The 115,343-nt window shown below is 37.4% G+C and carries 109 protein-coding genes and 1 tRNA gene (2 of these 110 running past the window's edge); 48 read left to right on the top strand and 62 right to left on the bottom strand.

Annotation, left to right across the window (positions count from 1 at the left end; translation table 11 throughout):
• From ACMGDK_RS03570 to ACMGDK_RS03560, 3 genes are all read right to left on the bottom strand, one after another.
• A protein-coding gene (locus ACMGDK_RS03570; RefSeq protein WP_111952994.1) for an acyl-CoA dehydrogenase family protein crosses the window boundary here: on the bottom strand, positions 1-625 show its 5' portion. The gene continues 554 nt to the left of window position 1, outside the view; 625 of the gene's 1,179 nt are visible here — the first part of the coding sequence; the start codon lies at positions 623-625; its stop codon lies beyond the left edge, outside the window.
• 128 nt (positions 626-753) lie between these two features.
• Positions 754-1,542 (bottom strand): NUDIX hydrolase, encoded by a 789-nt coding sequence (locus tag ACMGDK_RS03565; protein ID WP_436806658.1) that lies wholly within the window; start codon positions 1,540-1,542, stop codon positions 754-756.
• A 23-nt stretch (positions 1,543-1,565) separates the two neighbouring features.
• On the bottom strand, positions 1,566-2,753 hold the full coding sequence (locus ACMGDK_RS03560; RefSeq protein WP_436806657.1) for an MFS transporter: 1,188 nt from the start codon (positions 2,751-2,753) through the stop codon (positions 1,566-1,568).
• 176 nt (positions 2,754-2,929) lie between these two features.
• Here ACMGDK_RS03560 and ACMGDK_RS03555 point away from each other — a divergent pair, with 176 nt between their 5' ends.
• The 6 genes from ACMGDK_RS03555 (at position 2,930) to ACMGDK_RS03530 (ending at position 13,461) form a co-directional block, all read left to right on the top strand.
• Entirely contained in the window at positions 2,930-5,848 is a 2,919-nt protein-coding gene (locus ACMGDK_RS03555) for a SusC/RagA family TonB-linked outer membrane protein (protein ID WP_436806656.1), read from the top strand.
• Between the two features lie 11 nt (positions 5,849-5,859).
• Positions 5,860-7,410, top strand: coding sequence for a RagB/SusD family nutrient uptake outer membrane protein (locus tag ACMGDK_RS03550; protein ID WP_436806655.1), 1,551 nt, complete (start codon positions 5,860-5,862; stop codon positions 7,408-7,410).
• A 3-nt stretch (positions 7,411-7,413) separates the two neighbouring features.
• Entirely contained in the window at positions 7,414-8,841 is a 1,428-nt protein-coding gene (locus ACMGDK_RS03545) for a glycoside hydrolase family 30 protein (protein WP_436806654.1), read from the top strand.
• 9 nt (positions 8,842-8,850) lie between these two features.
• Positions 8,851-11,073: a beta-glucosidase BglX gene (gene bglX, locus ACMGDK_RS03540; RefSeq protein ID WP_436806653.1), complete on the top strand. Its 2,223-nt coding sequence runs from the start codon at positions 8,851-8,853 to the stop codon at positions 11,071-11,073.
• An 89-nt stretch (positions 11,074-11,162) separates the two neighbouring features.
• A complete protein-coding gene (locus ACMGDK_RS03535) occupies positions 11,163-11,981 on the top strand; it encodes a glycoside hydrolase family 16 protein (protein WP_436806652.1) in 819 nt (272 codons plus the stop codon).
• A 40-nt stretch (positions 11,982-12,021) separates the two neighbouring features.
• The gene (locus tag ACMGDK_RS03530; RefSeq protein ID WP_436806651.1) at positions 12,022-13,461 is read left to right on the top strand and encodes a glycoside hydrolase family 30 protein; all 1,440 of its coding nucleotides are present in this window, start codon (positions 12,022-12,024) and stop codon (positions 13,459-13,461) included.
• Between the two features lie 79 nt (positions 13,462-13,540).
• Here ACMGDK_RS03530 and ACMGDK_RS03525 read toward each other — a convergent pair whose 3' ends face one another.
• Together ACMGDK_RS03525 and ACMGDK_RS03520 are read right to left on the bottom strand one after the other, a co-directional pair.
• The gene (locus tag ACMGDK_RS03525; protein ID WP_111953010.1) at positions 13,541-14,350 is read right to left on the bottom strand and encodes an enoyl-ACP reductase FabI; all 810 of its coding nucleotides are present in this window, start codon (positions 14,348-14,350) and stop codon (positions 13,541-13,543) included.
• 120 nt (positions 14,351-14,470) lie between these two features.
• The gene (locus tag ACMGDK_RS03520; protein WP_436806650.1) at positions 14,471-14,770 is read right to left on the bottom strand and encodes a hypothetical protein; all 300 of its coding nucleotides are present in this window, start codon (positions 14,768-14,770) and stop codon (positions 14,471-14,473) included.
• Between the two features lie 141 nt (positions 14,771-14,911).
• Here ACMGDK_RS03520 and ACMGDK_RS03515 point away from each other — a divergent pair, with 141 nt between their 5' ends.
• Positions 14,912-15,472: a DNA-3-methyladenine glycosylase I gene (locus tag ACMGDK_RS03515; RefSeq protein ID WP_436806649.1), complete on the top strand. Its 561-nt coding sequence runs from the start codon at positions 14,912-14,914 to the stop codon at positions 15,470-15,472.
• Positions 15,473-15,500: 28 nt separating this feature from the next.
• On the opposite strand, the gene ACMGDK_RS03510 is transcribed toward ACMGDK_RS03515, so the two are convergent.
• The 12 genes from ACMGDK_RS03510 to ACMGDK_RS03455 all read right to left on the bottom strand — a co-directional run bounded on the left by ACMGDK_RS03510 (position 15,501) and on the right by ACMGDK_RS03455 (position 24,480).
• Positions 15,501-16,169 (bottom strand): SMI1/KNR4 family protein, encoded by a 669-nt coding sequence (locus ACMGDK_RS03510; RefSeq protein WP_436806648.1) that lies wholly within the window; start codon positions 16,167-16,169, stop codon positions 15,501-15,503.
• On the bottom strand, positions 16,114-16,254 hold the full coding sequence (locus ACMGDK_RS03505; RefSeq protein WP_436807247.1) for an HNH endonuclease: 141 nt from the start codon (positions 16,252-16,254) through the stop codon (positions 16,114-16,116). Before ACMGDK_RS03505 ends, ACMGDK_RS03510 begins: the two co-directional genes overlap by 56 nt.
• Before the next feature lie 288 nt (positions 16,255-16,542).
• Positions 16,543-16,995: an SMI1/KNR4 family protein gene (locus ACMGDK_RS03500; protein ID WP_436806647.1), complete on the bottom strand. Its 453-nt coding sequence runs from the start codon at positions 16,993-16,995 to the stop codon at positions 16,543-16,545.
• Positions 16,996-16,999: 4 nt separating this feature from the next.
• A complete protein-coding gene (locus tag ACMGDK_RS03495) occupies positions 17,000-17,503 on the bottom strand; it encodes an HNH endonuclease (RefSeq protein WP_436806646.1) in 504 nt (167 codons plus the stop codon).
• Positions 17,504-17,587: 84 nt separating this feature from the next.
• A complete protein-coding gene (locus ACMGDK_RS03490; protein ID WP_436806645.1) occupies positions 17,588-18,163 on the bottom strand; it encodes a DUF6707 family protein in 576 nt (191 codons plus the stop codon).
• Position 18,164: 1 nt separating this feature from the next.
• Positions 18,165-18,383 carry a NucA/NucB deoxyribonuclease domain-containing protein gene (locus ACMGDK_RS03485; protein ID WP_436806644.1) on the bottom strand — a complete coding sequence of 73 codons (219 nt, stop codon included), beginning with the start codon at positions 18,381-18,383 and terminating at the stop codon, positions 18,165-18,167.
• A 128-nt stretch (positions 18,384-18,511) separates the two neighbouring features.
• Positions 18,512-18,622, bottom strand: coding sequence for a hypothetical protein (locus ACMGDK_RS03480; protein WP_436807246.1), 111 nt, complete (start codon positions 18,620-18,622; stop codon positions 18,512-18,514).
• A gap of 95 nt (positions 18,623-18,717) precedes the next feature.
• Complete coding sequence (locus ACMGDK_RS03475; protein ID WP_436806643.1) at positions 18,718-19,308, bottom strand: SMI1/KNR4 family protein; 591 nt, start codon at positions 19,306-19,308, stop codon at positions 18,718-18,720.
• Between the two features lie 179 nt (positions 19,309-19,487).
• Positions 19,488-19,898 (bottom strand): SMI1/KNR4 family protein, encoded by a 411-nt coding sequence (locus ACMGDK_RS03470; protein ID WP_436806642.1) that lies wholly within the window; start codon positions 19,896-19,898, stop codon positions 19,488-19,490.
• A gap of 11 nt (positions 19,899-19,909) precedes the next feature.
• On the bottom strand, positions 19,910-21,523 hold the full coding sequence (locus tag ACMGDK_RS03465; RefSeq protein WP_436806641.1) for a polymorphic toxin-type HINT domain-containing protein: 1,614 nt from the start codon (positions 21,521-21,523) through the stop codon (positions 19,910-19,912).
• Positions 21,524-21,527: 4 nt separating this feature from the next.
• Positions 21,528-22,334 carry a hypothetical protein gene (locus ACMGDK_RS03460; RefSeq protein ID WP_436806640.1) on the bottom strand — a complete coding sequence of 269 codons (807 nt, stop codon included), beginning with the start codon at positions 22,332-22,334 and terminating at the stop codon, positions 21,528-21,530.
• A gap of 4 nt (positions 22,335-22,338) precedes the next feature.
• Positions 22,339-24,480 (bottom strand): type VI secretion system Vgr family protein, encoded by a 2,142-nt coding sequence (locus tag ACMGDK_RS03455; RefSeq protein WP_436806639.1) that lies wholly within the window; start codon positions 24,478-24,480, stop codon positions 22,339-22,341.
• 581 nt (positions 24,481-25,061) lie between these two features.
• Here ACMGDK_RS03455 and ACMGDK_RS03450 point away from each other — a divergent pair.
• On the top strand, positions 25,062-25,838 hold the full coding sequence (locus ACMGDK_RS03450) for a Rossmann-fold NAD(P)-binding domain-containing protein (RefSeq protein WP_436806638.1): 777 nt from the start codon (positions 25,062-25,064) through the stop codon (positions 25,836-25,838).
• Positions 25,839-26,002: 164 nt separating this feature from the next.
• Here the strand turns inward: ACMGDK_RS03450 and ACMGDK_RS03445 are convergent, their stop codons facing one another.
• Complete coding sequence (locus tag ACMGDK_RS03445; protein WP_436806637.1) at positions 26,003-26,857, bottom strand: nucleoside phosphorylase; 855 nt, start codon at positions 26,855-26,857, stop codon at positions 26,003-26,005.
• A 19-nt stretch (positions 26,858-26,876) separates the two neighbouring features.
• Positions 26,877-27,332 carry a hypothetical protein gene (locus ACMGDK_RS03440; protein WP_223559674.1) on the bottom strand — a complete coding sequence of 152 codons (456 nt, stop codon included), beginning with the start codon at positions 27,330-27,332 and terminating at the stop codon, positions 26,877-26,879.
• A gap of 229 nt (positions 27,333-27,561) precedes the next feature.
• Between ACMGDK_RS03440 and ACMGDK_RS03435 the strand changes: the two genes are divergently transcribed.
• From ACMGDK_RS03435 to ACMGDK_RS03425, 3 genes are all read left to right on the top strand, one after another.
• Positions 27,562-29,391 (top strand): cytochrome-c peroxidase, encoded by a 1,830-nt coding sequence (locus ACMGDK_RS03435; protein WP_436806636.1) that lies wholly within the window; start codon positions 27,562-27,564, stop codon positions 29,389-29,391.
• A gap of 325 nt (positions 29,392-29,716) precedes the next feature.
• The gene (locus ACMGDK_RS03430) at positions 29,717-31,870 is read left to right on the top strand and encodes an alkaline phosphatase PhoX (RefSeq protein WP_436806635.1); all 2,154 of its coding nucleotides are present in this window, start codon (positions 29,717-29,719) and stop codon (positions 31,868-31,870) included.
• Between the two features lie 54 nt (positions 31,871-31,924).
• Positions 31,925-32,824, top strand: coding sequence for a leucine-rich repeat domain-containing protein (locus ACMGDK_RS03425; RefSeq protein WP_436806634.1), 900 nt, complete (start codon positions 31,925-31,927; stop codon positions 32,822-32,824).
• A 2-nt stretch (positions 32,825-32,826) separates the two neighbouring features.
• Here the strand turns inward: ACMGDK_RS03425 and ACMGDK_RS03420 are convergent, their stop codons facing one another.
• Entirely contained in the window at positions 32,827-33,150 is a 324-nt protein-coding gene (locus tag ACMGDK_RS03420) for a translation initiation factor (protein WP_040999102.1), read from the bottom strand.
• Between the two features lie 331 nt (positions 33,151-33,481).
• On the opposite strand from ACMGDK_RS03420, the gene gpmI reads away from it, so the two are divergent.
• The 5 genes from gpmI (at position 33,482) to ACMGDK_RS03395 (ending at position 38,346) form a co-directional block, all read left to right on the top strand.
• Positions 33,482-35,023, top strand: coding sequence for a 2,3-bisphosphoglycerate-independent phosphoglycerate mutase (gene gpmI, locus ACMGDK_RS03415; protein WP_436806633.1), 1,542 nt, complete (start codon positions 33,482-33,484; stop codon positions 35,021-35,023).
• A gap of 152 nt (positions 35,024-35,175) precedes the next feature.
• A complete protein-coding gene (locus ACMGDK_RS03410; RefSeq protein WP_426049675.1) occupies positions 35,176-36,156 on the top strand; it encodes an acyl-ACP desaturase in 981 nt (326 codons plus the stop codon).
• 91 nt (positions 36,157-36,247) lie between these two features.
• Positions 36,248-36,679: a BT0820 family HAD-type phosphatase gene (locus tag ACMGDK_RS03405; protein ID WP_111953053.1), complete on the top strand. Its 432-nt coding sequence runs from the start codon at positions 36,248-36,250 to the stop codon at positions 36,677-36,679.
• A gap of 90 nt (positions 36,680-36,769) precedes the next feature.
• The gene (map, locus tag ACMGDK_RS03400; protein ID WP_436806632.1) at positions 36,770-37,579 is read left to right on the top strand and encodes a type I methionyl aminopeptidase; all 810 of its coding nucleotides are present in this window, start codon (positions 36,770-36,772) and stop codon (positions 37,577-37,579) included.
• Positions 37,579-38,346 carry a class I SAM-dependent methyltransferase gene (locus ACMGDK_RS03395; protein WP_436806631.1) on the top strand — a complete coding sequence of 256 codons (768 nt, stop codon included), beginning with the start codon at positions 37,579-37,581 and terminating at the stop codon, positions 38,344-38,346. The genes map and ACMGDK_RS03395 overlap by 1 nt, the downstream gene beginning before the upstream one ends.
• Before the next feature lie 67 nt (positions 38,347-38,413).
• On the opposite strand, the gene ACMGDK_RS03390 is transcribed toward ACMGDK_RS03395, so the two are convergent.
• Positions 38,414-38,740 carry a DMT family transporter gene (locus tag ACMGDK_RS03390; RefSeq protein ID WP_111953059.1) on the bottom strand — a complete coding sequence of 109 codons (327 nt, stop codon included), beginning with the start codon at positions 38,738-38,740 and terminating at the stop codon, positions 38,414-38,416.
• 71 nt (positions 38,741-38,811) lie between these two features.
• The gene (locus ACMGDK_RS03385) at positions 38,812-39,375 is read right to left on the bottom strand and encodes a Crp/Fnr family transcriptional regulator (protein ID WP_436806630.1); all 564 of its coding nucleotides are present in this window, start codon (positions 39,373-39,375) and stop codon (positions 38,812-38,814) included.
• 302 nt (positions 39,376-39,677) lie between these two features.
• On the opposite strand from ACMGDK_RS03385, the gene era reads away from it, so the two are divergent.
• Complete coding sequence (gene era, locus ACMGDK_RS03380) at positions 39,678-40,553, top strand: GTPase Era (protein WP_223559662.1); 876 nt, start codon at positions 39,678-39,680, stop codon at positions 40,551-40,553.
• Positions 40,554-40,619: 66 nt separating this feature from the next.
• Positions 40,620-41,048 (top strand): DoxX family protein, encoded by a 429-nt coding sequence (locus tag ACMGDK_RS03375; RefSeq protein WP_436806629.1) that lies wholly within the window; start codon positions 40,620-40,622, stop codon positions 41,046-41,048.
• A gap of 54 nt (positions 41,049-41,102) precedes the next feature.
• Here ACMGDK_RS03375 and ACMGDK_RS03370 read toward each other — a convergent pair whose 3' ends face one another.
• Positions 41,103-41,264, bottom strand: a complete 162-nt coding sequence (locus ACMGDK_RS03370; protein WP_436806628.1) for a bacteriocin-like protein — start codon at positions 41,262-41,264, stop codon at positions 41,103-41,105.
• Between the two features lie 127 nt (positions 41,265-41,391).
• Here ACMGDK_RS03370 and ACMGDK_RS03365 point away from each other — a divergent pair, with 127 nt between their 5' ends.
• The gene (locus tag ACMGDK_RS03365) at positions 41,392-43,794 is read left to right on the top strand and encodes an alpha/beta hydrolase family protein (protein ID WP_436806627.1); all 2,403 of its coding nucleotides are present in this window, start codon (positions 41,392-41,394) and stop codon (positions 43,792-43,794) included.
• Between the two features lie 45 nt (positions 43,795-43,839).
• On the opposite strand, the gene ACMGDK_RS03360 is transcribed toward ACMGDK_RS03365, so the two are convergent.
• Positions 43,840-44,529: an HAD family hydrolase gene (locus tag ACMGDK_RS03360; RefSeq protein ID WP_436806626.1), complete on the bottom strand. Its 690-nt coding sequence runs from the start codon at positions 44,527-44,529 to the stop codon at positions 43,840-43,842.
• 77 nt (positions 44,530-44,606) lie between these two features.
• On the opposite strand from ACMGDK_RS03360, the gene ACMGDK_RS03355 reads away from it, so the two are divergent.
• Positions 44,607-45,173 carry a Crp/Fnr family transcriptional regulator gene (locus tag ACMGDK_RS03355; protein ID WP_436806625.1) on the top strand — a complete coding sequence of 189 codons (567 nt, stop codon included), beginning with the start codon at positions 44,607-44,609 and terminating at the stop codon, positions 45,171-45,173.
• Between the two features lie 230 nt (positions 45,174-45,403).
• Positions 45,404-45,907 (top strand): GNAT family N-acetyltransferase, encoded by a 504-nt coding sequence (locus tag ACMGDK_RS03350; RefSeq protein ID WP_436806624.1) that lies wholly within the window; start codon positions 45,404-45,406, stop codon positions 45,905-45,907.
• 351 nt (positions 45,908-46,258) lie between these two features.
• Here ACMGDK_RS03350 and ACMGDK_RS03345 read toward each other — a convergent pair whose 3' ends face one another.
• From ACMGDK_RS03345 to ACMGDK_RS03300, 10 genes are all read right to left on the bottom strand, one after another.
• The gene (locus tag ACMGDK_RS03345; RefSeq protein ID WP_436806623.1) at positions 46,259-47,620 is read right to left on the bottom strand and encodes an MATE family efflux transporter; all 1,362 of its coding nucleotides are present in this window, start codon (positions 47,618-47,620) and stop codon (positions 46,259-46,261) included.
• 105 nt (positions 47,621-47,725) lie between these two features.
• On the bottom strand, positions 47,726-48,910 hold the full coding sequence (locus tag ACMGDK_RS03340) for a sigma-54-dependent transcriptional regulator (protein WP_436806622.1): 1,185 nt from the start codon (positions 48,908-48,910) through the stop codon (positions 47,726-47,728).
• A gap of 56 nt (positions 48,911-48,966) precedes the next feature.
• Entirely contained in the window at positions 48,967-49,626 is a 660-nt protein-coding gene (locus ACMGDK_RS03335; RefSeq protein ID WP_436806621.1) for a YggS family pyridoxal phosphate-dependent enzyme, read from the bottom strand.
• Between the two features lie 107 nt (positions 49,627-49,733).
• The gene (locus ACMGDK_RS03330; RefSeq protein ID WP_436806620.1) at positions 49,734-50,600 is read right to left on the bottom strand and encodes a polysaccharide deacetylase family protein; all 867 of its coding nucleotides are present in this window, start codon (positions 50,598-50,600) and stop codon (positions 49,734-49,736) included.
• Between the two features lie 345 nt (positions 50,601-50,945).
• On the bottom strand, positions 50,946-51,674 hold the full coding sequence (locus tag ACMGDK_RS03325; RefSeq protein ID WP_436806619.1) for a DUF72 domain-containing protein: 729 nt from the start codon (positions 51,672-51,674) through the stop codon (positions 50,946-50,948).
• A 5-nt stretch (positions 51,675-51,679) separates the two neighbouring features.
• Positions 51,680-54,547: a heavy metal translocating P-type ATPase gene (locus tag ACMGDK_RS03320; RefSeq protein WP_436806618.1), complete on the bottom strand. Its 2,868-nt coding sequence runs from the start codon at positions 54,545-54,547 to the stop codon at positions 51,680-51,682.
• A gap of 213 nt (positions 54,548-54,760) precedes the next feature.
• Positions 54,761-55,321, bottom strand: coding sequence for a helix-turn-helix domain-containing protein (locus ACMGDK_RS03315; RefSeq protein ID WP_436806617.1), 561 nt, complete (start codon positions 55,319-55,321; stop codon positions 54,761-54,763).
• Positions 55,318-55,710, bottom strand: coding sequence for an acyl-CoA thioesterase (locus tag ACMGDK_RS03310; RefSeq protein WP_034727696.1), 393 nt, complete (start codon positions 55,708-55,710; stop codon positions 55,318-55,320). Before ACMGDK_RS03310 ends, ACMGDK_RS03315 begins: the two co-directional genes overlap by 4 nt.
• Positions 55,711-55,805: 95 nt before the next feature.
• Positions 55,806-56,216, bottom strand: coding sequence for a DUF6157 family protein (locus ACMGDK_RS03305; protein ID WP_436806616.1), 411 nt, complete (start codon positions 56,214-56,216; stop codon positions 55,806-55,808).
• A gap of 60 nt (positions 56,217-56,276) precedes the next feature.
• Positions 56,277-56,480, bottom strand: coding sequence for a helix-turn-helix domain-containing protein (locus ACMGDK_RS03300; RefSeq protein ID WP_436806615.1), 204 nt, complete (start codon positions 56,478-56,480; stop codon positions 56,277-56,279).
• A 310-nt stretch (positions 56,481-56,790) separates the two neighbouring features.
• Here ACMGDK_RS03300 and rbp point away from each other — a divergent pair, with 310 nt between their 5' ends.
• Positions 56,791-57,156 carry an RNA-binding regulator gene (gene rbp, locus ACMGDK_RS03295; RefSeq protein ID WP_426049653.1) on the top strand — a complete coding sequence of 122 codons (366 nt, stop codon included), beginning with the start codon at positions 56,791-56,793 and terminating at the stop codon, positions 57,154-57,156.
• Positions 57,157-57,483: 327 nt separating this feature from the next.
• Here rbp and ACMGDK_RS03290 read toward each other — a convergent pair whose 3' ends face one another.
• Genes ACMGDK_RS03290 through ACMGDK_RS03280 form a run of 3 tightly spaced genes read right to left on the bottom strand, consistent with a single transcriptional unit; the run spans position 57,484 to position 60,290 of the window.
• Positions 57,484-59,277, bottom strand: a complete 1,794-nt coding sequence (locus ACMGDK_RS03290) for a DUF4153 domain-containing protein (RefSeq protein ID WP_436806614.1) — start codon at positions 59,275-59,277, stop codon at positions 57,484-57,486.
• A 17-nt stretch (positions 59,278-59,294) separates the two neighbouring features.
• Positions 59,295-59,774, bottom strand: a complete 480-nt coding sequence (locus ACMGDK_RS03285; RefSeq protein ID WP_436806613.1) for a BlaI/MecI/CopY family transcriptional regulator — start codon at positions 59,772-59,774, stop codon at positions 59,295-59,297.
• Between the two features lie 9 nt (positions 59,775-59,783).
• Positions 59,784-60,290: a phosphatase PAP2 family protein gene (locus tag ACMGDK_RS03280; RefSeq protein WP_436806612.1), complete on the bottom strand. Its 507-nt coding sequence runs from the start codon at positions 60,288-60,290 to the stop codon at positions 59,784-59,786.
• A gap of 220 nt (positions 60,291-60,510) precedes the next feature.
• Here ACMGDK_RS03280 and pdhA point away from each other — a divergent pair, with 220 nt between their 5' ends.
• The 10 genes from pdhA (at position 60,511) to ACMGDK_RS03230 (ending at position 71,592) form a co-directional block, all read left to right on the top strand.
• Entirely contained in the window at positions 60,511-61,512 is a 1,002-nt protein-coding gene (gene pdhA / locus ACMGDK_RS03275) for a pyruvate dehydrogenase (acetyl-transferring) E1 component subunit alpha (protein WP_436806611.1), read from the top strand.
• Positions 61,513-61,597: 85 nt separating this feature from the next.
• A complete protein-coding gene (locus ACMGDK_RS03270) occupies positions 61,598-63,211 on the top strand; it encodes a dihydrolipoyl dehydrogenase family protein (protein WP_436806610.1) in 1,614 nt (537 codons plus the stop codon).
• Between the two features lie 138 nt (positions 63,212-63,349).
• Positions 63,350-64,018, top strand: a complete 669-nt coding sequence (locus ACMGDK_RS03265; RefSeq protein ID WP_436806609.1) for an ABC transporter ATP-binding protein — start codon at positions 63,350-63,352, stop codon at positions 64,016-64,018.
• A gap of 14 nt (positions 64,019-64,032) precedes the next feature.
• On the top strand, positions 64,033-64,611 hold the full coding sequence (locus ACMGDK_RS03260) for a murein L,D-transpeptidase catalytic domain-containing protein (protein ID WP_436806608.1): 579 nt from the start codon (positions 64,033-64,035) through the stop codon (positions 64,609-64,611).
• A 34-nt stretch (positions 64,612-64,645) separates the two neighbouring features.
• Positions 64,646-65,323 carry a RadC family protein gene (gene radC, locus ACMGDK_RS03255; protein ID WP_436806607.1) on the top strand — a complete coding sequence of 226 codons (678 nt, stop codon included), beginning with the start codon at positions 64,646-64,648 and terminating at the stop codon, positions 65,321-65,323.
• The gene (locus tag ACMGDK_RS03250) at positions 65,320-66,231 is read left to right on the top strand and encodes a hypothetical protein (protein WP_436806606.1); all 912 of its coding nucleotides are present in this window, start codon (positions 65,320-65,322) and stop codon (positions 66,229-66,231) included. Before radC ends, ACMGDK_RS03250 begins: the two co-directional genes overlap by 4 nt.
• 90 nt (positions 66,232-66,321) lie before the next feature.
• A complete protein-coding gene (locus tag ACMGDK_RS03245) occupies positions 66,322-67,254 on the top strand; it encodes a phytanoyl-CoA dioxygenase family protein (RefSeq protein WP_436806605.1) in 933 nt (310 codons plus the stop codon).
• 227 nt (positions 67,255-67,481) lie between these two features.
• Complete coding sequence (locus tag ACMGDK_RS03240) at positions 67,482-67,994, top strand: DUF7935 family protein (RefSeq protein WP_436806604.1); 513 nt, start codon at positions 67,482-67,484, stop codon at positions 67,992-67,994.
• 16 nt (positions 67,995-68,010) lie between these two features.
• Positions 68,011-68,622, top strand: coding sequence for an inorganic pyrophosphatase (locus tag ACMGDK_RS03235; protein ID WP_111953138.1), 612 nt, complete (start codon positions 68,011-68,013; stop codon positions 68,620-68,622).
• A 234-nt stretch (positions 68,623-68,856) separates the two neighbouring features.
• Positions 68,857-71,592, top strand: a complete 2,736-nt coding sequence (locus tag ACMGDK_RS03230; RefSeq protein ID WP_436806603.1) for a sodium-translocating pyrophosphatase — start codon at positions 68,857-68,859, stop codon at positions 71,590-71,592.
• Between the two features lie 189 nt (positions 71,593-71,781).
• Here ACMGDK_RS03230 and ACMGDK_RS03225 read toward each other — a convergent pair whose 3' ends face one another.
• Positions 71,782-72,921 (bottom strand): aminotransferase class I/II-fold pyridoxal phosphate-dependent enzyme, encoded by a 1,140-nt coding sequence (locus tag ACMGDK_RS03225; protein WP_436806602.1) that lies wholly within the window; start codon positions 72,919-72,921, stop codon positions 71,782-71,784.
• 88 nt (positions 72,922-73,009) lie between these two features.
• Here ACMGDK_RS03225 and ACMGDK_RS03220 point away from each other — a divergent pair, with 88 nt between their 5' ends.
• From ACMGDK_RS03220 to ACMGDK_RS03195, 6 genes are all read left to right on the top strand, one after another.
• Positions 73,010-74,053 carry a M28 family metallopeptidase gene (locus ACMGDK_RS03220; protein WP_436806601.1) on the top strand — a complete coding sequence of 348 codons (1,044 nt, stop codon included), beginning with the start codon at positions 73,010-73,012 and terminating at the stop codon, positions 74,051-74,053.
• Between the two features lie 277 nt (positions 74,054-74,330).
• Positions 74,331-74,774 carry a GNAT family N-acetyltransferase gene (locus ACMGDK_RS03215; protein ID WP_436806600.1) on the top strand — a complete coding sequence of 148 codons (444 nt, stop codon included), beginning with the start codon at positions 74,331-74,333 and terminating at the stop codon, positions 74,772-74,774.
• Between the two features lie 2 nt (positions 74,775-74,776).
• Positions 74,777-74,923 (top strand): VOC family protein, encoded by a 147-nt coding sequence (locus tag ACMGDK_RS03210; RefSeq protein WP_436806599.1) that lies wholly within the window; start codon positions 74,777-74,779, stop codon positions 74,921-74,923.
• 48 nt (positions 74,924-74,971) lie between these two features.
• Entirely contained in the window at positions 74,972-75,139 is a 168-nt protein-coding gene (locus tag ACMGDK_RS03205) for a VOC family protein (protein ID WP_436806598.1), read from the top strand.
• 14 nt (positions 75,140-75,153) lie between these two features.
• Positions 75,154-75,654: an endonuclease V gene (locus tag ACMGDK_RS03200; RefSeq protein ID WP_436806597.1), complete on the top strand. Its 501-nt coding sequence runs from the start codon at positions 75,154-75,156 to the stop codon at positions 75,652-75,654.
• Between the two features lie 189 nt (positions 75,655-75,843).
• The gene (locus ACMGDK_RS03195) at positions 75,844-77,142 is read left to right on the top strand and encodes a T9SS type A sorting domain-containing protein (RefSeq protein WP_436806596.1); all 1,299 of its coding nucleotides are present in this window, start codon (positions 75,844-75,846) and stop codon (positions 77,140-77,142) included.
• Between the two features lie 114 nt (positions 77,143-77,256).
• Here ACMGDK_RS03195 and ACMGDK_RS03190 read toward each other — a convergent pair whose 3' ends face one another.
• Positions 77,257-80,601 (bottom strand): DEAD/DEAH box helicase, encoded by a 3,345-nt coding sequence (locus ACMGDK_RS03190; RefSeq protein ID WP_436806595.1) that lies wholly within the window; start codon positions 80,599-80,601, stop codon positions 77,257-77,259.
• 240 nt (positions 80,602-80,841) lie between these two features.
• Between ACMGDK_RS03190 and ACMGDK_RS03185 the strand changes: the two genes are divergently transcribed.
• The 3 genes from ACMGDK_RS03185 (at position 80,842) to ACMGDK_RS03175 (ending at position 83,903) form a co-directional block, all read left to right on the top strand.
• A complete protein-coding gene (locus ACMGDK_RS03185) occupies positions 80,842-81,900 on the top strand; it encodes a 3-oxoacyl-ACP synthase III family protein (RefSeq protein WP_436806594.1) in 1,059 nt (352 codons plus the stop codon).
• 210 nt (positions 81,901-82,110) lie between these two features.
• Positions 82,111-82,908 (top strand): SDR family oxidoreductase, encoded by a 798-nt coding sequence (locus tag ACMGDK_RS03180; protein ID WP_436806593.1) that lies wholly within the window; start codon positions 82,111-82,113, stop codon positions 82,906-82,908.
• Positions 82,909-82,988: 80 nt separating this feature from the next.
• A complete protein-coding gene (locus tag ACMGDK_RS03175; protein ID WP_436806592.1) occupies positions 82,989-83,903 on the top strand; it encodes a helix-turn-helix domain-containing protein in 915 nt (304 codons plus the stop codon).
• Positions 83,904-84,005: 102 nt separating this feature from the next.
• Here ACMGDK_RS03175 and ACMGDK_RS03170 read toward each other — a convergent pair.
• Positions 84,006-84,077 (bottom strand) — tRNA-Arg (locus ACMGDK_RS03170).
• 555 nt (positions 84,078-84,632) lie between these two features.
• Positions 84,633-87,425, bottom strand: a complete 2,793-nt coding sequence (gene uvrA, locus ACMGDK_RS03165) for an excinuclease ABC subunit UvrA (RefSeq protein ID WP_436806591.1) — start codon at positions 87,423-87,425, stop codon at positions 84,633-84,635.
• Positions 87,426-87,971: 546 nt separating this feature from the next.
• Between uvrA and ACMGDK_RS03160 the strand changes: the two genes are divergently transcribed.
• The gene (locus ACMGDK_RS03160) at positions 87,972-89,873 is read left to right on the top strand and encodes a TonB-dependent receptor plug domain-containing protein (RefSeq protein WP_436806590.1); all 1,902 of its coding nucleotides are present in this window, start codon (positions 87,972-87,974) and stop codon (positions 89,871-89,873) included.
• Between the two features lie 71 nt (positions 89,874-89,944).
• The gene (locus tag ACMGDK_RS03155) at positions 89,945-90,661 is read left to right on the top strand and encodes a DUF2490 domain-containing protein (RefSeq protein ID WP_436806589.1); all 717 of its coding nucleotides are present in this window, start codon (positions 89,945-89,947) and stop codon (positions 90,659-90,661) included.
• Here the strand turns inward: ACMGDK_RS03155 and ACMGDK_RS03150 are convergent.
• The 10 genes from ACMGDK_RS03150 to ACMGDK_RS03105 form a co-directional block, all read right to left on the bottom strand.
• The gene (locus tag ACMGDK_RS03150; protein ID WP_116011780.1) at positions 90,658-91,104 is read right to left on the bottom strand and encodes a phosphohydrolase; all 447 of its coding nucleotides are present in this window, start codon (positions 91,102-91,104) and stop codon (positions 90,658-90,660) included. The genes ACMGDK_RS03155 and ACMGDK_RS03150 overlap by 4 nt on opposite strands.
• Positions 91,105-91,183: 79 nt before the next feature.
• Entirely contained in the window at positions 91,184-91,519 is a 336-nt protein-coding gene (locus tag ACMGDK_RS03145) for a YegP family protein (RefSeq protein WP_436806588.1), read from the bottom strand.
• 18 nt (positions 91,520-91,537) lie between these two features.
• Positions 91,538-91,837: a hypothetical protein gene (locus ACMGDK_RS03140; RefSeq protein WP_436806587.1), complete on the bottom strand. Its 300-nt coding sequence runs from the start codon at positions 91,835-91,837 to the stop codon at positions 91,538-91,540.
• A gap of 176 nt (positions 91,838-92,013) precedes the next feature.
• Entirely contained in the window at positions 92,014-93,795 is a 1,782-nt protein-coding gene (locus ACMGDK_RS03135; RefSeq protein ID WP_436806586.1) for an acyl-CoA dehydrogenase FadE, read from the bottom strand.
• A gap of 29 nt (positions 93,796-93,824) precedes the next feature.
• Positions 93,825-95,006, bottom strand: coding sequence for a thiolase family protein (locus ACMGDK_RS03130; RefSeq protein WP_436806585.1), 1,182 nt, complete (start codon positions 95,004-95,006; stop codon positions 93,825-93,827).
• A gap of 25 nt (positions 95,007-95,031) precedes the next feature.
• A complete protein-coding gene (locus ACMGDK_RS03125; RefSeq protein ID WP_436806584.1) occupies positions 95,032-97,425 on the bottom strand; it encodes a 3-hydroxyacyl-CoA dehydrogenase/enoyl-CoA hydratase family protein in 2,394 nt (797 codons plus the stop codon).
• Positions 97,426-97,431: 6 nt separating this feature from the next.
• Positions 97,432-97,884 carry a MarR family winged helix-turn-helix transcriptional regulator gene (locus ACMGDK_RS03120; protein WP_034727924.1) on the bottom strand — a complete coding sequence of 151 codons (453 nt, stop codon included), beginning with the start codon at positions 97,882-97,884 and terminating at the stop codon, positions 97,432-97,434.
• A 165-nt stretch (positions 97,885-98,049) separates the two neighbouring features.
• The gene (locus ACMGDK_RS03115; protein ID WP_436806583.1) at positions 98,050-98,973 is read right to left on the bottom strand and encodes an ABC transporter ATP-binding protein; all 924 of its coding nucleotides are present in this window, start codon (positions 98,971-98,973) and stop codon (positions 98,050-98,052) included.
• Positions 98,974-99,449: 476 nt separating this feature from the next.
• The gene (locus ACMGDK_RS03110) at positions 99,450-100,421 is read right to left on the bottom strand and encodes an iron chelate uptake ABC transporter family permease subunit (protein ID WP_436806582.1); all 972 of its coding nucleotides are present in this window, start codon (positions 100,419-100,421) and stop codon (positions 99,450-99,452) included.
• 23 nt (positions 100,422-100,444) lie between these two features.
• Positions 100,445-101,005, bottom strand: coding sequence for a TlpA family protein disulfide reductase (locus ACMGDK_RS03105; protein ID WP_436806581.1), 561 nt, complete (start codon positions 101,003-101,005; stop codon positions 100,445-100,447).
• 32 nt (positions 101,006-101,037) lie between these two features.
• Between ACMGDK_RS03105 and ACMGDK_RS03100 the strand changes: the two genes are divergently transcribed.
• The gene (locus ACMGDK_RS03100; protein WP_436806580.1) at positions 101,038-102,162 is read left to right on the top strand and encodes a flavin reductase family protein; all 1,125 of its coding nucleotides are present in this window, start codon (positions 101,038-101,040) and stop codon (positions 102,160-102,162) included.
• A gap of 23 nt (positions 102,163-102,185) precedes the next feature.
• A complete protein-coding gene (locus tag ACMGDK_RS03095; protein WP_436806579.1) occupies positions 102,186-102,776 on the top strand; it encodes a SanA/YdcF family protein in 591 nt (196 codons plus the stop codon).
• Here ACMGDK_RS03095 and tamL read toward each other — a convergent pair.
• Positions 102,773-105,376 carry a translocation and assembly module lipoprotein TamL gene (gene tamL, locus ACMGDK_RS03090; protein WP_436806578.1) on the bottom strand — a complete coding sequence of 868 codons (2,604 nt, stop codon included), beginning with the start codon at positions 105,374-105,376 and terminating at the stop codon, positions 102,773-102,775. The genes ACMGDK_RS03095 and tamL overlap by 4 nt on opposite strands.
• Here tamL and ACMGDK_RS03085 point away from each other — a divergent pair.
• Positions 105,362-106,087 (top strand): TrmH family RNA methyltransferase, encoded by a 726-nt coding sequence (locus ACMGDK_RS03085; RefSeq protein ID WP_436806577.1) that lies wholly within the window; start codon positions 105,362-105,364, stop codon positions 106,085-106,087. The two genes, tamL and ACMGDK_RS03085, sit on opposite strands and share 15 nt — an antisense overlap.
• 90 nt (positions 106,088-106,177) lie before the next feature.
• On the opposite strand, the gene ACMGDK_RS03080 is transcribed toward ACMGDK_RS03085, so the two are convergent.
• From ACMGDK_RS03080 to porQ, 5 genes are all read right to left on the bottom strand, one after another.
• Positions 106,178-106,675, bottom strand: coding sequence for a phosphoribosyl-ATP pyrophosphatase (locus ACMGDK_RS03080; RefSeq protein WP_223559622.1), 498 nt, complete (start codon positions 106,673-106,675; stop codon positions 106,178-106,180).
• A gap of 3 nt (positions 106,676-106,678) precedes the next feature.
• Positions 106,679-106,987: a phage holin family protein gene (locus tag ACMGDK_RS03075; RefSeq protein WP_436806576.1), complete on the bottom strand. Its 309-nt coding sequence runs from the start codon at positions 106,985-106,987 to the stop codon at positions 106,679-106,681.
• A 79-nt stretch (positions 106,988-107,066) separates the two neighbouring features.
• The gene (locus ACMGDK_RS03070; protein ID WP_040999207.1) at positions 107,067-107,417 is read right to left on the bottom strand and encodes a YtxH domain-containing protein; all 351 of its coding nucleotides are present in this window, start codon (positions 107,415-107,417) and stop codon (positions 107,067-107,069) included.
• A gap of 95 nt (positions 107,418-107,512) precedes the next feature.
• The gene (gene cmk / locus ACMGDK_RS03065) at positions 107,513-108,187 is read right to left on the bottom strand and encodes a (d)CMP kinase (RefSeq protein ID WP_436806575.1); all 675 of its coding nucleotides are present in this window, start codon (positions 108,185-108,187) and stop codon (positions 107,513-107,515) included.
• An 83-nt stretch (positions 108,188-108,270) separates the two neighbouring features.
• Positions 108,271-109,263: a type IX secretion system protein PorQ gene (gene porQ / locus ACMGDK_RS03060; protein WP_436806574.1), complete on the bottom strand. Its 993-nt coding sequence runs from the start codon at positions 109,261-109,263 to the stop codon at positions 108,271-108,273.
• 166 nt (positions 109,264-109,429) lie between these two features.
• On the opposite strand from porQ, the gene pyrH reads away from it, so the two are divergent.
• Positions 109,430-110,137 carry a UMP kinase gene (gene pyrH, locus ACMGDK_RS03055; protein ID WP_111953202.1) on the top strand — a complete coding sequence of 236 codons (708 nt, stop codon included), beginning with the start codon at positions 109,430-109,432 and terminating at the stop codon, positions 110,135-110,137.
• A 123-nt stretch (positions 110,138-110,260) separates the two neighbouring features.
• On the top strand, positions 110,261-110,815 hold the full coding sequence (gene frr, locus ACMGDK_RS03050) for a ribosome recycling factor (protein WP_306842359.1): 555 nt from the start codon (positions 110,261-110,263) through the stop codon (positions 110,813-110,815).
• 51 nt (positions 110,816-110,866) lie between these two features.
• On the opposite strand, the gene ACMGDK_RS03045 is transcribed toward frr, so the two are convergent.
• From ACMGDK_RS03045 to ACMGDK_RS03025, 5 genes are all read right to left on the bottom strand, one after another.
• On the bottom strand, positions 110,867-111,508 hold the full coding sequence (locus ACMGDK_RS03045) for a hypothetical protein (protein WP_436806573.1): 642 nt from the start codon (positions 111,506-111,508) through the stop codon (positions 110,867-110,869).
• 87 nt (positions 111,509-111,595) lie between these two features.
• Positions 111,596-112,387, bottom strand: a complete 792-nt coding sequence (locus tag ACMGDK_RS03040; RefSeq protein ID WP_436806572.1) for a hypothetical protein — start codon at positions 112,385-112,387, stop codon at positions 111,596-111,598.
• A gap of 155 nt (positions 112,388-112,542) precedes the next feature.
• Positions 112,543-113,997 carry an LptF/LptG family permease gene (locus ACMGDK_RS03035; protein WP_436806571.1) on the bottom strand — a complete coding sequence of 485 codons (1,455 nt, stop codon included), beginning with the start codon at positions 113,995-113,997 and terminating at the stop codon, positions 112,543-112,545.
• A gap of 109 nt (positions 113,998-114,106) precedes the next feature.
• A complete protein-coding gene (lolA1, locus tag ACMGDK_RS03030) occupies positions 114,107-114,754 on the bottom strand; it encodes an outer membrane lipoprotein periplasmic chaperone LolA1 (RefSeq protein ID WP_436806570.1) in 648 nt (215 codons plus the stop codon).
• A 65-nt stretch (positions 114,755-114,819) separates the two neighbouring features.
• A protein-coding gene (locus tag ACMGDK_RS03025; protein ID WP_436806569.1) for an FtsK/SpoIIIE family DNA translocase crosses the window boundary here: on the bottom strand, positions 114,820-115,343 show its 3' end. 2,023 nt of this gene lie beyond the right edge of the window; the window shows 524 of its 2,547 coding nt (coding positions 2,024-2,547); its start codon lies beyond the right edge, outside the window; its stop codon occupies positions 114,820-114,822.

Below are 115,343 nucleotides of genomic sequence, written 5' to 3'. Positions count from 1 at the left end.
GAGTTTCGGGCGTAGTAAAGCCTTCCATTCCTCTTTCAACGATCAGTCCCTGTATTTTTCCTTCTTCATTTTTTGCCCAGACTACAGCAATATCGCACAGCGGAGAATTCGTGATCCACATTTTGGCACCGTTTAGAAGATAATGATCGCCCATATCTTTAAAATAAGTTTCCATAGAACTAGGATCAGAACCGTGGTTAGGCTCAGTCAGTCCAAAAGAACCGATCATTTCTCCCGCAGCAAGGTGAGGAAGGTATTTTTTCTTCTGTTCCTCAGAACCAAATTCGTTGATAGGGAACATCACCAGCGAGCTCTGTACCGAAGCGGCAGAACGCACTGCAGAATCTCCTCTTTCAAGTTCCTGCATAATAAGACCGTAAGAAATCTGATCTAACCCTGAACCGCCGTATTCAACAGGAATATATGGACCTAAAGCTCCAATCTTTCCCAATTCTTTCATTAAGCCCGGAATATCAGTGTGATTTTGCGCGGCCTGGTCAATCTGCGGCATTACAAAGCTTTCCACCCAATCTCTTACCGATTGACGGATCAGTTTGTGTTCTTCAGTGAGTAAAGCATCAATTCCGTAGTAGTCTGGAATGCTTGTAAGAGGATAATATGACATGATTTTTTTGATTTGCTTAAAAGTAATACTTTTCGTTGGTTTGAAAAATTTTTTTACGAATCTTTGTTGCGCTTGATTTTCAGTAAGATAAATGGAAATATGGAGGGTTTCAGTTAAAATACAGTCTCCTAAGATTCCTCATCATTAGAGATAGGATACTGGTTGGCAGCATTGTGTACCTTACTTTTGAACTTGTACAGATACGGAGCTTTATTGGCAGATCCGTCATACAGCTTCTCCAGTCTGTCCAGAATATTTAAGCTTAATATTTTCCGCTGGAAATTATTTCTCCTGAATTTCTGTCCCAGAATGGTTTCATACAGCGACTGAAGATCTTTCATCGTAAATTTTTCAGGAAGAAGATTGCTGGCTGCCACTTCGGTATTGATATTCATACGAAGGTATTCAAGGCCTGTTTCTATGACTCTGTCGTGATCAAAGGCCATTTTAGGCAGTTTATTAACCTCAAACCATTCACAGCTTTCGTTGAATGCATCCGGGAAAGTATTGGCCACGGAAAAGTCAATAAGACTGCAGTAACCCACTGTAATAAACCTCTGGAAGATCCAATGATCTTTAGGAACTTGAATTCCTTTATTATTAAGAAGAATTTGATGGACATTATTCTCCGTCCGGTCAATTCTCCCAAAAGTGTGAAATTGTTTCAAAAAAAGATTCTGAAGATGGGTTCTTTCATACAATACTCTTGCAGCGGCTTCACGAAGGTCTTCATCATTGAAAACAAAACCGCCCGGAAGTGACCACAGATCCAGATCGTGGTACTTCAGAAGCAAAACCTTCAAAATATTATTGTGAAAACCAAATATTGTGCAGTCAACAGATACGTGTGCTACAAAATCTTTTGTATCAATAAGTTCCTGAAGGGTTTCTTTGTTTTTGGTGTCTTTGATTTTCATGGGAGTAAAAATAAAATTATTTTCTATAATTTCTTTCCTGCAAGCCTAAAATATATTAAACTCACCGTAAAAAGCACAGATACAGCAAGTAATATATATAGCGGATAATAGTTTAGCAGCTGTTTTCCGAACAGGACAGCCATAATAATTGAACTGACAGAGCTGCCAAGCGATGAAAAAATGACAATCAGGGATGTAAAGAGGTTGATTTTTTCTTTGTCGACCTGTGCAATCATCTTTGAATTGATCACAGGGTAGAGTGGTGAAAGAAAAAGTCCGATCACCGGAAATAAAAACAGGATGATGCCTGAATTCACAGAATCAAAATACTGAATTCCCAAAATAATTAACAGTACAGCAATAATTAAAAAAATGCACAAAATATAATATTTTGAGAGAGAAAATCTCTGAATGATATTAGCTGTTGCTGTTCTGCCCACATAAGAAAAAAGAGCAAGGAAAGAAGTGGCCTGTAAAGCAAAAAATGAATTGACATTCAGATGGTTTTTATAAAAAGAAGGCAGCCATGAATTAAATCCCTGTTCTACAAAAACTATAAAAAAAACTACAGCAAGGAACATAATGGTTGCAGGCTTTGCGAACACAGAAAGCTCGGCAATAAGGCTTTTATTCACCACTTTTTTTGCTTCCGAGATATTCAGCTTTGAAAACAGAAATATCGTTACTGCACAAAGTACTGTAATAGACAGGAATCCGAATTTCCAGTATTCGGAATAGCGGCTGGAAATGAGCCATCCGAAACCGGTATTCACGATAAAAATGCCGACCATGAATGAGGCTTCCACACTGTTCATCATTTGGGCAAGAGATTTTTCGTCTGCAACATTATTCCGGATAATTCCAAATACACAGATCTTTCCGACGGCAAAACAGGTTCCGATAATAGCAAACCAAACTTTATAGAACCAGAAATCTTCTATAAAAGGAAGAAAGCATGAGCAGATTCCAACAATAACTAAGGCTGATATTAATGCTTTTTTAGTACCCGTCTTGCTTATAAAATTCACTGCAAAAAGTGAAATAAATGCAATGGGAATATCTTTGAATGATTCTAAAAAGCCTAATTTTTCATAAGTGATCTTTGCTTCTGAAAGCTGAAGAATCACAATACCCATGCAGTTCAAGACCATTGAGAAAATAAGGAAGGTTAGTTTTAAGGGAAGTGAAATCTTGGAAAGCTTGGCTGTCATTTTGGGGACTTTTTTATTGTTTTTTTATGATTTTTTTACGAATTCTTAAGAGGATATAAGGCTTTCAACTCCCAAAAATAAACGAAAAATTAAAATAATTGTGAATACAATGTTAATTTATTAAAAAAAAATATATTTTTATTGTCTCAATTTGAGAATTAAAAAACTAACTGTATATGAATCTAAGAATATCAAGAAGCCTTGGGGTGGTTGCTGTGATGTATTTTACAGCCAATTTCAGTGCACAGACCAGCGTACAAGACACTGTTCCGAAAGAGAATAAAATAGAGGAGGTCATTGTGATCGGTTATGGTACACAGAAAAAAAGCAATGTGACCGGAGCTATTGCAAGCATTAAAGCAAGCGATATAGAAAACATTCCGGCAGGTAAGCCTGAACAGGTATTACAGGGAAGAGCTGCGGGTGTTTCCGTAGTGACGAATTCCGGACAGCCCGGTGCTGCCGCTACTGTACGGGTACGTGGAATTACCAGTTTTGGTGCAGGTAGTAACAGCCCTTTATGGGTGGTGGATGGTATTGTAGTAGACAATATCGGGTGGCTGAACCAGTCTGATATAGAGAGTATGGAAGTATTAAAGGATGGAGCATCGTCTGCTATCTATGGGGTTTCCGCAGCAAAAGGAGTAATTCTGGTTACGACAAAAAAAGGTAAGAAAGGAAAACTGAGTCTTTCTTACAATGGGTTTTATGGTTTCTCAAATGCATCAAAAAAGCTGGATCTTCTGGATGCAACACAATATGCTAAAATCATCAACGAAGGTTTTGTAAACGATGGCGGAACTCCTAGGTTTTCCAATCCTGAATCCTTTGGAAAAGGAACCAACTGGCAGGACGCTATCTTCGGAACCGGTGAAAAGAGTTCACATGAAGTAAGTATTACCGGTGGTAATGAAAAGTCAACCTACTATACATCGTTCGGATATTTTGATCAAACGGGTATTGTAATGAGTGATATCTCTTATTACAAAAGGATAAATGCCCGATTCAACTCAACACATAAAGTGACAGACTACCTGACTATAGGTCAAACCTTTGCGTATACACACGTAAAGTCTCAGGGAGTAAGTGCCAACGAAGAATTTGGAGGGCCATTGGCTTCAGCAGTTAACCTGGATCCTACCACTCCGGTTGTTGTAACAGATTGGTCAATGGTGGACCCGAGTGGTTATACCAGTCCTTATATCATCCGTGATTCAGAAGGCCGTCCGTATGGAATTTCCAGATATGTAAACAATGAAATGACCAATCCACAGGCTTTCCGTCACTTACAGCAGGGGAATTATAGCTGGTCTGACGATTTCGTGGGAAATGTTTTTGCAGAGCTTAAGTTTCTTGATCACTTCACTTTCAAAACAAGTTTAAATGGCAAGAAATCCTATTGGGGTAGCCGTACTTTCACACCGAAATATTATTTAAGCCCCAATTTTAACAATACCAGCTTCAACAGTCTGAATAAGGTGGACGAAAATAAATTCGAATGGAGTATGGAAAATACTCTGACCTATCAGAATAAATTCGGCGATCATAATTTAAGTGTATTGTTGGGACAGGGAGTTTACCGATACAACATTGCTGGCGGGGCTAGTTTGACCTATAGTAATCTTCCTATTGATAATTGGCAGTATGCTTCTTTCAACTTTGATATTCCTCAGGATGATATTACAGCAAAAGGATGGGACGGGATACAGACCCGTAAAGCATCATATTTTGGTAGAATCATTTACGATTATGCAGACAAGTATTTGTTCACAGGAACGATTCGTAGAGACGGTTCTTCAAAATTTGCCACGAATCAGCACTGGGGAACTTTTCCGTCTATGTCCTTAGGATGGAATGTTCATAAAGAAAATTTCTGGCCGGAGAATAAAGTGGTTAATAACCTAAAATTAAGAGGAGGTTACGGAGTGTTAGGAAATGATGAAATGGATAATTTCAGATTCGCAAGTTTCATGGTTTCTGGAAGTAATTATACCAACTCAAGTAATAATATCATCATTGGTTACGCGAAAAGCACGCTGGAAAATCCCAATCTTAAATGGGAACAGACAAGCCAGCTGAATATTGCTGCGGATTTAAAATTATTCAACAATTTTACCTTGACAGCAGACTGGTACAAAAAGAAAACTACCGATATTCTCAGACAAATCAATATTCCTGGTTATGTAGGAGTTCCTGTTTTACCCTGGTCAAATGTAGGGGATATGGAAAACACAGGTGTTGAACTTGAATTAGGCTATAAAAAGAACTGGGAGGACTTCAGCATATCAGTTAACGGAAACTTTGCTACTATTAAAAACAAAGTTTTACGATTGGAAGACGATATAGACTATTTCAACCTTGCTTCTTTCCAGACAATGGGGGCAGTATCCAGAGTAGCAGTAGGACAGCCTTACGGATCATTTTACGGACAAACGTATAGTGGTGTCTTCCAGAATCAGACACAAGTCGACAATTATGTAAACGCGAACGGCGTAAAATTATTACCGGACGCAAAACCGGGGGATTTCATCTGGCAGGACAATAACGGCGACGGTAAAATTGATGACAATGATAAAGTAAACTTAGGCAGCTCTATCCCGAAATATACTTTTGGACTGACTGTGAATCTAAATTATAAAAATTTCGATTTTATGATGTTTGCTCAAGGGCAGGCTGGTAACAAGATTTTCCAGGGTATAAGAAGATTGGATATTCCTGATGCGAATTATCAGACAAGAATCTTAGACAGATGGACAGGAGAGGGATCTACCAATGATAATCCAAGAATTACCCGTAATGATCCTAACCATAACTATTCCTGGATGTCAAATTACTATCTTCAAAAAGGAGATTATGTCCGTTTGAAAATCATCCAGTTAGGTTATACACTTCCTCAGGATGTTACAAACCGTTTTGGAATGAGCAAAGTAAGACTTTACGTAACAGGAGAAAATGTCTTTACTTTCACAAAATATACGGGCTACGATCCGGAAATTGCAGGAAGAAATAATTCCGAACAAGACATAATAGGAGTTGACAGAGCTTACTATCCACAAGCAAGAACATTTTTGTTAGGTGCTAATATCCAATTTTAATAATGAACAAAATGAAAAATAAGAATTTTATATATAAAGGACTTGCCGTTGTGTTTCTGACAGGTCTGAGTTTTACCAATATAGGCTGTAGTGATTCCTATCTGGATGATGTCCAGAATTCAGGATCTTTTAATACGGATTTGTATTTTCAGAATGAGCAGCAGTCTTTTAGTGCGTTGATTTCCGTTTATGATGGCTTAAGAAAATATTCAGCGGGATTCGAAAATACAGTTACTTTCTTTAATGCAGGATCTGATGATTTTTATTCCGGTGGAGGAAGCTCTAACGATGGTGCAGGTATCCAGGGAATTAATAATTACATGATCAATCCTAATACAATGCCTGCCAGCTACTGGAGAGACTATTATCAGGGAATTGCACGTGCTAACCTTTTAATAGAGAGAGTTCCGGGAGCTTCCATGAGTGAAGATCTTAAGAAAAGATATATGGCAGAAGCTAAAGTTCTCCGTTCTTTATATTATTTTGAGTTATTAAGAATGTTCGGCAATGTTCCATTAATTCTTAATACTATAAAATTTGATGATGATTATTGGAATATACCACAGGCCAAGCCAAGTGATGTTTATGCGCAGATAGAAAGTGATATCAATGCTGCTATTCCGGATCTGATGATTACGTCTAGTGGCAATGACAAGGGTAGAATTACACAAGGAACAGCCAGGGCAATATTAGGTAAAATCTATCTTTATGATAAAAAAATGCCTGAAGCGGCTGCACAATTTGCTCAAGTAAATGGTACACCGGGAGGAACCAGCCAATATGGATATAAACTTGTGGCCAACTATGCCGATCTATTCAAAGTGGGACCGGAAACGGCAGATCCATATAAATTTTCAACAGAATCCATTCTGGAAGTAATGCATACCAATAAAGGAAGCTCCGACTGGGGATTCTGGGGACAAGGAAAAGATGAAGGAAATTCTATCAATGTAATGGTAGGTCCTCGTTCTTATTCATTAAAAAATGTTCCGAATAATAATGCACCGGATATCTATTCAGGCTGGGCATTTAATACCGTAACAGAGAACTTTGTTACTTTTATGCAGGATGATCCAAGACTGGATGTGACCGTTTTCAATGCGAAAAAACTGGTGACAGAAGGTAAAATCACTTATGCACCTGCCTTTGCAGATACCGGATACTTCCTTAATAAGTATTTACCAACTAATGCTCTAAAAAGCTCACTTCCAGGCCCTGCAGAACTTAACTTCAGACAGAATTATATTGCCATAAGATTAGCAGACACTTACCTAATGGAAGCTGAGGCATTGGGCGGTTCAGGAGCAAGGGCCCAGGCATTGTTAGATGCAGTAAGGGCAAGAGTTGGACTTACTTCAGTACCGGTTTCTATGCAGGCAATAAAGGATGAAAGAAGGAGAGAATTGGCCGGAGAAGGACACAGATGGTTTGATCTTGTCAGATGGGGAGACGCTCCTTCTAAGCTTGCCGTCAAAGGATTTAAAGCAAATAAAAATGAAATTCTTCCAATTCCGTTCAATGAATTGCCGAATACTGCTTTAAAACAAAACCCTGGCTACTAAAATATGAAGTTTCACAGTTTATATAGTTTCTTTTTTAAAGGTACTGCGCTGCTTTGCGGCGTGGTACTTTTTCCTGTATCATGTGCGTCAGTAAATGCTGATAAAGAAGGTAATGTTCAGTCCTGGCTGACGAAAGGAAATGAAAGTGTAAAATTACAGCAGCAAACTCCGATAAGGTTTACAGCAAATGCAAATAACTGGCAGAATATTGAAATTGATGATACTCAAAAATTTCAATATGTTGACGGTTTTGGATATACCCTCACCGGAGGAAGCGTTGAGGTGATCAACAGGCTTTCATCTTCAAAACGGAAGGCACTTCTGAATGAGCTTTTTGGAAAAGATAAGAATTCAATTTCCATAAGCTATCTGCGGTTAAGCATTGGAGCTTCAGATCTCGATGGTGAAGTTTTTTCATATGATGATCTTCCGGAAGGCCAGACAGATCCGACACTTTCAAAATTCAGCCTGGCAAAGGATAAAAATCTCATTGCGATGCTGAAAGAGATCCTGGACATCAATCCCAACATCAAAATCATTGCCGCACCATGGTCATCTCCGGTTTGGATGAAGGATAACGGAAAATCCAAAGGAGGAAGCCTGAAACCTGAATTTTATAAAACTTATGCAGAATACTTTGTAAAATATATCCAGGGAATGAAAAAGGAAGGGATTACCATTGATGCCATTACGCCTCAGAATGAACCTCTCCATCCCGGTAACAACCCGAGCCTATATATGCCGTCTGAGCAGCAGAAAAACTTTATCAAAGATCATTTAGGCCCTGTTTTTAAAGCCAATAACATCAAAACAAAAATTGTTGTTTACGATCATAACTGCAACAAACCGGAATATGTCCTTGATATTCTGAAAGATCCTGAAGCGTATCAGTATGTTGACGGTTCGGCTTTCCATTTGTATGAAGGAGATATTTCAGCGTTAAGCACGGTTCACAACGCATTTCCCGATAAAAATTTGTATTTTACCGAGCAGTGGACGGGATCGAAAAGGACTTTTAATGAAGACCTGAACTGGCACATTAAAAATGTAATCATCGGTTCCATGAGAAACTGGAGCAAAATTGCTTTGGAATGGAATGTAGCAAATGATCCGCAGTACAAACCGCATACAGACGGAGGATGCACGGAGTGTAAAGGAGCAATAACAGTTTCCGACAGTGAAAACTTCACCAGAAATGTTTCCTACTACATTATTGCACACGCTTCCAAATTTGTACCTGTAGGTTCCCGGCGTATTGCCTCTACACAGACAGAAATACTGTCAACGGCAGCATTTAAAACTCCTGCCGGAAAAACGGTGCTTATTATCCAGAACGGAAACAGTACAGATGAACGTTTTAATATCAAATATAACGGAAAGACCGCTCCGGTGACCCTTTCAGGAAACTCGGCAGCGACTTATGTTTTTTAATTTAATATCATGAAAAAAGCTTATTTCTTACTTACAATTGCAGCATTGGGAATGAATGTCCACGGGCAGAAAACGGTTGATCAGAAAGTTGCAGAACTTCTGTCTAAAATGACACTAGAAGAAAAAGTGGGACAGATGGTCCAATATAGCGGATTTGAATATGCGACAGGGCCTCAACAGTCCAATTCAGCAGCAGTATTGGAAGAAATAAAAAAAGGAAAAGTAGGTTCTATGCTCAATGTAGCGGGTGCTGATGAAACTAGGGCTTTTCAGAAACTCGCTCAGCAGTCAAGGCTGAAAATTCCTTTACTGTTCGGACAGGATGTTATTCACGGCTACCGCACAACTTTTCCTGTGAATCTGGGTCAGGCAGCAAGCTGGGATCTCGCGATGATCGAAAAATCAGAAAGAATTGCAGCCACAGAAGCTTCGGCTTATGGTATACACTGGACCTTTGCACCTATGGTAGATATAGCAAGAGATCCGAGATGGGGAAGGGTAATGGAAGGTTCCGGAGAAGATACCTATCTGGGAACCCAGATTGGGCTCGCAAGAATTAAAGGGTTCCAGGGAAGAGGCTTAGGAAGCCTGGATGCGGTAATGGCCTGTGCCAAGCATTTTGCAGCCTATGGAGCAGCGGTTGGCGGAAGAGATTACAATTCTGTAGATATGAGCTTACGACAGCTGAATGAAACGTATCTGCCTCCGTTTAAAGCCGCGGCTGAGGCTGGAGTAGCCACATTCATGAATTCTTTTAACGATATCAACGGAATTCCTGCTACGGCCAATCAATATATCCAAAGAGAACTTTTAAAAGGAAAATGGAATTACAAAGGTTTTGTGGTGTCAGACTGGGGAAGCATCGGGGAAATGATCCCTCATGGTTATGCCAAAGACGCTAATGAAGCCGCTGAAAAAGCTATATCGGGTGGAAGCGATATGGATATGGAAAGCCGTGTTTATATGGCAGAACTACCAAAATTAGTTAAAGAAGGAAAAGTAGATGTAAAATTGGTGGATGATGCAGCAGGGAGAATTTTAGCCAAGAAATTTGAAATGGGACTTTTCGATGATCCTTACAGATTCAGTAATGAAAAAAGACAGAAGGAACAGACCGACAATCAGGAACACCGGAAATTCGGGAGAGAATTCGGTTCAAAAAGTATTGTTCTTCTGAAAAATAAAGGAAATATCCTTCCACTTTCAAAAACTGTGAAAACCGTTGCGCTGATCGGACCTTTCGGGAAAGAAACAGTTGCCAACCACGGATTTTGGTCCATTGCTTTTAAAGATGACAATCAAAGAATCGTTTCTCAGTTTGACGGAATTAAAAATCAACTCGATAAAAATTCAACTTTATTATATGCAAAGGGCTGTAATGTAGACGATCAGGACAGGTCCATGTTTGCAGAAGCGGTGGAAACTGCAAAAAAAGCTGATGTAGTAATCATGACGTTAGGAGAAGGTCATGCGATGAGCGGTGAAGCCAAAAGCAGAAGCAGTATCGGCTTTTCTGGTGTACAGGAAGATTTACTAAAAGAAATAGCTAAAACGGGAAAACCTGTTGTTTTAATGATTAACGCTGGAAGACCTTTGATCTTCAATTGGGCATCAGATCATATTCCTGCCATAACATACAATTGGTGGCTGGGAACTGAAGCCGGAAACTCCATAGCTGATGTTCTGTTTGGAACAGTGAACCCGGGAGGAAAACTTCCGATGAGCTTCCCAAGAACCGAGGGTCAGATCCCGATCTATTATAATCATTACAATACAGGAAGACCGGCAAAAAATAATACAGACCGGAATTATGTTTCAGCCTACATTGATCTTGATAATGATCCGAAATTTCCATTTGGTTACGGATTAAGCTATACGGATTTTAAATATTCTGACATGATCTTAAGTTCAGTCAGTCTTAAAGGAAACCAGACTTTAAATATCAGTGTCACCGTTTCTAATACTGGAAAATATGATGGTGAAGAAGTGATACAGTTGTATATCAGAGATCTGTTTGGAAAAGTAGTAAGACCAGTCAAAGAACTTAAGGGTTTCCAGAAAATATTCATTAAAAAAAGGGAGAGCAAAAAAGTTGATTTCAAACTGACCCCGGAAGATTTGAAATTTTTCGATAATGACCTGAATTATGATTGGGAAAGTGGAGAATTCGATATTATGGTCGGAACCAATTCTCAGGATGTTCAGACCAAAAGAATCACATGGAATAAATAAAATATTCAATAGGAGCGGGCTTTAGCCCGCTTAACGTAATGGAAAAAACAATAACGGCTTCAGCCAAAACCTAATACCACAGCCATTTCATGAAAATTAAATTCCGAAATATTATTCAACTCTTTGCCGCAGGAATAGTCGTTCTTTCTGTGGCAGGCTGTGCTTCAAACAAAATAGATTCAATAGATTCCGGCAAAAAGCTGCTCTGGAGCGATGAATTTAATGGAAAAGGTCTTCCCGATTCATTAAAATGGAATTACGATGTGGGAGGAGACGGATACGGAAACCAGGAAGCTCAGTTTTATACAAAGAAAAGAATTGAAAATGCCAGAATGGAAGGTGGAAATCTTGTTATTGAAGCCAGAAAAGAAAATTGGGAGAAGAATAAGTATACTTCTGCAAGGCTTTTGACTAAAGGCAAATTTTCCTTTCAATACGGAACAGTAGAAGTAAGGGCAAAACTTCCCAAAGGCCGTGGAAGCTGGCCGGCGATCTGGATGATGAGTGAAAATATGAAGAAATGGCCGGATGATGGTGAACTGGATATCATGGAACATGTAGGTTTCAATCAGGGGTATGTTCATGCTTCGGTTCACACCAGGAAATATAATCATATTCAGGGAACACAGAAAACGGATACTCTGATTGTGAAAGATGCCAATGAAAAATTCCATGTGTATAAAGTGGACTGGACACCGGAGAAAATAGATGTTTACGTTGATGAACAGAAGTTTTTCACGTATGAAAATAAAGAAAAAACCTATGAAGCATGGCCTTTCGATCAGCCCTATTTTATTATTTTAAATCTGGCAGTAGGTGGTTTCTGGGGCGGAAAAGAAGGAATAGATGACAGCATATTTCCGCAAAAATATTATATAGACTATGTAAGGGTTTATCAAAATAAATAATGAAGAGGGCAGTTACGTCCAAAAACAGAAAGAAAAGATTATGAAAAAACTAATTGTTAGCTGTTTGACAGTAGGAGTGTTTCTGAATGCTAACGCACAGAACTATTGGAAAAAGAACGCAGGGAAAACAGCAAAGGTTATTCTTACCAACTCCAAGGCCAATGAAAAAATGGCAGATAAAGGAACGGTTAAGTTTGAGAAATTAGGACAACCAAAAGAGACAGATGCCTGTATCTTCGTAGATCCTGATTTTAAATATCAGAAGCTGATCGGAATAGGCGGTGCCATCACTGATGCGTCTGCAGAAACCTTTTATAAAATGCCGAAAGACAAGCAGAAAGAGATTATAGAAGCTTATTTTGGGAAAAATGGATTAGGCTACACAGTAGTGCGTACCAATATGAACTCCTGTGATTTTTCCAGTGATTCTTATACTTATGTGGAAGACAATGATACGACTTTGAAGACTTTCAATATTGCTCATGACGAAAAGTATAAGATCCCGATGATCAAAGAAGCTCAGAAAGCGATAGGGAAAGATTTCACATTTTACTTCTCCCCATGGAGTCCGCCAGCATGGATGAAATCTAATAAAAGTATGCTGAAAGGAGGGCGGCTGGAAAATGCATTCTATCAGACCTGGGCAGATTATTACATTAAATTCATTAAAGAATACGAAAAAAGAGGAATCAACATCTGGGGACTGACTATACAAAATGAGCCTATGGCAACACAAACCTGGGAATCATGTATTTATTCAGCTGAGGAAGAAGGTGAATTTCTTAAGAACAATCTGGGGCCAACACTTTGGAAAAATGGCTATAAAGACAAAAAGGTAATGATCTGGGATCACAACAGGGATTTGATCTACCAGAGAGCAACAACAACTTTAAGTGATCCTGAAACATCGAAATATGCCAGCGGAATCGGGTATCACTGGTATGAAACCTGGAATAATAAAACCCAGCTTTTCGACAATTTATCTGAAACGCAGAGAGCTTTCCCGGATAAGTTCCTGGCTTTTACCGAAGGATGTAAAGAGCAGTTTAATATGTCCGGAATTTATGATGTGAGCCTTGGTGAACTTTACGGAAGAAATATGCTTAATGATTTCAATAAAGGAACAGCCTTATGGACAGACTGGAATGTATTGCTGGATGAAACCGGAGGCCCAAACCATGTCGGAAACTTCTGTTTTGCTCCAATCATAGCTGATACCAAAACGGGAGAGGTACATTATACCTACGAATATTATTATGTAGGCCATGTTTCAAAATTTATCAAGCCTAATGCCCGGAGAATCGGAAGTTCTTCAAACAGAGCAGCTCTTACGTCTACCACATTCATGAATGAAAACGGTCAGCTGGTTACTGTGATCATGAATGATTCCGGGAATGATATTGAAACGAATCTGTGGATAGAAGGAATGGCTGCGAAATTATCTGCGCCGGCCCATTCTATACAGACTGTTATTTTGTAACTTCATATTAACATTTTTATAGAACCGGCGGCCTCGTAGAGGCCGCCGGTTTATTGTTTACAGTATATTTTTAATGCTGTTATTCAACATCATATTTGCTGATCACTTTCTGAGTAACTCCTGAGCTGCTGAAACCACCGTCATGGAATAAGTTCTGCATCGTTACTTTTTTAGTAAGATCAGAGAATAAAGTTACACAATAGTTGGCACAGTCTAGAGCTGTAGCATTCCCTAATGGAGACATATCTTCAGCATATCCAAGGAAACCGCCGAAACCTTTCACACCGCTACCTGCTGTAGTAGGTGTAGGAGACTGGGAAACTGTATTTACACGTACTTTTCTCTCACCCCAGTAATTTCCGAATGTTCTTGCAATGCTTTCCAGATAAGCCTTGTTGTCAGACATATCATTGTAGTCCGGGAACGTTCTCTGAGCTGCAATATAAGTAAGTGCTAAAATGCTTCCCCACTCATTCATGCAGTCTTTCTCCCACGCCACACGCATTACCTTGTGGAAAGAAACCGCTGAAATATCCCAGCCTTTTTCCAACCAGTCATAGTTCATTTCAGTGTAATGCTTTCCTTTTCTTACATTTACGGACATGCCTATAGAGTGAAGGATAAAATCTATTTTCCCGAATTTTGCTGTCGCAGCATCAAAAAGTTTTTCAAGATCTTCTATAGAAGTAGCATCTGCAGCGATCACCTCAGAACCTGTTTTTTCTGCTAAACCATTAAGTTCTCCCATTCTCAAAGCAATAGGGGCATTTGATAAGATAAATTCAGCACCTTCTTCATGACATCTTTCTGCAACTTTCCATGCGATTGATTGCTCATTAAGGGCTCCAAAAATAATTCCCTTTTTGCCTTTAAGTAAACCGTATGACATAATTTTTTAATGTTTATTTGAATACAAATGTAGCAATAATTTGTGTTTGTGACATCATAAAAATGGAGCCTTATTGATTTAAGGCTCCATTTTATTGAAAATATTTATATGACTGAAATTTTAATTGGTTTTCTTATTCCATTCTGCTTTCGCATCTTCTGCAGCATCTTTAGTTTTTTCCCAGGCTTCGTTTGCTTTATCTTTTATGTCATCCCATGCATCAGCAGCATTGTTTTTTACTCTTTCAAACCAATCTTCCTGCTGTGCCTCTTCATCATTGTTTCTTTTTTCATTGATGTAATCTTTTGCTCTTGCTGCCAGATCCTCAATTTTCCATTTAGCATTGTCTGCTGCATTCTTTAAAGAGTTTTCTGTGTTATTTACTGCATTTTCCGCTTTGTTGTATTCTGAATTGTTCATAATATAATATTTTATTGTTGTGTACCAGTAAATAAACAATAACTATTCCTAAAATCCGCAACTGCTGTTAAACTTTTCTTAATCTTTTGTTATACTTTTCCAAATCAGTATTATCTTTAGTACAGTATAAAAATTGTTATTATGGAAAAAATACGGTGTGGCTGGTGTGAAAAAGACGACCTGTACCGAAAATATCATGATGAAGAATGGGGAAGGCCTGTTTACGATGATGAAACTATTTTTGAATTTCTGATTCTTGAAAGTTTTCAGGCGGGACTGAGCTGGTATACGATCCTTTCTAAAAGAGAGAATTTCAGGAAAGCTTTTGATGACTTTAATTATAAAAAAATTGCAGATTATACGGAGGAAAAAATGGAGGAGCTTATGAACGACCCGGGAATTATAAGAAACCGGCTTAAGATAAAAGCTACAGTAACCAATGCACAGAAGTTTCAGGAAGTTCAGAAAGAGTTTGGGAGTTTTTCAAAATATATTTGGGGTTTTGTGGGAGGAAAACCGTTGGATAACTGTCCTAAAACTTTGGATGATGTGCCTGCTATTACAGATATTTCGGATGCTTTGTCCAAAGATCTTAAGAAAAGAGGTTTTAAATTTATGGGATCTACCGTGGTTTATGCTCATATGCAGGCCACCGGAATGGTGAATGATCATATTGAAAGTTGCTTCGTCAGGCAAGCATAACCTTACACACTTTGTAAAATAGTCTACTTTATTTTTCGATCGGAGGAAGGCCTTGCAAAGCTCTAATTCTGTTTACTTGGATTAAATCTTCACCAGAAAATTCTTTAAGTTTCTCTTCATCCTGAAACTTATCCCAACTATTAGATTCTTCTACTTCTTCACCATATAAGTTTGTAAGTGTCTCTGTAAAACTATCAGCAACAAAATCTAAGTAATAATAATCTGATTCTTGCTCATGATCTTCAATAATCAATTCTTTATCTTCAACAACAAATTTTTGTTCATGATCCCATCTTACAACTTTTGGGTTAGCTTTATCTTCTCTAAAATCATAGCATAAAAAATTTCCTCCAGGATCCATCGTAATTGGGAATACCTCTTCAGGGATTTTATTCTTTAATTCTTGATATAAAGAGATGATATTTTCGCTTGAATCCAAATTAAAATTCAAAAGTTCACCAAAAGCTTTTCCAGTTTGTCTTGATGTATCGATCGTATTGGGAGATGGTGTGGCTGCATTGTTTTCTAAGACAATATTTTTATAATCTGATGGAAATTTAATACCAAAAACATCTTCTACATTCTTTATTGAATTGAAATCTTTTAATTCTTTTTTATATAACCATTTCATAAATTTTATTTTATCTTTTCCCCTCACCCCAGATACTGTTCCCACCTGTATGGCCAGTATCTCCATGTATTTTTCTATCAACTAATTCCATGACTCCAGTTTTCTCATTATGATGCCAAGTAAGACCATCAGGGCGAGGCTTATGATTCATAATATCAGCCAATTGCTGATTTGTAAATTTCTTTGCCTTCTCATTGCCTTCAATATCAAAATTATAAACTTTTTGGTAATGAGTAATGTTAATTCTGATAATGATGGTATTAGAAAATTCGAATTATAATGTCTATAATAACATTAAAAAAGCGACTCTTTAATTTTGAAAAAGTCGCTTCTGTAATTCATTACGATTATTTTTAAGAATTTATAATATTTACAGCTGTTTGAATACCGAATTCTTTTCAAAAAGAATTACAAGAATCATTACCTAAAAAGCTAATTATTAAACTGCATTGAGTTTAGTATCTTCAAGTATTTTCATAAATTCTGTAAACGTTTCACAAATAAAATAAGTATTTAAATCGTCAGATGATTTTTCAAAGAAATAGGTGTGATCATAATACCAAATACCGTCATTATCACCATCATTTACCAATAACAAAAAACCGCTTCCTGCATCACTTCCAATCAGTAAGGACTTTTTAGGTATATCATCATCATATTCATCATTAATTTTTATGATATCAGCGAATCCTTTTTCGATATCTATTCCAAAAAAATTCCCCATCATCATGTATTCATCTAAATCTTTTACATACAAATACGCATCGTCTATTATTCCACCGTTAAATTCAATTAGAAATCTCTCATAGTCGTCAGGTAATTGTATTTTAAGTTTTTTCTGTAATTGTTTTACTTTTTCTAAATCACCATTTTGATAAGCTTTAATTTTCATATTTTTATTTTTTTCCGAATGCAACTTTATTCTTTTTATTTACAGAAACACCACCATTATGAGTGAATCTGTCATGTATTTTTTTATCAACCTCCTGCATAGTTTTACCATCTTGATGATGATGCCATGTTGTTTCATCATTTGGTAATTTAGGAGGGTTTAATTTAGATTTATTTGCAGCATCTGTGTAATCGGAAGTATAATTTCCCTTTTGCTGATCAATATCAACACTTTGTCTAACATGCGGTTCTTTGAAAACAGGATGTCCGTTTACATAATCTACGACATTCCCTTCCCAATCTGTATATCTCCAAGTTCCATCTGGCAGCTCTTCAACTGTACCACCTTTAGCTATCCATTTTTTAGGAGTTGGTGAATTTTTAGGCTTATTTTTTAAATTATACCCATTATGTACTAAGATTCCATCCTCAGTCACATAATAATTCTCATTGCCTTCAATATCAAAATTATAAACTTTTTCGTAATGAGGCAAGGTTTCAATGCTCATTAACAATAAATAATACTATAATTAATAGTAAAAAAAAAAGAGGTTTCATCATTATGACAAAACCTCTTTTACTTAAAAAAAATATTAATAGTTTTTTAAAAATTTTTTAACTTTCAGAATGTTTTCAGAAATTTCACTTTCTAAATTGTCATTTTCAGATTTCACTAATTCCTTGAAAGATTTAATAAAAAATAGTTCTTTTAAGTATGGTATAATGGATGCTACAATTAAATTTTCATCATTCTTATTTTCTGCTTCTTCAACTTTATTTTTATTTAACAACTGTCCCAAAAGCCTTCTTTGAAAAGCTTTATTTTTAATTTTATTTATGGATTCATCATTGCCATAGTCTAATGTATCTAAAATTTTTTGTTTTAATTCTTCATTTTTAAAATTATCAATAAATAACTTTAAGACAATTATGCCTTCAACCCATGTCCATTTATTGTAATCTCCATCAAATTCAAGTTGTGATAAAATAGCAAAAATTTCATTCATCGAATTTAAATCCTCTAAGAAATAATAGCTGTAAGCCGCCATCATCAGATTTTTTAATGTTTCTGGGTCATTTAAATCTGTTTTTTCAAAATGTTGAAATATGTAAATAAAAGGTTTTTTATTTTCAAATGTTTGTCTAATCTTTTCAAAAATATTTTCCATATTAATCTGTAATTATTATTTTAACTATTGTTCCATCGGGATATTTTCTTAAGCCATTTCCAATAGCACTTCCTGCGCCTCTGTTGTCAGAGGGATTTATGTATCTTACGCTTGCACCATTACCTCCCTCAGTAAACATAGCCATTGGCCATTCATCTCTATCAAACCCTGGTTTTGTTGGAATTCCATCTAATGATGCGGCTCTGTTTGCATCAGCCATTGTTCTGTCAATCGTTATTAAATCAGGGTGACCATTCTTTATTGCATCCTCTATATGTGCTGCAGTTTCAGGATAATCGGACTTACTTATACTAATTTCTAAATCGTGAGTTAACTCATCAACTTCTCTTACGGTAGCTTTGGTTTATACCCATTATGTACCAAGATTCCATCCTCAGCCACATAATAATTCTCATTGCCTTCAATATCAAAATTATAAACTTTTGATAAGGAGAAAATGCTTTAAAAAAGACTGTCTCAAAAGTAAGACAGTCTCATCATATTTTTATTTCTGTAATCCTGATATAACATACGTGGTCTATATTAATGATTATTTATCCATTTAACAATGCATCCCACTCTTCAAAAGACAAGGGTGGTAATCCTTGTTTTTCTCTTTGCTCATTTTTAATTTTTACTGATATTGATGTAATTTTTACTTTACTGTTCTTTTTTGCTATCTCAATTTCCTGTTGAGTAGGTAGCTCGGGCAAAATCAATTCATTGATGTATTCATCTATGCTAGCAGCAACTAATACTGGCCAATGATATACTCCTTCAAGTCCCCAATCATCTTTCTTATGAAACCAATAATAGACTTCTTCTGTATTCTTATTTAAACATAACAAATCTCCACCATCTACACTTCCAATCGGAAAAAGTTCATCAGGCATTCTATTTATATAGGTATCATAATTTTCTGATAAACTTTGATACTGGTCTTCGGAAATTCCAAAAAAATAGTTTAAATTAAATTGAACATTATTTTTTTTATAGAATGTTTTCATAGGTTTACAAACATTGTACTCCAATATAAGTCGCCTGAAACTGACGGGAAGTTTAAATTGATATTTTAATTCAAAATCCTTAACTTTTTCAACAACGACATCTTTGTCTAATTTTACTAATGTGATTATTTTGGTCATATTATTCATTTTAAGGTAAAGTTCAGGGCTTATACCCATTATGCACCAAGATCCCACCTTCAATCTCATAATAATTCTCATTGCCTTCAATATCAAAATTATAAGCTTTGATAATAAGAAAAACGCTTCAAAAAGAGTTGAAAGTCTTTAATATCAACTCTTAAAATTTCTATAAATTCTTATTCATTGTAAAAAGAATTTAAAAAATCAGTAAATGATTCAGAAACCAAAATATAGTTTTTATCTTGCAAGAATTCGGCCTCTATAATATGGACAGCACTATCCTCTGATATCAAAAAAACATTGCCTCCATTATCATAAGCAAATGGGATTTTTTTTTCGAAAATAATTCCACTTTTTTTATAATCTGCAATAATTTGTTCGATAGGCAAAGAACCATACTTTATTGAATTAAAACCATTTATCGTAAAGATATTTTTTACTCCTTTTACGTACTCATAAGGTGGATAGCCTCCGTTATAGCTTAGATAATGTTGTACAAAATCTTTAGGAAGATTAATCTCATTTGCTTTTTCAAATTCAGAAATCTCCAATTCAGTTAGCTGCTTTTCTGTCTGTTCAAATTCCATAATAATTAAATTTACCAAGTTTTAAAAGTGTATGAATTGCCTGTTGCAGTTTTATATTGGCTACAACCACCAAGATGTGAAATTCCATTATGTGCTTGTTGTTTCACCAGTTGCATTGTACCTGTATTTGTAATCGGATCATAATCGTCTAAATGATGCCAAACGTATCCTTTTGGTGTACTTTTTTGCCCTAAAGCTGCCAAACTAGCAGCTTCGAAGTCTGTTTTATAATCTCCAGAATATTGTATTGGTATTGTATTTCTTTGGCCAGGTTTTACAGGATAAAGTGCGTCACTATTTGCATAGTTCAATCCGCCATTAGGTGTTGCTTCAACCCCATTAAAACCTCTGTCTTTTATTTTTTGGAGTTCCTCTGCACTAGCATACCCATTATGCGCCAAAATCCCATCCTCAGTCACATAATAATTCTCATTGCCTTCAATATCAAAATTATAAACTTTTTCGTAATGAGGCAAGGTTTCAATGCTGATAATGGTGGTGTAATGTCCGCCTTTTAGATGCAATAAGTCTCCTGGTTGTAAATCTCTGGCTTCAATCCACTCATCATTACAGTAGAAACGGTGTTCAGGAGTTACCCGTACAAATTCTCCTGTTGGCAATTCTATCGCAAGCATCTGTAAAGTAAACCGTTCATGCTTTTGAAGAATAGGCTTGTATTCCTGCTGCTTTGTTTCTTCATTAAAGGTGAGGACAAAGTCTCCTTCAAACAGGTCTTCAATATTGGCCAGTCCGTTTTGGGTATGCACTTTCGTTCCTGCGGGGAAACATACCAATGTTGCTCCTTTAGCCGCAAAAATACCCAATATCAGGCTTACACCGCTTTCCTGCAATTTTTCCAGGGCACTTTTGTCACTGCTCCAGATACTGTACTGATCATAATAAGCTCCGCCAATACCCGCACCTCGCATCAGTTTACAGAAGAATGGTGCATTTTTAAACCCTTTGAAGGTAAACTGTTCTATCAGTTCCTTTCTTGCCGTATTCATGAACTGCTGTCCAAAACTTCTTGAAAATGTGCTGATACCCTGTCTCAAAGTTGCTGCTCCCATCGCTGCAGATCCGGCGCCTGTTACCATGGCAGTTCCTCCACGTCCTGCGAGAAACCCAAAAGCAAAATTGGCCACATGCCCAAGATTTGTGAGTGCTGCACTTCCCCAGGCTTCCCATGCGGTTTCTTTCGGGGTAATGGTTCCACCTTCGGCGGGACATACCATGATGGAGGAGAGTGTAAGGGCTTTATGATCTTCTATTGAAAATTTCTGTGCTGTATTGGTCCACTTTCTGGTAGCTGCTGCAGCCTTGCATTTCAGAGCTCCTATAGCAATGGCAGCTAAAATAGCGGCAGCAATAATGGCAGCAACAAGCCATCCGGGTCCGGGAATCATTGCACAGATTCCAACAGCAATTCCCGCAACCGCTCCTGCAATAAATGCAGTTTTCCCCAGGCAGATAAAATTATTGCCTTTTAATGTATCCAGTTCAGTGGCAGCTTTATCCCCGCTGAAGGTTACAAAATTTTGGCTTGTAACTTTCATCTTTTTGGGAGCTACGCCTTTGTCACAAACAACGTAGTGTTTTTCGGTAAGATATTGTTCATCAGCCATACCATCATAATTCTAGGTGTGTATCCATATAACAGTGATAATAGAAAAATTCGCCAAGCTGCTCTGTAATTGTGAAATCAGACTTCAGCAATATTCTGTCATCATATAAGTATTTTCCCTTTATTTTATAATCGGGGTGCATGTAGTTATCCTTTGCAAACTCCCGTAACCTCCGGATCATTTTATCATCCCTGATCATCTGGCCTTCCACATTCCATTCGCTTAATTTCTGTTCTGTAAGTTTTTCGGAAACAGAAAGACTTACAGGAATCACAACACCGGCGCCGAATCTGTCCATATCTTCTCTCTTCAGGTAACTCTTGGAACCTTCGTTCAGAGGTTCTTTACCGAAAATGTAGAAGAACTGGTACAGAAAATGAATGAATTTGATGCTTTTAATTTCCATTTCTTCATTGGTAAGCTCATATTCTTTCGCTCTGATAATTTCGTAAGCTTCAATGGGATGTGAATTGGTTAACCAATCTTTTACTTCTTTCCACTTGTCGCGAATAGCATCTTTATTATATATTTTAGCAATCTCTCCTTTTTTGTTGACCCCCACTTCAAGCGTGCTGTATATTCCACATACTTTATTGGTCATTTCGGTGATCTGTACAATTAACGGATCCTCATACATTTCTAAATTGTATTCAGTCTCCGTAATTTCAAAAATGTGATAATCCTCATCAGGATCTTTTCCTTTATAAGTAACTGATGTTTTAATATTGATCTTGTAATTACTGTCAAGGCTATGTACTTTGGTTTTGCCTATAATATCTGTATTGTATTGATATTCTTTGCCTATATCCATCTGATTACTTATTAATATTTACTTTACTGCCATTAATCTGAACTTCTGAACTTCCGGAAATATTTATTTTTTTGCTGCCTATTGTAGTTTCATCTTTAGAAGAAAGGTTAATGCTTTTTGTAGCATCTGCAATAATTTCTTTCCCATTGATCGTTATTTTTCCTTCTTTGTCAATGATAATAGTGCTGGCACCAACTACGATTTTGAATTCTGTACTGGCAGTAAGTGATACTTTTCCTGACTTATCCATCTGAAGAATTGAATTATCCCCCACATTAATCATATTGGTATTTCCTGCCTTAACTGTATTATTATTTCCTACAGTCACCGTTTTATCATTATTAGCATTTGTCGTTGCATTCCCCGCACCGTCAAACTTCATATTGGCTCCTCCCTGATCGGTCAGAAACACAGATCCTGCACCGTCATCCAGTTCCAGTTTATTACCGCTTCGGCTGCTCAGGCTTTTAACATTGTTGTTTTGTCCGCCTCCTCCGCCAACACCTCCATGAAACATACCTCCCATTACAAAGGGACGGTCCGGATGCTGGTGTACAAAATTGACAACCACCTGATCTCCAACTTCAGGAATAGCCATAAAGCCGCGGTTTTTACTTACTTTATCGCTTCCGCCTGCATCAGGAGTCATAACGCGGATAAATTCAGTGGTATCCTGACCGTTTTGCCAGTCGAACTGAACCTGAATCCTGCCCTGGTTAAGAGGATCAGTATTTGAAATAACTTTAGCGAACTGAGGATCTGCTTTAGGCATCTCAAATTCGGGACGTGGCATAAAGCCGGTATCCGCTGCTATTGCTTCAAAATTTCCGGTATAATGGCCTCTTGCGTCTACTTCGTGACTGATCTCTGTGATCATCAGCTTGGTAAAATAGGCGGTCTGGTTGGTTTCAGCTTTCCGCATTTCTACATCTGCAGTACATCCCGGATATAAAAACGGGACGGAAGTGCTTCCGGAAGTGATGAATACATCAACAGCTTTACTTCCTGCGGTACCTTTCTGTGAAGCATCAATATCCATAAATGTAGATGCTTTGATTGGAGCTACCCTTAATGAAGGTGTTGTAAAGGTTGCCTTGGATATTTCATAAGCACGTTTCGCAATGTCTGACTGATGGTTTATTTTTGAGCTCCCCGTTGTGAGTTTTTCATTTTTGCTGCTGTTATAGCCGTAAAAAACAGGGTTTACATGCTGGGCTCTCATTTTGATCTTAATATCATGCACGCTGCTTCCATAAACCAGTTGTACCGGTTTTTCCGCTGGAGGCAGTTTTCCAAAATGAAGAACCTCGCCATCATAATAAAACTGTTCCCCATAAGCTTCGGCCATTCTTGCGAGATAGTTGTAATGGGTTTCGTCATATTGTGAGCTGTAGGAAACATTTCCATGCTGAGAATCTACCCTGAAATCAAATTTATTGGAACCAAGTCCTTCTTTAATGACCCAGTCTGCGATGCTGTTCAGGCTGATCTCCTGTGTACCGCCAAAACTCTGAATGTGTGGTGCCGCATCAAGAAGTACAGTCGGGCTGTTCCCGGTAAGTACAATATTTCCCAGACTGCCTTTTTCCTGGCTGAATCCTACTTCTGTAATTACTCCTACAAAATTCCGTTCGGGACTTTCTTCTACGTCTTTATATTTAAATACTACTGTAATTCTCTTGCCAAGAAAGTTCTGTGCCTGTTCCAGATTATGATTTTCTGCGCCTCCCAAAGCATCATGAGCGAGCATAAGATTGAACTCGTGATGCTTAACAGCACTTTGAGTAAGTTTAAAATGTTTGAAATGCTTGATTATTTTACCCTCGACAATGATTTCCAGTTTGACCACACGATTGATCCCTAAAAGCTCACTTTTTGGAATGGATCCGGCATTGTATATTTTGGAAGTGGGCTGCTCGTTCCAAATTTTATTTTCCGAAACCAGAGCTGTATTAGGCTGTGCAGCTTTGTTCATGAAATTATCGGTATAGGAAAGGGCTTGCCCGGTTGTCTGTACTGTTTTTTTTATTTTTTCAGCTTTCTTTTCAGTTTCCTTACCTAAGCCTGGATCTGCGGGTTTTATACTGTCCAGATCTTTTTTAGATTTTGAAATCTGGTTTTTTGATGATTTGCTGTCCTGGAACATAACATATTTTTTCTGGTTAGTGTATGTAACGGCAGTCTGGGCATACCGACTGCATTATGGCTGTTCTTATTACTCACTGCAGATCAAAATACTGTCTGGTTTATGTCAACAGAATAGTATCTTTTGTGAGGAGTTATCGTTCTGTTTTCACATGATATGGGAAAATAGATCCCTGTATATTTTTAAGTTTAAATATAATTAACATTTATTTTTAATGAATTTAATATTCTGAATTACAGTTTTGTAATGCTGTTATTAAAATCACATCCACGTGAAACAAATATAAGAAGCAAAGACTTAAATAGGAAAAAAAAGAAAGGCTATTTTTCTTTTTGTCGTAGTTTTACTACTAACAGTTGTTAGGTTCAAAATGAGACAAAAAAACCGATGTATTTACACGTTGGTTTGTATGGAGACAAATCTTGGTTAAGGACTAATGATAGGCTTAATTTTAATTGGGCTTCAATCGCATGTTAATATATGAAAAAGCAATTGCGGACAATATAAATTGATTTAATTTTGCCGATGTTCTGCTTAGAAAGGAAAAGATGATTTAGAGCATTACATATACTTAAAAATTTATGAAGAAAATAGGAATTATAGGCTGTGGCTGGCTGGGATCAAGGATTGCCGATTCAATGTCCGGCCAGTATAAAATATATGCTACCACCACTACAGAAAACAAAGTTGATGAGTTGTCTTCTAAAGGATTTAATACTTTTGTCGCCAGCTTCCCGGATTTTCAGCTGGAGGAAAAGATTACCCCGTGGACGGAAATTAAAGATATAGATATTCTCATCATTACCATTCCGCTTTCCGGTAAAAGCTGTTGTGCAAGCTCATTATATAACAGGATTCAGCATTTATTTTCATTTATCGGTGATTTTAAAGGGCAGATGTTCGTGATGAGCTCTACCGGTGTATATCCGGATATTCCGGGAGAATATGCAGAAGAAAACCTTTCTACGAATAACGTTCCTGGTGAGAGAATGATGAAAAACAGATATCCGCAGGTTAATATTTTAAGGTTATCCGGACTCATGGGAGATAACAGACTTCTTAAAAACTATGCTGTTTCAAACCCTGAAGCTCCTGTAAATCACATTCATTATGAAGATATCTGTAGTGTGATTGAAAAAATGATCGAAATAGGATCAGAAGGAAAACTGTACAATGTGACGGCGCCAGAACATCCGTCGAAAGCCCAGGTGATCAATGCTCAGAAAAATCTGCCATCTGCTGAAGAAATAATAGGCGAGGGGAAAATAATTTTATCTTCAAAGCTGATTTCAGAACTGGATTTTAGATTTAAATATCCGGATCCGAGAGCGTTTCACTTAAATACTTCTTTACTCTAAGAAAACTTAGATGAAATAAAAAATCTGCTTGATTTGTTCAATCTGCGAGAAAAAACCGCTTGCAGATTGAGCAAATTAAGCAGACCCTGCTATAATTTAAGCTAAACCTTATAGATTTTTAAAACCTATAAGGTTTGATTTTAAAGATAAAAACGTGAGTTATTTTACTTGATAATTCTTTCCAGTACCCAATCAATAAGGTTCTTCTCAGATGCATGGTGGTCTGCAGAGAATTCTCCACGTCTTCTGTTGGCTATTACATTGTTTACTGTAATTGCTTTGTGACCCAATAGTTTTGAAAGAGCATAAATTGCTGAGGTTTCCATTTCAAAGTTAGTCACTCCAAGGTCATTTAGTGTTTCCAGGAACCTATCATCAACCGCCTTTAAACGCAGCTGTCTTCCCTGAGGAGCGTAGAATCCCGGGAAAGTAGCCGTATTTCCGTGGTATTTGGCATCTTTATAATAGTCTCCCATTTCCTCTGCCCAGTCTGAGAAATAAAGCATAGGCTTGATCTTCTCGTACGGAAATTTCTCCATGAAGCTTTTGGAGAACTCATTCTCGAAACTATAGTCCTGATAAAAATGCATCAGTCCGTCCAGACCTACAACATTCTGGGTTACGAGCATATTATCAACCTGTACGTCAGGATTTACACTTCCACAGGTTCCCATACGGAAAAGTTCAAGGGCTTTATGTTCAGTTTTAAACTCCTTGTTTTTAAGGTCAATATTTACCAGGGCATCAAGCTCGTTCATCACGATATCAATATTCTCCGTTCCGATACCTGTAGACATTACGGTAATTCTTTCTCCGCGAAGCGTTCCGGTATGGGTGTAGAACTCCCTTTTATTTTTTTTGACCTCTACTTTGTCAAAATATTTTGAAACTTTTGCCACTCTGTCCGGATCTCCCACAAGGATGATCTTATCAGCAATATCTTCAGGTAAAAGATTTAAGTGGTATACACTTCCGTCATCATTCAGCACCAGCTCTGAGGCAGCAAGTTTATTTAGCATAATTTATATTTTTTGTTTTTTAATTAATGAAAATGGCTTCTTTATAAGGCGATCCGGCAAGATCATAGATCGTATCATATTCTTCTACGATTCTTTTCTGTCCCTGGAAAATCTCATAGACCGTAATAATGGTTTTTTCAAAGTTTTTCGGATCCTTCCTTTGTGTTGTAATTTCGTAGAGCTTATCTCCTTTTTTTAAAACAGAGACCATTTCCTCCTTTGTTGAGTTGTTCGAGTCCATCATTCCCGGGAAATCCATAACAATATCCTTCAGGTCGGTATAGTTCTTATAAGGTTTCGTTACTCCATTTGAATATACATAAACATTGGGAACCTGCTTGCCTTCTTCCAGACGTACCAGGTAATAATCGTTGCCTTTTTTCTCTGCATAAACGGCCATTTCTTTCTTTTTCTGCGAAAATGCACAAATCGAGAGGAAACTCGCCGCAAAAGCGAATAATACTTTTGTTTTCATAATAATATTTTGTTTTTAATTTGCTGAAAAATGATGTTATAAATCCTCTCCCAATATCTTTCGTCATCTTTTTTAAACAGGCCTATAGAAATCAGCCGTTCTTAAGTATAATGAATTTGATTTCGGGGTTTAAAATTAATAAAAATATTTTACCTAAAATATAAACATTTTTTAATCTCCTATTAATCTTAAGATAACATCGGAACGGTACTTTTGCCGCTAAAAATTCATGAGATTATATCCGCTGTTAGCTGTGATTGTTTTGATAGGTTTGGCTGTCATGTCCTTTAACCCGGTTGATAAAGGGGAAAAAAGCGAGAATACCTTTGTCAATAAAGGCTTGTCAGATTTTAAAAGCAGACTTGATCGGCTGAAATCGGATGTCTATAAATTTTCCGAGGATCAGATTTCTCTTGAAGAGCTTAGAAATTCTTTAAGGGGAACAAGAAATTCATTTAAAGAAATCGAATTTTATATCGCCTATCACTATCCGGAATTTACAAAAACACATCTTAATGCTGCTCCGCTGTTTCATATTGAAGCTGCCGGAACTTCTGCTTTTACGCTGCCACCGGAAGGACTCCAGGTATTGGATGAGCTGATATTTTCCGATGAAGCCGGGGACGAAAAAGAAAAGATAAAAACGATTACAGATTTTTTGTACAATTCCTATTCAAGTTTTTATCTGAGTACGGTAAAGAACGGTTTAAGCCGGGGAAACAACAAAACGCTGCCATTAAGGATAGAGCTGATAAGAATTTACACCCTTGGAGTTACAGGCTTTGATACACCAGGTTCCCTGAATATTTCCGAAGAAGCCAGCCATGCCCTTGCCGGAATAAAAGAATACATCAATGATGATGTGTATTTTAAAAACTATAATATTCAGAAAGCCAATCATATTCTTACCGAGGGAATAGGTTATCTTTCGGTAAACAGGGATTTTGAAACATTTGACAGAATTGAATTTTATAAAAAATATATTCAGCCTCTGTATGAAGAGCTTGGGAAATGGGATGGAAGAGCGGATGATCTTAAAGAATTTTCCGGCTGGAACGTAAAGAGTAAAAATCTTTTCAGCAGTGATTTTCTGGATCCGTATTTCTACACTTTGCTTCAGCCTTCTGAAGATAATAAAGAGCTTCGCAGTTTAGGGAAATCTATTTTCTATGATCAGAATTTGAGTCAAAACGGTAAAATGAGCTGTGCGGCCTGCCATCTTCAGGAAAATGCTTTTACAGATCTTAAAGTAAAATCCCAGAGCAATGTGGAAGGAAAAACAGTTTTAAGAAATTCTCCCTCTCTATACAATGCTGTTTTTGCTAAAAGGTTTTTCTATGACCTGCGGGCATTCTACCTTGAGCAGCAGGCGGAACACGTAATCTATAATGATGATGAGTTTAATACCAGCTATGAAGACATCATCAAAAAACTGAAAACAAAGCCTGAGTACAAAAAAGCCTTCCGCAATGCTTTTAAAGACGGTAAAATAAGTAAAGAAAATTTTTCCAAAGCTTTAAGCTCTTATGTGGCATCCCTGTATTCTTTTGACAGTGATTTTGACCGTTTTATGAGGAACGAAAAAGAAGTTTCCGAAGATGTCAAAAAAGGATACAATCTGTTTATGGGAAAAGCGAGCTGTGCAACCTGCCACTTTGCGCCTCATTTTTCAGGTCTTGTGCCGCCGTTTTTTAATGAAAATGAGTCAGAAGTTTTAGGAGTAACGACAAAGCCTGTCAATCAACTTCCTATTGAATTGGATTCGGATATGGGGAGAGGAAACAGCCCTGTGAAAAAAGAAAAATCATGGATCTACGATTACTCTTTCAAAACCGTTACCGTAAGAAATATTGCCCTTACCAAACCTTATTTTCATAACGGAGCTTTTAATTCTCTGGAAGAAGTCATGGATTTCTATAATGAAGGTGGAGGAGAAGGCCTCGGCTTAAAGATGAAAAACCAAACACTGCCACCGGATAAACTGGAACTTACCCAAACGGAGATCAAACAGGTTATTGCTTTCCTGAATTCATTAACGGATATCAGTAAGGTGAAATAGTTCGGGCTACGAGATGCGAGGTTACGATTGTCAGGGATGAGGTGTAATTTAAGATTCAAAGTTTAAGGTTTTTAAAAAGGGACATAATACTGTAAATGATTATTAATAGCTTATGATTCATAATTCATTACTTATTAATGTAACTCCTGGATAATCCTGTAACCCAAAACCGGCATCCCGGAGCTCTATCATTTAACAATTATTTAATTCCCTTAACACTGGGTTATAAATTAATTAATATTCTTCGCTCTATATTTAAACTCCTATTAACAGAGGTGCCGCGCCAAAAAAATAGCTTTGCAGAGTCTAATAAATCAATTAAAAAATGAAGAGAAAATTACTTACAATTGCTGCGCTTGCAATGGTCGCTGGCTTTAGTGTACAGGCACAAACTTTTTTATTCAATAAAAACTCGTCCTGGAGCTATAAAGATAACAATCAGGCCCTGGCAGATTCATGGAAAGACCAGACCTTCAATATCTCAACGTGGGCAGCAGGGAACGGACCTCTTGGTTATGGAGATCCTGTGACAACTACCCTCAGCTCAGGTCTTACAGCTGCTTATTTTGCTAAAGATTTCACAGCAGACCTGTCAACCCTTTCAGACAATGTGGAACTAGGGGTAATGAGAGACGACGGAATCGTAGTTTATCTTAACGGAGTAGAGGTGGTGAGAGACAATATGCCGGCAGGCGCTATTACTTTCAGCACTCCATCAAGTACCACAATAGATGGTTCAGCAGAGGGTGTTTATAATATATTTTCTATTCCTAAATCTAATTTTGTAAACGGAACCAACAGGATTTCGGTTGAGCTTCACAACAGAACCGGAGCCAGCTCAGATCTTAGAATTGATGCTTATTTAAAGACAATAGCTACCGTTACACCCACTCCCGGATGCACAGGAACACATATCAGCTGTTTTACATCAATTGTTCCTACTGTACAAACCAATAAACTGATCATCCCGGCTGAACATAAATATCAGCTTATCTTGAAAGAATCCGATAATTATACGGAAGGAGGCGGAATGGTAGGAGGTCTGAATGACTTTACGGCTTACGTTGCCAAAGCAGGAAGCAGCACAAACGGCTACCTTTCCGTAAACCATGAAACAAATCCTGGTGGTGTTACCATAGCTGAGGTTAATTACAATGCTTCTACCAAACTTTGGCAGCTGACAAGATCCAGAGCGGTAAGCTTCTCAGATCCGAGCCTGGTTCAGACGATCAGAAACTGTTCAGGAGGGATTACTCCTTGGGGAACTGTTGTTACAGCAGAAGAATCTGTTACTTCCAATGATGTGAACAATGACGGCTATAAAGATTACGGATGGTTAGTGGAAATTGATCCGGCCACAGCGCAGGTCATTTCCAAAAATGCAGACGGATCCAAAGGGAAACTTTGGCAGATGGGAATTATGAGCCACGAAAATGTAGTGGTAAATAATGCAGGAACCACAGCTTATTACGGAGAAGACGGTGGAACCCACATGGTGTACAAATATGTAATGGATACCCCTAATAATCTTGCTTCAGGAAACCTGTATGTATTAAAGCTTGATCAGGGACTCAATACTTCCGGAGATCCTGTAGGAACTACAGCAACATGGGTTCAGGTTCCAAATAAAATAAAAGCGGATCAGAATAATACAACAGCACTTGCCCAGTCCTTAGGAGGAACAAGATTTAATGGAGTGGAAGATGTGGAAATCAGTCCTCTAGATGGAAAGATTTATTTTACGGCAAAAGGATTGGATAAAATATACCGTCTTCAGGATAACGGAACTACTGCTTCTCAGGTGGAAACTTTTGTAGGAGGTGCTTCTACCACCTATTCTTTCAATACTCCTCAGGGAATGAAATCTGAGGCATGGGGTGATGGAAACGACAATCTTACTTTTGACGAGCTTGGAAATCTTTGGGTGCTTCAGGATGGTGGGAAAAACTACATTTGGGTAATCGCTCCGGATCATACAGCAGCTAATCCTAAAGTGAGACTTTTCGCTTCAATGCCTGCAGGGTCAGAACCTACAGGACTAACATTTACACCTGATCATAAATTCGGTTTCTTCTCGATTCAGCATCCGGATTCTACAATTTCTACGGATGTAGATGCTACAGGAAACACAATTGATTACAGAGGAAAATCAGCTACCATCGTTATTGCCTTAAAACAGAATTTAGGAACAGGTGGTGCGTTGGGAACTGTTGAAAATCAGAATGCAGAAAATGCAGTTGAGGTAGCTCCGAATCCTACTTCAGGAACCGTTAAGATCAATTCACCAAAAGGTCTGAAAGATATTTCAGTAACAGCATACAGCATGGATGGAAAAATTGTTTACACGAATAAATTCAGTGGACTCAGCAGATCATTGGATCTTGACTTTACGCATCAGCTTGAAGGATCCCGCATTCTGGTTCTGAATATCGAAGCAGAAGGAGGTTTCCAGAAAACTGTGAAGCTAGTAAAAAAGTAAATTATTAATACTCATTTCGGGCGGCGGCTTTGCCGCCGCCTGAAATTTATCCCTATGAAAAAGCTTGTTCTATTGATTTCTGTTTTCTCTCTCTGTCTTGCAAAGGCACAGATAGATCCTGTGAAATATCCTACATTTACCAGTATTGATGAAGCTCTGATCAGTAATAAAACTGTTTATAGCATGAGTTTCAGAGAAAAGGGACTTTTTAATCTGCCACCACAGATTTCGAAACTGAACTCCTTGTTCTTTCTGAATATCATGGGAAATAAGCTTGAAAAAATGGATCAGGAGATCTTTGCATTAACAGAATTGGAGATTTTAAATGTGAATGAAAACAGCATCAAGTACATTCCTGACGAAATTGGAAACCTGAAAAAGCTGAATACATTCTCTATGAATCTCAATGGCTTGACAAGTATCAATCCCAATATTGCAAAACTTCAGAATTTAAAAGCAGTACATTTTGATGCCAATAACCTGAATATTTTTCCCGAAGCCCTGATGGAAATCCCGGCTTTGGAAGAAATTAATCTTCAGGGAAACCAGATCAGCAGTATTGCAGACCGTTTATACAGAATTAAAAATCTGAAATTTCTGAACTTATCTGAAAATCAGATTAATGATTTGGGGAATCTTTCTTTTCCTAAACATTTAAAATATCTGGAACTACAGCAGAATGCTATTGTAAAGCTGCCGGAAAACCTGTTTAAAGCTCAAAATCTCGAATTTTTGAACGCAAGCAGCAATCATATCACAGAAATATCTCCTAAAATAAAAGGACTGAAAAATATCGTCAGTATGAATCTGGCCAATAATAATCTGAAAGATATTCCCGAAGAGATAAGGAAGCTGAAAAACCTGAAAACCCTTATCCTGACCGGAAATCCTATAGAAAAAATAAAGATTGAACGATTGAAAAGCCTGATGCCGGAAACCCAGATCTATTTCTAGATCTATCCGCCGACTCTTTTGGTTTTATATCCCATTTCTTTAAGGATATTCATTATTTTGTCACGGTTATCGCCCTGAATAATGATCGTTCCGTCTTTCTCTGAACCGCCTATTCCTAAGGTGGTTTTTATTTTTTTTGAGATTTTCTTCAAATCTTCCTCACTGCCTTCCCAGCCTTCAACAATCGTTACAGGCTTACCGTTTCTGCCTTTTTTCTCAAATTTGCACACCAAAGGTTCCTGCTGCTTAAATTCTTCTTTAGGCATTTCAAAATCCTGTTCCTCATGTTCAGGAAAAAGGTTCTTTAGCTGATCTCGTAAATCCATAAGACAAAATTAAATAATAATTTAGAAAAGTGTGTCAGATCATTAGATAATTTAACGTGAAAAAGACAGGAAAACCTAAGAAAGCGGGGAGTGATTGACTGCAGAAAAAGAAAACAGTTGACTGAGGTACTCGAAGTAACCGTTAGTGTTGGCTTCGGGTGCCTCAGCCAACGTTGGGGCATAACTTAAATCTTTGTTATCACCGAAAGCTTCGGAAGATCAAAAAGAATATTCACCCATTGTTTTTACCTGAATGTTTTTAAAATAAATCCTTCAAATTCTTTCATTCATCGGAAATTAGGTAAATTTGTGTAACAAAAAGTTATACGAAATGTCAAAAAAAGCAATATTAGCAATCCTTGACGGATGGGGACTGGGAACAAATCCTGAGGTTTCAGCCTTAGATAAAGCAAACACTCCATTTATAGACAGCTGTTATCAAAAATTTCCACATACAACACTTGAAGCCAGTGGGTTGGCTGTAGGACTTCCAGCAGGACAGATGGGGAATTCTGAAGTGGGACACATGAATTTAGGAGCCGGAAGAGTAGTTTATCAAAATCTTGTAAAACTGAATATGGCTGTTGAAAATGGAACATTGGGACAGCAGCAGATCATTCAGGATGCTTTCGAATACGCTAAAAGAGAAAATAAAAAACTGCATTTCATAGGACTGGTTTCCAATGGAGGTGTACACTCCCATATCAATCACTTAAAAGGTTTGCTGACTGCCGCGCATGAATTCGGACTGCATGAAAATGTCTTTGTTCATGCCTTTACAGACGGAAGGGACTGCGATCCACATTCAGGACTTGGATTTATAGAAGAGCTTCAGGATCATATGGCAGCTACTGTAGGTAAGCTGGCAACAGTGATCGGAAGATATTATGCGATGGACCGTGATAAAAGGTGGGAACGTGTAAAACTGGCATATGATGCTATGGTAGAAGGAGTAGGACTGCAGACGACAGATGCTTTGGCTGCGATCAGATCTTCTTATGAAAATAATGTAACCGATGAGTTTCTGAAGCCTATTATTCTGATCAACAGCACGGAAACAGGAAATGTTGTTCCTGTAGCTAAAATTATAGATGGTGATGTGGTGATATGCTTCAATTTCCGTACAGACAGAGGACGTGAGATCACCGAAGTTCTTTGCCAGAAAGATTTCCCTGAATATTTTATGCGTAAGCTGAACCTTCATTATATCACTTTAACCAATTATGATAAAACCTATCAAAATGTACAGGTTGTGTTTGATGAAGAAGTACTGAAGGAAACAATGGGTGAAATTCTTGAAAGAAACGGTAAAACACAGATCAGAATTGCCGAAACAGAAAAATATCCTCACGTAACGTTTTTCTTTTCCGGAGGCAGGGAAGAAGAGTTCAACGGAGAAAGAAGACTGCTTTGTCCAAGTCCGAAAGATGTTCCCACCTATGATCTTAAGCCGGAAATGTCTGCTTATGACATCACCAATGCCATTGTGCCCGAATTGGAAAACGGAACGGCTGATTTTGTCTGTCTGAATTTTGCGAATACAGATATGGTAGGCCATACCGGAGTTTTTGAAGCCGCAGTAAAAGCTGCAGAAACAGTAGACAAATGTATTGAGAAAGTGGCAACCACAGCTTATGAGCATGGCTACGCCGTATTTATCCTGGCTGACCACGGAAATTCAGACGTAATGATCAATCCTGATGGTACCCCAAATACACAGCACTCTACGAATCTTGTGCCGTTTATTGTGATGGATAAAGACCATACATGGAATTTAAAACCTGGAAAACTTGGAGATGTAGCTCCGACTATCTTAAAAGTAATGGGAGTAGAGATTCCGGAAATAATGACAGGAGATATCTTAGTTAGTTAAAAATTCAATAATATTGTCCTAAAAATGCCGTTATGGTATAGATGGCGGCATTTTTGTATGATTTATATCAGTCATTGTATGAGTTGCATAGGTTATTATGCGGCAAATAATAAATAAATCATATCTTTGTAAATTAAAATCCATATAGTAAGATGTATCAAAAGCTTGTCAGAAAAGAAGTAATGGGAATTTTGGAAAAGGAAGTAGGTTCTTTTCTGGATAAATTTTTAACGCCAGTTGAAAAAATCTGGCAGCCTTCCGATTATCTTCCGGATCCGTCAAGCGCTGATTTTAAATATGATTTAGAAGAAATCCAGACTTTTGCACGTGAAATGCCTTATGATTTGTTTGTAACCCTTATTGGTGACTGTATCACAGAAGAAGCATTGCCTTCTTATGAATCATGGTTAATGGGAGTAGACGGAATAGATCAGGAGCAGAAAGAAGTGGGCTGGGCCCACTGGATAAGAGCATGGACTGGTGAGGAAAACAGACATGGAGATCTTTTGGGCAAATACCTTTATCTGTGCGGAAGAGTGAATATGAGAGAGCTGGAAGTGACCACTCAATATTTAATTAATGACGGTTTCGATTTAGGAACAAGCATGGATCCATACAGAAACTTCGTTTACACAAGTTTTCAGGAAACGGCTACTAATATCTCTCACAGAAGAGTAGGTACATTGGCAAAACAGTCAGGCAACGGGAAATTGGCTAAAATGTGTGGAGTTATTGCTGCAGATGAAGCCAGACACGCAAAAGCTTACAAACATTTCGTTGCTAAAATTTTAGAAATAGATCCATCAGAAATGATTCTTGCATTTGAAGATATGATGCGTAAAAAGATCGTAATGCCTGCTCACATGATGAGACAGTCCGGTCAGAAAGCCGGAGAGCTTTGGGGACATTTCTCAGATGCAGCACAAAGATGCATGGTATATACAGGTCAGGATTATATCAATATTATGAAAGACTTATTGGATGAATGGAAGATAGAGCATGTAAAAGGACTTACTGAACAAGCTGAAAAAGCTCAGGAATACCTGATGAAACTGCCTGCGAGACTTCAGAAAATTACAGACAGAATTTCAACTCCGGATTTACAGTTTCAGTTTAAGTGGGTAAAAAGCTAACTTTACAAACATTAAATTATAAAACTTAAGAGTGCCAACGTTTTCGGCACTCTTTTTATTTCTTATCTTTGCAAAGCTAAAAAAAGACAAAATGTTAAATAACAAAAAAATTGCTGTTGATTTCGACGGAACTATTGTTGATGATGCATATCCGGCAATTGGTAAAGCAAAAATCTTTGCTTTCGAAACATTAAAAAGACTTCAGGCAGAAGGGTACAGGTTAATTCTCTGGACATACAGACATGGAAAAACTTTGGATGAAGCTGTAGAATTTTGTAGAAATAATGGCGTAGAATTTTATGCAGTAAACTCCAGTTTTGAAGGAGAAGTTTTTGATCCTGAAAATCAGTCAAGAAAACTGGATGCAGACTGGTTCATTGATGACAGGAATTTAGGAGGGTTTCCGGGTTGGGGAGAAATCTACAATATTATCCAGGAGAGAATAGAATTCCGTGTAGAAGGAAAAGAAGTTCTGGCCTATTCAAAACTTAAAAAAGAAAAGAAAAAAGGACTTTTCTGGTAGAAAAAAATAATATAACAATTTAGCAGTGTAACAATGATGCATTGATGAAATTGTTACACTGTTAAATTTATACATTGGTAAATTAATACAATGATTCAATTAAAAACAATAGAGGAGCTCCGCTTGATGAAGGAGAGTGCACACCTGGTTTCAAAAACACTGGGAATGCTTGCAAAAGAAATACAACCGGGAATCAATACTTTACATCTTGATAAGCTGGCCCACGATTTCATTAAAGATCATGGAGCAGAACCTGCTTTTTTAGGATATGGCGGTTTCCCGAATTCTTTATGTATTTCTCCAAACGATCAGGTTGTTCACGGTTTTCCCAATAATGATATTATCAAAGAAGGAGATGTTCTTTCTGTAGACTGTGGAGTTATTCTCAACGGTTTTGTAGGAGATCATGCCTATACATTTGAGATCGGCGAAGTGAAGCCTGAGGTTAAAAAGCTACTGCAGGTAACTAAAGAATCTCTTTACAAAGGGATTGAGCAATGTGTAAGAGGAAAAAGGATTGGGGATATTTCCCATGCGATCCAAGCACATTGTGAAAAGGAAGGATATGGGGTAGTGAAAGAACTTGTAGGACATGGTCTTGGAAGAAAAATGCATGAAGATCCTCAGGTTCCGAATTATGGAAGACAGGGAAGCGGAAAAGTCATTAAAGACGGTCTTGCCATTGCCATCGAGCCGATGGTGAACTTAGGAACGGAAAAGGTGAAATTCCATAATGACGGCTGGACGGTCACTACTTTGGATAACCTGCCTTCTGCCCATTTTGAGCACGATGTAGCGGTGATCAACGGGAAACCGGTGCTGCTTTCCACATTCAAATATGTTTATGAGGCTCTGGGTATCATAAGTGATGAAGAAAAGCCATTCCAATTGGATTTTTAATGAAAAAAGTAACTAAACTTTTACTCAATAAAATACCTCGCCCAATACTTATTAAAATGAGTATCTGGGCGAGGCCGCTTATTTATCAGTTTTTTAAAGGAGAGGAATTCTATGATCCTATCGACGGAAGATCTTACCGGAAATTCCTTCCTTATGGTTATGGAAAACAAAGGGAAAATGCACTTTCTCCCGGAACCCTGAGTTTGGAAAGACACCGCCAGATGTGGCTTTATCTTCAGAATGAGACCGATTTTTTCATTAAAAATGCCAAAGTTCTGCATATTGCTCCTGAACAGGAATTCCTGAGAAAATTCAAGATGATGAAAAATCTGAATTATATTTCTGCAGACCTTTTTTCTCCCATCGTAGATGTGAAAGCAGATATTCTGGATTTACCTTTTCCTGATGAAAGTTTTGATATCGTTTTCTGCAATCATGTCCTGGAGCATATAGAAGACGATGCGAAGGCTATCAGTGAATTGTACAGAGTGATGAAGCCCGGAGGCTGGGGAATTTTCCAGGTTCCCATGAGAAACTCTATGGAAAAGACCTATGAAGATTTTTCAATAAAGGATCCGAAAGAACGTCAGAAACATTTCGGACAGTATGATCACGTCCGCTGGTACGGAATGGATTATTTCGACCGCTTGAGAAAGGCCGGTTTTGAAACAGAACCCAATTTCTATTCCCGGAATTTTTCAGAAGAAGAAATTAAAAAATACGGATTAAGACAAAACGAGATCTTACCTGTAGTTTTCAAAAAATAATTACAATAAACCCGTCCTAATGTTAAAGACGGGTTTATTTAAATATAGATAGAAGTTGTTTTTGATCTTAGTGAGAAACAGATTTCAGTCCTACTACAGAACCAATTAAGGTTACGATAAAAAATACCCTCCAAAAGCTCACAGGATCTTTAAAAAAGAAAATACCCATCAGCGCTGTTCCTACGGCTCCTATCCCTGTCCATACTGCATAAGCTGTCCCAATTGGAAGCGTTTGCGTAGCTTTGATCAGCAGTACCATACTGATTGTCATGGTCACCAGAAAACCGGCATACCAATAGTACATCTCAGATCCGGAAGTTTCTTTAGCTTTACCCAAACAGGATGCAAAGGCAACCTCAAACAATCCGGCGATGATTAAAATAATCCAATTCATTTTTTTAAATTTCTCTCCTGCAAATTTCAGCTTTTAGAAAGAAACAAAATTATACATTTGTTAAAAAGCACTTATTTTATTTCTGCCCGGATTCTGCTCAGACTTACCTGAGTAATACCAAGATAAGACGCGATATGTCCCAATTGAACTCTTTTTAAAAGATCGGGCTTGTTGATCATCAAATCTTTATAACGTTCTAGAGACGTTTTGAACTGTCTTGAAATAATGAGTTCTTCCGTTTTCACAAGCTCCTTTTCTGCAAACTTTCTTCCCCAGTTGGCGATGTGAATGTCTTCATTAAAAAGCTTTTTCAGACTTTCGGTTTTCAGAACGTACAGATCGCAATCTTCCAGAAGCTCAATACTTTCATAACCGGGCCTGTCTTCCACATAACTTTTCATGGAAACTATGGTTTCGCCTTCACTTCCGAACCAGAATGTAATATCGTTCTCTGCAGTAGAAGCATAAGCACGTACAATACCTTTCCTGATAAAATAGATATGCGGAATAATTTTATCTGCTTCCATGAGGCAGAAATATTTGGGATGTGATACTTCTTGAATGTGGTGTTTTAAAGCTTTTTTAGAAGCTTCTGGTAAAACATAAATACGGTCGAGGATTTGGTCTATATCCATAGATGAATTCTGAAAATATAAGTTCTAAGGTATAAAATTCAATGCTAATTTAATGTATTGAGAATATGCTTTATTATTGGGAGCTTCAGGTAAAAAGCACCAAACATTTTTCTCTGTTGAGCTTTCTGGACTTCTACTGTTAATTCTGCAAAAGCTTTTCTGCTTCAGTCATAGATGAATTTTGCCATAAATATATTACTTTTTCAAAGGCTGTACATACTTTTCATAGAAACAAAACCCAATTAAATTTTGTTTTCACTAACTTTGCAGCCCGGTTCAATCTTGAGCCTAAAAAATAATATATGCACAAAGCAGGATTCGTAAATATAGTCGGAAAGCCCAATGCGGGAAAATCTACCTTATTAAACCAATTGATGGGGGAGAAATTGGCTATCGTAACACAAAAGGCACAGACAACACGCCACAGGATTTTTGGAATTTATAATGAAGAGGATTTACAGATCGTATTTTCAGATACTCCCGGAGTTTTAGACGCAAAATATGGTCTTCAGGAAAAAATGATGGATTTTGTAAAGGATTCTTTACAGGATGCCGACGTATTTTTATTCATTGTAGACGTTACAGATAAAGCTGAACCTTCGGAATTTTTAATTGATAAACTTAACAAGATCCCAGTTCCGGTACTACTTTTATTGAATAAAGTAGATCAAACCACACAGGAAGGACTTGAGAAACTGGTAGAAGAATGGCACAACAGGATCCCGAAAGCTGAGATCCTTCCTATCTCTGCCCTTAATGCCTTCAATACAGATATCATTCTGCCGAAACTAAGATCTCTGTTGCCGGAGAACCCTCCTTATTATGACAAGGAGCAATATACCGATAAGCCTGAAAGGTTTTTCGTAAACGAGGCGATCCGTGAAAAAATCCTTTTAAACTATGAAAAAGAAATTCCTTATTCTGTAGAAGTAGTGACCGAACAGTTTAAAGAAAAAGAGGGGATTATTTTCATTGATTCTATTATTTATGTGGAAAGAGATACCCAGAAAGGAATTATCATTGGACATAAAGGGGAGGCTATTAAAAAAGTAGGAACAGAAGCCAGATTGGATCTGGAAAAATTCTTTTCCAAGAAAATTCATTTGAATCTTTTCGTAAAAGTAAAAAAGGACTGGCGTAAAAACGACAGGGATTTGAAAAATTTCGGGTACAGATAAACTAAAATGCCCGCGATTCCGTTCTATTAAAAGATTTTTATTAACTTTAATCTAAATTTTTAGTAAATGAACTATTTTAACTCAAATTCCAGCTCAGTACCTAAAGATATTATTTTATTGGCAGTGAGAGTATTTGTAGGTTTTGCCATGCTTTCTCACGGATTTCCGAAACTTCAGATGCTGCTTGAGGGCGGCAAAATTGAATTTTTCGACTTTATAGGATTAGGCCCTACAGTGACCCTGGTTCTTACGGTTATTGCTGAATTTGTTTGTTCAATACTTCTTATTCTAGGTCTTTTTACAAGGATTTCCTTAGGATTCCTGATTTTTACAATGGTGATTGCAGCTTTTGTAGTTCACGGGGCAGATCCCTTTGAGAAAAAAGAAATGAGCCTGATCTATTTGTCTGTTTATCTTCTTCTCATGGTTTTTGGTGCAGGAAAAGTATCAGTAGACCATATGATAGAAAAAAGAAAAAGAGCTTCGGATTGGTAGCCCGGTTCAGATAAAAGATAAAAGAGCATTCAATTTGAATGCTCTTTTTATTTATTATGGCTGACATGGCAGCGACGACCATACACAGGTCCATATAATTGTACCGTTTTCATCTTCACCTGCTACACATGCTTTGTATCCGGAAGGACATGATGGCGAATTTCCTCCAATAATAGTTTTTAAATCTCTTTTAGATAATTTTTTTAGATTTTTCATAATAAATATTTTAAATTATTTGATATCACTAATATATAATTATTTCGTTATATCACGACTAAGAGGAATAAAATTATCAGTTTTAATTATAAGCAAAAATCACTACATTCGTGGAAAACGAATTTATATGAAGATAAAACTGACCATTTGTCTTCTGGCATTTCTCAATTTCTATGATGCACAGGAGAATATTACTTATCAAAAACCATCTGCTGAAATTCTAAAGCTTGCAGATTATGAAAGACCGCCAAGTGTTCTGATGAACAGCAAAAAAGACTGGGTAGTTTTCACTTACCGTCCGACCTATAAAACATTGGAAGACCTTAATCAGCAGGAAATGAAGCTTGCCGGCTTAAGAATCAATCCGGTTACTAATATTTCAAGCAGTGTTACGTACTCCGATAATCTGAAGATCAGAAAGATCAATGATAAAGGCGAGATTCAGGTAAAAAACCTGCCTGCTAATGCTAAAATCACTTATATTTCATTTTCGCCGGATGAAAAAACACTTGCATTTACCAATACAACCAATAAGGGAGTTGAGCTCTGGACGGTAGATATGGAAACTGCTTCTGCCAAAAAAATTACCGGTGACAACCTGAATGCTAACCTAGGAACTCCTTACACATGGTATAATGATTCAAAAGGGCTTCTGATAAGGACTCTGCCTCAGAACAGACCTGCTCTGATAGATGCCAGCAAAGATCTTCCAACCGGACCCATCGTTTCTACGGCTGATGGTAAAGTTTCGCAAAACAGAACCTATCAGGATCTTCTGAAAAATCCTCAGGATGAAAAAAACTTTGAGGTTCTTACCGCTTCAGAAATTTATAATGTAGACCTGAACGGAAACCTTAAAAAAGTAAAAAACCAAGATATGTATTCCGGTTTAAGCTTTTCTCCGGATGGAAATTATTTGATGGCTACGGTGATCAAAAAACCTTTCTCATATATCGTTCCTTTAAACAGATTTCCGCAGACAGCTACTGTTTATGATATGAAAGGAAATGCAGTAAAAGTGGTAAATGATGTTCCTCTGAATGAAATAATGCCAAAAGGATTTTCATCTGTAAGAACAGGGAAAAGAAGCATGGGCTGGAGAAGTGATGCACCGGCTACTTTAACATTCGCTGAAGCACTGGATGGAGGTGACCAGTCTAAATCCGCGGAATACAGGGATGAGATTTTTACATGGGAAGCACCATTTACTGCTGCTCCAAAATCATTCTTTAAAACAAAACAGAGATATGAAGGCATTAGCTGGACTAATGATCACTATGCCATAGTCTCTGAAGGCTGGTATGATACAAGAAATACCAAATCTTTCCTTGTGGATCTTAATAACGGCGAATCGAAAGTTTTTGATGACAGAAATTACCAGGATGTTTACAGTGATCCTGGAAACTTTAGTACTACAAAAAATCAGTACGGAAGGTATGTTATTGATATGAAAGGAGGAAAAACCTACCTTATAGGAGACGGATTTACCAAAGACGGTCAGCATCCTTTCATCGACGAAATGGATGTAAAGTCACTTAAGAAGAAAAGACTGTATACGTCTAACGTTAAAAACGGCAAGGAAGAGATCATTGATATCCTGAATCCTTCAAAAGGCGAGATTCTGACAACTCAGCAGTCTCCAAGCCTGTATCCGAACTATTTCAAAAAGAATATTAAATCCAATAAAGCAGAACCGGTAACTCAATTTGCGAATCCTTTTGAAAGCATAAAAGACGTTTATAAAGAGGTAATTACCTATAAAAGAAATGACGGTGTTGCTTTAACGGGAACTCTTTACCTGCCTGCCAATTACGACAGAAAAGCTAAAAAAGAAAAGCTTCCTTTGCTGATCTGGGCTTATCCTACAGAATACAAGGATAAGAATACAGCAGGGCAAAATACCCAGAATCCTAATGACTTTACGTTTCCATATTACGGATCTTTCGTGTACTGGACTACAAAAGGCTATGCCGTACTGGATGATGCTGCTTTCCCGATCATCGGAGAAGGAAAAACAGAACCTAATGATACCTTCATTCCGCAGCTGGTAGCCAATGCAGAAGCTGCGATCAATGCTGTTGATCAGTTAGGGTACATCGACAAAAAGAAAGTGGCTGTAGGAGGACATTCTTACGGTGCTTTTATGACGGCCAATCTTTTGACGCATTCTAAGCTTTTTGCATGCGGTATTGCAAGAAGCGGGGCTTATAACAGAACGCTGACTCCATTTGGATTCCAGAGTGAGCAGAGGAATTACTGGGATGTTCCGGAAATCTATAATACGATGTCACCATTCATGAATGCCGACAAAATGAAAACACCACTGCTTTTAGTACATGGTGATGCTGATAACAATCCAGGAACTTTCACTCTGCAGACCGAAAGATATTTCCAGGCTCTTAAAAACCTGGGAGCTCCGGTGAAAATGGTCCTGCTTCCGAAAGAATCTCATGGTTATGTAGCTAAAGAAAACATCTTACACCTTTTATGGGAACAGGATCAGTTCCTTGAGAAGTGTCTGAAGAAATAGAATAATAAATAAAAAAGCCCGTTCTAAACAATGAACGGGCTTTCTTTATAAATACTTCAGTACTTCATCAATACTCTTCAGTTCCATAAAGTTTTTATGTTCCAGATGATGCTCATGCTGCTCATGAGTCCAGGTCACATGATAAGGAATGTGCGCCGCAAAGCCTCCAATCTCCACTACTGGAAGAATGTCCGATTTTATAGAATTCCCAAGCATTAGAAATTGCTCTGGTTTGCAATCCAGGTGTTTCAGCAGCTTCTGATAATCACTTACCTTCTTATCACTCATAATTTCTATATGATGGAAGTATTCCTGCAGCCCTGAATTTTTAAGCTTTCGTTCCTGATCCAGGAGATCACCTTTTGTAGCGACAACCAGTCTGTATTTCCCTTTTAAGGCATCTAGTGTTTCTGTAACTCCATCTAACAATTCTATTGGTTTCTGCAGAAGTTCCTGACCAATCTCAATAGTTCTGTTGATCAACTGCATGGATGCTGTACCTTCTGAAATTCTGATAACGGTTTCTATCATACAGAGCATAAAACCTTTTACACCATAACCGTAGAGATGAAGATTCTTCATTTCAATCTTGAATAATTCCTGAGAAACAGAATGCTGGGGCAGATAATCTTCGAGAAGTGCACAAAATTCTTTTTCTGCTTCCTGGAAATAAGGTTCATTGATCCACAGTGTATCATCTGCATCAAAAGCGATGGTCGTTATATGATTATTCATTTTACTTTTGTATTTTTCTCGTGACAAAATTCAATATAAAAATTCAAACAGAAAAGGACATTTGTCCCGGATAAGATATGTTACGGACCAATCAGCTATTTTTAAATTATCTGGAAGATCTATACGAAAAACAGGATCGCAAAGAAGATATTGTGATAAGATCTTTTTCCAAAGGTGATATAATATTCACGCAAAACGAAGAACCCTCTAAAGTAATGCTGATCAAAGAAGGAATTACCAAATGTTTTTTCGTTGAAGAAAACGACAAAGAATATATTGTTGAATTTCTGGGAAAAGGTGAGATCGTTGGGGAGATAGAGCTGATCAGAAATATTTCCTGCCTCTGCAGTATTGAAGCAATCACTGACGTCACTGTGTATGCTGTAGCTATACCGTATTTCAGAACTTTGATTAAAACTGACCTCTCATTGAATAATCTGCTGCTGGACGTATTTGCCGAACGCATTGTCAATACATCCAAAAGAGCTTCTTATCAGCAGTTGTATGCGGCTGAACATACTTTGTCCCAGCTTCTTGAACTGCAGAAACAGGAAGAAATTGATATTTCAAAAGAGGACATGGCTGCTTACCTGGGAATTACGGTGAGAAGTCTGAACCGGACATTGAAGAATTTAGGAAAATAAACAAGGTAAAGAAGATGGAGGTGATAAAGGGACGTTATTGAGTGAGAAAAGACAGCTAGTAGAGGCAAATACGCCTTGTCAAGGTTCAAAATAGTGACAAGGCTACCTAAAAACCGGATAGCAACTTCCAGCTTCAATCCTTCACATTAATACAATTATTGATTGAATTTCTACGTATAAAAACTTTATCCTCCGTATTTTTACACGAAATAAAACCGGAATCCACCAAAATGAAAGACCTGCAATTCAGAAATGCTGAACTGAAAGATTTAGAAAAAATAGTTGAGATATATAATTCTACCATTCCTTCAAGAATGGTTACTGCCGATACAGAAAATGTCTCTGTAGAAAGCAGGAAAAAATGGTTTGAAGAACATAATCCTGAAACAAGACCACTTTGGATCATTGAAAATAATGATTATGAAACGGTAGGATGGGTAAGTTTTTCTTCATTTTACGGAAGGCCTGCCTATAATGGAACGGTTGAAATGAGTATTTACCTTGATGAATCGTGTAGGGGAAAAGGGTATGGAAAAAAAGTGATGGAATACTGTATTACCAATGCTCCGGGCCTGGGAATAAAAACATTGCTCGGATTTATCTTCTCACATAATGAAGCCAGTTTGAAACTCTTTAGAAATTTCGGGTTTGAAGACTGGGGAATGTTTCCTAACGTAGCCATTTTGGATGGAATAGAAAGAAGTCTGACAATTTTAGGAAAAAGAGTAGGGTAAGTCTGGAGGTTGCAGTACGAAAAGGAATAATACTTTCATACCTAATTTTTACTGTTATAAGAATGAATGCATAAAAAAGGTTGCGCGAAGTCGAAGACTTCGCGCAACCTTTTTATCAGATTTCACTTACTAATTGCCTGAAAATGATTTTATTTTATTGCAAAGTCAGACAAAGTAGATTTTCTAGCATGCATGCATAATAAGGAAAACAAAGGCATATCATTCTGTAAAGTAATACAATACTTCCCTTTGTATTGCTTAAATAAGTGAAACGGCATTGTTTATCTTAAAAAATTAATCGATGCTTTATAAAGCTTTGTTTATCATTACGTTTTTTAATCCTTATACAAATTAAGAATTCTGCTTAATTCTCTTTGCAGACATATTTAAAAACCGCTTCACCAGGAAAACTGCAGAAACCGTAAGTCCCAGTCCTAAAGCGATCCACATTCCGAAAGCACCCATTTTTAAAGTGACACATAAGAAGTATCCTAAAGGAATGGTAATCACCCAATAAGCGATAAAAGTATAGATCGATGGGATCTTTACATCCTGAAGTCCTCTGAGCATTCCTAAAGCCGTTACCTGGATTCCGTCCGAAAGCTGGAATAAAGCAGCAATGATCATTAATTTCGAGGCAAGGGTAATCACTTCAATTTCCTCTTTTTTAGTAAAGAAAGTCGGTAATATATTTCTTCCCAGAATAAAAACCAGTCCGCAGATGCACATGAAAATAAAAGCGATTTTCAGGTTGTTGATTCCTACTTTTCTTAATTCAACAAAATTCTGCTCACCAAGCTTTCTTCCGATCATAACCGTTGAAGCTACACTGAATCCTACACACAGGTTGAAGGTAAATGAAGCCATACTTAAAGCAATCTGGTGAGAGGCAATATCGTGAGCTGAAATAAGCCCGCAGATAAATGCGGCACCTGCAAAAGCCGTAACTTCAAAGAACATCTGTAAAGCGGTAGGCAGTCCCAGTTTCACCATTCTATCAAACATATCTCTGGAGAAAACCTGAATTTTTAAAGAAAAATCTTTAATATATCTTCTTGTTTTTTTCTCTTTAACCAAAACGAAATAAAGAAATACCACCATGAATATTCTGGAGATCAGTGTTGCTAATGCTGATCCTTTTACACCCATTTCAGGAAAGATCCAAAGTCCTTTAATGAAAACGTAGTTCAGGGCAATATTGATGATGTTTGCAATAATCGTTGCTTTTGTAACACCGATGGTATAAGAAAGACCCTCAGAAACTTCACGAAGCGTCTGAAAAGCCATGAACGGGATCATGCTGATCGCCATAATGCCCAGGAAATCTACCGTATTCGGAATGATCTTGTCCGGCTGCCCGGAATGATAGAGTAACGGCATTCCTAAAAGCAAAATTGCCATTAAAATAATCCCCACAGACATATTGATCACAAATCCGTGGCTGAATACAGAATTAATAGTTCCGTGGTCCTGTTTGGAATGTGCTTCAGAAACCAGAGGCGGTATGGCAAATGAAAATCCCAATGCCAGTACGAACACCGAGAAAAATACAGCATTTCCCAATGAAACGGAAGCCAGCGCATCCGCTCCTAAAAGTTTTCCGACAATAATGTTGTCGAACAGATTCACCGAGACCTGCCCAACCTGCGTAAGCATGACAGGAAGAGCCAGGGTAAGGCATTCTTTCGTATAGTTTTTGTTTAAAAAGTTCATAGTATTTTATGATTCATATATAGTTTAATATTTAAAAATAGAGCAAAAAAAAATTTGCAGTAAGGCTACTGCAAATTGTTATCATATATTTAATGTTTAATTAAATTATTTCCTTACAAAACTTGCAACATCCTCCTCAGAAACAGTGTTTCCGCCAAGAATAATTAATCTTTCCACTACATTTCTCAGTTCTCTGATATTTCCTGTCCATGAAAGAACTTTAAGCGCATCAATCGCCTTATCATCAAACTTTTTCACGGCAGTACCATGCTCATCGGCAATTAATCCGGAAAAATGATCTACCAATAATTTGATATCCTCTTTTCTGTCATCCAACGGCGGAACATAGATTTCAATTACAGAAAGCCTGTGGTAAAGGTCTTCCCTGAATTTTCCTTCCTCAATTTCCTTCTGCATATTCTTATTCGTTGCTGCAATTACCCTTACATCAACTTTTATTTCCTTATCGCTTCCTACAGGAGAAACTTTGCTTTCCTGCAATGCTCTCAAAACCTTAGCCTGGGCAATAAGGCTCATATCGCCAATCTCATCCAAAAAGATAGTTCCTCCGTTCGCCTGCTCAAATTTTCCCTGTTTGTCTTTAATAGCACCGGTAAAAGAACCTTTTACGTGTCCGAAAAGTTCAGATTCAATAAGCTCAGAAGGGATCGCAGCACAGTTTACTTCGATCATTGGGCCTCTTGCACGTTCACTTTGGTTGTGGATAGCGTGTGCTACCAATTCTTTTCCAGCTCCGTTAGGTCCTGTTATCAAAACACGGGCATCAGAAGCAGCTACCTTTTCGATCATATCCTGGATCTTTTTCAAAGCAGGAGAATCACCGATCATCTGGTATTTTTTGTTAACCTTTTTCTTTAAGGTCTTATTTTCAGTTTGAAGATTTTTATTTTCCTTTTTAAGACTTTCTTTTGCTAAAGCATTTTTTACACTTGTAATCAGCCTGTTGATATCTATCGGCTTGGAAATAAAGTCATATGCACCCTCCTTCAGACAAGAAACAGCAGAATCAATGTCCGCGTGACCAGAGATCATGATAAATGTGCTTTCGGGCTTTAAGATCAAACTTTGTTTTAAAAGTTCTGTTCCTGAAAGTTTAGGCATCTTGATATCAGAGATCACCAATGCGAAATCTTCTTTTTCTATCTGTTTGTAGCCTTCAAGGCCATCTTCAGCGATAACAAATTCGTAATCGGTAAGTTCATCAGAAAGAATACTGTGTAATACTCCCGAGATTGCTTTTTCGTCTTCTACAATAAGGATTTTTTGCATAGTTGCAAATTTAGATTTTTTGATTCAATTATTAGCAAAAACTATACCTAAATATACTATTTTGAGTAATCTCTTCTGCCGAAAATAGCGGATCCAACCCTCACGGAATTGGCACCACATTCAATGGCAGCCGGGAAATCATCACTCATTCCCATCGATAAAGTTTCAAGTGTTTTTAATTGATTTAATTCATCAAAAAGACTTTTTAAAATTAAAAACTCTCTTTTTACCTGCTCTTTATCATCCGTAAAAGTTGCCATTCCCATTAAACCTGTAATGTCAACATTGGAAAATCTTCCGTCGATATACTGCTGAAATAATGCTTTTGCTTCAGAAATATCAAGCCCGAATTTAGTTTCTTCCGCTGCAATTTTTACCTGAAGTAAGACTTTAATGGTTCTGTTATTCTTTACAGCTTCTTTACTGATTTCAGTAAGAATTTTTTCAGAATCCACACTTTGGATGGTATCAATAAAAGGAGCAATATATTTTACTTTATTTGTCTGCAGATGCCCGATCAGGTGCCATTGGATATCTTTTGGAAGAAGAGGATATTTCTCCATAAGTTCCTGAACCTTATTCTCACCGAAGACTTTTTGTCCCAGATCATAAACCTCCTGAACAGCCTGAGCAGGATGTGTTTTGGAAACAGCTACCAATTGAACCTCCGAAGGAAGTTGGTTTTTTATTGCGTTATAATTTTCTTTAATATCCATAAATGCAAATTTCTGAATTTTAAAAGCAAAAAACTAATGAATCTGTAAAATTGTTGTTTTGACTGCAAGTTCAATTGTTACATTGTTTTAACTGATACACTGTTACATCAATTGAGAATATCATTGATCTTCGGATACTGAGAAATCTTTCTGAATACAAACTTGTTGCTTTTCTGAAGCTTTTCAATAAAGAGATCCAGTTCATTGATAGAATCGGCATCTCTGAGATATTGGTCATGCGTAAGAAAAACCAGGTGTCTTGATGTTTTTTCAAGGTCATTACGGAAGATGCTGTCCACCTTTTTAATCATGGCTTCATGGCTTCCTTTTAAGGTCATTTTTTGAGAAGGTCTCCATTCAAGATCCCAGCCGATTACTTTATAGCCTGCTTTTTTAAGGCCATTTGCGGCATCGGTGGAGCTTTTAATGTCGGTAACATTAATATTATTCAGCCTCCAGATATTTCTTCCCGGAGTTCTTGCTATCTTATCGTAAAGCTTAAGGCTGTCTTTAGCAATATCAAAATCATGGACTACAGCCTCAGGATTCTTATAAAAATCGGTGTATTTATTATGGGCGTGGCTAAAGCTGTGATTGGCCAGCTCAATCAGAGGGTTACTTTTTAAAAGTTCCATATCATCTTTCTGCCTTTTGCTTCCATAAGCATGTTTTCCCACCAGAAAAGCAGTAGCACATACATTCCTTTTGTTTAAAATTTTAAGAAGGTTTTCCGTTCCCTGGTTGGGACCATCGTCAAAAGTAAGGTAAATGATTCTTTTATCGGATTCTATATTCTCATCATCTATTTTTGGGACCGTTTCCACGGTGGGATGTTCCAGTGAAACTGTTTTTTCAAACTCTTTCACATCAGTTTTGCCATTACAGCCGTTGAATATAATTGAGGCCGCACTCATCAATGCAGTCATCCCGAGAAAAGTCATATTTTTTGACTTTCCCCCAAAATTTTTTCTCATAAAGATATTGGAGATTTAAATCGTTAAAAAATGTTAAATTATGTCTAAAATGTTAACAAATTATATGCCAGTATGGGGTAAAATACTGCTTTTTAATTTTATTTTAATATCTTATTTTAAACATGATTCTTAATGAATTAAAAGGTTTTGCATTATCTTTTCCTTTTTCTTTAATTTTAACATTTTTAATTATAAAAACAATTATCTTTTTCTATTTCTGTTGAGTTTAAAATATTTTTCCTATTCTGGAGAATTATCTTAATTGAATAATAAAAAGTACTGAATTTATTTTCTATATGCCAGAATAAGCAAGAGAGTTAATAGTATGACGGGGAGTAAAAAAACTTATTTTAAAATTCCCTTAAGATACAGCGCATTTGTAATCGCAGCAGTTCCCCAGGTATTATTGAAAAATATAAATGCTTTCCGCTCTGATTGTTTAATTTTTTCCGCAAGAACATCAATAAACTCTGAGCTGTACTCAGATTTATAAAGAACCGGTTTTCCGTGGAGTCTGTAATAGAAAATTTCAGGATGGTTAATGATCACATCTTCCGGAAGGTTACCGGGAAAGCTTACTCCTGAAAAAATGATGTTATTTTCTTTTAGCACTGTGAAAATTTCATCGGTCCACCAGGATTCATGACGGAATTCTATAACATTTACATAGCTAAAATCAAGACTGGCCAGGATTAAATCAATATTTTCCTGCGATTTTTTAAACGAAGGAGGAAACTGGTACAGAAATCCGGAAAGCTTTTCTTTCAAATGGGTTTGAATATGGGTACAGAATTCTGAAATATCTGCTTTAGCCTCTTTCAGGCGTTTTTCATGAGAAATGGCTTTAGGAATTTTGATGAAAAACTTAAAATCATCGGGTGTTTCATCATGCCATTTTAAAAGTGTTTTAGCAGTTGGTTTTCTGTAAAAAGTGGAATTGATCTCCACGGTATTGAAAACCCCGGAATATAATGTAAGAAAGTCTTTACTTTGAGCATTTTCAGGGTATAACGATCCTTTCCAGTCGTTATTGTAAAATCCCGAACATCCAATGTAAAGACTTCCTTTTTTCATGTTTTCTATTTTATATCTGCATCCATATCTACAGAGTTCAGCCGCAGTGAGTTAAGAATAACAGAGAGCGAACTGACGCTCATTGCTGCTGCTGCAATCATGGGTGACAACAGTATTCCAAAGAAAGGATACAATAATCCTGCCGCTACCGGAATACCCAGTACATTATAGATGAATGCAAAAAACAGATTTTCTTTGATGTTTTTAAGGAGCTTTTCACTTAGCAGTTTGGCTTTCGCTACTCCTAAAATATCACCTTTCAATAGGGTGATCTCTGCACTTTCCATGGCAACATCGGTTCCGGTTCCCATTGCAATTCCTACATTAGATTGTGCAAGAGCAGGGGAGTCATTGATCCCATCACCGGTCATCGCTACGATCTTACCTTGCTGCTGAAGTTTTTTTACCTCATTCAGCTTATCTTCCGGAAGACAGCCTGCTTTATAATGCATGATTCCTAATTCATCAGCAACTGCTTTGGCGGTGTGTTCGTTGTCTCCTGTCATCATGATGACATCAATTCCTTCATTCATCAGGCGTTGAACAGCTTTTTTGGAGGTCTCTTTAATTTTATCCGTAAAACTGATGAATCCTAACACATTTTTATCCTGAGCAATATAAGAGATCGTGTGAGCCTTTGACTGTACTTCAATAGCTTTTTGCTTTAATTCCTGAGGAATAGACAGGTGGCTGGAAGTAAGAAGGCTTTCATTTCCTAAATAAACCAGCTTTCCATTGATAGTTCCCTGAACTCCTTTTCCTGAGATGTTTTCAAATTGATCTACCTTTTCAGCCGTTAAATTTTCTTCTTTGGCTCTTTTGATCACTGCATTGGATAATGGATGTTCTGAGTTTTGGTTAAGAGAAAAAGCAAGTTTCAGTATCTCGTTTTTGTCTCCGTTTCCTGAAGTTTCAATATGTTCTACAGATGGTTTTCCTTCTGTTAAAGTACCTGTTTTGTCTGTGATCAGAACGTTGACCTTGTGCATCTGTTCCAGTGCTTCTGCATTTTTAATCAGAATACCGCTTTTAGCTCCTTTCCCGATTCCAACCATTAAAGACATCGGAGTTGCCAGACCAAGGGCACACGGACAGGCAACAATGAGAACTGCAACCGCATTCACAAAAGCAAATAAACTTCTTTTCCCTTCCGGTCCGAAAAACTGCCATAAAACAAAAGTAAGAACAGCAATCAGAATCACAACAGGAACGAAAACTTTGGAAACCTTATCGGTCAGTTTCTGTATAGGGGCTCTGCTTCGACTGGCTTCATTCACCATTTTAATGATTTGCGAAAGAAGGGTTTCGTCACCTACTTTTTCAGCTTTCATGATGAATACTTTATTACCGTTGATGGTTCCTGAAGAAACCCTGTCGTCAATACTTTTCTCTACGGGTACGGGTTCTCCGGTGATCATACTTTCATCTACCAAAGAAGTTCCTTCAGTGATCTTTCCGTCAACAGGAACTTTTTCACCCGGTTTTACTTTCAGCAGATCTCCGATTTTCACCTGAGAAAGGAGTACTCTTTTTTCTTCTCCATTTACAATGAGATTCGCCTCATCCGGAGAAAGATTCATGAGTTCCTTGATGGCATTTCCTGTTTTTTTATGAGCAGCAGCTTCCATCAGCTGGCCTAAAATCACTAATGTCAGGATCACACAGACAGCCTCAAAATACAGCGGGATTTCATGATTATGACCTCTGATTTCATGAGGAATAATATCAGGAAAAACCAATGCCGCAATACTGAATATGAATGCTGCAGCAACACCTAAAGCTATCAGGCTGAACATATTTAAATTCCAAGTCTTGAAAGAAACCCAGCCTCTTTTCAACAGGAACCATCCGGAATAAAACATCACGGGAAGCGTTAGAGCAAGTTCTATAAATCCCTGTATTGTATGGGAAAAGGGAAAATTGATGAACATTCCTCCCATTGAAAGAATGAAAACCGGAACGGTAAAGCCGAGAGAAATAAAGAATTTCTTTTTTAAAATATTGTAGGTTTCATCCTCTTCGTCTTCTCCGCTGTCTGGCATTCTTACCAGATCCATTCCGCATATCGGGCAGTCTCCCGGTTCGTCACGGATGACCTCAGGGTGCATAGGACAGGTATATTTTGCGGTTTTCTTTTCCGGATATTTTACAAGGTCCATTCCGCAGACAGGACATCCCACATTGGAATCATAGGTTTTGTCGCCTTCACAATACATAGGGCAGTAATATTTCCCTGCCATATCATCTGTCACTTTCGGAGCTTCGTGATGATGGCTGTGATCGTGATGGTGATGGTGGGAAGTATGTTGGGGAATTTGGGAGGCTGCGTTTTTCGCAAGATCTTCTGTGATTTCTTCCAGATGCATATGGCAAACGGGGCAGTCGCCTTTTTCCTCATATACTTTATCCCCTTCGCAGAACATAGGACAATAGTGTTTTCCAATACTTTCTTTGAAGTTTTCAGGCAGATTTGAAGAAGAATAGGTGGGCTTATGATTGGGATCTTTAGCATGTTTTTCCTCGATGGGAACCAAATACATATTACAGACCGCACATCTTTCCCCCTGTTTGAAATACACTTTGTCACCCTCGCATTCCATCGGGCAGTAATATACTGAAGAAGGAGAAACCCTGTCCTGAGGCTTTATAAAAGTTCTTTCAGGCTTATTCGGGTCTTCCAGCCTGTATTTTCCTATTTCTTCTAAGGCGTTATTTAAAACTGACAGTTCAATTTCCTTATCAGAAGTAATGGTTGCCGTATTATTCTCCAGATTTACGTCGGCGGTAACTCCTTCAACAGAGTTGAGCTTTTCAGAAATTTTTTTCTGACAGCCGGAGCACGTCATCCCGAGTATATTATATTGTCTGTTCATGATCCTTGAATTTATAATACAAATTTCCAAAATGAATTGGTAAGGCTGTTATAAATTTAAGGATAATAGTTATAGAATTTTGCCCGTGCAGGTTGGGTGTAGGAATGTGGGAGAGTGGAAGGGTATGAGAGCTTAAGAATAATAATTATATTGTAGTAGTAGACAGTACGATTTAAAACACGTCCAAACTCTAAAACCCTCCGACTCTCCAAGTCAGAAGCTGTCCAGAGTTTTCCTTTGATGATCCTTCAGTTTTTTGAATTCTGTGGGTGTAAAACCGGTGATGTTCCTGAACTGGGTAGAAAGATGCTGAACACTTTTGTAGCCAAGCTTTCCGGCAATTTCTGTGAGGGTGAATTCATTATAAAGAAGCAGCTCTTTTACTTTTTCAATTTTGTGAAGGATAAAGAACTGTTCAAGCGTAATATTTTCGTTCTGAGAAAAGGTCTTAGAAAGTGAGCTGTAATCTTTTGGGATTTTTGAGCTTAAAAATTCAGAAAGAAGAAAATTTTCATCAATATCCAGTTCACTGATCTTCATGATGATGATATTTTTGATCTTGTCGACAAGCTGATGCGCAGAATCCTTGATTCTTTCAAAGCCTGTATCCCGAAGACTTTTTTCTATAACCAGCATTTTTTCTGCTGAAACATCGGTGTCGGTTTCGATTTCTCCTAACGTAATAGAGTTTACCGCTATACCAGCCTCATTGAATATTTTTTCTACTGCAGAAATGCAGCGGTTGCACACCATATTTTTAATGAAAATTTTCATGGTTTGCTTAGTCTGTCTTTTACAAACTCGATCTGGGTTTTTCCGTGTGGAGCCGGGTTTCCTTCACTATCCAGGTTCACCATTACGATTTTGTCTACGGTAATAATGGTCTGATGGGTCATTTTGTTCCTTACATCACATTTTAGGGTAACGGATGAAGATCCGAAGTGTGTAGCTTCAATCCCGATTTCTATAATATCTCCCTGTTTTGCAGAGCTTACAAAATTAATCTCTGAAATAAATTTTGTAACCACTTTTGTATTTTCCAACTGAATAATTGCGTAAAGCGCCGCTTCTTCATCAATCCATTGCAAAAGTCTTCCTCCGAAAAGAGAATGATTGGGATTCAGGTCTTCGGGCTTTACCCATTTTCTGGTATGATAGTTCATGTTTTGATAATTTACTTCACAAATTTAGTGTTAAAAAACGGGTTTATCAAAGAAACAGCATTTACTGATCTGAAGGAAATGATTCATTTTCTCAATCATATTTTCTTGGAACGCATTGCTTTTACTTTTTTCACCGTATTATCGCTTAAAAATTTTTGGTATTCTTTACTCTCAACGGGAAAGATTGCTACTTTTCCTTTTACGTTGTGATGGGTTCCGAATCCATAGCGTTTGGACAGCGGGGAGCACCTGAGACAGGGCTGTCCTTTGGAAAAAAATTGTATCCTTGCCTGTTGTTTTTCGCTTTCCGGAATATCATTTTTCAGAGCATAACATTCAAATATAATATCATCAGAAATATAGCGGTAAGGATGTTTTATGATTTGCTCATACTGAAGCTCTGCCAATGACTTTATTTTCTTTTCAGGCGGTGTCTCAGCCTTGGAAACTGGGCAGTCATCGGCAATTTCAATAAAGGTATTGGTATAATTTGTCGTATGTTTCATAGAGATGTTGTCAATAAGGTTGAGCATTAATATGGAATACTTAAGATTTTAAATTCGGTATTACTCCCTGAATTCTAAAATATCACCGGGCTGGCAGTCCAGCACTTTGCATATGGCATCAAGCGTACTGAAACGGATCGCTTTGGCTTTTCCGGTTTTTAAATTGGATAGATTGGATAAGCTCAGATTTATTTTTTCTGAAAGCTCGTTCAATGACATTTTCCTCTTAGCCATCATCACATCAAGGTTTATTATAATAGGCATAGGGCTGTATTTATCTTTAAAAATATGGTAACAGGCATTATATTTAACAGTTTTTTATTATGTTAACTAACTTTAACTTTTGGTAAATTTCAACAAAATTTCAGTAAAAAGCAATATTTATTTATTATTAATCAATAAAAAATGGCTTTGATTTCCTTGAAACGTGACAAATACTTTAAAAAAAACTTTGATTTAAAATTTTTAATTGTATCTTGCATACGTTTATATTTGGAATCAATATTTGTTCATTAATTTATGTTGTTTTTCTTTTATATACCAAATTTTTATTAATTTTTAATTTTTATTTAAAATGAACATTTTTGTTTCAAACATCAATTACGCAACTAAAGAGTATGAGTTGCACGATCTATTTGCAGAATTTGGTGATGTATCATCAGCTAAAATTGTTACAGACAGAGAGACTGGCCGTTCAAGAGGTTTCGGTTTTGTAGAAATGGGTGATGAAGAAGGAAAGCAAGCTATCGAAGCTCTTAACCAGAAAGAATTTAACGGAAAAGAGTTGAACGTATCAGAAGCTAAACCAAGAGAAGAAAAACCAAGAAGAAGCTTTGACAACAACAGAAGCGGCGGATACGGCGGTGGAAACAACCGTGGTAATGGCGGCGGATACGGCGGTGGAAACAACCGTGGTAACGGCGGCGGAAACCGTTGGTAAAAAATATAAGGCGGCTTTTTAGCCGCTTTTTTTATGAATTATTTATCCCTTCCTGATTGTAATTGGCCTTTGCTGATTTATTTAAGGAAGGGATAATTATTTCTTCTCTGTTTTTTTCTGAATTATTATTCCTTCAATTATTAATTAACCTAAGTTCGGTTAATAAAATACCTGAAAACAATTGTGTTTTTATTGCAAAGACAAACAAAATAGATTGCTAGCAGGTATAATAAGGAAAACAAAGGAATTTCAGTAAAGTTATATAATATACTTCACTGTATATTGTTTACCAACAGGTGAAACGGCATTTAAGCCTCTTTATTAGATTTATTTTTCTTTGATCAGCAATGCTGCATTATTATAGAATATAGTACTCTTGTGCTTATTGTAAGGAGAGCGGTCTCTTGAAATGCTTGGGAAAACTATTTTGATATGATATTTTCCTAAATCACTTTCCATAGAGATTTCTTTCATTTTTATAGTTCCAGAATTGCCGGCATTGTTTCCGAATAGCTTATCTATCGCCGAGCTGAAATCTACAGTTTCTTCTGAATTAAGAATCACTTTTATCGTTCTTCCATTATTGGCGTCGGTCTGGCTGTCTATCAGGAATGTATCTCCATTAATAGCTACCGATTCCTGATTATAGCTATTAAAATTAGTTAAATACTGATAACCTTGAATATGGGTTACTTTTGATTCGGAGTCTAAAACAAGCCTCCCATATTCTGATCCATCTGAAGTCTTATTGACATGAGTAAAAGCATTTCTCAGGGTACTGCTGATCAGCGAAGAATGAATGTTCTCAAAATCCCCTGCTAAAAGATCGTGCGTTTTGCCGGCAGTCAGATTCAGTAAAAAATCTTTTTGTTTTCTTTCTGCCAGAAATTCAAATTTATTAGCAATTTCATCAACGAGAGTATCAGATACTTTTTTTTGAAAATTTATTTTATTGTTGACCAGAAGATTATTTTTATCCAAAAGGGTTATCAACTGATTTTTCTGGCTTCTTTTGGCTACACTGAATGCATTTAAATAAGGAAAAACCAACGAGAAAGCACCAAACACAAATAAACTTATCGGAATAAATTTTATGCTGGCTTTTTTATTCAAAACAAAATAAGAAACCACACTCAACAGCCATAGCGCCAGCAGCAATACGAAGTATCGGGGTTCTGTGTAACCGTATTCCAGGATCCTTGTAAATATGGCCGTAAATAATAAAACAAGTAAAGGGATTATGGTGTAATAAAACAGTTTTGAAAATACTTTGACCCAGGATTTTGCTTTTTCCTCTTTAAGCGGATATACAAGCAGTAAAGCAAGGATACCGATAATACTGTAAGCTAATACTAAATAAGAAACCCATCCTCTCGGAAGCTCCCAATTAATAACTATTTTAAATGAATAGACATACAGTATGACCAGATAAATGAAAAGCAACGGAATCAGGACAAACTGTGTGAAAAACTTTAAGATCACCGGATATGTACTCTCTTTTTCAAGATAGCTCAGCCCGCTTTCGCTGAACAGAAGAAAGATAAAACAGCTTCCAAAAATGGCTAGCACATAAAAGGTATCAGCATATAGATTATCACTGAAATTAAAATCGAATAGTTTATCAACTGCGAGGATGGCCAATTCTACGCCTCCTGTAAGTACTCCTGTAAAAATGGCGGTCAGGAAAATATTAACGAAAAGATTTTTATTGTACTGCCAGAAGTTAAGCTCCTTATTCTTTTCCAGAAATGCTGAAAAGGCAACCAGTAAGTGAGAAAGCAGAAGGGTAATAGCTATGATGAAACCATGAACTTCGGTGAAATCCCTTTCTTTTGCAGGGAGAATGAAAAAAAATCCGATCAGGAAGGCCGTTCCCAATATTTCCAGCAACAGCCTTTTTCCGATTCTTTGAGAAAGAATTTTCAAAGCAAACATGAGAGAAATACCGAGGCAGCAGCAAATAGTGAATTTGGAATGGATGAAGAACGATTCGCGGTTATACTTACTGTCCAACATAAGGATGGCACCCACGGAAGAGAGCAGTCCCATTAATAAAACCATCGGATAGCGCGACAGAACATCCTGTGCCTTTCCTGTTATTTCCTGGATTTTTGTTTTCATTATTTGTGTATTTTATACTAATCTTTTTTCTTTTTTTTCTTCTTATCCTTATCTTTTGCTTTGCTCTTTTTAATTTTTTTTGGATTTAAAATCTCTTCTGCGTATTCAAATTTCGGTTCTTCAACTTTTGTAGGAATAATTTCAATTTTAAGATCAAAATAATTCTTCAGGTCGTCCTGCGATATTAATTTTTCATTAAATAAAAACTCCAACATTTCTTTTCCGGAATCATTGAAAAAATTATGGGAAAGCTCTTTCAGCAGGAATTTACGGTATTCTTCCATAGGAACAACTACAGTATATTTAAAGATTCTTCCTTCCTTTTGAGTCGTGATATAACCTTTTTCCACCAATATTTTCAGGTAGGTAGAGACGGTATTCTGGTGCGGCTTCGGTTCAGGGTGCTGCTCCATGATATCTTTAAGATAAAAAGTTTCAAGCTTCCAAAACAGCTTCATAAAGTTTTCCTCAGCACCTGTAAGATGATTTATTTTCATAGAATGTTCTTAATGTTGAAATTGTATATTGCAATAAAGATAAATAAAAGATACCACAAATGCTATTCCGGCACCCATAAATACTTCTTTTACCGTATGTCTTTTTAAAATAATTCTTGTAATTCCCACTAAAGCAGCAATTCCCAGCCATGCCAGCCCGGCTTTCCAGTTTAATGTGAAGAATAGGGCCGCAACAAATACATTAAAAGCCGTATGCATCGAGCTTTTAATAAAGAAGTTACTGATCTGCATAGTGAAAACCAGAATCAGGATAAACAGCATGACAAGATCAATATACCCGTTCCTTACATAGTTGAAAATAAGATAAGTGACCACACAGGCCGCAATAAAAATATAGAGTGTTTTCCTTTGAATACGGTTCGAAACATCCATATTCGTATATCTTCCGGTTTTTACATTCCAAACCAGCCAGACTACGACCGGAATAATAATCATTAATAATATAGGGACAAAATAAAGAAAAGAATCTTCGAGTGAATATTCCTTTATACTCATATAAATGAAAAAAATAAATAAAGAAATTAGCGGATTGAAAAAATCTGAGATGATTTTTGAAATTTTATGTACTGTTGAAGGCTGTTTTTCTTCCATGTTCAAGTTTAAAATTCAAATATAACACTATAAGCAAAAAAACAATTACTATGTATACGATAAAAACAAAGTTTTTTTTATAATTTTGCTCAAATATTCATCATAAAAAAGCAAGAGCTAGCACATGAAAGAATTTTCTAAAGAGGTATACCTGAAGTGGTATGAAGATATGACTATGTGGAGAAGGTTTGAAGACAAATGCCGTTCTCTTTATCTAAAACAAAAGATCAGAGGTTTTTTACATTTGTATAACGGTCAGGAGGCTATCCCTGCCGGCTTCACGCATGCAATGGACTTAACGAAAGACAGTATGATTACTGCTTACAGATGCCACATCCATCCAATGGCGATGGGAGTAGATCCGAAGAGAATCATGGCTGAGCTTTGCGGTAAAGCTACAGGAACGTCCGGAGGTATGGGTGGTTCTATGCACATTTTCAGCAAAGAGCACCGTTTCTATGGCGGACATGGTATTGTGGGCGGACAGATTCCTCTGGGAGCCGGAATTGCTTTTGCAGATAAATATTTTGACAGAAAAGCTGTAAACATCTGCTTCTTCGGAGACGGAGCTGCAAGACAGGGATCGCTTCACGAAACATTCAACATGGCAATGAACTGGAAGCTTCCTGTAGTATTTGTAGTGGAAAACAATCAGTACGCAATGGGAACTTCTGTAAAAAGAACAGCCAACCACGAAGATATCTATAAATTAGGTTTAGGGTATGAAATGCCTTGCCTTGCTGTAGATGCAATGGATCCTGAGAAAGTAGCGGAAGCGGCTTATGAAGCTATCGAAAGAGCAAGAAGAGGAGACGGTCCTACTTTCATTGAAGCCAGAACTTACCGTTACAGAGGACACTCGATGTCTGATGCTGAGCCTTACAGAAGCAAAGAAGAAGTAGCGATTCATAAAAATGATGACCCTATGGAACTTGTAAAACACAGAATTTTGCAAAACGGATGGGCTACTGAAGCAGAATTGGAAACTATCGACAATAAATCAAGAGATTTTGTAGACGAATGTATCGAATTCATGGAAAATTCTCCATACCCAGATCCGGATAAGGTGTATGAATATGTTTATGCTCAGGAAAACTATCCATTCTTAGATAAATTAGAAAACTAAAATAATTTGCTGATCAATGATAGATGATGTGGAAATCACTTTCTTCTATTATTCATCATCATATTAAAAAATAACACAATAAATTATGGCAGAAGTAATTACGATGCCCCGCCTTTCGGATACTATGACGGAAGGTAAGGTGGCGAAATGGCATAAAAAAGTAGGAGATAAAGTAAAAGAAGGAGATATTTTAGCCGAAATTGAAACAGATAAAGCTGTTCAGGATTTCGAATCTGAAATAGAAGGAACTCTTTTATATATTGGTGTAGAAGAAGGCGGTGCTGCTGCTGTAGATTCTGTTTTAGCGATTATTGGGAATGAAGGAGAGGATGTTTCAGGGCTGACTGGCGGAGCTGCTGCTCCCGCTGCGGATGCTTCTGAAGAAAAAAAGACTGAAGAAGAATCAAAAACAGAAAACAACGGTACCAGTATTGAGCAGACTACTGCAGAAGTTCCTGCCGGTGTAGAAATTATTACAATGCCAAGACTTTCTGATACAATGACAGAAGGTAAAGTGGCAAAATGGCATAAAAATGTAGGCGATACAGTGAAAGAAGGAGATCTTCTTGCTGAGATCGAGACAGATAAAGCGGTTCAGGATTTCGAATCTGAATTCAACGGAGTGTTATTGAAGCAGGGTGTAGAAGAAGGTGGTGCTGCTCCGGTAGATTCAGTATTAGCGATCATCGGTCCGGAAGGAACGGATGTTTCTGCTGTGGGTGCTCCAAAAGCAGCTGCTCAGTCCACTGAAAAACCTGCTGAACAGAAAACTGAAGCTAAAGCAGAAGAAAAAGCGGCTCCGGCAGCAAGTTCTTCATCTTCAGAAAGAGTAGCGATTTCTCCGTTAGCTAAGAAAATGGCTCAGGACAAAGGTGTAGACATCAACAGCGTTAATGGGTCAGGAGAAAACGGAAGAATTGTTAAAAAAGATATTGAAAACTATCAGCCTTCACAGGCACAGGCTCAACCGGCTGCTTCTGCTCCTGCAGCGGCTCAGGTTGCATTGAGCTTTGTTCAGGGAGAAGATACTGAAACGCCAAACTCTCAGGTAAGAAATATTATTGCAAAACGTCTTGCTGAAAGTAAATTCTCTGCTCCTCACTATTACCTTATGGTGGAGATCAATATGGATAAAGCGATTGAGGCCAGAAAAGAAATCAATTCTTTACCGGATACGAAAATCTCTTTCAACGATATGATTATTAAGGCAACTGCTGTTGCTTTAAGAAAACATCCACAGGTGAATTCAAGCTGGGCAGGAGATAAGGTTATCCACAGAGGAAATATCAATGTGGGTGTAGCAGTAGCTATTCCTGACGGATTAGTGGTTCCTGTACTTAAAAATACAGATCAGATGAACTATACTCAGATCTCTGCAGCGGTAAAAGATATGGCTTCAAGAGCTAAGAGCAAGGGCCTTAAAGCTAATGAAATGGAAGGTTCTACATTCTCAATCTCAAATCTGGGTATGTTCGGAATCGAAACATTTACGAGTATCATCAACCAGCCGAACTCTGCTATCCTTTCAGTAGGAGCGATCATCGAAAAGCCAATTGTAAAAGACGGACAGATCGTAGTAGGAAATATTATGAAGCTTTCACTGGCATGTGACCACAGAGTGGTAGACGGTGCTACGGGAGCCCAGTTCTTACAAACTTTAAAAATATATCTGGAAAGTCCTTTAACTCTGTTACTGTAACGGCTCAGATTGTAAATATTAAAACCTCTCGCTTTGAGAGGTTTTTTTTGTTTAAATTAATTAAAATATCTGTTCTTTACATCTATAAAAATTTTAATTAATTATATTTTTGTATAGAGAAATCACTATTTTTGAAACATGATTAAAGCGAGTAATATCCATAAATCTTATGGAAATTTAGAAGTACTGAAAGGAGTTGATATTCATATTAAAACAGGCGAAGTTGTTTCTATTGTAGGAGAGTCCGGAGCAGGAAAATCTACGTTGCTTCAGATTTTGGGCACTCTGGATCACCCCAGCAGTTCCAATAAATACAATACTGAAATCAGTATTGCAGGAGAATCTTTCATTAATATGAATGATAAGCAGCTTTCCAAATTCAGAAATCAGAATATTGGTTTTGTCTTTCAGTTTCACCAGCTTCTTCCTGAATTTACAGCTTTAGAAAATGTTCTGCTTCCGACAAAAATAGGTGGAGCCAATGAGAAAGAGGCTTTAGAAAAGGCATATGCTTTATTTGAAGACCTTAAAATAGAGCAAAGGCTGAATCATAAGCCTAACCAATTGTCCGGAGGAGAAGCACAGAGGGTAGCTGTAGCAAGAGCCCTGATCAATTCGCCCAAAATTATTTTTGCAGATGAGCCCACAGGAAACCTGGATTCAAAAAATGCAGATGATCTTCACAGGCTATTTTTTGATCTTAGAGATAAATACAATCAAACCTTTGTTATTGTAACCCACAATCCAAATCTTGCCGAAATCACAGACCGAAAGCTGGTCATGAAAGATGGAATGATCATCGAATAAAAAAACTTACCTCAATGAAAAGATTTATTTTTCTGTTCCTTTTTATTATTTCCTGCTCTAAAGCTGAGTCTCAGGAAAGTAATGCTTCCGGCACTCTTCCGGCGGTAAAGGTTCTGGAAATTAAAAACTTTGTGAAAGGAAAGAATTACAACCAGGATATTGCTGTTTTTATCAATTTTAAGATTCATTCCGGGAAATACCGTTACTTTGTTTATGATCTGAAAAACGATAAAATACTGCAGAAAGCTATTGTTTCTCATGGTTCAGGTTCGGTTATTAAGAATTCAGATGCTTTAAAATTCAGCAATACAGAAGGATCCTACCAATCTTCACTGGGAAAGTATGAAATTTTGAACAGCTATAACGGGAAATTTGGAAAAGCTTACAGGCTAAATGGTTTGGATATCATCAACAGCAACGCGATGCAAAGAGCAATAGTCCTGCATTCTTTCGGATGCATTCCGGATCAGGAATCTCCGGCTCCCGCCTGCTTGAGCTTAGGATGTCCAATGCTTTCCGCCAATGCATTTGCGCAGACCGCAAAATATCTTGACCAATCAAAATATCCGGTGATAATGTATGCATTTTATTAAATTGATCCCTCATTTATAACTTTATAACACACAAATGACCATAAAATTCCTTGCCGAAGATGACAGGCCCAGAGAAAAATTTTTATTGAAAGGAAAGAATTCACTTTCCGATTCTGAACTTCTGGCGATCATTATGGGAAGCGGGAGCAAGGACGAGAGTGCGTTGGAGTTAGCAAGAAAAATCCTCGCATCAGTAAACAACAGCTGGCACCAGCTGAGCCTTCTTTCCAATAAAGAGCTTATGAAATTTAAAGGGGTTGGGGAAGTAAAAGCTGTTTCCATCATAGCGGCATTAGAAATAGGAAAGAGGAGAACCGTTCAGGAAATACCTGAGAAAGCTGTGATATCCAATAGTGATGATGCATATTTTATCCTTAAAAATCAGTTGTCAGATTTAAGGACTGAAGAATTTTGGGCGATATTCCTGAATCAGAGCAATAAGGTAATTCATATCTCACAGCTGACACAGGGTGGTATAAGCCAGTCGATTGTAGATGTAAGAATTCTTTTTAAAACTGCCCTGGATCATTTTTCAACAGGAATTATTATTGCGCACAATCATCCGTCGGGAAGCCTGAAACCCAGTAAAGAAGACATCAACATTACCAAAAAGATAAATGAGGCCGGAAAAACATTAAGTATACAGCTTTTAGACCATATTATTGTTACACAGGATACCTACTTTAGTTTCTCAGATGAAGGATTATTATGATTAGAAGGCTGAAATATAACGAGATTGATTTTAAAAAATATACAGACTGTCTGGAAAAGTCAGAGCAGAGAAAGTATTCAGCATCAAAAAGCTTTTTAGATGTAACGACCGGTCAGCAATGGGACCTTTTGGTCTATAATAATTATGAGGCTGTAATGCCAGTTCCTTTTATTCTTAAAAAGGGAATTAAAATTGTGCATAATCCGCTGATTTGCCAGCAGCTTGGTATCTTTTCAGATAAAGATGATAAGAAGCTCAATGAAAAATTTCTATATTTTCTCCAAAAGAACTACTTGGTAAGAGCTTATCATTTTAATGAAACCAATAGCTTTGATTCAAACTTAAAAACAAAAAAGAACTTTCTTTTGTATCCTGATGAGTATGCTAAAGTGTTTGCTAAATATTCACCCAAAAGAAAAAGAAAACTAAGGTTGGATGATGAAGTGACAGAAAATTCAGAACTTAAGGAAATAGATTACAAAGAAGCAGAGATTTTCATAAAAAATAATGTGATAGGACTGGATAAAGAAGATGATGCAGACACTTTACTGAAAACGCTTGAGGCATTTTACTCATCAAAGCATTTAAAATTTCTGGCCTTTTACTATCATCATGAGATCACTAATATGATCGCCATTTATTCAGATTACGATACCATTGCTCTTTTAGGAACTTTTAATGATAAAAAATACATTAAAATGGCCGGGGCATCTACGCTTATTGATCATGTAATCAGAGAGAATATAGAAAATTTTATTTTTGATTTTGAAGGAGGAAATCTTCCCAGTATTGAAGAATTCTTCAGAGGTTTCAGACCGGAATTAAAACATTACGCAGTTCTAGAAAATTCTAAAAAAACATTGATTAAGGATTTTGCCCGATTTCTGATGCGAGGCAAATTTTCTTAAGATGAATATCATGTTTATTCGTTATTTAGAATGATTTTAATTAGATATTATTCCGTACCTTTATAAAGTATTTATCCTAATAATCCAGCCATGCTAAAGCAGATCCGTTATTATAAACTGCCCTATATTATTTATAATTTTTTTAATAAGAAGAAATTACAGCATAATATTCCATTGTATAAAAAGTATGGCCTCAAAAAAAACTATTTTTCCAGTATTTCCAGTGCAGATTTTGTTCATCTTCCGGCTTCCGAAAGGAAAATAGACCACAATAAACTTGTTGACACTGTATTTTTCAAAGAACTCAATGCTGAAAACAAACACAATGCTCTTCAGTATGATGAAAACGGATACATGATTGTAAGAAATTTCATTACTTCAGATGATGCTGACAGGATCAATGATGAAATTGAAAAATTGATGGAAAACGGCACCCTGAAATTTATTTACGGTGGAAAGCTGATGTTTGCCATCCATCATTCTAAGATCATTAGAAATATTGGTAATGATAAGAACCTGATGGATTTTCTGTCTGTTCTTTTAGATGGTAAGGCCAAACTTTTCCAGAGCATCAACTTTATTAATGGCAGCCAGCAGAAAACGCACTCAGACAGTATTCATATGACAACTTATCCTCTCGGCGGACTTTTGGGCGTATGGATTGCATTAGAAGATGTGGATGAAACCAACGGAGCGTTACATTATATTCCAAAAAGTCATAAACTTCCTTATTTCCTTAATTCTGACTATGAGAATGAAGGTAGTACATTTAAAATCGGTAAGAAAAGCTACCGGGCCTATGAAGAATTTTTAGAATCCAAAGTCAGAGAACTAGGCCTTAAAAAAGAAATATTTAAAGCAAAAAAAGGAGATATGTTGATATGGCATGCGAATATTCTCCACGGTGGCGAACCTCATACAGACAAGAACAGAACCCGAAAAAGCCTGGTTTATCACTTCTTTGATGAAAACAGTGTATGTTATCATGAAGTAACGCAAAGACCTGCATTGTTTGAACTGTAAACTGATGTAAACTTTCTAAAGCAGAATAAAACAGCTTAATATTGGCCGTAAGAAGAGTTTTTACTTTTGCATCCTTACTGAATAAACTAATGCAAATGCGGAACTGTAATTCTTGTTTATATCTGATCATTATTCTGTCTATCATCTATATTCAGAATTCGAAGAGTGATATATTTAAAAACTCTTTAGAAGCCGGAAAATAATTAGTAATTTTGCGCTCTAAAATTATGGCTAGTTTTTCAGGATATTTACCATATGCTTTTGCATTAATTATCGCAATTCCTTTTTTGGTTTTGCTGAGACAATTCGTACACTCGTATATTACCCTTAAAAATCAGGAGATCAAGCTTCTTTCCGTAAAATCAAACGCTGAGAATAAAGCACATTCTTACGAAAGAATGACCCTGTTTTTAGAAAGGATAAAGCCGTCGAATATCATTCAGAAATTTGATAAAGGTTTAGCAGTACATGAGTTTATTTTTCTTACTGAAAAAACCATCAATGATGAATTTGAGTATAATTCTTCACAACAGCTGTATATTACAAAAAGCTCATGGAAGAATATCGTGGATTCAAAAAACGCTTTGATTGATTTACTTCATAAAACATACGATGGGCTGAATGGAAATGCAGATCTTGAGGAGTTCAAAACCATTTTCATCATGAATTATATGGAAGGTGATGACTATATTGCTGCTACCATAGAAGACCTTAGAAGAGAAATTTTAATTATAACTTAAAAATAACAGATAAATAATGATTCCAAATTTTAAAGCACATCCATGGCATGGGGTTTCTGCAGGAGAAGATGCGCCAAATGTTGTAAACGTATTCGTGGAAATCGTTCCTTCAGATACTATTAAATATGAAGTAGATAAAGAAACAGGATTTTTGAAGGTAGACAGGCCTCAGAAGTTTTCTAATATTATTCCTGCTTTATACGGATTTGTTCCAAGAACATATTGTCATAATGAAGTAATGAAACTGGCTGTGGAAGCTGGTGCTGATGATGTGACAGAAGGTGATCATGATCCGCTTGATATCTGTGTGTTAAGCTCTCATAATATACATTCAGGAGGATTATTAATGGAAGCTATTCCAATCGGTGGTTTCAAAATGATCGATGGAGGCGAAGCAGATGATAAAATCGTTGCAGTAATGATCGGCGACCATGCTTTTGGACATTTCAGAGATATTTCTGAACTTCCGGAAGCGGAAGTGAAAAGATTAATGCACTACTTCTTAACGTATAAGAACTTACCGGATGAGCCTGCAAAATGCAGAATTCATGAGGTATACGGAGCTGAGCACGCTAAAAAAGTGATCAAAGCTTCTCAAAAAGATTATGCAGAAAAATTCGGAGGCTAAGAAACAGCATTTCCAACTCATAATAAAGGCAGATGAAATTCATCTGCCTTTTTATTTTGTTTAAATAAACGTTTTTTGATAGAAAACATACATTAATGCTTCTCTGGAATATTACCTTTTTATGCCATTTTAAATTTAAGAAAATATATTACAGAACCAGACTTAATAAAACAATAGATTTTTTGTTATATTTATAAAACTAATTACTATTTATTAATATTAAAATAATAAACTATGGATTTGTTCTATTTAATTCCGGTTTTTGGTGTTGTTGCCTTATTGTATACTTTCCTGCAGAGTAACTGGGTAAGTAAGCAGAATGCCGGAAATGAGAAAATGAAAATAATCAGCGGCCATATCGCTGATGGTGCAATGGCTTTTCTAAAGGCTGAGTACAAGATTTTAACCTATTTTGTAGTGGTGGTAGCAATATTACTCGCTGTAATGGGATCCAGTAATTCCAATTCCCACTGGAGTATTGGTGTTGCTTTTGCCGTGGGAGCCGTATTTTCTGCACTGGCAGGATTTATCGGAATGAAAATCGCGACAAAAGCCAATGTAAGAACAGCAGAAGCCGCAAGAACATCACTTTCCAAAGCCCTGAAAGTTTCTTTTACCGGAGGTTCGGTTATGGGAATGGGAGTAGCCGGATTGGCAGTTCTGGGTTTAGGTGCTCTTTTTCTGATCATTAAACAGATCTTCGCTCCTGATGCAACAGTAGATTCCCATGAAATGGAAAGGACGATTGAAATTCTTACAGGATTTTCTCTGGGTGCAGAATCCATTGCTCTTTTTGCAAGAGTAGGCGGTGGTATTTATACTAAAGCCGCAGACGTAGGCGCTGACCTTGTAGGAAAAGTAGAAGCGGGAATTCCTGAGGATGATCCCAGAAATCCAGCCACTATTGCCGATAATGTGGGTGACAATGTAGGAGATGTGGCAGGGATGGGAGCCGACCTTTTCGGGTCTTATGTTGCAACGGTACTGGCAACAATGGTTTTAGGCAGAGAAACAATGTCCGATGATTCTTTCGGAGGCTTTGCACCTATCCTCCTTCCAATGCTTATTGCCGGGACAGGGATTATTTTCTCCATGATAGGAACTCTATTTGTAAGAATCAATGACAATGAAGGGTCATCCACTTCCAACGTTCAGAATGCCTTAAATTTAGGGAACTGGGGAAGTATTGTGATTACTGCCATATCCTCTTATTTTTTAGTTACCTACCTTCTTCCCGAAAAAATGACTCTCAGAGGGCATGAATTCACTAAAATGGGTGTTTTTGGTGCTATAATGGTAGGTCTTGTAGTGGGTACCTTAATGAGCATCATTACAGAATTTTATACCGCCATGGGCAAAAGGCCTGTTTCAAGTATTGTAAGACAATCCTCTACAGGTCATGCAACAAATATTATCGGAGGCCTGGCAGTCGGTATGGAATCTACACTGCTTCCAATCCTTGTACTTGCAGGAGGTATTTACGGATCCTATTTATGTGCAGGACTTTACGGAGTAGCTATTGCTGCGGCCGGAATGATGGCAACTACAGCAATGCAGCTTGCTATTGACGCTTTCGGACCGATTGCTGACAATGCAGGAGGAATTGCTGAAATGAGTGAGCTTCCAAAAGAAGTCCGTGAAAGAACGGACATTCTGGATGCCGTAGGAAATACTACAGCAGCTACTGGAAAAGGATTTGCTATAGCTTCTGCAGCATTAACGGCATTGGCCTTATTTGCAGCCTTCGTAGGAATTGCCGGAATCGATGGAATTGATATATACAGGGCAGATGTGCTGGCAGGGTTATTTGTAGGAGGGATGATCCCTTTTATATTCTCTTCACTTGCTATTACGGCGGTAGGACAAGCCGCGATGGCTATGGTAGAGGAGGTAAGAAGACAGTTTCGTGAAATTCCCGGGATCCTGGAAGGAAAAGCACAACCCGAATACGAGAAATGCGTGGCTATATCCACAGACGCATCCATCAGAAAAATGATGCTTCCGGGAGCTATTGCCATTATTTCACCTTTGTTGATAGGATTTATATTCGGACCTGAAGTTTTAGGAGGATTTTTAGCCGGAGCTACTGTGAGCGGTGTTCTGATGGGAATGTTCCAGAATAATGCCGGTGGTGCCTGGGATAATGCTAAAAAGTCATTTGAAAAAGGTGTCGATATCAACGGCCAGACCTATTATAAAGGTTCAGAGCCTCATAAAGCTTCCGTGACGGGAGATACTGTGGGAGATCCTTTTAAAGATACTTCAGGACCATCAATGAACATTCTGATTAAGCTGATGTCCATTGTTTCATTAGTGATTGCACCTACATTGGCAGTATTGCATAAAGACAAAATTGAAGCCAACAGAAAAGCGAAACTGGAGAGCCTGACAAGAGCTTATAATGCAACTTCAGCTACGGCACATACAGGTCTTCAAACCACTCTCTCTTCTCCAAAAGAAATCAAAGGGCATCTTAATGAAAACGGGGATTTTGTTTATGAGACAGGAAACATTCAGGAAATAAAATTGAAAGGTGGGAAAACAATCGCTTTAGGAGAAGGAAGCGGGCTGTTCCAACTGTACAATTCAGTAAATCAAAAAGATCAGACTATTTTAGATCCTAATAACTGGTATACTCTGGAAAATCTTTATTTCGAAACCGGATCCAGTGATCTGAAAGCCGGCTCAGATGCTCAGCTTAATAATCTTGCCGAAATTCTGAATGCCTACCCAGGTGTAAAAGTCAAATTAGGAGGTTACACAGACAATACAGGTAATGAAGAAAGCAATCAGAAATTATCGAATCTAAGAGCTCAGACAGCAAAACTTAAACTTTTGGAGCTAGGAATTTCATCAGACAGGGTAGAAGCAGAAGGCTATGGCTCTCAGCATCCGGTTTGTGAAGCAAATGACACGGATGAGTGTAAAGCAAAAAACAGAAGAATTGATGTAAGAGTTCTTGCTCTTTAAATCAAGGAATCAAATATTCAAGGCACCGTTTTAAGCGGTGCCTTTTTATTTTTGAAAAGAGTTTTCAAGCTAAATAATCTGTAAGATCTGGGGATACAAAAAATATTGAAAATTTTATCTCCTCCCAAATTTCATAGATTGACACAGGCTTTTATAAACTATGCAGGTTTAATTTGATTGATGCTTATATTAAAGGTTTTTCTGCAGATGTTCCAAAGCCTGGATAATCAATTCATCTTTTTTTGCAAAACTGAACCGTACATAATCGGAGTTCTGCCGTGAATTATAGAAGGCAGAAAGGGGAAGACATGCTGTTCTTTTCTCTACCGTTAACCATTTTGAGAATTCTACATCAGTCATCGTTTTGGAAACATTTCTGAAATTAACGATCTGAAAGACACTTCCCTCAGCCTTTTTTATTGCTTCTAAAGGTGTAAGTGCAATCATTTCATTAAATATATCCCTTTTTCGCTGCATTATCTTCTTATTTTCAGAAGAATCGAATACTTCCAGATACTTGGCAAGGGCATATTGGGCCGGAGCATTCGCGCTGTAGGAAATATATTGCTGGTGGCATCTGAATTTTAAAGTAAGACATTCTGAGGCAAGTAAATAGCTCACCTTCCAACCGGAAGTATGAAACATTTTTCCAAAAGAAAAGATACAAAAGGTTCTGTTTCTCAGTTCAGGATGAAGGAAAGAACTGTAGTGTTCGATTCCGTCATAGCAATAAGTATCATAAATTTCTTCCGAGATAATATAAATTTCCTGATGCTTTATCAGTTCATAAAGCTGGTTCCAGTCATTTTGTTTCCAGATTGTTCCCGTAGGATTCTGTGGTGAATTGACAATAATGGCTTTTGTCTTTTCGGAAATGCATTTTTGAAAATTTTCCCAATTAATAGTAAAATCATTATCAAGATTATAATAAACAGGAATACCGCCATTTTGAACAACAGAAGGCCCGTAGGTATAATAGGAAGGCTGGATGATAATAACTTCATCTCCCTGATTTAAAACAGATTTAAGGGCTGTATTTAAAGCAAAAGTTGCACAGGGAACAACAGTCACTTCATTTTCTTTAAGTCGGATGCTGTTTTTACGTGCTGTGTTGTAGGTAATAATATTGTTAATGAGCAGAGGGCTTCCCGCAAGTGGCTCATACTGATGTTTGTTACAATCTACAGCTTCCTTTAAAAATAATTTTAACCGTTCATCAATATCAAAATCAGGAAGTCCTAAAGACAGGTCAAAACTATTATGTTTTGTAGCGAGCTCAGACATTTCCGTAAAAAAGGAATAATGTGTAAATCCGTAAATTTTTTCCATCTATATTGCACTTATATCAAATATAAGAAAAATAGGCATTCGTTGGAGGTTAAATAAAATTTGTTATTTTTAAGCAAATTATTATCATATGAAAAAAATACTTATCCCGCTGTTGAGCCTGGCTATTGTAGTCAGCTGCGGAACAGCGAAATCTTCTGAAGGAGCTTCAGCTCAATCCACATCTGTAGCAAAAGGTGATAAAGCCTTTCTTTCTGCATATAAGACCATTAAGGCTGATGAATTAAAGAAAAACTTATATGTAATCGCTTCTGATGAAATGGGAGGGAGAGATACCGGAAGCCCGGGTCAGAAAAAAGCGGGTGAGTATATGATCAATTATTATAAAAGCCTAGGAATTACTCCTCCAAAAGCATTGGGATCCTATTACCAGAAGGTTCCGGCCGAGTTTATGAAGAAAAGAGGCGGGGGAAATCTTCCGGACTCTGAAAATATTCTTGCTTTCATTGAAGGAAGTGAGAAGCCTGAAGAAATAATAGTGATTTCCGCACATTACGATCACGTCGGGACTAAAAACGGAGTTGTTTATAACGGAGCCGATGATGACGGGAGTGGAACTGTAGCCGTTATGCAGATTGCAAAAGCTTTTCAGGAAGCTAAGAAGGGTGGAAACGGGCCAAAAAGATCAATTCTGTTCCTACATGTAACAGGAGAAGAGCATGGCTTGTTCGGATCTGAATACTATACCAGTAATCCCGTATTTCCGCTTGCCAATACTGTAGTTGACCTCAATATTGATATGATCGGGCGTGATGATGCAGCCAACAGAGGAAAACAGTATGTGTATGTGATTGGTTCTGAAATGCTGAGCTCTCAGCTTAAGGTCATCAATGAAGCAGCCAATAAAAAGACGAATAATTTAGAATTAAACTATAAATATGATGATCCGGCAGATCCGGAACAGCTGTACTACCGCTCGGATCATTATAATTTCGCTAAAAACAATGTTCCGGTAGCCTTTTTCTTCGACGGTATTCATGAGGATTATCATAAGCCAACCGATGACCCTGATAAAATTGATTATCCGCTGCTGGAAAAAAGAGCCCAGTTGGTTTTTGCCACTGCCTGGGAAATTGCCAACAGAGCAGAAAGAATTGTAGTAGATAAAAAATAAAATATTTTGTTGAATCACCGCAAAGGCATAAACGGAAATTACTTTAAATAATAAGCTCTAAAATATTTTAAATAAATGTTTTATGAAATTTAAAGTGTTTTAACATCAGGCAGATGAAAAATTGTGCCTTTGCGTTGACCAACTCTATCTATTCAAATTTATATTCAATAAAGATGGTTTCTTCAATAGGGACAGACTTTAGTCCGTTTTATAAAATAATTAACCAATGTAAGGCTTTAGCAAAAATGATAAAATACACATAATAAATTTGAATCAAATGAAAACAGCAATTCGTGAAGCCAGACCGGAAGATATTCTACAGATCCAGATCGTCCGAAACTCTGTAAAAGAGAATACGCTTTCTGATCCCTCATTGGTAACTGACGCAGACTGTGAAGAATTTCTGTTTCAAAGAGGAAAAGGCTGGGTTGGTGAAATAGAATCCAGGATTGTAGGTTTTTCCATCGTAGATCTGGAGAAAAATAACATCTGGGCCCTTTTTATGCATCCTGATTTTGAGAATCTCGGGATCGGAAGACAACTTCACGATACTATGCTTGACTGGTATTTTGAACAAACCAAAGAAGATGTATGGCTGGGAACCACACCGGGGACCAGGGCCGAAATATTCTACAGGAAGTCCGGTTGGAAGGAAACAGGCATGCATGGGAAAGGTGAGATCAAATTTGAAATGACTTATACTAATTGGAAAAACAGATAGCAATGACACAGCGTGTAAAATCCATCAGGCCCTTTATTGGAGCTGAAAATTTTGGAATAAGCAGAAGCTTCTACAGAGATCTAGGTTTTGAAGAAATGATTCTTGAGCCTAAATTATCCTTGTTTAAAAGACAGGAAACCGGATTTTAGCTCCAGGATTACTATGCTAAAGACTGGGTAGACAATACCATGGTCTTTATGGAAGTAGAGAATACAGACGATTTCTGGAAAGAGCTTCAGACTTTGAATCTTACCGAAAAATATGAAGGAGTAAAGCTTACACCCGTAAGAACAATGGAGTGGGGCAAAGAATGTTTTGTACATGATCCTTCCGGGATTTTGTGGCATTTCGGTGAGTTTTTTTAATGAAAGAGGAAAATATGATTTACGCTTTTGATACTTATTATTATGAGGATCATGCAAATACGGTATGTATCGCATTTGAAGACTGGGCCTCAGAAAATGAGTCTGATATCTTTGCTGAAAAAACAGAAGTATCTTCCGGATATGAAAGTGGTGCTTTCTACAAGCGTGAACTGCCCTGCATTTTGAGCCTATTAAAGAAAATATCCTTAAAAGAAGGAGATATTATTATAGTAGATGGCTATGTTACCCTTGATAATAATGGTAAAATAGGTCTTGGAGGATATCTTTATGAAGCCTTAGACCGAAAATATGCAATCATTGGAATTGCAAAAAATGAGTTTGCTTCGCCGGATTCCCAAAGACGAAATATTTTAAGAGGAGAGAGCAAAACTCCGTTATTTCTTACCGCAAAAGGGGTGGATGTAGATGAAGTACTGCCCAAAGTTGAGCAAATGCATGGTGCTTACCGGATACCGTCACTGCTGAAAAAGCTGGATCAGCTTTCCAGAGCTTAACGCTTTGCTCACAATATCTGTAGTTTTGCCGATATTCTATCAAATATCTATATTATTAATTTTCAGCAATTTGGTTTAAATTTCTCCTGATTTCTAAATTATTCTAAAAAAGGTGATAAATATCATTCGATTCTTATTTTTATTGATTCTAAATAAATATAAATTTGTCTCAAGAAAATAAAGAAATAAATGAAGAAATTATCTACCCTTTCTGCCGTAGTATTCTATATGATGGTGAATGCGCAATACTGTACTCCGGAATTTCAATATGGAGCAGACAGCAATATGATCACTAACGTTAGCTTGGGGAATATCAACAATACATCCACTTCACAATCCGGGAGTGCTCAGCTTTATGAAGATTTTACTTCAATGTCTGCTGATCTTCAGGCTGGAAACAGCTACCAGATTTCTGTAAAGGGGCCTTCCAGTACTTTTCCGAGCGATGTTATGGTATTTATTGATTTCAATGGAAACGGTAATTTTGACGATGCAGGAGAGAGTTTTTATATCGGCAGGCTCGCGGCGGCTAATCCTTTTACTGCTTTTACAGTAAACGGGACTATTACAGTTCCTTTGAATGCATTGTCCGGCGCCACAAGGATGAGAGTACTGAAAAATACGAATACAGCTGCGTATTCAGACCCGAATGCAGCCAATTCCATCAACACAGCATGTGATACCGGCTTGCGGGCAGGGCAGGCCGAAGATTACACTGTCAATATTACAGGAAACAATACGGCTTTCCCATCACCATATTGTGGAGCTGAAAATGTCACCAGTCTGACTGTCAGCGAAATTACAAAGGTAGAATTTACAGGAATTTCCAACGAAAGTCATATAGACGGGACTTCAGATGCAGTTGAGAACTTTACAGCTACGGTTTTCAGCGTGAACAGAGACAATTCATATCCGATAACAGTCACAGGGGGAACTCAGGGCCAGACAACTGTCTCAGCTTATGCCTACATCGATCTTAATCACAATAATGTTTTTGATCCGAATGAAGTATTTAATTTGGGGTATCTGGATACTTCTGATCCTATTCCCGGCAAACAGTCAGGGATAGCTTCCGGAACAATTACAATTCCTATGGATGCGATGCTGGGGCAGACCCGCTTCAGAATTGTGAAAGCTTACGAATCCAGTTCATGGATGGGAACCTTGGAAAATCTGCCATGTCCTTCAGGGTGGTTCATTGGACAGGTTGAAGATTATACTTTAAATGTGCTGGCATCCAATCTTGCTACATGGGAGGTAACAAAGAAATCCTCTGCAAAAATATACCCGAATCCTACATCAGGTTCCGTAACGGTACAAACCGAGCAGGGACTTGAAAAATATGAAGTTTACAGTTTATCAGGACAGAAACTTTTGGAAGGAACATCCGGAGTTGTTAACATGAACAGCTTTATCCCTGGGACTTACCTGATCAGGGTCTACACAAAAGATAAAAAAAGCATCACTGAAAAGATCATCAAAAAATAAGAACACTTTATCTAATCATATCCATATCAATTTTTGTTTTTTTAACCGGCAGATTCTATCTGTCGGTTTTGTTTTTTTGAGCAGATATAGCTTTATTATTGTATGACGAAACTCCTATAATGGTTTCGATTCCAGTATTTCTAATAAATCATGCTTTGACAGCTTCTGAATACCGGTTCCGTCAGTCTGGAGCAGATTCTGGGCCAGTTCATTTTTCTTTTTCTGAAGACTTAAAATCTTCTCTTCTACAGTATTTGAGCAGATCAGCCGGACTGCAATTACATTCTTAGTCTGGCCGATTCTATAACTGCGGTCGATCGCCTGGTTTTCCGCTGCAGGATTCCACCACGGATCCACAAGATAAATATAATCTGCCTGCGTAAGATTAAGGCCTATACCGCCCGCTTTTAAACTGATCAGGAATACCCGGATCTCTTCATTCTCCTGGAAGTTATTAACGGTTTTGCCCCTGTTTTTGGTTTGTCCCGTAAGATATTCAAAAGGAATATTTTTACGTTCAAGTTCAGCTTTAAGTAAGTCCAGCATCTCTACAAATTGTGAGAATACAAGGATTTTGTGATCTTTAGACTTACTTTGGATCTGTTCCATCAGTATTTCTATTTTCACAGCATGATCACCGGAATATCCTTCTTTTAATAATACAGGAGAATTACAGATCTGTCGGAGTCTGGTAAGTCCTGTCAGAACATGCATGCTGTTTTTATTCAGATCATCGTCATCATTGGCGGCAATAAATTCACGGAGCTCTTTTTCATAAGCATCATAGATTTTACGCTGTTCAGTATCCATTTCACAGTAGATTACCATCTCTGTTTTTTCGGGAAGCTCTTTGGCAACCTGTTTTTTTGTCCTGCGGAGAATAAAAGGCCTTATTTTCTGCTGAAGCTCCTGGGCACGCTTACCATATTCAAATTTATCAATGGGAACGGCATAAATGTCTTTAAAATACTGCTTGCTTCCCAGAAGTCCCGGACATGCAAAAGAAAGCTGACTGTAAAGATCAAAAGTATTATTTTCAATAGGAGTTCCTGTAAGAACAATTCTGTTTCTTGAATTCAGCAGGCGGGCCGCTTTATATCTTTCTGAGTTAGGGTTTTTAATTGTCTGTGATTCATCAAGGAAAACACAGTTAAAACGGAAATCCTTCAGAAAACGGATATCTGAAAGCAACATCCCGTAGCTGGTAAGTATCACCTCATATTCAGAGAAATGTTCCGTAGTTTTCAGTCTTTCAGCTCCATAATGAGTCATTACCTTTATTGAAGGAGCAAATTTGTTAATCTCTTCCTGCCAGTTGAAGAGCAGGGAAGTAGGGACCACTACAAGATGGGTAACATGGCCTCGTTTTTCCCGTTGAGAAAGAATAAATGCGATCACCTGAAGCGTTTTTCCAAGTCCCATATCATCAGCCAGACATCCGCCGAAATTAAAGCTGTCCAAAAAGTTCAGCCAGTTCAGTCCGTCATACTGATAATCCCTTAACTCAGCATTTAACCCGGCAGGAATATCAATTTGGGGAATATCTTTAACAGATGAGAACTGAAGTGAATAGGAAGAAAGCTCTTCCTGTACCTCATTGCTTAAAATATCTTTTTCAAACAGTGAAGACACTTCCGTAAAATTGATTTTTGAAATTTTAAGGTCTTCAGCATCGATTTCCCCGATCCGGAAAAATTCATTCATTCTGTTGATCCATTCTTCCGGGAGTACCCCAAGTGTGCCGTCGTCCAGCTGTACAAATTTACTTCTGTTGCGGATAGCGCGGTGAAGCTGTTTCAGGGCGGCATCTTTCTGTCCGAAGCTTACTTTTAATTTAGCATTGAACCAGTCCAGTCCGCTGGTAATCTGAATATTGACCCTTGCTTTGTATGAATTGAGCTTAGTATTCTTAAGCTCATTGAATCCAAGAATCACCACACCTTCATTTCTCCATATTTCAAAAGTATGGAGAAACCAGTCCTGATCCAGGAACTTATCTTTATGCAGATAAAAATAATCATAGCCATCCATCTGTGCTTCAAAGTCGGGGTGCTGCTTCATGATGAGAGTGGTAAAACGGGCTTCTTCCGCGTCACTCCTGTCTATTTTAAATACATTCCCATTCTGATCCGTTCCGAAAAGCTGCTTTCGGGAATAGACGGCAACTTCGGCCTGTCCATACTTCATGACCGGAGTCAGGGCAACATAATTTCCCTGTTGGCGGAGGTAAATAATCCGTTCATTCCGATGTTTTTTTTCTTCAAGCTGTACTGGTGTTGCAGGCTGTATATAGCTGTAATTGATGTGAATACGTTCTTCAAGTGAAGAGAGAACATTCTTCATGAATGCTTCATATTTTGAGGAATGAATAAGCAGGATTTCATTATTGGCTTTAAAAAACTTAATCACCCTCAACATATCAGGATCATCTACAAAACTGAAAGTATTCCGGCTGTAGACAAAATATTCATTCCTGATCGTTATATTTTTAAAAGGCACAGAAATATCATTGAATTCCAGTTCACCTGTTACCTCATAAAAAGGTTCTTTTTTGAATACGCTGAGCTGTATTTCAGCCTGTAAAACCTCAAGATGTACAGGAACAAGAGATTTCGAAGAAACGGGTTCAGACAGTTCACGGTCATGATAATAAGTTTGAAGCCCAAGTGGATTCTGTACAATCAGTTTTAGGGCTTCCAGCTCCGCAGTATTGTAATCTTCATTATAATTATTCTGAAACGCTGAAACAGCGGTATAAAATTTAATGTGCTCTGCTTCTTCAGCTTTCCAGATAAGCTGCATGGCATCAACAGGATGTACAGGATTTTTAAGCTTTCCTGCCTGTGTAGTTTCAGCTTCCATGAGTGAAAAATTCAGATGGCTGTAATAACGGTGCCTTCCAATGACCAGTATTTTTCTTTTTCCACTGTCCTGGAATGCTAGTTGATCGATTACTGAAGAACGTTGGGGAAGAAGCTGCTGTTTAAAAATATCCTCATCTATAGGTAACATTTCCCTGATCTTAGGCTGTACCTCGATTTTATCATTAATATATCCAAGCTCGAAATAGATATCAAGATCCGGCTCATTTTCTAAGCCATAACTTTTAGCTTTAGCAATAAACAGTTTCTTACGAAGAAACGGATCAAAAAAAGTCCTGAATTTTTTCTCCTCTAAAATACAATGAATGATTTCTGCCTGATGCTCACAAAGTTTGTCTTTGGGACTGTGGCAGGTACATGTGCTTACTATGGAGCTGCCTATCTGGCTGACGGAAACCTCCGGAAAATCTTTTAAAGGAGATTTTTTGGTAAAAACTCCAATATTGTTTTCGATGGCAGTAGGATAGATATCATGAAAATCTCTGATCTCCAGAAATGCGCTTCCCGAAGTATGTTTCAGGAGATCATAAACGGAAAGTATACTGATGTTTGTATTTTCAAGAATATAAGCAGCCATAAGCATGCGAATTTACAAAAAATGACAACAACAATCTAAGGTATTGAGGATGAGGTGAAAAACTAATGATAGACAGCAATTTGAAAGATGTTGATGTTTCATTTTATGCTCTGAATACCAATATAAATATTCAATTCTATTTTATCATACGATAAATAGATATTTTATCGTTAATATTGTACAATATTTCAATTCATGAAAAAACCAAAATGAATTTAAGAAGATTATAATTTTTTTTTAATGACAAGCAAGATTATAGGAGTCGGCAATTATATTCCGCCGGAAACAATTACAAATTTATTTTTTGACAAGCATCATTTTATTAATAAAAACGGGGAGTCATTAAAGGAAGCGAATGATATTATTGCCAGGAAGCTCAAGGAAATTACCGGCATAGAAGAAAGAAGATACGCATCTGAGCATCAGGTGACTTCAGATCTGGGACTAATTGCAGCACAGAGAGCAATAGAAAATTCAAAAATTGATCCGGAAACACTGGATTATATCATATTTGCCCATAATTTCGGTGATGTCCGCTTTGGCACCGTTCAGTCGGACAGTGTTCCAAGTCTGGCTTCAAGAGTAAAGCACCTTTTAAAGATCAAGAATAATTTCTGTGTAGCCTATGACGTTCTGTTCGGATGTCCGGGTTGGATTGAAGGAGTGATACAGGCTAATGCCTTCATTAAATCTGGTATTGCAAAGCGATGCCTTGTTATTGGTGCTGAAACACTTTCACGAGTAGTTGATATTCATGACAGAGACAGTATGATCTATGCGGATGGTGCCGGAGCTGCTATCCTGGAAATAAGTGAAGATGATAAAGGGATACAGTCCCATTTGTCTGCTTCTTATACTTTAACTGAAAAAGACTTCCTTTTCTTTGGAAAGTCATACAATAACGAGAGCTGTCCTGATACGAAATATATCAAAATGGACGGCAGGAAAATTTACGAATTTGCCCTTGTGAATGTAGCAGATGCTATGAAGAAGTGTATGGATGCAAGTGGATATTCTATAGATCAGCTAGACAAAATTATTATCCACCAGGCTAATGAAAAAATGGATGAAGCAATTGTAAAACGTTTTTATCAGCTTTATGATCTGCCAATGCCGGAAAATATCATGCCGATGGTTATTAATAAATTGGGTAACAGCAGTGTAGCTACTATTCCAACTCTGCTTACCATGATCCTGAATGGAGAGCTTCCTTCCCATGAAATAAAAGAAGGACATGTGGTTTTATTTGCCTCTGTAGGAGCAGGGATGAATATCAATTCATTTGTCTATAAATTTTAAAATAGTCTAAGAGAATCAGCTTATACTGCATTTTTCTTTTTATAAATAAGGCCCGGATTTTAAAATCCGGGCCTTATTATTTATTGAGATAATTTGCATTCCCCAAAAAAATATTTTAAAATCCATTTTGGATACACGTTAGTCCAATTTGGCAACTTCAGCCTTTATTCTAATGCTGACCTTTGTCCTGTTAATTTAATACAGAACAAAATGAAAACAATTTTTATAACAGGCGCTTCAACAGGATTAGGGAAAGCGGCTGCCCAATTATTTCAAAGCAGAGGCTGGAACGTTATTGCAACCATGAGAAATCCTGAAGCCGCTTCAGAACTTGCCGCTTTAGACAATGTAACCCTGCTTCCTTTGGATGTTACAAATCTGGAGCAGATAAAATCAACCGTTAACAAGGCTCTTGAGCTAAGTAATGTGGATGTAGTCTTCAACAATGCAGGATATGGACTGATTGGCCCTTTAGAAGCATTAAAAGATGAACAGATCTTAAAACAGCTGGATACCAATCTTCTTGGAGTGATCCGTGTAACACAGGCTTTTATTCCCTATTTCAGGGAGAGAAAAAGCGGTATGTTTATTTCTACCACTTCAATCGGAGGATTGATTGCATTTCCTTTGGGCTCAACTTATCATGCCACCAAATGGGCTTTGGAAGGATGGAGCGAAAGCCTAGCCTTCGAATTGAACAAATTCGGTATTGATATCAAAACTGTTTCTCCCGGAGGCATTAAAACAGATTTTGTAAGCCGTTCCTTAGATTCAGCAACGAGCCCGGCCTACGAAGAAATTTCCAATTCGCTTTTTTCCAGTATGGAAGGCATGATGGAGGCGGCTTCTACTCCGGAACAGATTGCAGAGGTTGTTTATGAAGCAGCTACAGACGGTAAGAAACAGTTAAGATATGTGGCTGGAGAGGATGCAAAAGCATTGTATGCACAGCGTCTTGAACTGGGAGATGAAGCCTTCAGAGAGCAGTTCGGGAAACAGTTTATCTAAGATAATTTTTGAATATCAGGACAGCATGAGTAGCCTTATTTGTGCTGTTTTTTAAGCTAAATATTTAATACATTTATATCATGGAAAAGAAAGATAATACACCTATGAAGATTTCGTCCATATCAGAGCTTCATAATCTGCTGTACCTTCCCAAACCGCTTCATCCATTAGTAAGCCTGGTAGATAATACGAAAATGACTGTTAATAAAGAATTATTAAGCAGGAGCTTTCATCTGAACTTTTATAAGATTTCCTATAAATTTTCTGAGCATGGAAAGATGGGATATGGGCAGGGATATTATGATTTTAATGAGGGAGGCATGATGTTTACGGCACCGGGACAGATTCTTTCTACAGATTCGGATGCAGAATATTGTGGCTATACGCTTCTGGTACATCCGGACTTTTTACGGACCTATCCGCTGGCAAAGAATATCAAAAAATTCGGGTTCTTTTCCTATGATACCAATGAGGCACTCCATCTGTCTGATCAGGAAAAAACCATAATAACCGGATTACTGGATAATATCAGGAATGAGCTGAATACAGCTATTGATGAGATTAGCCAGGATGTTATTGTTTCCTATATTGAGGTTCTGCTGAATTACAGCAACCGTTTTTATAGAAGACAGTTTATCACGAGAAAAGCAGTCAACAGTGATCTTTTATCTAAAATGGAACTTATACTGGACAATTATTTCAACAAGCAGGAAACGTTGACCAAAGGTCTTCCCACTGTAGAATTCCTGGCCTCCGAAATGAACCTTTCACCGCATTACCTTAGTGATATGCTCCGAAATCTTACTGGACAGAATGCCCAACAGCATATTCATGAAAAACTGATCGAAAAGGCTAAGGAATATCTTACCGCAACGAGTTTTTCGGTGTCTGAAGTAGCGTATGCTTTAGGATTTGAGCATCCGCAATCTTTTAATAAGCTGTTTAAAAAGAAAACAGAAAAAACCCCTTTAAGCTACAGACAGTCATTTAATTGAGATATATTTTGTTGTGCACAATAAAGGTAGTTATTTAATAATTTTATGTTGACTCATATAACCACGATAAAGATTATCCTGCACACATATTTAATTAGCTTGCAGCCTCACCAGGAATCGAACCTGGATCTAAAGTTTAGGAAACTTCTATTCTATCCGTTGAACTATGAGGCCATAGAAAAATAAAAATACTAATTTATTTAAATAAATAAAAGATTTTCCAATAATTAGGTTTTTTTCAAAATGATTTTATTCAGAATTCATTTATAAAAGTAACTGAATTGATGCAAAAAAAGAATCCGCTCTTTAGGAGCGGATCCAGTAGATAAATACATCTCATTTTTTTAATTAGACAACAATAAAAAAGCACAGCCGACAATGCTGTGCTTAAATTTTTATTTCAAATTTAATTGCAATTTCAAAGCTGAAAAAAGCAAAAAATGATTTCATTTCAGTTGTATTACATAGTAAATGTAGCACTATTTTTAATATGAAACATGAATTTAATGTTAAAATTCACAACTTATCCACAATTAATTGTGGATAAGTTTATAACTAGTTGTTATTCAATGTATTTCAAGATGATGTTTTTCAAGATATATGTTGGTATAGTATTTTTCAGTTGACAGAAGAACTAAAAAATTAATGAAACTCATATTAAGTAAAGACATTCTGAATAAAAAATCACATTAACATAAAAAAGAGAGCCAGACGGCTCTCTATTGATATTTAGCTTTCAAGTTTTTCCTTGATGTATTTTGCTGTATGTGATTTTTTATCTTTCGCCAGGTCTTCCGGAGTTCCGGCAAAAACAACTTCGCCGCCATATTTCCCAGCTTCAGGGCCAATGTCTATAATATAATCTGCGCTTTTGATAATATCCGGCTGATGTTCAATAACAATCACAGAATGTCCAAGATCAATAAGTGCCTGCAATGACTTCAACAGCTTCTGAATATCATGGAAGTGAAGTCCTGTAGAAGGTTCATCAAAAATAAACAGGGTTTTATCTGTCGTAACTCCTTTCACAAGAAATGAGGCCAGTTTCACACGCTGTGCTTCACCGCCGGAAAGGGTAGAAGAGCTCTGGCCCAGCTGCAGATAGCCTAAGCCAACTTCCTGAAGCGGTCTCAGTTTGGTGACAATCTTTTCTTCATTGTTGTCTTTAAAGAACTCCAAAGCTTCATCCACCGTCATATGAAGAATATCGGAAATGCTTTTTTCATCAAACTTCACTTCCAGGATCTCGTTTTTAAAGCGGGTTCCTTTACATACTTCACATTCAAGCTCAATATCTGCCATAAACTGCATGGAAACATTGATCACGCCTTCACCCTTACATTCATCACATCTTCCGCCATCTACGTTGAAAGAGAAATGCTTAGGCTTATAACCCATCATTTTTGAAACTTTCTGCTTGGCAAAAAGATCCCTGATGTCGTCATACGCTTTCAGGTAAGTAACGGGATTGGATCGTGAAGATTTTCCGATTGGATTCTGGTCGATCAGTTCAATATTTTTAATCAGTTTCTTTGGAAATTCTACAGAGTCATAATCTCCTTTTTTACCACCCATTCCAAGCTGGATCTGGATATCATTGGTTAAAATTTCCTTCATCAGCGTAGATTTTCCGCTTCCGGAAACTCCAGAAATCACCGTAAGGCTTTCCAGAGGAACATCTACATCTATATTTTTCAGATTATTCTGTCTTGCCCCTTTAATATGGATCCATTCCTTGGCTTTTCTGCGCTTTTTAGGAACTTCAATTTCCATTCTTCCGGTTAAATATTTTGAAGTAAGTGTATCTGCGTTTTTAAGATCGTTATAATCTCCGGCAAACACCAGCTCACCACCAAGATAGCCTGCTTCCGGACCAATATCTATGATATAGTCGGCAGCTTTCATAACGTCTTCATCGTGTTCAACAACAATCACGGTATTTCCCAGGTCACGAAGGTTTTTTAAAACTTCGATCAGGTTTTCGGTATCCCTTGAGTGAAGACCGATAGAAGGTTCATCCAGGATATAAATAGATCCTACAAGAGAACTTCCAAGGCTTGTGGCAAGATTAATTCTCTGGCTTTCACCACCTGAAAGGGTATTGGAGGTTCTGTTCAGGGTTAAATAGCCTAAGCCTACCTTTAGTAAAAATTCGATACGGGTTTTGATTTCGTACAGTAATCTTTTGGCCACATCCTGATCATGCTCGGAAAGTTTAAGTCCGTCTATCAATGGATATAATTCATCTAATGGAAGCTCGATCATAGAATGGATATTGTGTCCGTCTACCTTTACCCAGCTCGTTTCTTCGCGTAATCTCAGGCCTTCACAGGTAGGACAGAGTGTTTTCCCTCTGTATCGGGAAAGCATAACGCGGTACTGGATTTTGTACAGGTTTTCTTCAAGCATTTTGAAGAAGTTATTAATGGAAGGGAAGCTGCTTTTGCCGTCACCTTTCCACAGGAAGCTTTTCTGTTCTTTGGTCAGCTGATGATAAGGTTTGTGAATAGGGAAATCGTCAGCCTTTTTGATAAATGCTTTTTTCCACTCACTCATGCTTTCACCTCTCCAGGCAACCACTGCATCTTCATAAACGGATAGTGTTTTATTTGGAATGACCAGATCTTCATCTATTCCGATCACTTTACCGTAACCTTCACATGCTGGACATGCTCCATAAGGGTTGTTGAAACTGAAAAAATGAACATTTGGTTCAAGGAACTCCATACCATTAAGCTCAAATTTGTTGGAAAATTCTTTTACCTTTCCGGTATCTGGATTTTTCAGTGAACAATAGCCATGACCTTCATAAAATGCCATTTGAATAGAATCTGCCAGCCTTTGAAGGAAGCTTTCGTCTTCTTCATAAGAAAAACGGTCGATCACTAAATTAATAGCCATTCCTTTTTCAGGAGTAAAACCGAAGCTTTCCAGATCCTCAATACCCGCTACATTACCGTTGATCTCAAGTCTTGTGAAACCGGCAAGCTTTAAAACATTCAGCGCTTCCTTAAAATTATCTGCATCATATTCCAAAGGAGCTGTCAATAAGAACGAAGTATCTTTTTTTGAAGCTTTGATAAAATCAATCACATCAGAAACAGAATCTTTTTTTACTTCCTCGCCTGAAACAGGAGAAAACGTTTTCCCGATTCTTGCAAAAAGAAGCTTCATATAATCATAGATTTCCGTAGAAGTTCCTACCGTAGAACGGGGATTGGAAGAAATCACTTTCTGCTGAATGGCAATGGAAGGAGCAAGTCCCTTAATGTCATCCACTTTCGGCTTTTCCAGTTTACCCAGAAACTGACGTGCATAAGAGCTTAAGCTTTCCACATATCTTCTCTGTCCTTCTGCATAAATAGTATCGAATGCTAGGGAAGATTTTCCGCTTCCGGAAACCCCCGTGATTACGATCAGTTTATTTTTCGGGATCAGAACATCTATATGTTTCAGGTTGTTAAGATGGGCATTCTTAACGAAGATCTGTTTTTTTATATCTATTTCTACTGTTTTAGTCATGTTTATCTATTCATAAAGTATATACTGACTGAGAATATCTGTGATCAGTGTGACTGTTTTCTTGCCGTAATCTGCCGTCTGATAAACTGTTTTCTATCTGTCCAGGAAATTCGGCATTTATAAAGTGCCTGTAAGTATGGAAAGATGATTTTCGTCGCAAAATTAAGACCCACAAAATTACAAAATTTTACTGAAAATAAGATGTTTAAATATTTACTGACAGATAATTATATTCAATCATAAACAAAATCAAAAAAGTAAAATATTTCCATTTTCTGGCAAATAAAAATAACCGGATAAGCCATTAACACCCATAAGATTATATTAACAATCTCATGTTTATTGAATTTAAAAATAATTTATGATTTTCATTATGTTTTTGCACTTTGCTCTTGTTTTGTATTTTAAAATTAGTTAAAATTGTATTCATAAATATGTAATATAGAAATGAGAAAGTTATTCAGAGATCTTGTTACACATTTAATGAGAAAAAGATGAAGTTACTACCCTCAAAAGATGCAGTATATCCTACTGCATCTTTTTTTTATGATAACTATCATTTGTCTTTCTTCGGGAACTCCCTTACTTTTGGGTCCATTATTAAAGAAACTGACTCAAAACAAAACGGGAACTATTATGATCAAGAAGATTGGAAGTATATTTTTACTAGGTTCAATGCTCTGTGCTCAAGCACAGGAGAAGACTACGGATATTGAAAGCATTGAATTTCAGGGGAAATTTATTTCTACACCTTATAAAAATGCCAATCAGAATATTACGGTTATTACAAAGGAAGATATTGCCAATTCTCCTGCGAAAAGTATTGACGAGGTTCTTCAGCAGGTTCCGGGAATGGACATCAGAAGGAGAGGAGCGAATGGTGTACAAAGCGATATAGGCTTCCGGGGAAGTTCCTTTGAGCAGGTATTGCTGTTGCTCAATGGCATTAGAATGAATGATTCCCAGACCGGACACAATTCCATGAATGTACCGGTAGATATGGATGATGTGGAAAGAATTGAGATCATTAAAGGCCCGGCTGCCAGAAGATTCGGACAGAATGCTTATGCCGGTGTCATCAATATTATTACCAAAACAACTCCCGGAAAACGGGTGAAAATAAGTGCTGAAGGCGGAGATTACGAAACCTACGGCTTCGGATTCAATGCACAGCTGGGAAACGAAAAATTCTCAAACTCACTTCAGGCCAATTCTGCCTCATCGCAGGGCTATATGTACAATACAGACTACGAAATCCGAAATGTCTTCTACCAAAGCAAACTTAATATTAAAAACGGTGATCTGAAGCTGCAGGCCGGTTTTTCTGAAAAGAAATTCGGAGCAAACGGTTTTTATGCTTCTAAAAGTGCTACCGAACAGTATGAGGAAACCCAGGCTTCCATTGTAAGTTTAGCGCATCAGCAAAAGTTTGGTAATTTGAAATTAAGCTCAAACGTATATTGGAGAAGAGGACAGGACATGTATCTGTATGACAGAAATAAGCCGAATGGTTATAGAAATATGCATATTGGGAATAATGCAGGCGGGGAAGTGAATTCCAGCTACCAGTGGGGATTGGGGACTACAGGTGTTGGTGTGGAGCTGAGAAAGGAGTTTCTGGCGAGCAATAATTTAGGAGAGAGGAACCGTTTTGTCTCGCAGGTTTTCTTTGAGCATCATTTTTCATTATTGGATAAAAAGCTGAACATCAGTCCGGGGATTTCCTGGGCGAATTACTCCAAGGAAGGGAATTTCTTCTATCCCGGTTTGGATGTAGGGTATAATTTCAATCAGAATAATAAAATTTACGGAAATATTGCCAGAGTGCATAGGGTTCCCACATTTACAGATCTTTATTATGTAAGCAAAACAGAACAGGGAAATCCTGATCTGCTTCCGGAAAATGCGGTTTCATCTGAACTCGGGTACCAATATCAGAGCAATAGAATTCTGGCCAAAGTGAGTGGTTTTATGAGAAACTCAAACAATTCTATCGACTGGGTTAAAAAAAGCATGACCGATCCGATATGGTACGCGCAGAATGTAGGAAAAATAGATACAAAAGGAGTTGAAGCAGAAGTGAGCCACAGGGTTTTCGACTGGCTAAAATATACAGCTGGTTATACTTATCTGGACAGTAGAATGAAAGAGTCTAATGATGTTGTTTCAAGATATATTCTTGATAATCTGAAACATCAGGTTGTTGCAAAGCTTGAAACCAGATTCTTAAAATATTTCACGAATGAGCTGGTTTACAGATATAACGAAAGACTGAATTTGGGAAGTTATAACCTTCTTGATGAAAAGCTAAGCTTTGCAAAAAAAGATTTTTCTGTATATGTACTGATCAATAATTTGACGAATACAAAATATACCGAAGCTTTTGAAGTTGAAATGCCCCAAAGATGGTTCCATTTAGGACTCTCATATACGATCAATATTAAATAAACGTTAATTTTAAATGAATGAAAATTAATATTAACAAATTGTTAAATGATTTATTTTTGCAAAAATTTTTTATGAAACTTTTTTTAAGTCTGAGTTTACTTTTGAGTATGACCTTTTTCAAAGCACAGGAACACGTTTCCAGCTTCAATGCAGTGACTCTAACCTATAAGTTTCATCCTAAATTTTTCCTTTATGCGGAAGGCCAGCTTAGAGGTAACGAAGATTATACATATCCCGATTATTACGAAATCAAAGGAGGAGTAGGATACAATCTGACTAAAAATCACAAGCCTTTCGTAGGTCTGGGAAGATATGTGAATTATAAAGAACACAGCCTGAGCAGAGAGGAATTCAGGGTATGGCTGCAGGACGTGATCGATTTCAAAAAAGGGATCGTCAAGTTTGAAAACCGTTTCCGTGCTGAGAAAAGCTGGTTCTATGAGCCTAAAATAGATAAAAATTCTCAAAGAATGCGTTACAGATACCGTCTGAATATAAGCGTTCCTTTGAATGCAAAAACTGTTAAAAAAGGAACTGTTTTCGCAAATGCTTACGACGAAATTTTCCTGGTAAGCCCAATGAAGCCTACTTTTGCTAGAAACAGGGTATATGGTGGTTTCGGTTATCAGATAGACGACCATTTCGGAATCCTGACAGGTTATCTATGGCAGCGTGAATTTGAAGCGAAAGGGAATAAAAACCTTCACTTTATTTATCTGGCCTTAAACATCAATATCGACGGTACGGACCATCCTACAAAAACATATGATTTCCCTGGGGCGGATTAATATTTCTCTATCAGATAACGGTACGCCTTCAGGTATTTGTTGAATCTCTTGATATCTTTAGGGCTAAGCTCTCTGTTTACTCGTCTGAGATCCATATTGTCCCGGAGATCATTAAGCTTTACAGCGACAGCCAGAGAAGATCTTTCTGTTCTTTTAACGAATTCATCGTAATCCTCTTCGGGATCAAATTTGGTAAGGCAGCTTATGGCAAAAATAATGTATTCCGGAAAACCTTCGGTTCTTAAATAATCCAGGCTGAACTCTTCCGGATGATCTTCTACTACATCATGTAGTACCCCGACGATCTTTTCGTCCATTGTTTTACCATATTCCATCACACGCATGACATGGGCAATGTAGGGAGCGTGGTATTTGTCGGTTTGTCCTTTATGTGCTTTATCAGCTATTTTTATGGCTCTGTTGAGCATTTCTTCTTTTGTCATTTCTTATAGAAAATAGAATACAAAAATAAAAAATGCCTTAAAGAATAAGACATTTTTACTAAGAATATTTTACATAATATTAAAGCAGGGTTTCATCCTCTACGGAAGCATCTGGGGCGTTGTTTTTTACAGATTCTATACCGTTTTCCATTCCATTTTCAGATTCATACATCTGGCTCGTTCCAATGATTTGCCCGTTCCCGGCTTTTAAATTGAAATAGCAGCGGTCATCTTTAGCTGTATTTCTTTCGAATTTTGAGTCATCCTGTGAATTGGTGCGTACGGATTCTATTCCGTTTTCACACGAGGATTTTGAGCCGTATCCCTGGCTGGTTAAGATAACCTGGCCATTTCCGGCTTTCAGATTGAATTTAAAGTCACTGTCTGTCCTTTTCGAGATAATAAATTTTCCCATAGTAATAATTTGTTTTGGTTATTTAATAGGCTGAGCCTTTTTTGTGTCTGTAATTTTTTCAGGAATGTCCGGATTCAGTATTTTATATTTTGAATAATCTTTTTTAGGTTCTTTCAAGGCCATATATGCTGCTGTATCTTTTGGTGTTACAGTAAGCATTTTATACTGTTCCTTCCGGTCTGTGTCAGTCTTTTCCTTTATTTCTTTGAGATCATTAATCTTTGTGGTATCTGTCTTCGGCAGGATCAGCTTTCTTTCTTTTTTCTGGGCAGTTAATGTAATAGAAATAAGAAAGAGAGGAAATAATAAAATCTTCATGTTTTTTAATTTAAAATAAAAATATAAAAAAATATTGGAATTTTAAGCTCATAAGGGCTATAGATTTTTACATATCGGCTTGCGTTACTACCTGTTATGTCTTTTTTAGTATAGAGGCTAAAAGAAAAGCGTCTCAAAAAATGAGACGCCTTGAAATCAAATTATGTTATAAAAGACTAATAAGCTGCTTTAGCAATATAGTGTGCAGCAACTTTTTCAGTTAAAGCCACTACATTCGGATGATTCGTATACTTTGTGAATCTTCTCAGACCTGAAAGCATCATCCTCTGCTCGTCACCTTCAGCGAAAGAAACAATTCCTTCTTTGGCAGCTGCGATGATCTTTTCAACAGCTTTATAAAGATTAAGCTGTGCCATTGCTGCTTCCACAGAATCCGGTGAGAAGTGCTTTTCAGCCCTTAAGATAGCAGATTCAGCCATGTAGATTTGGTTAAGGATTTCAGAAGCATTCAGTAATAAGTGCTGCTGTTTTTCAATATCCATCATATATTTTTGAAGCGCAGCTCCGGAAACCATAAGGAATACTTTCTTAAGGTTAGCGATAATTGCTTTCTCTTCAGCCATGAATGCTGAGTAATCAGGCACATCGAATGACGGAATTCCCATTAATTCTTTGCTGATCGCCATAGCAGGGGAAAGCAGATCTAATTCTCCTTTCATAGCTTTTTTAATCAACATTCCGACTGCCAGAAGACGGTTAATTTCGTTGGTTCCTTCATAGATTCTTGCGATTCTGGAATCTCTCCAGGCCGCTTCCATTGGCATGTCTTCAGAGAATCCCATTCCTCCGTACACCTGGATGCCTTCATCGGCAGTATGCTGCGTTAAATCTGAAACGAAAACTTTCAGGATAGAAGCTTCTACCGCAAATTCCTCAACTCCTTTTAATTCAGCCTGCTGGTGATTCATTCCGCCAGCAACCAATTCATTGATTTTGTCCTCAACATCTTTTGCCGCTCTGTAAGAACCGGCCTCTGCAACGAAAATTCCTGTCGCCATTTCTGCCAGCTTCTTTCTGATTGCTCCGAAAGTTGAGATCGAAACTCCAAACTGCTTTCTTTCGTTAGAATACTGAAGAGAGTGGTTTAAGATTCTTCTTTGTCCGTCCAGGTTGGCAGCTGCCAGTTTAATTCTTCCTACATTCAAAGCATTCAGAGCGATTTTGAAACCGTTGTTTCTTTCGCCTAAAAGATTCTCAGCCGGAACTTTCATATCATTAAAGAAAACCTGTCTTGTAGAAGACGAACGGATTCCCAGTTTATGCTCTTCTTCACCGAAAGAAAGTCCCTCAGTTCCTTCTTTTTCTACGATGAAACCTGTAATGTTTTTATCGTCATCAATTTTAGCAAAAACAATGAAAATTTCTGCAAAACCTGCATTGGAGATCCACATTTTTTGCCCGTTGATGATATAATGTTTCCCGTCTTCAGATAGTTTTGCTCTTGTTTTTCCTGAGTTTGCATCAGAACCTGCATCAGGCTCAGTAAGACAATAAGCTCCGAATTTAGTTCCTGTTGCCAAATCCGGAAGGTATTTTTTCTTTTGCTCTTCTGTACCGTACAATAGGATAGGAAGCGTCCCGATTCCCGTGTGCGCTCCATAAGCTGTAGCCAAAGAACCATTTGCTCCTGAACAGTAATCACACGCCAGCATGGTATTCACGAAGCCCATTCCAAGACCGCCGTATTCCTCAGGAACAGCAACTCCTAAAAGCCCCATTTCACCCAACTGACGCATTTTTTCTTCAGTTAAAGCATAATCTTTTTTCTCAAATCTTTCCTTTTGAGGGATTACTTCCCTGTCGATAAATTCTTTCGCAGAATCACGAAGCATTTTTTGTTCTTCTGAAAGTTCTTCCAAAGAGAAGATCTCATTAGCAGGAATTTCTTTTATTAGAAATTCACCACCTTTTAATGTTTTATTAAGTGTATCACTCATTATTTTATGATTTTAAAATCTATAATTAATTAAAGAAGTTCGAAAATACTCGCTGCTCCCTGTCCCGTACCTACGCACATAGAAACCATTCCGTACTTGTTGCCGCGTCTTCTCATTTCGTCAAGAAGCTGAACAGTTAATTTTGTTCCGGTACATCCAAGCGGGTGGCCAAGAGCGATTGCACCTCCGTTGACGTTAAGGATATCAGGGTTTAAGCCTAATTCCTTTTTAATCGCTACAGACTGTGATGCAAAGGCTTCGTTCAATTCAATTAATTCAATATCTTTTAATTCAAGACCTGCCTGTTTTAAAGCTTTTGGAATTGCATAAATCGGCCCCATACCCATAATTCTCGGCTCAAGACCTGCTGCAGCATAAGCCACTAATCTTGCTTCCGGCTCAAGACCTAATTCTTTCACCATTTCTTCGCTCATTACCATTACGAAAGCGGCTCCGTCGCTCATCTGGGATGAATTTCCGGCTGTTACACTTCCTCCATTCGCAAATACGGGTCTCAATTTAGCAAGACCTTCCAAAGAAGTATCTTTTCTCGGACCTTCGTCTACAGAGAAGTCAAATTTTTTAGACTGCATCTTTTGATTTTCATCTAAGAAATTATATTCCACAGGAATGGAAACAATCTGACTGGCAAATTTCCCTTCAGCATTAGCTTTCAACGCTTTCATATGGGATTCAAAAGCGAACTGATCCTGTTCTTCTCTTGTAATATTATATTGTTTGGCTACTTCTTCCGCTGTGTAACCCATTCCCCAGTAATAATCAGGGTTTGTTTTTGCGATATCCGTTTCCGGAACCGGCTTGTAACCACCCATCGGGATATAGGACATAGATTCTGTACCTCCAGCGATGATACAGTCTGCCATTCCGGCCTGGATCTTTGCAGAAGCAATAGCAATAGCCTCACTTCCTGATGCACAATATCTGTTTACAGTAACTCCGGGAACTTTGTCAGTATTTAATCCCATTAAGGAAATTAAACGGGCAACATTCAGTCCCTGTTCTGCTTCCGGCATTGCGTTTCCTACAATCAGGTCGTCAATTCTGTTTTTATCTAATTGTGGAAGCTCTGCCATCAATTTTTCAATCACTGTAGCGGCCATCACGTCGGGTCTTGTAAATCTTAAACTTCCTTTTGGAGCTTTTCCAACGGCAGTTCTGAACCCTTTTACTATATATGCTGTCTTTGACATTTTTTAATTCTTAATTCGTTAATGATTAATTTCTCAACGGTTTTCCATTTTGTAACATATACTGAATTCTCTCTAGCGTCTTTCTCTCCCCGCAAAGCTGAAGGAATGTTTCTCTTTCAAGATTCAATAGATATTGTTCAGTTACGACAGTTGGTTCGGAAAGATTTCCTCCGACCATTACGTTGGCCAGTTTGTCTGCAATTTTTTTGTCGTGTGCAGAAATGAAATTTCCTGTTAACATTTGATCAGTTCCAACGTAGAACATTCCCAAAGCATCTTTACCTAAAACTTTTACTTTTTGTTCGATAGGCTGTGTATAACCTTGTTCTGCCAATAGTTTTGCTACTTTTTTAGCTTCAGCAATCTGCCTGTTTTTGCTTACGGATACGATATCTTTTCCTTTCTCAAGAATTCCCATATCATAGGCTTCATAAGCGGAAGTGGCTACTTTACCCATTGCGATATTCATGAATGCTTCGCGAAGCCTGTTGTTTTTAACGTCATCGCTGTGGAATTCTCTGGAAGTTCTCAAAGTAAGTTCTTTAGTACCGCCACCGCCAGGAATTACTCCAACTCCGGTTTCTACCAATCCGATATAAGTTTCTGCTGCTGCAACCACTCTGTCTGCATGCATGGTCATTTCGCAACCTCCACCAAGGGTCATTCCGTGAGGGGCAACCACTACAGGAATAGAGGAATAGCGCACTCTCATCATGGATTTCTGGAAATAAGCAATAGCCATGTTCAGATCATCCCAGTCCTGTTCGATAGCCATCATCAGGATCATGGCAAGATTGGCTCCCACAGAGAAGTTGGTTCCCTGGTTTCCAACAACTAATCCGTCATATTCTTTTTCAGCTAAATCAATGGCTCTGTTTAATCCGTCAAGAACTTCGCCTCCAAGAGAGTTCATTTTTGAACGGATCTCAAAGTTGATGATCCCGTCACCAAGATATTCAATCGCTGCTCCTGAATTGCTCCAAAGCGTTTTGTTTTTTCTGATATTGTCTAGGATAATAAAGGCATCCTGACCAGGAATTTTGTTGTATTCTCCTGAGTTTTTATCAACAAAAATACTTTGACCTTCATCATTTACTTTATAGAAAGTCTCTACATTTTTAACCCAGTCTGAAACTTCATAGCCTGCATCTTTTGCTAATTCAATACCTTTTTGAACGCCTACTGCATCCCAGATTTCAAACGGACCATTTTCCCATCCGAAACCTGCTCTCATCGCATCATCAATCTTATAGATTTCATCAGAAATTTCAGGAACTTTATGAGAAACGTAAGCGAATAATGCACCTAACGATTTTCTGTAAAGTTCTCCGGCCTTATCTTTTCCACCAATTAAAACTTTGAATCTATCAATTGGTTTGTCAATATTTTTCGTTAATTCTAACGTTGGGAAAGAAGATTTCCCCTGAAGCTCATATTCTAACGTATCAAGGTTTATTCCGTGGATCTCAGATTTTCCTTCTGCATTTTTTACTTTTTTGTAGAAGCCCTGTTCCGTTTTAGAACCCAGCCATTTATTATCCATCATTTTCTGGATATAATCAGGAAGGGCAAAAACATCATTGAAATTATTAGCTTCAGCGCCGCTTTGGCGTACACCGTTCGCTACCATTACTAAGGTATCGAGACCTACAACGTCTGCTGTTCTGAAAGTTGCAGATTTCGGACGTCCGATGACAGGACCTGTTAATTTATCAACTTCAGAAACGGTTAATCCTAATTTCTGTACGTTGTGAAGGAGATCCATCATGGAGAAAACTCCGATTCTGTTCGCGATGAACGCTGGAGTATCTTTGGCTAAAACTGTAGTTTTCCCTAAGAATTTCGCGCCATAATTCATGTAGAAATCAACTACTTCAGGAAGTGTATCAGGTGTAGGGATGATCTCTAAAAGAGGCAGATACCTTACTGGGTTGAAGAAATGTGTTCCCGCAAAATATTTTTTGAAATCTTCACTTCTCCCTTCAATTAGAAAATGAATAGGAATTCCCGATGTATTAGAAGAAATTAATGTTCCCGGTTTTCTGAACTGTTCAATTTTTTCATAAACAGATTTTTTAATGTCAAGCTTTTCAACGACTACCTCGATGATCCAGTCTGTATTTTTGATGTTCTTAAGATCATCATCAAAGTTTCCTATTGTAATTCTATCCGCAAATTTTGGAGAATAGAGAAGGGCAGGACTTGCTTTTTTCAGTTTTTCAAAGTTTTCAGAAGCAATTCTGTTTCTTACCACCTTGTCATCTTTGGTCAAACCTTTTTTCTGTTCAGCTTCCGTCAGTTCAAAAGGAACGATATCCAAAAGGGACACTTCCACGCCAATGTTGGCGAAATGTGCCGCAATACCGCTGCCCATAATTCCTGAACCAAGAACCGTTACATGTTTGATTCTTCTTTTCATTATAATTTATTTTCTGTTATTTAATAATTCGTTTGCAATTTTCATGATTTCGGACATCACTTCTTTAAAGGTTTCAATTTTCTCAGGAGCGATTTTCTCCATCACTTTCTTATTAAAATTGACGACCACTTCTTTTGACATATTTCTTGAGTTCAGGCCTTTATCCGTAAGTTTAATGATCACTTCCCTTTTATCGGCAGTGGTCTTTTCCTTATAGATATATCCGTTGTCTTCCAGAAGTTTAATGATTCTGGTCAAAGAGGTGGGCTCAATGGCCATTTTAGGACCAAGGTTGGTACTTCGGGTACCTTCTTTGGGATCAATTTTAAGAAGAGTGAGGGCTTGTACAGCGGTAGAATCATGCTCCTGGGCAAGTTCTGTGTACATTTTAGAAACAGCCAGCCAGGTCTGCTTCAAAACTAAATCTACGTTTTCTATTTTTTCTTTATTATTATCCATCATTTATCCACTAATGGTGTTACCCAAATTTAGTAAATATTATGCATGCATAGTATTTATTAACGTTAAATTTTGTTAATAACCTGATAATAAGAAGATTAAATTGTATGATTAGCATAATACTATGCATGCATAGTATATGGAATATGTAACAGAAATGTTGTATTAATGAATGTTTTTAACGAAATTAACTATTTCTTCGAAAGATTCACATTGTTGTTTCGATTGACCAATGAGAATTTCCCAAAAGCCGTCCTTATGGTCAAAATGCAGAGCAGAAAGATCTTTTTCGAAATTTTTTTGCAATAAAGAATAAAGCATTTCCTTGTGAACCTGCGGTGCATTAATAGAAGGCGGAACAAAATTCTCATTCACCTGGAATAATGAAACATTGGTAAGTTCTTCATGCTGAAGCAGTACGTCTTCTACAAGGCCGGAGAAAAGCTGGCTATCTTTTACATACCAGATCTTATCTGCAAATTCCTTGGCCAGTCGCCAGTCGTGGGAAGAGAATAATATGATTTTATGTTGCTCCTTGGCCAGTCTGCGAAGGGTTTTTAAGATAATAAGCTTATTTTTTTCATCAAGATGGGTTGTTGGCTCATCAAGAATAACAACAGGAGAATTCTGAGCGATAGCCCGGCCTATAAATGCTTTCTGCAAATTACCATCCGAAAGGTTTTTAAGAAGACTATGTCTGTATTGGGCAAGATCCAGTTCATCTATAATGTGAGAAATTTCCTCTCTGTCTTCTTTTTTAAGCTCAAAATAAAAAGGATAGTAGATGTATTTCCCTAATGAAATAAGGTCTTCAACAGTATAATGCTGCGGAACATTTGATTTTGAGAAAACAACAGCGATATTTTCAGCAGTTTCTTTAACGGAAAGGTCTTTTATATTTTTATGATTAATTAAAATTTCTCCGCCTAAAAGGGAAACTTGATGCAAAATAGATTTGATAAGCGTAGTTTTCCCAACACCGTTATTGCCAATGAGAAGGCACACGTCACCTAGTTTCAGATCTGCATAAGCATTTGAAATTAAAGTTTTATCGTAGCCTATATTAGCTTGTTTGATTTCTAGATGCATATTAATTGACAAAAAAGATAATTATTAAAAACAGTAAAAGAGGGAAAAGACTGAAAAAAAGGAACAAAATTTTATTTGTTTTAATTTTCCAAAGGGTGTAGCCTCCTAAAAAAAGGGATCCCCAAAAGAAGCAAGGTAAAGATGCCATCAGATACCTGCAATGTCCAAATGTATAAATCCAATGGATATCTTTATCCAAACGAAATATGTCAGAAAATCTCATGAATGCAAAGCTTATTACAAACTGGAGTACATTTGTAATAATTAATTGTTTCTGGGTTATCTTAATATTTGTCAGATTCATTCAGTAACAAATTTAGATCTGTTTATTGATTATAAATTATAAAATTTCTCAAAATCTGTATAATCCGCAAAATCAGCGAGCAATAAAATAAAACTCACACAGATTTTTCAGATTACACTGAATATTATTTCCGGTTTTAGAAATTCATCATTGACAATTCACACCTTCATCTTTAAACCTTATTCTGTTTCAAAAGCATAAGCAAAATCACCGGTATTCCAAATACAGAGCTTATTACATTCATGGGAATCTGGGTTTTCTCTGCTGTGATAGAAAATACCAGCATGATCAGCATTCCGAGAAACATATTCAGGATCCATTGCTGCCATAATTTAGACGGATTATAGATCAGTCTGCAAAAATGCGGAACAATAATTCCGATAAATAAAATAGGTCCCAGAAATGCAGTAATAGAAGCTGAAAGCAGGGAAGAGGCTGCGATGATAAGAATCTTCAACTGATTGAGATTGACTCCTAAACTCTGCGCATAAGAAGTTCCTAATGAATTTCCAATCAGTGGCTTTATCGTTTTAAAACAGAAAAATATTCCTATGAAAACCAGGGCAGCTAGTACATAGATCTGGTTTCTGGTCACCATATTATTAGCCCCAAAAGACCATAAAATATAGTTTTTCAGACTCTGGTTTTCTGCATAGAACTGTAATAATGAAACTACAGCACCTGCAAATGCCGAAATAAGGAAACCAAATATAATGAGATAAGATTTATCCTGAAACTTATTCGACATGGAAAGTAAAACCAGCATCAATACAAGGCTTCCTACAATGGCCGAAAGGCTGAGAAAACTGTTCTGCAGAAACTCCGGGATTAGAAAATCGTGGGAGAAGAAAATATAGAAAGCTACGGATAAGCTGGCTACAGACGTAATTCCTAAAATATCCGGACCGGCCAGAGGGTTTTGAAAGTATTCCTGCATCAGAAAACCGGATGTCGGAATTGATATTCCCGCCAGAAGCATCACCAGTACCCGGTTGATACGAATTTCGGCGATCTGGCTTTGAGCAGAATCCTGAAAGAAATCCTGAAAGTTTAAATTTAAAAACCCTGTGTTCAGGTTGATCACTGCAGTAAGAATAATAGCAGCCGTCAGCAGTAAACACAGGATTTTGAATTTTTTTGACATGATCAGAAAGAATCTGGATGTTTTTATTTTAAAAGAGCATCAACCTTAGAATTCAATACTTCTTCGGTCATCATTCCTAAATATTCGTCAGTTTTATCTCCTTTTCTCAAATAAGTAAAAGGAATTGAGCCGCCGTCCCACTGTTTGAAATTATTAGTGAAAAAATTAGCGTCTAGTTTTTGCCCATCCAAAAGGATGATATTTGCGGCAAGATTATTTTCCTGTGCAAATTTTTTCACAGAAGTATTCCATTCAGATTTATCATCAAGGTTGATAAAAGTAAATTTTACAGGCTTATCTTTTAATTCCTCCATTTTGTTCTTAAAATGAGGAATTTCTCTCATGCACGGTCCGCACCATGTTGCAAAAAAATTGGTAACGTATAAAGTGTCATTCTTCTGAGCCAGATATTTTCCCAGGTTTTCCGGAGAAAGTTCCTTAGAAGTATAAGCACTGGTTGCAGAGGCTGTATTGTCTGTTATTGAAGCTGAATCTGCCACAGCCGTATCCTCTATTTTCTGGCCTTCTTTTTTACAGCTGTAAAGAGCTGTAAGAATAAGCGCAGATAAAATTATCTTCTTCATAAATTATTTTTTAACTATTTTTGAATTGAAGTATGGAACAACAAATCTATAAAGGGAAACTGATACAGTTTCATCCGTTAAAAGTAGCGAAAAAGGAACAACTGACCAAAAATACTTTTTCTCTGGAATTAGAGATTCCAGTGAATTTGAAGGAGAATTTCAAGTTTGAAGCGGGACAATTTGTAAGCATAAAATTTATTGCTCACGGTGAGGAAGTCATCAACGATTATTCAATGACTTCAGCTCCTTATGAGAAAAAAATATGTCTTGGAATCAAGGTGAATTCTTCTGATGGAGCCACTTCGGAGTTGTTCAAAAATTATAATGTTGGAGATGAGCTGATGGTAGGAGAGCCTTCCGGGAGATTTACACTGGTTTCCAAGCCGAGTGAATTCCGGACAATTGTTGCCTTTGCTGCGGGAATAGGAATTACCCCGATTTTGAGTCATTTTAAGAATATCCTTCACACAGAACCGCGCACAAGATTATTTTTGTTTTTTGGGAATAAAAGTTCGGAAGAAGTTATTTACAGACAACAATTGGATAATCTTGCCAGAATTCATGGGGAAAGGCTTCAGATTTTTTACTTTTTTTCGAAGGAAAAAACTGCAGATCAGTTCTTTTACGGAAGGCTGGACGAGAAGAAACTGAGTTTAATTATTAATCAAATCCTTCATTTGGATGATACGGATGAGGAATCTACGATTTGGGATGCGGTAGATGAAGTATTGATAAGTGGAAAAGGAGAGATGATAAAATCGCTGGCTAATGCCTGTTATCACCACGGAATCCCGAAAAAGAATATTCATTTTGAACTTTTTGAAGAATACAATGATGATATTTATCCTGTAGAAAAAGAATTCCCGCTGATTGAAAATGTGGAAGTTAAATTTACAATGCTTGGAAAAGAGTATGAAACCCTTCTTCCTGATAACAGAGAGAAGATTCTTCAACAGCTTCTGATCCAGAATTTTCCGGTTCCTTATTCATGCAAATCCGGAATATGCGGAAGCTGCGAATGCTATCTTGAAGAAGGAGACGTGGAACTGCTTGAAAATGAATATCTGACTGAAAAAGAAGAAGCACAAGGTAAAATACTGGCATGCATGTCCATTGTAAAAAGTAAGAAAATAAAGCTTAACTTTGACCTTAGTTGAGAATTATCAGGAACATATTTAACTTGGGATTTGTATCAGCAGAAATAGGAATTCTGCTGATATGTCTTTGTAACGCATGGGTTTTCGGGCTTACTAACGGACGTACCTATACCAAGATTTCTAAAATTCCGCCAAGGGAAATTGCCTTGGTACTTGGAACTTCTCCAAAGATGAGATCCGGCCAGTCCAATCCGTATTTTACGAAAAGAATGGATGCTGCGGCACTTCTTTATCACCATGGAAAGATCAAAAAGATTATTGTAAGCGGAGAAAAAAGCAGAGGATATAACGAGCCTGCTGCCATGAAAAATTACCTGGTCAATCAGGAAGGGGTTCCTGAAGATATTATCATCGAAGATCCTAAAGGATTTAATACGTATAAAAGCATTCTGCGTTGCAAAGATGTCTACAAAAAGAAAGATGTGATCATTGTATCACAGGGTTTTCATAATCTTCGCGCCTTATTCTTTGCAAGAAACAATACTATGAATGCCCTGGGTTTTGACGCTCAGGATGTCACCAAACCGGAAAGCTACTACAGAAACCAGTTCAGGGAAATACTCGCCAGAGTGATTGCTGTAGTCTATTTCGTATTGGGAATTTCTCCGGATTAGAAAGGATATCCGAACGCGATATTCAATGTTGGCTTAAACGGCTGGAAATTTTTAAATCTCCATCTTTCCCCGTCAGGCTTATTCGGATCATAGATCTTATAGGCAAGATCAAGTCTGAAAGTAATGTAGGCTACATTTACCCTTAAACCGAATCCGCTGCCAATCCCCATTTGTCCTAAAAATTTATTGAACTTGAATTCATCACCGTAGCCATCATTATAGTTTTTAAGACTCCATGTATTCCCGATATCGGTAAATAAAGCCCCTTCATACATTTCATTGAAGGGAATTCTATATTCTATATTGGTAGTAAGTTTTAGGTTGTCTGTCATATACGTACGTACTCTTTCATCCACCTGAGAGTCTGCCGGACCCAATCCTCCGAATGCTACCCATGCTCTTATATCATTGGATCCACCGTTGAAATAAGACTTAATTACAGGCATATTCGTGGAGTTTCCAAAAGGAATGCCTACTCCGATGAACTGGCGTAAAACCAGGGTCTGATTGCCGTTGAATTTAAAATATTTTCTGGTATCAATATCAAATTTCACGAACTGCGCGTAAGGAATCCCGAAAATGGTTCTTTGTGGGCTTGTTATAACACCACCTTCGTCCCTTTTTTGATTGAAGATGCTTAAAATATTACCCGCGAGCTCTACTTTACCATTAAAATAAAATGCATTGGGATAATCTTTTTTACCGATCTCATTGTAAACGAAATTATAGATCATGGAAGAGATAAGCACATCCTGGGTTTGTCGGTCTTTATTGACCAGGGATCCCGTAAATGCTAAAATAAGATCCTGACCTTTTTTATCCAGTGTCTGAATGTATTCCGTATCTTTCAGAATCATTTGGGAGATATCATCAATACTGAGCTGCCCGGAGGTAAACTGCTGTTCAAGTCCTGGCGGTTTATAGGCAAAATAGCTTGCAAACATATCTTTTCTTACAAGCTCATCATTGCTGAAATAGTCATAATAGGCATCTTTATTTTTTGTAAGACTGACCTGCGTATTGAAAAGGGTTAGCCTGTGTGATACCTGATCATTGATATTTGCCTGGTAATTCAATCCTGTATTGAAGTTCACCCTTCCCAAACCTATATTGTTCTGTACCGAAGCTCCCAAAAGGATAGAAGACGTTGGCGTATATCTTTTAGGCAGGAGCTTATAATAATTAAATGGAAGCAGAAGCCTCGGGAAGTTAAGAGAAGCCTGCGCCGAAATTTCGTATGCGAGATCCCTCTTATCAATATCTTTTGTGCTTCTGATAGATCCGAATGTTCCCGAAATGCTTGTAGAAAGGTTTTCAGCCCCGCGGAAAACATTTCTTGTGGTAAGGTCTACAGAAGGGGATATCCCCAGGTTCAAAATCTGGGAGTAATTGATATCTGTTCCCAGTTTAAGCTCATATTTCGGAAGTGGTTTCAGTACGTAAAGAACATCAACGATGCTGTCATTAGGTGAAATACCGCCTCCTCTTCTTAAAGAATCTCTTGCTTTCAGAATACTGAAGTTATTCATCGCGATGAAGTTTCTCTTTGTAAGATCCAAAGCTTTCTGGTCATACACTTTCTTACTGTCTACAATCACAGCTCTCCATAAAGAAGATGTTTTATAGCTTTCGTCCATTTTATGGAACCTTATTCTTCTTAAACTGTCCTTAATGGTGTTTTTCGGAAAATCACTGGCCTCGTTTACAATGGCCACGTCAATATTTCCGATGGTCGCCACTTTATAAGGATGGTCAGCAGAATCTTTATGGATCTCAAGGGTAAGGGGAACCTGTTTTCTGCTTTTCAGTGAATCTGCTACGAAATAGATCTCTTCATTGGAACTATTAAACCTATAGTATCCGTTTTCCCGCATCAGCTCAGTAATTCTTGTCACTTCTTTTTCAAGAACGGTCTGGTCAAGTCTCTGTCCGGATCTTATCAGACTCTTGTCTAGTTTCTGCCAGTAGAGGCCTTTAACGGTGGGATCCGTAATATTGTAGTAATAATCTTTAATATAGGTAGGATCATTATGCTTGATAAAATAATTAACGGCTGCCTTCTTGGAAGCAGAATCCATAGAATGTTTGAAAGTGACATCAGCATCCCAAAATCCTCTGTAAACAAGTCTTTTTTCAATAGATTCGGCACTTTTTTCACTTCTCGTCTGATCCAGGATTACAGGCGGGGTTCCCCAGCTATGAAGCAAACGGTCTAAAAACAATGTTTTTCCCACACTGCTTTTCATATTATATTTAATGAAAAGAGAGTCTCTCAGCTTCTGATTTCTCATTTCACTGGGATAAGTCATATATTCGTTGAGTAAAGTATCATATTTGGGATTGGCCATATTATAAAATGCTAGACCCAACGGCATGAAAAGAAGCTGCTTTTTATTAGGCTTCTGCTGTACATAATCTTTCAGTTCTTCATCGAAAGATTCTTTCTTATCTTCAAACTTAAAGTTGTTTCGGGTAAGCAGATATTCGCCATCCGGAACTTTTTTAGTTGTACTGCACGCATAAAGGAGACCAACAAATGTTGCAAATGAGATAATTTTATAATATTTTTGAGGAGAATTCATATAATGCTTACAGCTCATACAATAAAAATTTTACAGTCTTTAGATAAAAAGAAGTTCAGACAAAAATACAATTTGTTTTTGGTTGAAGGTAATAAAATCATTTGTGAACTTTCTGAATCTAATTTTAAAGTTAAAGAAATATTTTCTACCGATCCGCAAAAACTGGACCGGACAGATGTACCCGTTGTCCAGATCACTGAAAATGAGCTAAAAAAAATCAGTTTTCTTAAAACACCTAAAGATTCTGTAGCAGTTTGTTATCTGCCCGAAGAAGAAAAAACAGAGGATAAGGATTTCCAGTTGGTCTTGGACGGTATTCAGGATCCGGGTAATCTAGGAACCATTATCCGCCTGGCAGACTGGTTTGGGATAGAACAGATAATCTGTAGCGAGGATACTGTAGATGTTTACAATCCAAAAGTGATTCAGGCCACGATGGGTTCTTTCACCAGGGTAAATATCCTTTATACGGATCTTGTGGAATATCTTTCGAAAACGGATAATCTCAATATAGGAACGGATATGGAAGGGGAAAATATCTATACTTTTGAAAAGCCTGAAAAGCTCAACCTTATTCTAGGTAATGAAGGCAAGGGAATGAGGCCGGAGACGGAAAAGCTTCTACAGAAGTGTATCACCATTCCAAGGTTTGGTAAATCCCAGTCTACAGAAAGCCTTAATGTTTCTATGGCAGCGGGAATTATTCTGGGACAGCTGTTTAATAAGTAGACCTAGACATCAGATTTCAGATTTATAATTGTATGATACATTGATCAGCCAATTATAAATCTGAAATCTGAAATCTAGCATCTGAATGTCTTATATTAACTGTTCCAGACTTGAAACACTCTTGTTTTTTTGGTATACTTCCAGTTTTTTTCTGACATATTTAAGGGCAATAGGAGCCAGATAAATCATAGCCGCACCCAGAAGTTTTTTCTTCCAGTTAGGACTCTTCATATTGTTTTTGGCATAATTTCCAACCAAAGCAGTAATTCCCAGTTTTATCAGACTGTCTGTCACATTACCGCCTAATGCAGTACTGGCAATTCCCACAGCTGTTTGTTTATTGATGAACATATCTTTTACTTCGGAAGTCAGATGCCTGGCAATGACATCTTTTCGGAGAACTACCTTTTCATCACCGTCATCATCTACTTTTTCCTGCAGATACTGATCTGTAAGGCCATTTGTGAATGCACTCAGGCTTTCTTTTGTATTTTTAAAGGTAAGAAGGTTTTCCAGATCATTGATCTCGCTTTTAAGCAGTTTTTTCTTTCTTCTTAGTTCTTCGATGCTTTCGTAATTTCTGCCCATAGCTTAATGATTTAAAAATTTAATAACCTGGTCTGCCACCATATTGACAATCTTATTTTTAAAAGCAATGATAAAACCCATTACTACGACATAGAATGCAGCAACGATCAGGAAACCGTAAGAGGTATTATCCAATGCCTTGCCGATAAGAAATGCCATTCCAAAATTAAAAAGGATAATAAAAAAAGTAAAAGCAACTAGCAGCACTACAAAGTAGGTAATGAGCCCTGCAGAAAGAGAGGATTTTTCAGTAGCTTCAATTTTCAGAAGATCTATTCTCTTTGATGCATATTCTTTAATAGTCTCTATCATTGTTTTTTTTTAAAGTTACAAAAAAAGGAACTTTCGCGCAAAAAGTTCCTTCCCATAATTTACTCAAAAAATAAACTACTTATTTTTTAAGATCGTTAAGTTCCGTTTCTACATCCTTTACTACGTCTGCAGTTTTGGAAACAATCTGATCTTTGTATTTATCATATCCGTCTTTTACCGTATGGGCTACACTGCTGGCCGTTTCTTTGAAAGTAGAAGAGATATTGCTGTACTGATCTTTTACTTTTTCAGACACTTCGCCGTATTTGTTTTTAGCCTGGTCCTTTAGGTCACCTGCTTTATCTTTGATTTTTTTTCTTGTTTCTTTACCTTCTTCAGGCGCATAAAGCATTCCTAAGATTACACCTGCTGCAGCACCTGCAAGAAGTCCTGCCAATATACCTGCTGTATTTTTTCCGTTTTTCGACATTTTAAGCTTTTTTAATAGTTAATAAATATTAGTTTTTACTATGTTAAAATCTACAATTTGTATACCAAAGGAGCTATTTTGCCTATTAAAAATTGTTAAATCTTTTGAATATGCGACAGAATAAGATCTATAGTTTCTTCTTTTGTAAGCTCTGTATTGTCAATAACAATAGCATCTTCAGCCTGCCTTAAAGGTGCTATTTCCCTTTCGCTGTCGATCTTGTCGCGATCTGTAAGGTTTTGCTTTACCTGTTCTCTGTCTGTCTGGATTCCCAAGCCTGCTAACTCAAAATATCTTCTGTTGGTTCTTTCGTCAATACTGGCAGTCAGAAAAAATTTATAGTCCGCATTTGGCAGAACTACTGTCCCTATGTCACGTCCGTCCATAATAATGCCGCCTTTTTCTGCCAGCGAACGCTGTGAGTGAAGTAGAAAGTCTCTTACTTCTTTCTGTTTTGCAACAATACTTACATTATCGGAAACTTCTGTGGTACGGATCTGTTTTGAAATATCAATATGATTGAGGTAAAGAATCAGTTCGTTGTCACAGTTTCTGAATTCCAGCTCGATCTGATCCAGGGAAGAGAATAGTTTATGAAGATCGATGGAACCATCTTCATTCATGCAGTTCTGTATGGCAAACCATGTAATTCCCCTGTAAAGTGCGCCGGTATCCAGATGTATAAGACCCAGTTTATCGGCAATAACTTTAGAGATTGAACTTTTTCCGGTAGACGAGTACCCATCGATAGCTATTACAGGTTTTTTCATACCGCAAATTTCAAGAATTTTTTTAAAAAATCAAGGTTGTACAGAAAAAAATCTATATTGTTATGTAAATTTTCGTGTTGAAATTACTCTCCTGCGTGGCTGCTAAGGTCCATAGAGACACCTATCTGGTTCACGTTGGATGAGTTGTGATAACGGATATGGGCATAATCTATGCGGAATCTTCTTAATTTAATTCCAAATCCGCCTGAAAGGCCTGAAAAGTTTCTCTGATCTGCCACGGCAAGTTCGTTTCCTCTTTTCGCATTATACCCAAGCCTGATATTGAAACTTTTTTCAGGGAAAAGTTCTGCTCCTATAGAAAAATGGTCTGCCAGCTTTCTTCCAAAACCTACTTCCTGACCGTTCACATTATATTCCGAAGAGATATCAAACTGCTGAAGGTCGTGGGCAGTAATGGTAACGGCAAGCGGAATAGCTTTAAGAATTCTGGTATATCCGAGATCTATTCTGAACGGAAGATTTTCCCTGGTTCCGTTGAATGATTTCAGCTGAAATCCAAAATTTCTCATAACAAGGGAAAGAACTTCTTTGTTCTTTTTATTATGATAGGTAACTCCTGCAGTTCCGGAGATTGCAGAAGAAGTATAGTTGTCAATTTTTGAAGTAATGAAATTGATGCCCCCGCCAATAGTCCAGTCCTCTTCGAACTGATACGCATATCCTGCGCCAATTGCTACGTCTGAAGCTTTGAACTCACCATTTTGTTCACCGCTTTCATCGGTTCTGGGAATGCTTCCATAGGTCATATATCTGGCATTGATGGTTGCCATATGTCCATTATCAAAATCTCTGGCATAGGCAACAGTTCCATATTTTGAGTCGGCAAGGTAAGCTGCCGCATTTACTGAAAGCTGTTTGTCTGAATCTTTATTTAAGAGAGCCGGGTTTGCAATAGCAAAGGAAACATCATGATCCCTGATGGAAATTGCATCGCCACCTAAGGCAGCCTGTCTGGCAGATACAGGGATGTTTAAAAAAGGATAAACATTTGTTCCTGTTTGCCCATAAGAAACAATTCCTGACAGAAATAATGAAAAAATGACAATTTTCTTCAATTCAATTTATAATTAATGCAAAAATAATCCTTTTTCGTACTTATCAAAATATTTCTGACATTATTTCTGCGTAAATATTTTTCTTTATTCAATATTTTTAATGATTATATTTGCAAAATCAAATTTAGGAGAAAATTACTCCAGTAAAGCTTATTAAAAATTAAAGATGAAATATAAAAGAATCCTTCTGAAACTGAGTGGTGAGGCCTTAATGGGGAACAGACAATACGGTATAGACAATGAAAGACTGCAGGAATATGCTGCAGAAATAAAGAAAGTAGTAAAAAAAGGCTGTGAAGTTGCGATCGTTATTGGAGGAGGAAACATTTTCCGTGGAGTAGCAGGCGCTGCAAAAGGAATGGATAGAGTGCAGGGAGATTATATGGGGATGCTGGCAACAGTGATCAACGGAATGGCTCTTCAGGGAGCGTTGGAAGATGCAGGGATCAAAACAAGACTTCAGTCTGCGATTGAAATGGATAAAGTAGCTGAGCCTTTCATTAAAAGAAGAGCCGTGAGACACCTTGAAAAAGGCAGAGTAGTAATCTTCGGGGCAGGAACAGGAAACCCTTACTTTACAACGGATACGGCAGCAACTTTGAGAGCTATCGAAATTGGTGCAGATGTAATTTTAAAAGGAACGAGAGTAGACGGAATCTATGATATGGATCCTGAAAAGAATGCAGATGCCGTAAAATACAACTCACTGTCATTCGACGAGGTATATGCTAAAAATCTTAAGGTAATGGATATGACTGCCTTCACTTTAAGTCATGAGAATAAATTGCCGATCATCGTATTTGATATGAATAAAGACGGGAATTTAGAGAAAATCGTGGATGGGGAAAATGTAGGAACTTTAGTGGATTTGTAGGTGCAGGTTAGGTAATTGAAAATTTAAATATTTAATAATTTAAAGATTATTCATTACTGATCATTTATCACTTATAACTCTTCATTTATAAAAATGTGTAATTTATCAAATTTTAACTATATAATGGAAGAATTAGATCTTATATTAGAATCTGTAAAGCACGACATGGACGCCGCTGTAAAGCACTTGGATCATGCATTTCAAAGAATTAGAGCAGGACGTGCTTCTACGGCAATGGTTCAGGATGTAATGGTGGAATACTACGGAGCTCCGACTCCGATCAACCAGGTTGCGAATGTTTCTGTACCGGATGCCATGACTATTTCTATTCAGCCTTGGGACAGAACTGCTATTGGTGCTATTGAGAAAGCGATCATCAATTCAAACTTAGGTTTTGCACCTTCTAATAACGGGGAAAATATTATTCTTAACGTTCCGCCTTTAACAGAGGAGAGAAGAAGAGAACTTGCCAAGCAGGCTAAAGTAGAAGCTGAAAGTACTAAAGTAACAGTAAGAAATGCAAGACAGGACGGGTTGAAAGAACTTAAAAAACTGGAAGGTATTTCTGAAGATGTGGTAAAGGGTGTGGAAGATGAGATCCAGGCTTTTACCGACAAATATGTAAAACTTTGTGATGAACATCTTAAGACGAAAGAAGCTGAAATTATGAAAGTATAATTTTAGATTAAAAAAATAAAAAAGAGGTTTCCTGTGAAGCCTCTTTTGTTTTTACAGACATTGTATTTCTCCTTTCTGATCTTTATGCTTCAACAAGGATTGATAAGTTTTCAACAGTTCGTCTGTGTTACACTGAATTTCTTTTCCGGAAATTTGATCGGAAATATTTTTTTCTTTGTTATCCGATCTTATGCTGTATTTCTTTTCAAGGCATTTCATCGGCTTGTTATTCTGAAGATAAATGCGCGTTTCTGTAATATCGTCTTTAGTGATTGCTTTTTCCGGAGTTCCGCCGTCAAAATTCCATACCGTTTCTTCTCTGAATATGAAAAAGGGTTCTCCGTTTTTAACAAAGTATTTTTCAGATGCCGAAAAATGGCTGTGTTCAGCATAAAAATGTTCTATCACTTTAATTTCATTCTTATCAGAAAAGAAAGTAACCCTTCCAGAAGGTTCTTCGTTACAATTGTATGTAAAACCATTGGAGCCAAGCTTTTTTGCCTCCAGCTGCGTCTGAAGGACACCATATTCTTTTTTGATTTCGGCTATAGGGTCAGTTGCATTTTTCCGGAGTGAATCCTTTTTTACAATCATACTGTCCGTGGAAACGGATGTTGTATGAGCCGTTTTATCTTTGTCATTTTTACATGAAAAGACAAGAAACAGACTGGCTGCGATGAACATTGTTTTCATATAATATTTATTGGTGGTTTATAAAATTACAAAAATTCTACAGTAACAAAAAAGAGACTCTCAATTGAAAGTCTCCGTGTTTATTTTTTATTTACAGTTATCGTTGTAATCTGTGATAACCTCTTCCACAATTTCAGGAGCATTGGACATTACATTGTCAATCTGGCTTTTGATCAGTTTTCCTAACCCGGATCTTTTCTTTTCGTCGTTTTTAAGAGAGGCATAAGAGCCGCTTGTTAACTTGCCTTTTGCATAGCTGCAGTCCGAAATAACCATTTTGGCTTTGGCTAAAGTCAGTTCTTCAATTTTGCCTCCTCTCTTAGAGTAAATATAAGAAGGGGAGTTTCTCATTCTTTCTGTTTCCTTTTCAGCTACCGCGATCTGGCCGCCGGCAGAAAATGTAGTAGGATAGCCATATAATTTATAGACTTTGATCTTGCCGTCTTTCACCACTTCTGCAAACTGATTGCTTTTTGTAAGGTTGTTGAATGCTTTAATATTCCCGCTTAAACCTCCGGTAGCTGTATTGAAGCCTTCTTTGGTATTGGTATACTTGATCATTTCAAAATGCCTCTCATCGTTGTTCTCATCAAAAGCTACATATTCTTTAATATCATCTGGATCAAGCGTCTTGAACTTTTGTTTCTTCTTGGACTTATCGATATCCGGCACTGCAACGAATTTTACTTTTTTCTGATTGCTCCACGGGTTCATGGCATCTCCGTTCAGTCTTACAATACCTTCAATTTTCTTTCCGCTTTTATCGATGATATAACCGTATTTTTCATCAGCTCTCAATTCATAATCTGTGTTGTCTTCCTGTGCATAGGTATTGAAAGATATCAATGTAAACAGGCTTAATACTAACGCTTTATTCATGTAATTATGGTTTTTAACAAATTTTTGTAAATATAGCTTTTTAAACCTTATGACAAAGCGGGATGAATACCACAGCTCAAATAAAAAAAAGACCCGGAATTCCCGGGCATGAATATATTTTAAATGATTTAATTTTTAAATCTTTCAATAAAGAATTACTGATATCTCTGATGTTCTTTGCTTTTCGAGAACCTCTTTGTGATCGGTTTGAACAGTGCTTTGTATTTTTCAGCATCAAACAGCTGTGAGTCGGTAAGCGCTTTGTAGGTCATCCATACTCCGAAAGGAAGAAGGATAAGATTAGGAAGCCAAGCTGCCAGATAAGGATTCATTCCGCCTCCCCATGCAATGTTTTCAATACCGAGGTTCATCACATAAAAAACAATAAAAATAACAATTGCGATGATTACCGGAAGCCCCATTCCTCCTTTTCTGATAATAGATCCTAAGCTGGCTCCAATCAGGAAAAAGATGATACACGTTACGGAATACGAAATAATTCTCTGCTGGTAAATAACGACCTTGCTAAAGTATTTTACATTTGAACTGAATTCATTCTTTTTACCCATGGATGTAGATTTCAGATTATCAAGCCTGTTGTAGGCATTAGAGATAATTTCCAGCTTTTTCTGTTCCTTTACGGTATCCAGTTTGATCTGTTGTTTCGCAACTGCTTTGGATTTTGTCTTATCCATATAATTGATCACCGAATTGGTCTGACTCAAAACATCAGCACCGATATTCGAAAAGAATGTAGCATTCTCTTTCTTATTTTTAGCAACCGTTCCATTAAGCTGTCCATATGTCTGAAAGCGGTAATCGTCCGTAATCTGTTCCTTTTCAATGGCCTTGTTAATGATCTCGCTGATGTCAAAGTGTGAAACTAAAGTATCAAATTTGATGGACTGATCCGGTTGTTTCAGTCTTACATTCTCACCTTTTCCTGCAAAATTGTCTTCAAGTATATAACCGTTATAAAGCTCCAGCTTCAGATAGTTTTTATTGGCAGCAGGGACAAATTTTCCTTTTTCTGCTACAATAGACTGCTGATTTTCATAAGTGCCGGCTTTTCTGTGTATAAAAACCCCTTCAATGCTTTCACCGTTTTCACCGTTGATCTTATCAAACTTTACCATATATCCCGGAATCTGATCGATGAACTGTCCGGGTGTAAAATTAAGCGCCGGTTTGGTTTGTGCAATATTGAAAAGCATATTCTTTGCTTTCTTCTGGAAGTCAGGAATGATGTTGTTGGAGAAAAAGAAAAGCATAACCGCCAGTATGATTGATACTCCCATCAGAGGTGCCATTACTCTTGTCAGGGAAATTCCTGCTGCCTTCATCGCTGCAAGTTCATACCGTTCCCCAAACTCACCGAAAGACATGATGCTCGCCAGAAGGATCGTAAGCGGCAATACCATACTGATAACGCTTACCCCAAGGTAAAAAAGAAGTTTAAGGATCTGCCAGTAGCTTAATCCTTTTCCCATGAACTGCCCAAGCTGAACCCAGATAATGTTTACAATAAAGATGAAAAACAAAACGCTGAATATAAAGAAAAACGGTCCAAAGAAGGTTTTTATGATATATCGGTCTAGTATTTTTAACATTCGCCAAAATTAATCAAAAAGCCACAAAGTTTTACTTGTGGCTCTTATATTTTTATTACTTTTTATTTAACGGGTGAAAAGCAAATCATTTGTTTTGATCTTTCACTTTTTAAAGCTCCGTGATCACGTAGTTTTTAAACTTATTCTTATCAAAAACAAACATATTGGGATCCAGCGTCTGGTTTTCCTTGTATTCCTTGATGGCAATTACAGCTACATCTTTATTGTTTCCGTGCTGCTCCAGTTTTACCATCTGCTTTTTTGCAGAATCTACAAAAAGATAGACGTGTTGGATTCCGTTAGATTTTATCGGGGTCAATTTAATGAAATCTGCATTTACTCCGTTTACATTCTTTTTCCCGTTATAGGTTACGTTATAATCATTTCTGTAGGTTGAAAGATAATTGATAGGGGAGAACATGCTGCTGCTTCCGTTAGGTTTTGCAATGGTTACCTCCATATCATCCGCATTGATGTTGTAGATTTTACTTCCGTCGAAGATCTGTTCCGTATCCATGATCTTCAGCTTATATTTATCACCTGCAGAATAGTAAATTCCCGGTTCTGTTTTGGTTACCTGTCCATTCACGCCAGTTCCGAAAGAAAATTTGAAGTAAGAATTCTTTTTAGACTTGTAGTTGGCTGTGATGTCGTCCAAGATCTTTTTAGCTTTTGCATCAATTTTCTGTGCCTCGGCAAATCCTACAGCACCTATTACAAAACTTCCGACTATAACTTTTGAAATAATATTTTTCATTTTCTTATTTAATAAACTTTAAACATTCTAATGCTTCAAGGTTTAATTTATAAAGCATTTTTCCTTTAACTACGCAAATCTTCCAAAAACTGTTCCAAAGAATGAAGATCGCTGATAATCACCTCTCTCGCTTTTGCTCCGTTAAATCCTCCTACAATACCGGTAGCCTCAAGCTGGTCCATAATTCTTCCTGCTCTGTTATACCCCAGTTTCAGCTGTCTCTGCAACATGGAAGTAGATCCCTGCTGTGTAGAAACAATGATTCTTGCCGCTTCTTCAAATAAGGCATCCTTTTCATTCGGATCAAAAGCACCTACCGTACTGGTAGAATCTTCGGAAACAAATTCCGGAAGCAGGAATGCTGATGAATAGCCTTTCTGTTCGCCGATATATTCTGCAAGTCTTTCCACTTCCGGTGTATCTACGAAAGCACACTGAAGTCTTAAGATCTCGTTTCCGTTGAAATAAAGCATATCACCTTTACCGATCAACTGGTCTGCACCCGGAGAATCCAGAATAGTCCTGGAATCCACACTGGAAATTACTCTGAAGGCAGCTCTTGCAGGGAAGTTGGCTTTAATCATACCTG

The organism is Chryseobacterium hilariae (assembly GCF_051400735.1).
Classification (GTDB): Bacteria; Bacteroidota; Bacteroidia; order Flavobacteriales; family Weeksellaceae; genus Chryseobacterium.
Note: the sequence above shows the minus strand (reverse complement) of the source record. Positions and strands in the feature narration are given on the sequence as shown.

Bases quoted from the DNA above. Each gene is read 5' to 3' on its own strand.
- ACMGDK_RS03565 (WP_436806658.1), bottom strand. From the start codon at position 1,542: ATGAAAATCAAAGACACCAAAAACAAAGAAACCCTTCAGGAACTTATT.
- ACMGDK_RS03560 (WP_436806657.1), bottom strand. From the start codon at position 2,753: ATGACAGCCAAGCTTTCCAAGATTTCACTTCCCTTAAAACTAACCTTC.
- ACMGDK_RS03555 (WP_436806656.1), top strand. From the start codon at position 2,930: ATGAATCTAAGAATATCAAGAAGCCTTGGGGTGGTTGCTGTGATGTAT.
- ACMGDK_RS03550 (WP_436806655.1), top strand. From the start codon at position 5,860: ATGAAAAATAAGAATTTTATATATAAAGGACTTGCCGTTGTGTTTCTG.
- ACMGDK_RS03545 (WP_436806654.1), top strand. From the start codon at position 7,414: ATGAAGTTTCACAGTTTATATAGTTTCTTTTTTAAAGGTACTGCGCTG.
- bglX (WP_436806653.1), top strand. From the start codon at position 8,851: ATGAAAAAAGCTTATTTCTTACTTACAATTGCAGCATTGGGAATGAAT.
- ACMGDK_RS03535 (WP_436806652.1), top strand. From the start codon at position 11,163: ATGAAAATTAAATTCCGAAATATTATTCAACTCTTTGCCGCAGGAATA.
- ACMGDK_RS03530 (WP_436806651.1), top strand. From the start codon at position 12,022: ATGAAAAAACTAATTGTTAGCTGTTTGACAGTAGGAGTGTTTCTGAAT.
- ACMGDK_RS03525 (WP_111953010.1), bottom strand. From the start codon at position 14,350: ATGTCATACGGTTTACTTAAAGGCAAAAAGGGAATTATTTTTGGAGCC.
- ACMGDK_RS03520 (WP_436806650.1), bottom strand. From the start codon at position 14,770: ATGAACAATTCAGAATACAACAAAGCGGAAAATGCAGTAAATAACACA.
- ACMGDK_RS03515 (WP_436806649.1), top strand. From the start codon at position 14,912: ATGGAAAAAATACGGTGTGGCTGGTGTGAAAAAGACGACCTGTACCGA.
- ACMGDK_RS03510 (WP_436806648.1), bottom strand. From the start codon at position 16,169: ATGGAGATACTGGCCATACAGGTGGGAACAGTATCTGGGGTGAGGGGA.
- ACMGDK_RS03505 (WP_436807247.1), bottom strand. From the start codon at position 16,254: ATGAATCATAAGCCTCGCCCTGATGGTCTTACTTGGCATCATAATGAG.
- ACMGDK_RS03500 (WP_436806647.1), bottom strand. From the start codon at position 16,995: ATGAAAATTAAAGCTTATCAAAATGGTGATTTAGAAAAAGTAAAACAA.
- ACMGDK_RS03495 (WP_436806646.1), bottom strand. From the start codon at position 17,503: ATGAGCATTGAAACCTTGCCTCATTACGAAAAAGTTTATAATTTTGAT.
- ACMGDK_RS03490 (WP_436806645.1), bottom strand. From the start codon at position 18,163: ATGGAAAATATTTTTGAAAAGATTAGACAAACATTTGAAAATAAAAAA.
- ACMGDK_RS03485 (WP_436806644.1), bottom strand. From the start codon at position 18,383: ATGGCTGATGCAAACAGAGCCGCATCATTAGATGGAATTCCAACAAAA.
- ACMGDK_RS03475 (WP_436806643.1), bottom strand. From the start codon at position 19,308: ATGACCAAAATAATCACATTAGTAAAATTAGACAAAGATGTCGTTGTT.
- ACMGDK_RS03470 (WP_436806642.1), bottom strand. From the start codon at position 19,898: ATGGAATTTGAACAGACAGAAAAGCAGCTAACTGAATTGGAGATTTCT.
- ACMGDK_RS03465 (WP_436806641.1), bottom strand. From the start codon at position 21,523: ATGGCTGATGAACAATATCTTACCGAAAAACACTACGTTGTTTGTGAC.
- ACMGDK_RS03460 (WP_436806640.1), bottom strand. From the start codon at position 22,334: ATGGATATAGGCAAAGAATATCAATACAATACAGATATTATAGGCAAA.
- ACMGDK_RS03455 (WP_436806639.1), bottom strand. From the start codon at position 24,480: ATGTTCCAGGACAGCAAATCATCAAAAAACCAGATTTCAAAATCTAAA.
- ACMGDK_RS03450 (WP_436806638.1), top strand. From the start codon at position 25,062: ATGAAGAAAATAGGAATTATAGGCTGTGGCTGGCTGGGATCAAGGATT.
- ACMGDK_RS03445 (WP_436806637.1), bottom strand. From the start codon at position 26,857: ATGCTAAATAAACTTGCTGCCTCAGAGCTGGTGCTGAATGATGACGGA.
- ACMGDK_RS03440 (WP_223559674.1), bottom strand. From the start codon at position 27,332: ATGAAAACAAAAGTATTATTCGCTTTTGCGGCGAGTTTCCTCTCGATT.
- ACMGDK_RS03435 (WP_436806636.1), top strand. From the start codon at position 27,562: ATGAGATTATATCCGCTGTTAGCTGTGATTGTTTTGATAGGTTTGGCT.
- ACMGDK_RS03430 (WP_436806635.1), top strand. From the start codon at position 29,717: ATGAAGAGAAAATTACTTACAATTGCTGCGCTTGCAATGGTCGCTGGC.
- ACMGDK_RS03425 (WP_436806634.1), top strand. From the start codon at position 31,925: ATGAAAAAGCTTGTTCTATTGATTTCTGTTTTCTCTCTCTGTCTTGCA.
- ACMGDK_RS03420 (WP_040999102.1), bottom strand. From the start codon at position 33,150: ATGGATTTACGAGATCAGCTAAAGAACCTTTTTCCTGAACATGAGGAA.
- gpmI (WP_436806633.1), top strand. From the start codon at position 33,482: ATGTCAAAAAAAGCAATATTAGCAATCCTTGACGGATGGGGACTGGGA.
- ACMGDK_RS03410 (WP_426049675.1), top strand. From the start codon at position 35,176: ATGTATCAAAAGCTTGTCAGAAAAGAAGTAATGGGAATTTTGGAAAAG.
- ACMGDK_RS03405 (WP_111953053.1), top strand. From the start codon at position 36,248: ATGTTAAATAACAAAAAAATTGCTGTTGATTTCGACGGAACTATTGTT.
- map (WP_436806632.1), top strand. From the start codon at position 36,770: ATGATTCAATTAAAAACAATAGAGGAGCTCCGCTTGATGAAGGAGAGT.
- ACMGDK_RS03395 (WP_436806631.1), top strand. From the start codon at position 37,579: ATGAAAAAAGTAACTAAACTTTTACTCAATAAAATACCTCGCCCAATA.
- ACMGDK_RS03390 (WP_111953059.1), bottom strand. From the start codon at position 38,740: ATGAATTGGATTATTTTAATCATCGCCGGATTGTTTGAGGTTGCCTTT.
- ACMGDK_RS03385 (WP_436806630.1), bottom strand. From the start codon at position 39,375: ATGGATATAGACCAAATCCTCGACCGTATTTATGTTTTACCAGAAGCT.
- era (WP_223559662.1), top strand. From the start codon at position 39,678: ATGCACAAAGCAGGATTCGTAAATATAGTCGGAAAGCCCAATGCGGGA.
- ACMGDK_RS03375 (WP_436806629.1), top strand. From the start codon at position 40,620: ATGAACTATTTTAACTCAAATTCCAGCTCAGTACCTAAAGATATTATT.
- ACMGDK_RS03370 (WP_436806628.1), bottom strand. From the start codon at position 41,264: ATGAAAAATCTAAAAAAATTATCTAAAAGAGATTTAAAAACTATTATT.
- ACMGDK_RS03365 (WP_436806627.1), top strand. From the start codon at position 41,392: ATGAAGATAAAACTGACCATTTGTCTTCTGGCATTTCTCAATTTCTAT.
- ACMGDK_RS03360 (WP_436806626.1), bottom strand. From the start codon at position 44,529: ATGAATAATCATATAACGACCATCGCTTTTGATGCAGATGATACACTG.
- ACMGDK_RS03355 (WP_436806625.1), top strand. From the start codon at position 44,607: ATGTTACGGACCAATCAGCTATTTTTAAATTATCTGGAAGATCTATAC.
- ACMGDK_RS03350 (WP_436806624.1), top strand. From the start codon at position 45,404: ATGAAAGACCTGCAATTCAGAAATGCTGAACTGAAAGATTTAGAAAAA.
- ACMGDK_RS03345 (WP_436806623.1), bottom strand. From the start codon at position 47,620: ATGAACTTTTTAAACAAAAACTATACGAAAGAATGCCTTACCCTGGCT.
- ACMGDK_RS03340 (WP_436806622.1), bottom strand. From the start codon at position 48,910: ATGCAAAAAATCCTTATTGTAGAAGACGAAAAAGCAATCTCGGGAGTA.
- ACMGDK_RS03335 (WP_436806621.1), bottom strand. From the start codon at position 49,626: ATGGATATTAAAGAAAATTATAACGCAATAAAAAACCAACTTCCTTCG.
- ACMGDK_RS03330 (WP_436806620.1), bottom strand. From the start codon at position 50,600: ATGAGAAAAAATTTTGGGGGAAAGTCAAAAAATATGACTTTTCTCGGG.
- ACMGDK_RS03325 (WP_436806619.1), bottom strand. From the start codon at position 51,674: ATGAAAAAAGGAAGTCTTTACATTGGATGTTCGGGATTTTACAATAAC.
- ACMGDK_RS03320 (WP_436806618.1), bottom strand. From the start codon at position 54,547: ATGAACAGACAATATAATATACTCGGGATGACGTGCTCCGGCTGTCAG.
- ACMGDK_RS03315 (WP_436806617.1), bottom strand. From the start codon at position 55,321: ATGAAAATTTTCATTAAAAATATGGTGTGCAACCGCTGCATTTCTGCA.
- ACMGDK_RS03310 (WP_034727696.1), bottom strand. From the start codon at position 55,710: ATGAACTATCATACCAGAAAATGGGTAAAGCCCGAAGACCTGAATCCC.
- ACMGDK_RS03305 (WP_436806616.1), bottom strand. From the start codon at position 56,216: ATGAAACATACGACAAATTATACCAATACCTTTATTGAAATTGCCGAT.
- ACMGDK_RS03300 (WP_436806615.1), bottom strand. From the start codon at position 56,480: ATGCCTATTATAATAAACCTTGATGTGATGATGGCTAAGAGGAAAATG.
- rbp (WP_426049653.1), top strand. From the start codon at position 56,791: ATGAACATTTTTGTTTCAAACATCAATTACGCAACTAAAGAGTATGAG.
- ACMGDK_RS03290 (WP_436806614.1), bottom strand. From the start codon at position 59,277: ATGAAAACAAAAATCCAGGAAATAACAGGAAAGGCACAGGATGTTCTG.
- ACMGDK_RS03285 (WP_436806613.1), bottom strand. From the start codon at position 59,774: ATGAAAATAAATCATCTTACAGGTGCTGAGGAAAACTTTATGAAGCTG.
- ACMGDK_RS03280 (WP_436806612.1), bottom strand. From the start codon at position 60,290: ATGAGTATAAAGGAATATTCACTCGAAGATTCTTTTCTTTATTTTGTC.
- pdhA (WP_436806611.1), top strand. From the start codon at position 60,511: ATGAAAGAATTTTCTAAAGAGGTATACCTGAAGTGGTATGAAGATATG.
- ACMGDK_RS03270 (WP_436806610.1), top strand. From the start codon at position 61,598: ATGGCAGAAGTAATTACGATGCCCCGCCTTTCGGATACTATGACGGAA.
- ACMGDK_RS03265 (WP_436806609.1), top strand. From the start codon at position 63,350: ATGATTAAAGCGAGTAATATCCATAAATCTTATGGAAATTTAGAAGTA.
- ACMGDK_RS03260 (WP_436806608.1), top strand. From the start codon at position 64,033: ATGAAAAGATTTATTTTTCTGTTCCTTTTTATTATTTCCTGCTCTAAA.
- radC (WP_436806607.1), top strand. From the start codon at position 64,646: ATGACCATAAAATTCCTTGCCGAAGATGACAGGCCCAGAGAAAAATTT.
- ACMGDK_RS03250 (WP_436806606.1), top strand. From the start codon at position 65,320: ATGATTAGAAGGCTGAAATATAACGAGATTGATTTTAAAAAATATACA.
- ACMGDK_RS03245 (WP_436806605.1), top strand. From the start codon at position 66,322: ATGCTAAAGCAGATCCGTTATTATAAACTGCCCTATATTATTTATAAT.
- ACMGDK_RS03240 (WP_436806604.1), top strand. From the start codon at position 67,482: ATGGCTAGTTTTTCAGGATATTTACCATATGCTTTTGCATTAATTATC.
- ACMGDK_RS03235 (WP_111953138.1), top strand. From the start codon at position 68,011: ATGATTCCAAATTTTAAAGCACATCCATGGCATGGGGTTTCTGCAGGA.
- ACMGDK_RS03230 (WP_436806603.1), top strand. From the start codon at position 68,857: ATGGATTTGTTCTATTTAATTCCGGTTTTTGGTGTTGTTGCCTTATTG.
- ACMGDK_RS03225 (WP_436806602.1), bottom strand. From the start codon at position 72,921: ATGGAAAAAATTTACGGATTTACACATTATTCCTTTTTTACGGAAATG.
- ACMGDK_RS03220 (WP_436806601.1), top strand. From the start codon at position 73,010: ATGAAAAAAATACTTATCCCGCTGTTGAGCCTGGCTATTGTAGTCAGC.
- ACMGDK_RS03215 (WP_436806600.1), top strand. From the start codon at position 74,331: ATGAAAACAGCAATTCGTGAAGCCAGACCGGAAGATATTCTACAGATC.
- ACMGDK_RS03210 (WP_436806599.1), top strand. From the start codon at position 74,777: ATGACACAGCGTGTAAAATCCATCAGGCCCTTTATTGGAGCTGAAAAT.
- ACMGDK_RS03205 (WP_436806598.1), top strand. From the start codon at position 74,972: ATGGAAGTAGAGAATACAGACGATTTCTGGAAAGAGCTTCAGACTTTG.
- ACMGDK_RS03200 (WP_436806597.1), top strand. From the start codon at position 75,154: ATGATTTACGCTTTTGATACTTATTATTATGAGGATCATGCAAATACG.
- ACMGDK_RS03195 (WP_436806596.1), top strand. From the start codon at position 75,844: ATGAAGAAATTATCTACCCTTTCTGCCGTAGTATTCTATATGATGGTG.
- ACMGDK_RS03190 (WP_436806595.1), bottom strand. From the start codon at position 80,601: ATGGCTGCTTATATTCTTGAAAATACAAACATCAGTATACTTTCCGTT.
- ACMGDK_RS03185 (WP_436806594.1), top strand. From the start codon at position 80,842: ATGACAAGCAAGATTATAGGAGTCGGCAATTATATTCCGCCGGAAACA.
- ACMGDK_RS03180 (WP_436806593.1), top strand. From the start codon at position 82,111: ATGAAAACAATTTTTATAACAGGCGCTTCAACAGGATTAGGGAAAGCG.
- ACMGDK_RS03175 (WP_436806592.1), top strand. From the start codon at position 82,989: ATGGAAAAGAAAGATAATACACCTATGAAGATTTCGTCCATATCAGAG.
- uvrA (WP_436806591.1), bottom strand. From the start codon at position 87,425: ATGACTAAAACAGTAGAAATAGATATAAAAAAACAGATCTTCGTTAAG.
- ACMGDK_RS03160 (WP_436806590.1), top strand. From the start codon at position 87,972: ATGATAACTATCATTTGTCTTTCTTCGGGAACTCCCTTACTTTTGGGT.
- ACMGDK_RS03155 (WP_436806589.1), top strand. From the start codon at position 89,945: ATGAAACTTTTTTTAAGTCTGAGTTTACTTTTGAGTATGACCTTTTTC.
- ACMGDK_RS03150 (WP_116011780.1), bottom strand. From the start codon at position 91,104: ATGACAAAAGAAGAAATGCTCAACAGAGCCATAAAAATAGCTGATAAA.
- ACMGDK_RS03145 (WP_436806588.1), bottom strand. From the start codon at position 91,519: ATGGGAAAATTTATTATCTCGAAAAGGACAGACAGTGACTTTAAATTC.
- ACMGDK_RS03140 (WP_436806587.1), bottom strand. From the start codon at position 91,837: ATGAAGATTTTATTATTTCCTCTCTTTCTTATTTCTATTACATTAACT.
- ACMGDK_RS03135 (WP_436806586.1), bottom strand. From the start codon at position 93,795: ATGAGTGATACACTTAATAAAACATTAAAAGGTGGTGAATTTCTAATA.
- ACMGDK_RS03130 (WP_436806585.1), bottom strand. From the start codon at position 95,006: ATGTCAAAGACAGCATATATAGTAAAAGGGTTCAGAACTGCCGTTGGA.
- ACMGDK_RS03125 (WP_436806584.1), bottom strand. From the start codon at position 97,425: ATGAAAAGAAGAATCAAACATGTAACGGTTCTTGGTTCAGGAATTATG.
- ACMGDK_RS03120 (WP_034727924.1), bottom strand. From the start codon at position 97,884: ATGGATAATAATAAAGAAAAAATAGAAAACGTAGATTTAGTTTTGAAG.
- ACMGDK_RS03115 (WP_436806583.1), bottom strand. From the start codon at position 98,973: ATGCATCTAGAAATCAAACAAGCTAATATAGGCTACGATAAAACTTTA.
- ACMGDK_RS03110 (WP_436806582.1), bottom strand. From the start codon at position 100,421: ATGTCAAAAAAATTCAAAATCCTGTGTTTACTGCTGACGGCTGCTATT.
- ACMGDK_RS03105 (WP_436806581.1), bottom strand. From the start codon at position 101,005: ATGAAGAAGATAATTTTATCTGCGCTTATTCTTACAGCTCTTTACAGC.
- ACMGDK_RS03100 (WP_436806580.1), top strand. From the start codon at position 101,038: ATGGAACAACAAATCTATAAAGGGAAACTGATACAGTTTCATCCGTTA.
- ACMGDK_RS03085 (WP_436806577.1), top strand. From the start codon at position 105,362: ATGCTTACAGCTCATACAATAAAAATTTTACAGTCTTTAGATAAAAAG.
- tamL (WP_436806578.1), bottom strand. From the start codon at position 105,376: ATGAGCTGTAAGCATTATATGAATTCTCCTCAAAAATATTATAAAATT.
- ACMGDK_RS03080 (WP_223559622.1), bottom strand. From the start codon at position 106,675: ATGGGCAGAAATTACGAAAGCATCGAAGAACTAAGAAGAAAGAAAAAA.
- ACMGDK_RS03075 (WP_436806576.1), bottom strand. From the start codon at position 106,987: ATGATAGAGACTATTAAAGAATATGCATCAAAGAGAATAGATCTTCTG.
- ACMGDK_RS03070 (WP_040999207.1), bottom strand. From the start codon at position 107,417: ATGTCGAAAAACGGAAAAAATACAGCAGGTATATTGGCAGGACTTCTT.
- cmk (WP_436806575.1), bottom strand. From the start codon at position 108,187: ATGAAAAAACCTGTAATAGCTATCGATGGGTACTCGTCTACCGGAAAA.
- pyrH (WP_111953202.1), top strand. From the start codon at position 109,430: ATGAAATATAAAAGAATCCTTCTGAAACTGAGTGGTGAGGCCTTAATG.
- frr (WP_306842359.1), top strand. From the start codon at position 110,261: ATGGAAGAATTAGATCTTATATTAGAATCTGTAAAGCACGACATGGAC.
- ACMGDK_RS03045 (WP_436806573.1), bottom strand. From the start codon at position 111,508: ATGAAAACAATGTTCATCGCAGCCAGTCTGTTTCTTGTCTTTTCATGT.
- ACMGDK_RS03040 (WP_436806572.1), bottom strand. From the start codon at position 112,387: ATGAATAAAGCGTTAGTATTAAGCCTGTTTACATTGATATCTTTCAAT.
- ACMGDK_RS03035 (WP_436806571.1), bottom strand. From the start codon at position 113,997: ATGTTAAAAATACTAGACCGATATATCATAAAAACCTTCTTTGGACCG.
- lolA1 (WP_436806570.1), bottom strand. From the start codon at position 114,754: ATGAAAAATATTATTTCAAAAGTTATAGTCGGAAGTTTTGTAATAGGT.